Annotated in this window: 118 protein-coding genes and 1 pseudogene (2 of these 119 cut by a window edge); 54 read left to right on the top strand and 65 right to left on the bottom strand. The window is 58.9% G+C overall.

Annotation, left to right across the window (positions count from 1 at the left end; genetic code table 11):
• On the top strand, positions 1-456 hold the final stretch of the coding sequence (locus tag PPTH39_RS12040; RefSeq protein ID WP_095038757.1) for an MFS transporter. The gene continues 861 nt to the left of window position 1, outside the view; only the last 456 of its 1,317 coding nucleotides appear in the window; its start codon lies beyond the left edge, outside the window; its stop codon occupies positions 454-456.
• 108 nt (positions 457-564) lie between these two features.
• On the opposite strand, the gene purT is transcribed toward PPTH39_RS12040, so the two are convergent.
• The 5 genes from purT to PPTH39_RS12015 all read right to left on the bottom strand — a co-directional run bounded on the left by purT (position 565) and on the right by PPTH39_RS12015 (position 3,845).
• Complete coding sequence (gene purT, locus PPTH39_RS12035) at positions 565-1,746, bottom strand: formate-dependent phosphoribosylglycinamide formyltransferase (protein ID WP_095024903.1); 1,182 nt, start codon at positions 1,744-1,746, stop codon at positions 565-567.
• Positions 1,747-1,832: 86 nt separating this feature from the next.
• Positions 1,833-2,294: a VUT family protein gene (locus PPTH39_RS12030; protein ID WP_095018202.1), complete on the bottom strand. Its 462-nt coding sequence runs from the start codon at positions 2,292-2,294 to the stop codon at positions 1,833-1,835.
• Positions 2,295-2,471: 177 nt separating this feature from the next.
• Positions 2,472-2,681, bottom strand: a complete 210-nt coding sequence (locus tag PPTH39_RS12025; protein ID WP_016781908.1) for a DUF1289 domain-containing protein — start codon at positions 2,679-2,681, stop codon at positions 2,472-2,474.
• On the bottom strand, positions 2,678-3,202 hold the full coding sequence (locus tag PPTH39_RS12020; protein WP_095001245.1) for a gamma carbonic anhydrase family protein: 525 nt from the start codon (positions 3,200-3,202) through the stop codon (positions 2,678-2,680). Before PPTH39_RS12020 ends, PPTH39_RS12025 begins: the two co-directional genes overlap by 4 nt.
• Positions 3,203-3,242: 40 nt before the next feature.
• The gene (locus PPTH39_RS12015; RefSeq protein ID WP_095001244.1) at positions 3,243-3,845 is read right to left on the bottom strand and encodes a CoA pyrophosphatase; all 603 of its coding nucleotides are present in this window, start codon (positions 3,843-3,845) and stop codon (positions 3,243-3,245) included.
• Positions 3,846-3,990: 145 nt separating this feature from the next.
• On the opposite strand from PPTH39_RS12015, the gene PPTH39_RS12010 reads away from it, so the two are divergent.
• Both PPTH39_RS12010 and PPTH39_RS12005 read left to right on the top strand, forming a co-directional pair.
• On the top strand, positions 3,991-4,548 hold the full coding sequence (locus PPTH39_RS12010; protein ID WP_095001243.1) for an NUDIX hydrolase: 558 nt from the start codon (positions 3,991-3,993) through the stop codon (positions 4,546-4,548).
• A 35-nt stretch (positions 4,549-4,583) separates the two neighbouring features.
• Positions 4,584-5,150, top strand: coding sequence for a L,D-transpeptidase family protein (locus PPTH39_RS12005; RefSeq protein ID WP_095001242.1), 567 nt, complete (start codon positions 4,584-4,586; stop codon positions 5,148-5,150).
• Positions 5,151-5,222: 72 nt separating this feature from the next.
• On the opposite strand, the gene PPTH39_RS12000 is transcribed toward PPTH39_RS12005, so the two are convergent.
• Together PPTH39_RS12000 and purL are read right to left on the bottom strand one after the other, a co-directional pair.
• Entirely contained in the window at positions 5,223-5,534 is a 312-nt protein-coding gene (locus PPTH39_RS12000) for a YqfO family protein (protein ID WP_130872004.1), read from the bottom strand.
• A 4-nt stretch (positions 5,535-5,538) separates the two neighbouring features.
• The gene (gene purL / locus PPTH39_RS11995; protein ID WP_095023045.1) at positions 5,539-9,435 is read right to left on the bottom strand and encodes a phosphoribosylformylglycinamidine synthase; all 3,897 of its coding nucleotides are present in this window, start codon (positions 9,433-9,435) and stop codon (positions 5,539-5,541) included.
• Between the two features lie 285 nt (positions 9,436-9,720).
• On the opposite strand from purL, the gene mltF reads away from it, so the two are divergent.
• The gene (mltF, locus tag PPTH39_RS11990; protein ID WP_095001239.1) at positions 9,721-11,178 is read left to right on the top strand and encodes a membrane-bound lytic murein transglycosylase MltF; all 1,458 of its coding nucleotides are present in this window, start codon (positions 9,721-9,723) and stop codon (positions 11,176-11,178) included.
• An 87-nt stretch (positions 11,179-11,265) separates the two neighbouring features.
• Here the strand turns inward: mltF and pdxJ are convergent, their stop codons facing one another.
• The 8 genes from pdxJ to lptF all read right to left on the bottom strand — a co-directional run bounded on the left by pdxJ (position 11,266) and on the right by lptF (position 19,709).
• Positions 11,266-12,009: a pyridoxine 5'-phosphate synthase gene (gene pdxJ / locus PPTH39_RS11985; RefSeq protein WP_095001238.1), complete on the bottom strand. Its 744-nt coding sequence runs from the start codon at positions 12,007-12,009 to the stop codon at positions 11,266-11,268.
• Positions 12,010-12,060: 51 nt separating this feature from the next.
• Complete coding sequence (gene recO / locus PPTH39_RS11980; RefSeq protein WP_095001237.1) at positions 12,061-12,750, bottom strand: DNA repair protein RecO; 690 nt, start codon at positions 12,748-12,750, stop codon at positions 12,061-12,063.
• 162 nt (positions 12,751-12,912) lie between these two features.
• Positions 12,913-13,815: a GTPase Era gene (era, locus tag PPTH39_RS11975; RefSeq protein WP_095001236.1), complete on the bottom strand. Its 903-nt coding sequence runs from the start codon at positions 13,813-13,815 to the stop codon at positions 12,913-12,915.
• A complete protein-coding gene (rnc, locus tag PPTH39_RS11970; protein ID WP_095001235.1) occupies positions 13,808-14,497 on the bottom strand; it encodes a ribonuclease III in 690 nt (229 codons plus the stop codon). The genes era and rnc overlap by 8 nt, the downstream gene beginning before the upstream one ends.
• 218 nt (positions 14,498-14,715) lie before the next feature.
• Entirely contained in the window at positions 14,716-15,570 is an 855-nt protein-coding gene (gene lepB / locus PPTH39_RS11965) for a signal peptidase I (protein WP_095001234.1), read from the bottom strand.
• A 5-nt stretch (positions 15,571-15,575) separates the two neighbouring features.
• Positions 15,576-17,375 (bottom strand): translation elongation factor 4, encoded by a 1,800-nt coding sequence (gene lepA / locus PPTH39_RS11960; protein WP_095001233.1) that lies wholly within the window; start codon positions 17,373-17,375, stop codon positions 15,576-15,578.
• A 161-nt stretch (positions 17,376-17,536) separates the two neighbouring features.
• Positions 17,537-18,598, bottom strand: a complete 1,062-nt coding sequence (gene lptG, locus PPTH39_RS11955; protein WP_095001232.1) for an LPS export ABC transporter permease LptG — start codon at positions 18,596-18,598, stop codon at positions 17,537-17,539.
• A complete protein-coding gene (gene lptF, locus PPTH39_RS11950) occupies positions 18,591-19,709 on the bottom strand; it encodes an LPS export ABC transporter permease LptF (protein WP_095001231.1) in 1,119 nt (372 codons plus the stop codon). The genes lptG and lptF overlap by 8 nt, the downstream gene beginning before the upstream one ends.
• A 310-nt stretch (positions 19,710-20,019) precedes the next feature.
• Here lptF and PPTH39_RS11945 point away from each other — a divergent pair, with 310 nt between their 5' ends.
• The 5 genes from PPTH39_RS11945 to rlmF all read left to right on the top strand — a co-directional run bounded on the left by PPTH39_RS11945 (position 20,020) and on the right by rlmF (position 26,550).
• A complete protein-coding gene (locus PPTH39_RS11945) occupies positions 20,020-21,510 on the top strand; it encodes a leucyl aminopeptidase (RefSeq protein WP_130872003.1) in 1,491 nt (496 codons plus the stop codon).
• 59 nt (positions 21,511-21,569) lie between these two features.
• Entirely contained in the window at positions 21,570-22,022 is a 453-nt protein-coding gene (locus PPTH39_RS11940) for a DNA polymerase III subunit chi (protein WP_095001229.1), read from the top strand.
• 7 nt (positions 22,023-22,029) lie between these two features.
• Positions 22,030-22,425 (top strand): DNA polymerase III subunit chi, encoded by a 396-nt coding sequence (locus tag PPTH39_RS11935; protein ID WP_095001228.1) that lies wholly within the window; start codon positions 22,030-22,032, stop codon positions 22,423-22,425.
• A 172-nt stretch (positions 22,426-22,597) separates the two neighbouring features.
• On the top strand, positions 22,598-25,444 hold the full coding sequence (locus PPTH39_RS11930) for a valine--tRNA ligase (protein WP_095001227.1): 2,847 nt from the start codon (positions 22,598-22,600) through the stop codon (positions 25,442-25,444).
• 89 nt (positions 25,445-25,533) lie between these two features.
• Positions 25,534-26,550 carry a 23S rRNA (adenine(1618)-N(6))-methyltransferase RlmF gene (rlmF, locus tag PPTH39_RS11925; protein ID WP_095001226.1) on the top strand — a complete coding sequence of 339 codons (1,017 nt, stop codon included), beginning with the start codon at positions 25,534-25,536 and terminating at the stop codon, positions 26,548-26,550.
• 133 nt (positions 26,551-26,683) lie between these two features.
• On the opposite strand, the gene PPTH39_RS11920 is transcribed toward rlmF, so the two are convergent.
• On the bottom strand, positions 26,684-26,965 hold the full coding sequence (locus tag PPTH39_RS11920) for an HU family DNA-binding protein (RefSeq protein WP_003440137.1): 282 nt from the start codon (positions 26,963-26,965) through the stop codon (positions 26,684-26,686).
• Positions 26,966-27,351: 386 nt separating this feature from the next.
• Here PPTH39_RS11920 and yejK point away from each other — a divergent pair, with 386 nt between their 5' ends.
• Both yejK and PPTH39_RS11910 read left to right on the top strand, forming a co-directional pair.
• Positions 27,352-28,356 carry a nucleoid-associated protein YejK gene (gene yejK / locus PPTH39_RS11915; RefSeq protein ID WP_095001225.1) on the top strand — a complete coding sequence of 335 codons (1,005 nt, stop codon included), beginning with the start codon at positions 27,352-27,354 and terminating at the stop codon, positions 28,354-28,356.
• Positions 28,356-28,706 (top strand): glutaredoxin family protein, encoded by a 351-nt coding sequence (locus PPTH39_RS11910; protein ID WP_016781886.1) that lies wholly within the window; start codon positions 28,356-28,358, stop codon positions 28,704-28,706. The genes yejK and PPTH39_RS11910 overlap by 1 nt, the downstream gene beginning before the upstream one ends.
• Before the next feature lie 116 nt (positions 28,707-28,822).
• Here PPTH39_RS11910 and PPTH39_RS11905 read toward each other — a convergent pair whose 3' ends face one another.
• From PPTH39_RS11905 to PPTH39_RS11890, 4 genes are all read right to left on the bottom strand, one after another.
• Positions 28,823-29,092, bottom strand: a complete 270-nt coding sequence (locus tag PPTH39_RS11905) for a GIY-YIG nuclease family protein (protein ID WP_095001393.1) — start codon at positions 29,090-29,092, stop codon at positions 28,823-28,825.
• Positions 29,089-29,559, bottom strand: a complete 471-nt coding sequence (locus PPTH39_RS11900) for a nuclear transport factor 2 family protein (RefSeq protein WP_095031480.1) — start codon at positions 29,557-29,559, stop codon at positions 29,089-29,091. The genes PPTH39_RS11905 and PPTH39_RS11900 overlap by 4 nt, the downstream gene beginning before the upstream one ends.
• Before the next feature lie 66 nt (positions 29,560-29,625).
• Positions 29,626-30,945, bottom strand: coding sequence for an MFS transporter (locus PPTH39_RS11895; RefSeq protein ID WP_095018209.1), 1,320 nt, complete (start codon positions 30,943-30,945; stop codon positions 29,626-29,628).
• On the bottom strand, positions 30,935-31,594 hold the full coding sequence (locus PPTH39_RS11890) for a FadR/GntR family transcriptional regulator (protein WP_095001222.1): 660 nt from the start codon (positions 31,592-31,594) through the stop codon (positions 30,935-30,937). The genes PPTH39_RS11895 and PPTH39_RS11890 overlap by 11 nt, the downstream gene beginning before the upstream one ends.
• 165 nt (positions 31,595-31,759) lie before the next feature.
• On the opposite strand from PPTH39_RS11890, the gene PPTH39_RS11885 reads away from it, so the two are divergent.
• Both PPTH39_RS11885 and PPTH39_RS11880 read left to right on the top strand, forming a co-directional pair.
• On the top strand, positions 31,760-32,071 hold the full coding sequence (locus tag PPTH39_RS11885; protein WP_095001221.1) for a type II toxin-antitoxin system MqsR family toxin: 312 nt from the start codon (positions 31,760-31,762) through the stop codon (positions 32,069-32,071).
• Positions 32,068-32,538 carry a type II toxin-antitoxin system MqsA family antitoxin gene (locus PPTH39_RS11880; RefSeq protein WP_130872002.1) on the top strand — a complete coding sequence of 157 codons (471 nt, stop codon included), beginning with the start codon at positions 32,068-32,070 and terminating at the stop codon, positions 32,536-32,538. The genes PPTH39_RS11885 and PPTH39_RS11880 overlap by 4 nt, the downstream gene beginning before the upstream one ends.
• Positions 32,539-32,605: 67 nt before the next feature.
• On the opposite strand, the gene PPTH39_RS11875 is transcribed toward PPTH39_RS11880, so the two are convergent.
• From PPTH39_RS11875 to PPTH39_RS11860, 4 genes are all read right to left on the bottom strand, one after another.
• Entirely contained in the window at positions 32,606-33,370 is a 765-nt protein-coding gene (locus PPTH39_RS11875; protein WP_095001219.1) for an amino acid ABC transporter ATP-binding protein, read from the bottom strand.
• A gap of 12 nt (positions 33,371-33,382) precedes the next feature.
• Positions 33,383-34,480: an amino acid ABC transporter permease gene (locus tag PPTH39_RS11870; protein WP_095001218.1), complete on the bottom strand. Its 1,098-nt coding sequence runs from the start codon at positions 34,478-34,480 to the stop codon at positions 33,383-33,385.
• A 10-nt stretch (positions 34,481-34,490) separates the two neighbouring features.
• Positions 34,491-35,672, bottom strand: a complete 1,182-nt coding sequence (locus PPTH39_RS11865; RefSeq protein ID WP_130872001.1) for an amino acid ABC transporter permease — start codon at positions 35,670-35,672, stop codon at positions 34,491-34,493.
• A gap of 65 nt (positions 35,673-35,737) precedes the next feature.
• On the bottom strand, positions 35,738-36,769 hold the full coding sequence (locus PPTH39_RS11860; protein ID WP_095001216.1) for an amino acid ABC transporter substrate-binding protein: 1,032 nt from the start codon (positions 36,767-36,769) through the stop codon (positions 35,738-35,740).
• A 406-nt stretch (positions 36,770-37,175) separates the two neighbouring features.
• Here PPTH39_RS11860 and PPTH39_RS11850 point away from each other — a divergent pair, with 406 nt between their 5' ends.
• Entirely contained in the window at positions 37,176-37,832 is a 657-nt protein-coding gene (locus PPTH39_RS11850) for an alpha/beta hydrolase (RefSeq protein WP_095001215.1), read from the top strand.
• Positions 37,833-37,918: 86 nt separating this feature from the next.
• Complete coding sequence (gene rhlB, locus PPTH39_RS11845) at positions 37,919-39,415, top strand: ATP-dependent RNA helicase RhlB (protein WP_095001214.1); 1,497 nt, start codon at positions 37,919-37,921, stop codon at positions 39,413-39,415.
• A gap of 117 nt (positions 39,416-39,532) precedes the next feature.
• Here rhlB and moaE read toward each other — a convergent pair whose 3' ends face one another.
• The 3 genes from moaE to moaC are packed head-to-tail and all read right to left on the bottom strand — an operon-like array spanning position 39,533 to position 40,700.
• Positions 39,533-39,982, bottom strand: coding sequence for a molybdopterin synthase catalytic subunit MoaE (moaE, locus tag PPTH39_RS11840; RefSeq protein WP_095038762.1), 450 nt, complete (start codon positions 39,980-39,982; stop codon positions 39,533-39,535).
• A 2-nt stretch (positions 39,983-39,984) separates the two neighbouring features.
• The gene (locus PPTH39_RS11835) at positions 39,985-40,230 is read right to left on the bottom strand and encodes a MoaD/ThiS family protein (protein WP_095001212.1); all 246 of its coding nucleotides are present in this window, start codon (positions 40,228-40,230) and stop codon (positions 39,985-39,987) included.
• On the bottom strand, positions 40,227-40,700 hold the full coding sequence (moaC, locus tag PPTH39_RS11830; protein WP_095001211.1) for a cyclic pyranopterin monophosphate synthase MoaC: 474 nt from the start codon (positions 40,698-40,700) through the stop codon (positions 40,227-40,229). Before moaC ends, PPTH39_RS11835 begins: the two co-directional genes overlap by 4 nt.
• A gap of 145 nt (positions 40,701-40,845) precedes the next feature.
• On the opposite strand from moaC, the gene PPTH39_RS11825 reads away from it, so the two are divergent.
• Complete coding sequence (locus tag PPTH39_RS11825) at positions 40,846-41,292, top strand: DMT family transporter (protein ID WP_095001210.1); 447 nt, start codon at positions 40,846-40,848, stop codon at positions 41,290-41,292.
• Here PPTH39_RS11825 and PPTH39_RS11820 read toward each other — a convergent pair.
• Together PPTH39_RS11820 and PPTH39_RS11815 are read right to left on the bottom strand one after the other, a co-directional pair.
• Positions 41,281-42,192 (bottom strand): LysR substrate-binding domain-containing protein, encoded by a 912-nt coding sequence (locus PPTH39_RS11820; protein ID WP_095024908.1) that lies wholly within the window; start codon positions 42,190-42,192, stop codon positions 41,281-41,283. The genes PPTH39_RS11825 and PPTH39_RS11820 overlap by 12 nt on opposite strands.
• A gap of 184 nt (positions 42,193-42,376) precedes the next feature.
• Entirely contained in the window at positions 42,377-43,771 is a 1,395-nt protein-coding gene (locus PPTH39_RS11815; protein ID WP_095001208.1) for a PhoH family protein, read from the bottom strand.
• A 565-nt stretch (positions 43,772-44,336) separates the two neighbouring features.
• Here PPTH39_RS11815 and PPTH39_RS11810 point away from each other — a divergent pair.
• Positions 44,337-44,657: a hypothetical protein gene (locus tag PPTH39_RS11810; RefSeq protein WP_095018213.1), complete on the top strand. Its 321-nt coding sequence runs from the start codon at positions 44,337-44,339 to the stop codon at positions 44,655-44,657.
• Between the two features lie 47 nt (positions 44,658-44,704).
• On the opposite strand, the gene PPTH39_RS11805 is transcribed toward PPTH39_RS11810, so the two are convergent.
• Entirely contained in the window at positions 44,705-45,832 is a 1,128-nt protein-coding gene (locus PPTH39_RS11805; RefSeq protein WP_095024909.1) for a polysaccharide deacetylase family protein, read from the bottom strand.
• Positions 45,833-45,975: 143 nt separating this feature from the next.
• Between PPTH39_RS11805 and yaaA the strand changes: the two genes are divergently transcribed.
• From yaaA to PPTH39_RS11790, 3 genes are read left to right on the top strand one after another with little or no spacing between them, the layout of a single operon-like run.
• Positions 45,976-46,755 (top strand): peroxide stress protein YaaA, encoded by a 780-nt coding sequence (gene yaaA / locus PPTH39_RS11800; RefSeq protein ID WP_130872000.1) that lies wholly within the window; start codon positions 45,976-45,978, stop codon positions 46,753-46,755.
• A 56-nt stretch (positions 46,756-46,811) separates the two neighbouring features.
• Entirely contained in the window at positions 46,812-47,276 is a 465-nt protein-coding gene (locus tag PPTH39_RS11795; RefSeq protein ID WP_095001204.1) for a multidrug transporter, read from the top strand.
• Between the two features lie 10 nt (positions 47,277-47,286).
• A complete protein-coding gene (locus tag PPTH39_RS11790) occupies positions 47,287-48,111 on the top strand; it encodes an SDR family oxidoreductase (protein ID WP_095001203.1) in 825 nt (274 codons plus the stop codon).
• A gap of 40 nt (positions 48,112-48,151) precedes the next feature.
• Here the strand turns inward: PPTH39_RS11790 and PPTH39_RS11785 are convergent, their stop codons facing one another.
• Positions 48,152-49,036, bottom strand: coding sequence for a LysR family transcriptional regulator (locus PPTH39_RS11785; protein ID WP_130871999.1), 885 nt, complete (start codon positions 49,034-49,036; stop codon positions 48,152-48,154).
• A gap of 109 nt (positions 49,037-49,145) precedes the next feature.
• Here PPTH39_RS11785 and PPTH39_RS11780 point away from each other — a divergent pair, with 109 nt between their 5' ends.
• The gene (locus PPTH39_RS11780) at positions 49,146-50,369 is read left to right on the top strand and encodes an MFS transporter (RefSeq protein ID WP_130871998.1); all 1,224 of its coding nucleotides are present in this window, start codon (positions 49,146-49,148) and stop codon (positions 50,367-50,369) included.
• A gap of 13 nt (positions 50,370-50,382) precedes the next feature.
• Positions 50,383-50,778: a DUF4440 domain-containing protein gene (locus PPTH39_RS11775; RefSeq protein WP_095018217.1), complete on the top strand. Its 396-nt coding sequence runs from the start codon at positions 50,383-50,385 to the stop codon at positions 50,776-50,778.
• Between the two features lie 109 nt (positions 50,779-50,887).
• On the opposite strand, the gene PPTH39_RS11770 is transcribed toward PPTH39_RS11775, so the two are convergent.
• From PPTH39_RS11770 to PPTH39_RS11755, 4 genes are read right to left on the bottom strand one after another with little or no spacing between them, the layout of a single operon-like run.
• The gene (locus PPTH39_RS11770; protein ID WP_016781860.1) at positions 50,888-51,751 is read right to left on the bottom strand and encodes an efflux RND transporter periplasmic adaptor subunit; all 864 of its coding nucleotides are present in this window, start codon (positions 51,749-51,751) and stop codon (positions 50,888-50,890) included.
• A gap of 10 nt (positions 51,752-51,761) precedes the next feature.
• Positions 51,762-51,962: a DUF1656 domain-containing protein gene (locus tag PPTH39_RS11765; protein ID WP_016781859.1), complete on the bottom strand. Its 201-nt coding sequence runs from the start codon at positions 51,960-51,962 to the stop codon at positions 51,762-51,764.
• Positions 51,952-54,138 carry an FUSC family protein gene (locus tag PPTH39_RS11760; RefSeq protein WP_130871997.1) on the bottom strand — a complete coding sequence of 729 codons (2,187 nt, stop codon included), beginning with the start codon at positions 54,136-54,138 and terminating at the stop codon, positions 51,952-51,954. The genes PPTH39_RS11765 and PPTH39_RS11760 overlap by 11 nt, the downstream gene beginning before the upstream one ends.
• Before the next feature lie 46 nt (positions 54,139-54,184).
• Positions 54,185-55,696 (bottom strand): efflux transporter outer membrane subunit, encoded by a 1,512-nt coding sequence (locus PPTH39_RS11755; RefSeq protein WP_095018218.1) that lies wholly within the window; start codon positions 55,694-55,696, stop codon positions 54,185-54,187.
• A 223-nt stretch (positions 55,697-55,919) separates the two neighbouring features.
• On the opposite strand from PPTH39_RS11755, the gene PPTH39_RS11750 reads away from it, so the two are divergent.
• Together PPTH39_RS11750 and PPTH39_RS11745 are read left to right on the top strand one after the other, a co-directional pair.
• Entirely contained in the window at positions 55,920-56,852 is a 933-nt protein-coding gene (locus tag PPTH39_RS11750) for a LysR family transcriptional regulator (protein ID WP_130871996.1), read from the top strand.
• Positions 56,853-57,022: 170 nt separating this feature from the next.
• Complete coding sequence (locus PPTH39_RS11745) at positions 57,023-58,012, top strand: 2-hydroxyacid dehydrogenase (RefSeq protein ID WP_095001196.1); 990 nt, start codon at positions 57,023-57,025, stop codon at positions 58,010-58,012.
• Between the two features lie 111 nt (positions 58,013-58,123).
• Here the strand turns inward: PPTH39_RS11745 and PPTH39_RS11740 are convergent, their stop codons facing one another.
• Complete coding sequence (locus tag PPTH39_RS11740) at positions 58,124-59,020, bottom strand: DMT family transporter (RefSeq protein ID WP_095018257.1); 897 nt, start codon at positions 59,018-59,020, stop codon at positions 58,124-58,126.
• 118 nt (positions 59,021-59,138) lie between these two features.
• On the opposite strand from PPTH39_RS11740, the gene PPTH39_RS11735 reads away from it, so the two are divergent.
• Complete coding sequence (locus PPTH39_RS11735; protein WP_130871995.1) at positions 59,139-60,011, top strand: helix-turn-helix domain-containing protein; 873 nt, start codon at positions 59,139-59,141, stop codon at positions 60,009-60,011.
• 11 nt (positions 60,012-60,022) lie between these two features.
• Here PPTH39_RS11735 and PPTH39_RS11730 read toward each other — a convergent pair whose 3' ends face one another.
• The 3 genes from PPTH39_RS11730 to PPTH39_RS11720 form a co-directional block, all read right to left on the bottom strand.
• Positions 60,023-62,440 (bottom strand): TonB-dependent siderophore receptor, encoded by a 2,418-nt coding sequence (locus PPTH39_RS11730; RefSeq protein ID WP_095018258.1) that lies wholly within the window; start codon positions 62,438-62,440, stop codon positions 60,023-60,025.
• 182 nt (positions 62,441-62,622) lie between these two features.
• Positions 62,623-63,609, bottom strand: a complete 987-nt coding sequence (locus PPTH39_RS11725; RefSeq protein WP_416068815.1) for a FecR family protein — start codon at positions 63,607-63,609, stop codon at positions 62,623-62,625.
• Positions 63,606-64,160 carry an RNA polymerase sigma factor gene (locus tag PPTH39_RS11720; RefSeq protein WP_095018221.1) on the bottom strand — a complete coding sequence of 185 codons (555 nt, stop codon included), beginning with the start codon at positions 64,158-64,160 and terminating at the stop codon, positions 63,606-63,608. The genes PPTH39_RS11725 and PPTH39_RS11720 overlap by 4 nt, the downstream gene beginning before the upstream one ends.
• 182 nt (positions 64,161-64,342) lie before the next feature.
• Here PPTH39_RS11720 and PPTH39_RS11715 point away from each other — a divergent pair, with 182 nt between their 5' ends.
• The 4 genes from PPTH39_RS11715 (at position 64,343) to PPTH39_RS11700 (ending at position 68,987) form a co-directional block, all read left to right on the top strand.
• Positions 64,343-64,831 (top strand): sigma-70 family RNA polymerase sigma factor, encoded by a 489-nt coding sequence (locus PPTH39_RS11715; protein WP_095001186.1) that lies wholly within the window; start codon positions 64,343-64,345, stop codon positions 64,829-64,831.
• Positions 64,828-65,793 carry a FecR domain-containing protein gene (locus tag PPTH39_RS11710; RefSeq protein ID WP_130872124.1) on the top strand — a complete coding sequence of 322 codons (966 nt, stop codon included), beginning with the start codon at positions 64,828-64,830 and terminating at the stop codon, positions 65,791-65,793. The genes PPTH39_RS11715 and PPTH39_RS11710 overlap by 4 nt, the downstream gene beginning before the upstream one ends.
• Before the next feature lie 226 nt (positions 65,794-66,019).
• Entirely contained in the window at positions 66,020-68,356 is a 2,337-nt protein-coding gene (fecA, locus tag PPTH39_RS11705) for a TonB-dependent Fe(3+) dicitrate receptor FecA (protein ID WP_130871993.1), read from the top strand.
• A 202-nt stretch (positions 68,357-68,558) separates the two neighbouring features.
• Positions 68,559-68,987: an HPF/RaiA family ribosome-associated protein gene (locus PPTH39_RS11700; protein ID WP_095001183.1), complete on the top strand. Its 429-nt coding sequence runs from the start codon at positions 68,559-68,561 to the stop codon at positions 68,985-68,987.
• A 74-nt stretch (positions 68,988-69,061) separates the two neighbouring features.
• On the opposite strand, the gene PPTH39_RS11695 is transcribed toward PPTH39_RS11700, so the two are convergent.
• Positions 69,062-69,562, bottom strand: coding sequence for a phosphate-starvation-inducible protein PsiE (locus PPTH39_RS11695; protein WP_016781843.1), 501 nt, complete (start codon positions 69,560-69,562; stop codon positions 69,062-69,064).
• Positions 69,563-69,831: 269 nt separating this feature from the next.
• On the opposite strand from PPTH39_RS11695, the gene PPTH39_RS11690 reads away from it, so the two are divergent.
• From PPTH39_RS11690 to PPTH39_RS11680, 3 genes are all read left to right on the top strand, one after another.
• A complete protein-coding gene (locus tag PPTH39_RS11690; protein WP_016781842.1) occupies positions 69,832-70,089 on the top strand; it encodes a YebG family protein in 258 nt (85 codons plus the stop codon).
• Between the two features lie 78 nt (positions 70,090-70,167).
• Positions 70,168-70,743: an NAD(P)H-dependent oxidoreductase gene (locus PPTH39_RS11685; RefSeq protein WP_095001390.1), complete on the top strand. Its 576-nt coding sequence runs from the start codon at positions 70,168-70,170 to the stop codon at positions 70,741-70,743.
• Positions 70,744-70,773: 30 nt separating this feature from the next.
• Positions 70,774-71,166, top strand: a complete 393-nt coding sequence (locus PPTH39_RS11680) for a MerR family transcriptional regulator (protein ID WP_095018224.1) — start codon at positions 70,774-70,776, stop codon at positions 71,164-71,166.
• Here the strand turns inward: PPTH39_RS11680 and PPTH39_RS11675 are convergent.
• The 4 genes from PPTH39_RS11675 to hmgA form a co-directional block, all read right to left on the bottom strand.
• A complete protein-coding gene (locus PPTH39_RS11675; protein ID WP_095018259.1) occupies positions 71,142-72,167 on the bottom strand; it encodes a Leu/Phe/Val dehydrogenase in 1,026 nt (341 codons plus the stop codon). The genes PPTH39_RS11680 and PPTH39_RS11675 overlap by 25 nt on opposite strands.
• Positions 72,168-72,392: 225 nt before the next feature.
• On the bottom strand, positions 72,393-73,031 hold the full coding sequence (gene maiA / locus PPTH39_RS11670) for a maleylacetoacetate isomerase (RefSeq protein ID WP_095001181.1): 639 nt from the start codon (positions 73,029-73,031) through the stop codon (positions 72,393-72,395).
• A gap of 12 nt (positions 73,032-73,043) precedes the next feature.
• The gene (fahA, locus tag PPTH39_RS11665; RefSeq protein WP_130871992.1) at positions 73,044-74,348 is read right to left on the bottom strand and encodes a fumarylacetoacetase; all 1,305 of its coding nucleotides are present in this window, start codon (positions 74,346-74,348) and stop codon (positions 73,044-73,046) included.
• Between the two features lie 3 nt (positions 74,349-74,351).
• Positions 74,352-75,656, bottom strand: coding sequence for a homogentisate 1,2-dioxygenase (hmgA, locus tag PPTH39_RS11660; protein WP_095018226.1), 1,305 nt, complete (start codon positions 75,654-75,656; stop codon positions 74,352-74,354).
• Between the two features lie 164 nt (positions 75,657-75,820).
• Between hmgA and PPTH39_RS11655 the strand changes: the two genes are divergently transcribed.
• On the top strand, positions 75,821-76,615 hold the full coding sequence (locus PPTH39_RS11655) for an IclR family transcriptional regulator (RefSeq protein WP_095001178.1): 795 nt from the start codon (positions 75,821-75,823) through the stop codon (positions 76,613-76,615).
• A 12-nt stretch (positions 76,616-76,627) separates the two neighbouring features.
• Here PPTH39_RS11655 and PPTH39_RS11650 read toward each other — a convergent pair whose 3' ends face one another.
• From PPTH39_RS11650 to PPTH39_RS11640, 3 genes are all read right to left on the bottom strand, one after another.
• On the bottom strand, positions 76,628-77,002 hold the full coding sequence (locus PPTH39_RS11650; protein WP_095018228.1) for a hypothetical protein: 375 nt from the start codon (positions 77,000-77,002) through the stop codon (positions 76,628-76,630).
• Positions 77,003-77,372: 370 nt separating this feature from the next.
• Entirely contained in the window at positions 77,373-78,059 is a 687-nt protein-coding gene (locus PPTH39_RS11645) for an LrgB family protein (protein WP_095023067.1), read from the bottom strand.
• The gene (locus PPTH39_RS11640; RefSeq protein WP_095001174.1) at positions 78,049-78,435 is read right to left on the bottom strand and encodes a CidA/LrgA family protein; all 387 of its coding nucleotides are present in this window, start codon (positions 78,433-78,435) and stop codon (positions 78,049-78,051) included. Before PPTH39_RS11640 ends, PPTH39_RS11645 begins: the two co-directional genes overlap by 11 nt.
• Before the next feature lie 99 nt (positions 78,436-78,534).
• Here PPTH39_RS11640 and PPTH39_RS11635 point away from each other — a divergent pair, with 99 nt between their 5' ends.
• The gene (locus tag PPTH39_RS11635; RefSeq protein ID WP_095001173.1) at positions 78,535-79,431 is read left to right on the top strand and encodes a LysR family transcriptional regulator; all 897 of its coding nucleotides are present in this window, start codon (positions 78,535-78,537) and stop codon (positions 79,429-79,431) included.
• On the opposite strand, the gene PPTH39_RS11630 is transcribed toward PPTH39_RS11635, so the two are convergent.
• On the bottom strand, positions 79,412-79,867 hold the full coding sequence (locus PPTH39_RS11630) for a flavodoxin (RefSeq protein ID WP_095001172.1): 456 nt from the start codon (positions 79,865-79,867) through the stop codon (positions 79,412-79,414). The genes PPTH39_RS11635 and PPTH39_RS11630 overlap by 20 nt on opposite strands.
• A gap of 101 nt (positions 79,868-79,968) precedes the next feature.
• Between PPTH39_RS11630 and PPTH39_RS11625 the strand changes: the two genes are divergently transcribed.
• Both PPTH39_RS11625 and PPTH39_RS11620 read left to right on the top strand, forming a co-directional pair.
• Positions 79,969-80,436, top strand: a complete 468-nt coding sequence (locus PPTH39_RS11625; protein ID WP_130871991.1) for a PAS domain-containing protein — start codon at positions 79,969-79,971, stop codon at positions 80,434-80,436.
• Positions 80,437-80,494: 58 nt separating this feature from the next.
• On the top strand, positions 80,495-81,100 hold the full coding sequence (locus PPTH39_RS11620; protein WP_095018230.1) for a hypothetical protein: 606 nt from the start codon (positions 80,495-80,497) through the stop codon (positions 81,098-81,100).
• On the opposite strand, the gene PPTH39_RS11615 is transcribed toward PPTH39_RS11620, so the two are convergent.
• A complete protein-coding gene (locus PPTH39_RS11615) occupies positions 81,101-82,033 on the bottom strand; it encodes a MerR family transcriptional regulator (RefSeq protein WP_095031463.1) in 933 nt (310 codons plus the stop codon). It lies immediately after the preceding gene.
• Positions 82,034-82,279: 246 nt separating this feature from the next.
• On the opposite strand from PPTH39_RS11615, the gene PPTH39_RS11610 reads away from it, so the two are divergent.
• The 6 genes from PPTH39_RS11610 (at position 82,280) to PPTH39_RS11585 (ending at position 85,265) form a co-directional block, all read left to right on the top strand.
• Positions 82,280-82,849: a putative antibiotic biosynthesis monooxygenase gene (locus tag PPTH39_RS11610; RefSeq protein WP_095001168.1), complete on the top strand. Its 570-nt coding sequence runs from the start codon at positions 82,280-82,282 to the stop codon at positions 82,847-82,849.
• Between the two features lie 88 nt (positions 82,850-82,937).
• Positions 82,938-83,648 carry a dihydromonapterin reductase gene (gene folM, locus PPTH39_RS11605; RefSeq protein WP_095031462.1) on the top strand — a complete coding sequence of 237 codons (711 nt, stop codon included), beginning with the start codon at positions 82,938-82,940 and terminating at the stop codon, positions 83,646-83,648.
• Between the two features lie 25 nt (positions 83,649-83,673).
• A complete protein-coding gene (gene folE / locus PPTH39_RS11600) occupies positions 83,674-84,234 on the top strand; it encodes a GTP cyclohydrolase I FolE (RefSeq protein ID WP_095001166.1) in 561 nt (186 codons plus the stop codon).
• On the top strand, positions 84,234-84,620 hold the full coding sequence (gene folX / locus PPTH39_RS11595) for a dihydroneopterin triphosphate 2'-epimerase (protein WP_095001165.1): 387 nt from the start codon (positions 84,234-84,236) through the stop codon (positions 84,618-84,620). Before folE ends, folX begins: the two co-directional genes overlap by 1 nt.
• 14 nt (positions 84,621-84,634) lie before the next feature.
• The gene (locus PPTH39_RS11590) at positions 84,635-84,931 is read left to right on the top strand and encodes a DUF1244 domain-containing protein (protein WP_095018232.1); all 297 of its coding nucleotides are present in this window, start codon (positions 84,635-84,637) and stop codon (positions 84,929-84,931) included.
• Positions 84,924-85,265 (top strand): HopJ type III effector protein, encoded by a 342-nt coding sequence (locus PPTH39_RS11585; protein ID WP_095018233.1) that lies wholly within the window; start codon positions 84,924-84,926, stop codon positions 85,263-85,265. The genes PPTH39_RS11590 and PPTH39_RS11585 overlap by 8 nt, the downstream gene beginning before the upstream one ends.
• A gap of 152 nt (positions 85,266-85,417) precedes the next feature.
• Here PPTH39_RS11585 and trxB read toward each other — a convergent pair whose 3' ends face one another.
• The gene (gene trxB / locus PPTH39_RS11575; protein WP_016781820.1) at positions 85,418-86,380 is read right to left on the bottom strand and encodes a thioredoxin-disulfide reductase; all 963 of its coding nucleotides are present in this window, start codon (positions 86,378-86,380) and stop codon (positions 85,418-85,420) included.
• A gap of 311 nt (positions 86,381-86,691) precedes the next feature.
• On the opposite strand from trxB, the gene cysZ reads away from it, so the two are divergent.
• Together cysZ and PPTH39_RS11560 are read left to right on the top strand one after the other, a co-directional pair.
• Positions 86,692-87,453, top strand: coding sequence for a sulfate transporter CysZ (gene cysZ, locus PPTH39_RS11565; protein ID WP_095001162.1), 762 nt, complete (start codon positions 86,692-86,694; stop codon positions 87,451-87,453).
• Positions 87,454-87,514: 61 nt separating this feature from the next.
• Positions 87,515-88,705: a glycosyltransferase family 4 protein gene (locus tag PPTH39_RS11560; protein ID WP_232527634.1), complete on the top strand. Its 1,191-nt coding sequence runs from the start codon at positions 87,515-87,517 to the stop codon at positions 88,703-88,705.
• On the opposite strand, the gene PPTH39_RS11555 is transcribed toward PPTH39_RS11560, so the two are convergent.
• Together PPTH39_RS11555 and PPTH39_RS11550 are read right to left on the bottom strand one after the other, a co-directional pair.
• The gene (locus tag PPTH39_RS11555; protein ID WP_095001160.1) at positions 88,702-89,184 is read right to left on the bottom strand and encodes a glutathione peroxidase; all 483 of its coding nucleotides are present in this window, start codon (positions 89,182-89,184) and stop codon (positions 88,702-88,704) included. The genes PPTH39_RS11560 and PPTH39_RS11555 overlap by 4 nt on opposite strands.
• Positions 89,185-89,319: 135 nt before the next feature.
• Positions 89,320-89,805, bottom strand: coding sequence for an FKBP-type peptidyl-prolyl cis-trans isomerase (locus tag PPTH39_RS11550; protein ID WP_095001159.1), 486 nt, complete (start codon positions 89,803-89,805; stop codon positions 89,320-89,322).
• Between PPTH39_RS11550 and PPTH39_RS11545 the strand changes: the two are divergent.
• The 3 genes and pseudogenes from PPTH39_RS11545 (at position 89,804) to PPTH39_RS11535 (ending at position 93,177) form a co-directional block, all read left to right on the top strand.
• Positions 89,804-90,111: pseudogene (locus PPTH39_RS11545) on the top strand (DUF3565 domain-containing protein). The gene PPTH39_RS11550 and the pseudogene PPTH39_RS11545 overlap by 2 nt on opposite strands.
• A 60-nt stretch (positions 90,112-90,171) precedes the next feature.
• Positions 90,172-92,271 carry a phosphate acetyltransferase gene (gene pta / locus PPTH39_RS11540; protein WP_095001158.1) on the top strand — a complete coding sequence of 700 codons (2,100 nt, stop codon included), beginning with the start codon at positions 90,172-90,174 and terminating at the stop codon, positions 92,269-92,271.
• The gene (locus PPTH39_RS11535) at positions 92,272-93,177 is read left to right on the top strand and encodes an acyltransferase (protein ID WP_095018235.1); all 906 of its coding nucleotides are present in this window, start codon (positions 92,272-92,274) and stop codon (positions 93,175-93,177) included.
• 180 nt (positions 93,178-93,357) lie between these two features.
• Here the strand turns inward: PPTH39_RS11535 and cysN are convergent, their stop codons facing one another.
• The 3 genes from cysN to PPTH39_RS11515 all read right to left on the bottom strand — a co-directional run bounded on the left by cysN (position 93,358) and on the right by PPTH39_RS11515 (position 97,189).
• Entirely contained in the window at positions 93,358-95,256 is a 1,899-nt protein-coding gene (cysN, locus tag PPTH39_RS11530) for a sulfate adenylyltransferase subunit CysN (protein WP_095024926.1), read from the bottom strand.
• A gap of 9 nt (positions 95,257-95,265) precedes the next feature.
• Positions 95,266-96,183: a sulfate adenylyltransferase subunit CysD gene (cysD, locus tag PPTH39_RS11525; RefSeq protein WP_095001155.1), complete on the bottom strand. Its 918-nt coding sequence runs from the start codon at positions 96,181-96,183 to the stop codon at positions 95,266-95,268.
• Positions 96,184-96,430: 247 nt separating this feature from the next.
• Positions 96,431-97,189: a Nif3-like dinuclear metal center hexameric protein gene (locus PPTH39_RS11515; protein WP_095001154.1), complete on the bottom strand. Its 759-nt coding sequence runs from the start codon at positions 97,187-97,189 to the stop codon at positions 96,431-96,433.
• Positions 97,190-97,289: 100 nt separating this feature from the next.
• Here PPTH39_RS11515 and algW point away from each other — a divergent pair, with 100 nt between their 5' ends.
• On the top strand, positions 97,290-98,444 hold the full coding sequence (gene algW, locus PPTH39_RS11510) for a Do family serine endopeptidase AlgW (RefSeq protein WP_095001153.1): 1,155 nt from the start codon (positions 97,290-97,292) through the stop codon (positions 98,442-98,444).
• 106 nt (positions 98,445-98,550) lie between these two features.
• Here algW and hisC read toward each other — a convergent pair whose 3' ends face one another.
• From hisC to PPTH39_RS11460, 10 genes are all read right to left on the bottom strand, one after another.
• Positions 98,551-99,603 carry a histidinol-phosphate transaminase gene (gene hisC / locus PPTH39_RS11505; RefSeq protein ID WP_130871989.1) on the bottom strand — a complete coding sequence of 351 codons (1,053 nt, stop codon included), beginning with the start codon at positions 99,601-99,603 and terminating at the stop codon, positions 98,551-98,553.
• 5 nt (positions 99,604-99,608) lie between these two features.
• Positions 99,609-100,931, bottom strand: coding sequence for a histidinol dehydrogenase (gene hisD, locus PPTH39_RS11500; protein ID WP_095001151.1), 1,323 nt, complete (start codon positions 100,929-100,931; stop codon positions 99,609-99,611).
• 148 nt (positions 100,932-101,079) lie between these two features.
• Entirely contained in the window at positions 101,080-101,715 is a 636-nt protein-coding gene (hisG, locus tag PPTH39_RS11495; protein WP_016781809.1) for an ATP phosphoribosyltransferase, read from the bottom strand.
• Between the two features lie 181 nt (positions 101,716-101,896).
• Entirely contained in the window at positions 101,897-103,162 is a 1,266-nt protein-coding gene (murA, locus tag PPTH39_RS11490) for a UDP-N-acetylglucosamine 1-carboxyvinyltransferase (protein WP_095001150.1), read from the bottom strand.
• Between the two features lie 31 nt (positions 103,163-103,193).
• On the bottom strand, positions 103,194-103,433 hold the full coding sequence (locus PPTH39_RS11485; protein ID WP_003439919.1) for a BolA family protein: 240 nt from the start codon (positions 103,431-103,433) through the stop codon (positions 103,194-103,196).
• 115 nt (positions 103,434-103,548) lie between these two features.
• Positions 103,549-103,854, bottom strand: a complete 306-nt coding sequence (locus PPTH39_RS11480; protein WP_095001149.1) for an STAS domain-containing protein — start codon at positions 103,852-103,854, stop codon at positions 103,549-103,551.
• Positions 103,851-104,510: an MlaC/ttg2D family ABC transporter substrate-binding protein gene (locus PPTH39_RS11475; RefSeq protein ID WP_095001148.1), complete on the bottom strand. Its 660-nt coding sequence runs from the start codon at positions 104,508-104,510 to the stop codon at positions 103,851-103,853. The genes PPTH39_RS11480 and PPTH39_RS11475 overlap by 4 nt, the downstream gene beginning before the upstream one ends.
• An 11-nt stretch (positions 104,511-104,521) precedes the next feature.
• Positions 104,522-104,989 carry an outer membrane lipid asymmetry maintenance protein MlaD gene (mlaD, locus tag PPTH39_RS11470; RefSeq protein ID WP_095018238.1) on the bottom strand — a complete coding sequence of 156 codons (468 nt, stop codon included), beginning with the start codon at positions 104,987-104,989 and terminating at the stop codon, positions 104,522-104,524.
• Positions 104,989-105,786, bottom strand: a complete 798-nt coding sequence (mlaE, locus tag PPTH39_RS11465) for a lipid asymmetry maintenance ABC transporter permease subunit MlaE (protein ID WP_095001146.1) — start codon at positions 105,784-105,786, stop codon at positions 104,989-104,991. The genes mlaD and mlaE overlap by 1 nt, the downstream gene beginning before the upstream one ends.
• Positions 105,786-106,595, bottom strand: a complete 810-nt coding sequence (locus tag PPTH39_RS11460) for an ATP-binding cassette domain-containing protein (protein WP_095001145.1) — start codon at positions 106,593-106,595, stop codon at positions 105,786-105,788. The genes mlaE and PPTH39_RS11460 overlap by 1 nt, the downstream gene beginning before the upstream one ends.
• 292 nt (positions 106,596-106,887) lie before the next feature.
• Here PPTH39_RS11460 and PPTH39_RS11455 point away from each other — a divergent pair, with 292 nt between their 5' ends.
• The 6 genes from PPTH39_RS11455 to PPTH39_RS11430 all read left to right on the top strand — a co-directional run.
• Positions 106,888-107,862 (top strand): KpsF/GutQ family sugar-phosphate isomerase, encoded by a 975-nt coding sequence (locus PPTH39_RS11455; protein ID WP_095001144.1) that lies wholly within the window; start codon positions 106,888-106,890, stop codon positions 107,860-107,862.
• The gene (locus PPTH39_RS11450) at positions 107,862-108,386 is read left to right on the top strand and encodes a KdsC family phosphatase (RefSeq protein ID WP_095001143.1); all 525 of its coding nucleotides are present in this window, start codon (positions 107,862-107,864) and stop codon (positions 108,384-108,386) included. Before PPTH39_RS11455 ends, PPTH39_RS11450 begins: the two co-directional genes overlap by 1 nt.
• A gap of 8 nt (positions 108,387-108,394) precedes the next feature.
• A complete protein-coding gene (lptC, locus tag PPTH39_RS11445) occupies positions 108,395-108,967 on the top strand; it encodes an LPS export ABC transporter periplasmic protein LptC (protein ID WP_095001142.1) in 573 nt (190 codons plus the stop codon).
• Complete coding sequence (lptA, locus tag PPTH39_RS11440; RefSeq protein ID WP_095001141.1) at positions 108,954-109,499, top strand: lipopolysaccharide transport periplasmic protein LptA; 546 nt, start codon at positions 108,954-108,956, stop codon at positions 109,497-109,499. Before lptC ends, lptA begins: the two co-directional genes overlap by 14 nt.
• Positions 109,499-110,224: an LPS export ABC transporter ATP-binding protein gene (gene lptB / locus PPTH39_RS11435; protein ID WP_095001140.1), complete on the top strand. Its 726-nt coding sequence runs from the start codon at positions 109,499-109,501 to the stop codon at positions 110,222-110,224. Before lptA ends, lptB begins: the two co-directional genes overlap by 1 nt.
• 235 nt (positions 110,225-110,459) lie before the next feature.
• A protein-coding gene (locus tag PPTH39_RS11430; RefSeq protein WP_095001139.1) for an RNA polymerase factor sigma-54 crosses the window boundary here: on the top strand, positions 110,460-110,911 show its 5' portion. It continues 1,042 nt past the right edge of the window; the window shows 452 of its 1,494 coding nt (coding positions 1-452); it begins with the start codon at positions 110,460-110,462; its stop codon lies beyond the right edge, outside the window.

Raw genomic sequence — 110,911 nt, 5'->3', positions numbered from 1 at the left:
CTGCTGTGTTTTGCCGTGCTGTTCATGGCGGCGGCCACACCTCTGTCGGCGTGGGCCAGTGACCGTTATGGACGCAAGCCGGTGCTGATAGTCGGTGGCGTGCTGGCGATCTTGTCAGGTTTTCTGATGGAGCCTTTGCTCACCCACGGCACCACCTGGGGTGTGGCGCTGTTCCTGTGCATCGAGCTGTTTTTGATGGGCGTGACCTTTGCCCCGATGGGTGCCCTGCTCCCTGAACTGTTCCCGACCCGCGTGCGCTATACCGGCGCGTCGGCGGCTTACAATCTGGGTGGCATTGTCGGAGCTTCCGCTGCACCTTTTTTTGCGCAAAAGCTGGTGAGCATGGGGGGGTTGAGCTGGGTAGGCGGGTACGTGTCGGGCGCAGCGATTCTCAGCCTGATTGCCGTGCTGTGCCTGAAGGAAACGAAAGAGGCTGACCTGAACAAGGTGGTTTAAAGAAACACTCAACCTGTGGGAGCGGGCTTGCTCGCGATTGCAACGCCTCGATACATCAGATGTACCGGGGCAATTGAATCGTGAGCTAGCCCGCTCCCACAATGGTTTTTACAGCTCTACAACTACTGCCTTGGCCGCGCGGGTCGCTTTGGCGCGAGCTGCTTCAATCGACTCATCGCGAGCCAGGGCCACGCCCATGCGACGCTGGCCGTTGACCTCTGGCTTGCCGAACAGGCGCAATGCGGTGTCCGGTTCGCTCAGGGCAGCTCCCAAGTTGGCGAATGCCGTCCGGGTCGACTGGCCTTCCACCAGAATCACCGCCGAAGCCGATGGCCCGAACTGACGAATCAATGGAATCGGCAGGCCGAGAATGGCGCGAGCATGCAATGCGAACTGCGACAGATCCTGAGAAATCAATGTCACCAGGCCGGTATCGTGCGGGCGCGGCGACACTTCGCTGAACCACACCTGATCGCCCTTGATAAACAACTCAACGCCAAACAGACCACGACCACCCAGCGCTTCAGTAACAGCCTTGGCGACACGCTCGGACTCGGCCAGAGCAATCGGGCTCATGGCTTGTGGCTGCCAGGATTCCTGGTAATCGCCCTTCTCCTGTCGGTGACCAACCGGTGCGCAGAACGTGGTACCGCCAATATGGCGCACGGTCAGCAAAGTAATTTCGTAATCGAAGTCGATAAAGCCTTCGATAATGACCCGACCCTTCCCTGCACGACCACCCTCTTGCGCGTAGTCCCAGGCAGCCTTTACATCATCGGCGCTGCGCAGAAGGCTCTGGCCCTTGCCTGACGAACTCATTACCGGTTTGACCACACACGGAAAGCCCAGGTCCAGCACGGCAGCGCTGTAGTCTTCGAAGGTGTCGGCAAAGTGGTACGGCGAGGTTGGCAGGTCCAGTTCTTCAGCCGCCAGACGACGAATGCCTTCGCGGTTCATGGTCAACGACGTGGCACGCGCCGTCGGAATAACGGTGAAACCTTCAGCTTCCAGCTCCACCAGGGTGGCGGTGGCGATGGCTTCGATTTCCGGAACGATAAAGTGCGGTTGTTCTGCTTCGATGACGGCACGCAGGGCGGCGCCGTCAAGCATGTTGATCACATGGCTGCGATGGGCAACCTGCATGGCAGGTGCATTGGCGTAGCGATCGACGGCGATCACTTCGACCCCCAGGCGCTGCAATTCGATGACAACTTCTTTGCCCAGCTCACCGCAGCCACACAACATGACGCGGGTCGCAGTGGGCGACAGTGGAGTTCCGATACGGGTCATTTCAGGTCCTCAAGGAAACAAAATCATCGAAGGCACTGACCAAGCCAGCGCCTGCAGGGGGATACAAAGGCCGGCATTTTACATGACTAGACCGAGGCTTTGCGCAAACGCCAGGCCATTGCCAGCCATACGCAGGTGACGCCGGCGAATTTCGAGGCCATGGCGGTAATGATCACGCCAGGGGTGAAGGCATCGATCATGCCGAAGAAGATAAAGGTGTCGATCGGGATGCTCAGCGCAGAGCTGATCCACAAGCGGTCATGCAAAGGCCGCTTGGTGATGCTGAAGACCAGCCAGTCGATGCACTCGGACACGGCGAAGGCAGTGGCGCTGGCCAGTGCAATGGAAGGATCGGAGGTGACGTACGACAACACCAGGGCCGCCAGCATGGCCAGCAGGGCACCGTGACCGAATCGGGTTTGCACCATGTCGCGCAATACAAACACCAGGCCACCCCAGGCTGACCAGATTATGTCCAGGTGCGGCGCAGTGGAAAACGCGTAGTTGATCAGCACGACGCTGGCGATATAAGCGACAAGAAACAGCATGGCAGCGGGCGACACCTCTAAATAAGGCGCACAGGGTACTTGAGTCGCAGTCGATTTTGTACCCGCGACATCCCCCTGCGGGAGCGGGCTTGCTCACGATGATATCAGCGCAGTTTGCCTGACAGGTCGCGGCGCCTGCATCGCGAGCAAGCCCGCTCACACAATAAAGAAGCGTTTTCAGCTACCGGAACCCAACATCCACACCACACCACTTGCTTTGGCCCGCTCATGGCACAGCACTAGCACCTCGCGGCGCTCCGGGTTGGTCATGCGGCTCCAGCGGGTGATTTCCGCCACGGTACGCTGGCAGCCACTGCACACATCGTCGTCGTCCAGCGCGCAGATATTCACACAGGGCGAGGCGACCGGGCGCTCTGCTTCCGTCATTGTTCTTGCACCTGAAGGTCACGGGCATATCGCTGGCCGTTCTTGACGTAGTGGGCCGCGCTGGCTTCCAGCAATTTTTTCTGCTCATCCGTCAGGTCACGTACCACCTTGCCCGGCGACCCCATGACCAGCGAGCCGTCCGGAATTTCCTTACCTTCGCCAATCAACGAATTGGCGCCAATGATGCAGTGCTTGCCGATTTTCGCGCCATTGAGGATCACCGCATTGATACCGATCAGGCTGTAATCGCCCACCGTACAACCATGCAACATGGCGTTATGGCCAATGGTCACGCCGGTGCCAAGTGTGAGCGGATAGCCCATGTCGGTATGCATCACCGCGCCATCTTGCACATTGCTGTGCTTGCCGATCAGGATCAGTTCGTTATCGCCACGCAACACGGCGTTAAACCAGACACTGGCGCCCTCTTCCAGGCGCACCTTGCCGATCAGGGTGGCATTGGGTGCGGTCCAGCTTTCGGGATGGGTTTCGACGAACGAGTCGCCCAAGCGGTATTTCATGGGATGTCCTCAAGGCAGGCGTGGCCGTCTGCTGACGGCTCTAAATTGGAATGGAACGTTCAGGCGGGGTATGCAGGTTGATATTGACGTCGTCATAGAGCAGGTTCATCAGCTCCACGATCATGATTGCCGTCAGTCCCCAGATTTTATACACGCCAAAACGGTAGCTCGGCACGTACCAGCTACGGCCCTGGTAGTCGATGCGATGAGTGTGCTCACGCGGGTCCTGGCGGAAGAACTCCAGCGGCACGCTGAATACCGCGGCGATTTCGGCGTCATTGGCCAGATACTCAACGTAATCCGGGACCAGACCGACATAAGGCGTTACGCGAATACCGTGTAACGAGATCAAGGGGCTCAGCGGCCCGATCACCTCGACCAGCCCCGGCGGCAAGCCGATTTCTTCTTCGGCCTCACGCAGGGCGGTGAACACCAGGTCGGGGTCTTCCGGATCGCGGCGACCGCCCGGAAAAGCCACTTCACCACCGTGGGTCGACAACCCGCTGGCACGCAGGGTGAGAATCAGCTCAGGCTCAGAACTGCGTGTGACCGGCAACAACACCGCAGCTTCCGGGTAATTCCGTTCTGTTTCCAGCGTCCGTGGGGTATAGCGGCTCACACGGCCAAGCAGCTCGTCCAGCATAGGTCATCTCGATCCGGCACTTATCGGGCATCATGCACCAAATCGCACCGGGCACCCAAGTCCTACAGTGTCGCAGCCCGCCAGACCACACTTGCCGCGAGCCCGCCTCAACCCCCAAGATAGGCAACGAGCCAGAGACCACAGCATGAAATTTTGTAGCCAGTGCGGCCATTCCGTCAGCCAGCATATCCCGCAAGGCGATTCGCGCCTGCGCTATGTCTGCGACCACTGCCAGACCATTCATTATCAAAACCCCAATATTGTCGCCGGTTGCGTGCCCGTGTGGGGCACACAAGTGCTGCTGTGCCGTCGCGCCATCGAACCGCGCAAAGGCTACTGGACACTGCCCGCAGGCTTTATGGAGAACGGCGAGACGGTTGAAAACGCGGCCCGACGCGAAACCCTGGAGGAAGCCTGTGCCGTGGTTGAGAACCTGGCCATCTACACCCTGATCGATGTGCCGCATATCAATCAGGTGCATATTTTCTACCGCGCCGACCTGCTGGGCCCGAACTTCGCAGCCGGTGAAGAGAGCCTGGAAGTGCGCCTGTTTGAAGAAGTCGACATCCCTTGGTCAGAGCTGGCTTTCCGCACGGTCAGCCGTACCTTAGAATGCTTTTTCGCTGACCGCCCGGGCGCTCACTACCCCGTACGCAGCGAGGCTGTAGCACCGCTGGCCAGCCTGAAGACCGCCCAAAAATAATGCTGCTTGCCTTGTAACTCAGGAATGTTCCTCTAATGCGTTGGTTGCTCGCTGCTCTATGCCTGTCATTTGCCGTTACCTGCCAGGCCTCTGTTGTCATAACCGTAAACGGCAAACCCGTTGATAAAAACCAGGTCCTGAAACCCGCCCCTTCGTCGCTTCCGGTACGTCCCGGGCAGAATATCGACAAGGTGCTGGTCATCAAGTCTGCCCGCAAGCTGGAGCTGATCAGCAACGGCAAACCGGTCAAGACCTACCGCATCTCCCTGGGCAAACAACCCAAGGGCCCAAAAGTACGCGAAGGGGACAAACGCACTCCCGAGGGCATCTACTGGGTCGACTGGCGCAAAAAAAGCGACAAGTTCAACCTGGCGATGCACATCAACTACCCCAACATCAGCGACGCTGCCACGGCCCGGCGTGAAGGCCTGAACCCGGGCTCGATGATCATGATCCACGGCACCCCGGACAGCGAAGACAACCCCGAGGAACTGTTCCATACCCTGGACTGGACCGATGGGTGTATCGCGATGAAAAACCACGAAATGCGTGAAGTCTGGAACCTCGTTCCAGACGGCACCATGGTTGAAATCCGCCCGTAGCCAGCTGTCATACGAGCAACAAAAAACCCGCTGACCGGTAACGGTTCAGCGGGTTTTTTATATGACGTGTGGCTAGAAATCAGCCAGTTGCCACACTTCGTACGCCGGGGTTTCATACGGGTGGCTGTGCTTGAGCGCAGTCACCACGGCCTGAATCAGATCATCGGCGACGACCAGCTCAACCTTCCACTCCCCCACATACTCGACCTGACCAGTTTGCCCGATGAACGGCTGGCTGCCGTCCAGCGCGCGAAACTGGCCCTGGCCCATGGTCTGCCAGGCGCAGTGGTCATAGCTGCCGATCCGTCCGCCACCGGCAGCGAATACGGCATCCTTGACCACGTCCACATGGCTCGGAGGAACGAAAAAGCTGAGCTTGTACATGCTCTTAATCTACCCACACACGAGCGTTGCGGAACATGCGCAACCACGGTGCATCTTCGTTCCACTCTTCCGGGCGCCACGAGTTCTGCACGGCGCGGAATACCCGCTCCGGGTGCGGCATCATGATGGTCACACGGCCGTCACGGCTGGTCAGGCCGGTAATCCCGCGCGGCGAGCCGTTAGGGTTGGCCGGGTAGTTTTCCGTGACCTTGCCGTGGTTGTCGACGAAGCGCAGCGCCACCGAACCGGACAGGTCCGCTTGCAGCATGGCTTCTTCGCTGGCGAACTCGGCATGACCTTCACCATGAGCAATGGCGATCGGCATGCGCGAACCGGCCATGCCCTGCAGGAAGATCGAGTTCGACTCCTGAACCTGGACCATCGCCACGCGGGCTTCGAACTGCTCGGAACGGTTGCGCACAAAGTGTGGCCACAGCTCGCTGCCAGGGATCAGTTCGCTCAGGTTGGACATCATCTGGCAACCGTTGCACACACCCAGGGAGAAGCTGTCAGTGCGCTCGAAGAAGCTCTGGAACGCATCGCGGGCACGGGCATTGAACAGCGCCGACTTGGCCCAGCCTTCACCGGCACCCAGTACGTCGCCGTAGGAGAAACCACCGCAGGCAACCAGACCTTTGAACTCGTTCAGGTCGACACGGCCGGCCAGAATATCGCTCATGTGTACGTCGATTGCATTGAAACCGGCACGGTCAAACGCCGCGGCCATTTCAACCTGACCGTTGACGCCCTGCTCACGCAGGACAGCCACTTGCGGACGAATGCCTTTCTTGATGTACGGCGCGCTGATATTGGCGTTGACGTCAAAGCTCAACTGGGCAGTCAGGCCCGGGTTGTCTTCTTCGAGCAGCACGTCGAACTCTTGCTGTGCGCAGTCCGCATTGTCACGCATACGCTGGATCTGGAAGCTGGTTTCAGCCCACTGGCGTTGCAACTCGCCACGCTGACCGACAAACACTTTTTCACCGTTGAAGGTGATGGTGACTTCGCTGTTGTTCAGCGGCTGGCCGATCACGTCGACACACTCGCCCAGGCCTGCAGCGCTGAACTGTGCAAGCACATCAGCAGTCGCGTCCTGACGCACCTGAATCACGGCGCCCAGTTCTTCGTTGAACAGGATGGCCGGGAGCTGGCTGGCGCTGTCTGCGAGGCAATCCAGGGTCAGGTTCAGACCGCAGTGGCCGGCAAAGGCCATTTCCATCACGCTGGTCAGCAAACCACCGTCGGAACGGTCATGGTAAGCCAGCAGGTGACCATCGGCATTCAGGCCCTGGATCACCGCGAAGAAAGCCTTGAGGTCTTCTGCGTCATCAACGTCAGGGGCCTGCTTGCCCAGCTTGCCGTAGGTCTGGGCCAGGATCGAGGCGCCCATGCGGTTCTGGCCACGGCCCAGGTCGATCAGGATCAGATCGGTCAGGCCTTTGTCCATGCGCAGTACCGGGGTCAGGGTCTGGCGAACGTCGAGCACCGGGGCAAAACCGGTCACAACCAGCGACAGCGGCGAGGTCACGGTTTTGTCCGTGCCCTCTTCGCTCCAGCGGGTTTGCATCGACATCGAGTCCTTGCCCACCGGAATGGTGATGCCCAGCTCAGGGCACAGCTCCATGCCGACAGCCTTGACGGTGTCGTACAAGCGGGCGTCTTCACCCGGGTGGCCTGCAGCGGACATCCAGTTGGCTGACAGCTTGATGTCGCTGATCTTGCCAATGCGCGAAGCCGCGATATTGGTCAGGGTCTCACCAATTGCCATGCGGCCCGATGCCGGAGCATCCAGCAGTGCCAGCGGCGTACGCTCGCCCATGGCCATGGCTTCACCGGTGTAGACGTCGAAGCTGGTTGCGGTGACAGCAACGTCAGCCACAGGAACCTGCCACGGCCCGACCATCTGGTCGCGGGCAACCAGACCGGTGATGGTGCGGTCGCCGATGGTGATCAGGAAGCTTTTGCTGGCAACGGCCGGGTGATGCAGAACGCGCTCGACGCACTCGCCGATGCTCAGTTGTGCCGGGTCGAAATCATCGCCCAACTCTTCTTCGCGAACAGCCGAACGGTGCATGCGCGGCGCCTTGCCCAGCAACACTTCCAGTGGCATGTCCACCGGGTTGTTGCCGAAGTGGCTGTCGGTCACGGTCAGTTGCGGCTCGGCAGTGGCTTCACCGACGACGGCAAACGGGCAACGCTCGCGTTCGCAGATCGCCTGGAAGCGCTCGAAATCTTCGACGCCCACCGCCAGAACATAACGTTCCTGGGATTCGTTGCTCCAGATTTCGTGCGGGGCCATGCCCGGCTCGTCGTTTGGAATGTTGCGCAGTTCGAAACGGCCACCACGGTCGCCGTCGTTCACCAGCTCAGGGAATGCGTTGGACAAACCGCCAGCACCCACATCGTGGATAAAGCTGATCGGGTTCTTGTCACCCAGCTGCCAGCAGCGGTCGATCACTTCCTGGCAACGACGCTCCATTTCCGGGTTTTCGCGCTGTACCGAAGCGAAGTCCAGGTCAGCCGAGCTTGCGCCGGTGGCCATAGAGGATGCTGCACCGCCACCCAGGCCGATCAGCATGGCCGGACCGCCCAGCACGATGAGCTTGGAGCCCACGGTGATTTCGGCTTTCTGCACGTGTTCGGCGCGGATGTTGCCCATGCCGCCGGCCAACATGATCGGCTTGTGGTAACCACGCACTTCTTCGCCACGGGGGGTGGTGATGGACTGCTCGAACGTACGGAAGTAACCGGTCAGGGCAGGACGACCGAATTCATTGTTGAATGCAGCACCGCCCAGCGGGCCTTCGATCATGATGTCCAGCGCGGTAACAATGCGCTCAGGCTTGCCGTACGGCACTTCCCACGGTTGTACAAAGCCCGGGATCTGCAGGTTGGACACGGTGAAACCGGTCAGGCCGGCCTTTGGCTTGGCACCACGACCGGTTGCACCTTCGTCACGGATCTCACCACCGGAGCCTGTCGCTGCACCCGGGAACGGGGCAATGGCGGTCGGGTGGTTGTGGGTTTCTACCTTCATCAGGATGTGCACTGGCTCCTGCACCGCACCGTACTGGCGGGTTTCGGGATCCGGGAAGAAACGCCCGGCAACACTGCCGACGATAACCGACGCGTTGTCTTTATAAGCAGACAGAACGCCTTCGCTGTGCATCACGTAGGTGTTCTTGATCATGCCAAACAGGCTCTTGTCCTGGCTTTGGCCGTCGATGTCCCAGCTGGCGTTGAAGATCTTGTGGCGGCAATGTTCGGAGTTGGCCTGGGCAAACATCATCAATTCGATGTCGTGCGGGTTGCGACCCAGACCGTTGAAGGCATTGACCAGATAATCGATTTCGTCTTCGGCCAGGGCAAGGCCCAGCTCGACGTTGGCTTTTTCCAGCGCGGCACGACCGCCACCCAGTACGTCAATCGCGGTCAGCGGCTTTGGCTCGGCGTGGCTGAACAAGCCTGCAGCCTGCTCCAGAGCGCCCAGCACGATTTGCGTCATGCGGTCATGCAATACAGCGCCGATCAGTTCGGCATCCGCATCGCTGAACTGGCCAGCTACATAGAATGCAATGCCGCGTTCCAGGCGCTGGATTTTAGCCAGGCCACAGTTACGGGCAATGTCGCTGGCCTTGCTCGACCAGGGAGAGATGGTGCCAAACCGCGGCAACACCAGGAACAGTCGGCCGCTCGGCTCTTGGACCGGCACGCTTGGGCCGTACTTCAGGAGACGAGCCAGTACCTGCTGTTCATCGCTGGTCAGCTCACCGGTGGTATCGGCAAAGTGGGCGAATTCAGCATACAAACCAGTGACAGACGGAACCTTGAGGCTCAGTTGTGCAAGGAGTTTGCTGTGGCGAAAGGCAGAAAGGGCAGGAGCGCCGCGCAGGATCAACATCTTCGGGACAGCCTCGGGAGGGGTATGCTTTGAGGCCGGGCATTCTAGCCTAAACCGTTCGCCACGGCACCCGAAACGGCACACCTGAAGCGCACCAGACGTCGCGAATCGACCAAAGCCTTATTCTTTATAGCTATCAGCCGCTTAACGGATGCTCGATTATGATCTTTAAACAGAGCTCTACCCCCCATTTTACAAGGGTTTGAGCGATTTTCGCGGTCAATATCAGAATGACTGGAAATTGTCGAGATATGGCACCCGTGCTGCTTTGCGTATACTGCGCGGATGTTTTCTCTAACTGATATCCGCCCGCGCTGCGCCAAATGGCTGCTCGCAACCGGACTCTTCCTGATGCTCAGTGCCTGCGTTGAAAAACCCAGCACCCTGGAGCGCGTAAAGGAGGATGGGGTACTGCGGGTGATTACCCGCAACAGCCCTGCGACCTACTTTGAGGATCGCAATGGTGAAACCGGCTTTGAATACGAGCTGGTGAAGCGTTTTGCCGACGATCTTGGGGTTGAGCTCAAAATCGAGACCGCGGACAACCTGGACGAACTGTTCAATCAACTGGGCCAGCCTGACGGCCCGGTTCTGGCTGCTGCCGGACTGGTCAGCAGCGAGAAACGCCTGCAACAAGCCAGATTTTCCCACCCGTACCTCGAAGTCACACCACAGATCATCTACCGCAACGGCCAGTCCCGCCCCACCTCTGCTGCAGATCTGGCCGGCAAGCGCATCACGGTCCTTAAAGGCAGCTCCCACGCCGAGCAACTGGCCGAACTGAAAAAACAGTATCCCGGAATCGAGTACGACGAATCCGACGCGGTCGAAGTCGTCGATTTGCTGCGCATGGTCGATGAAGGCCAGATCGACCTCACGCTGGTCGACTCCAACGAAGTGGCGATGAACCAGGTGTACTTCCCCAACGTGCGCGTCGCCTTTGACCTGGGCGATGCACGCAGCCAGCGCTGGGCAGTGGCGGCCGGTGAAGACAACAGCCTGCTCAACGAGATCAACGCCTATCTGGACAAGGTCGAAAAGAACGGCACCCTGCAACGCCTTAAAGACCGCTACTACGGGCATGTCGATGTCCTTGGCTACGTTGGCGCGTACACCTTCGCCCAGCACCTGCAACAGCGCTTGCCCAAGTACGAAAAGTTCTTCAAGGAAGCGGCCAAAAAAGAACAGATCGACTGGCGCCTGCTGGCAGCCATGGGTTATCAGGAATCTTTATGGCAACCCGCCGTCACCTCAAAAACAGGTGTGCGCGGCCTGATGATGCTGACCCAGAACACGGCTCAAGCGATGGGCGTGTCCAACCGCCTGGATGCCAAGCAAAGCATCATGGGCGGCGCCAAATACCTCGCATTGATCAAGAGCGAGCTGGACGATGATATTCAGGAACCGGATCGCACCTGGTTCGCACTGGCTGCCTACAACGTGGGTGGCGGTCATCTGGAAGACGCACGCAAGCTGGCCAAGAAAGAAGGCCTGAACCCGAACAAGTGGCTTGATGTAAAGAAAATGCTGCCTCGCCTTGCGCAGAAGCAGTGGTACAGCAAAACCCGCTATGGCTACGCCCGTGGCGGCGAGCCAGTACATTTTGTGGCCAACATCCGTCGTTACTACGACATCTTGACCTGGGCCACGCAGCCACAGCTCGAAGGTGATCAGGCGGCCGACAGCAAGCTGCATATCCCCGGCATCGACAAGACCAAGCCCAAAGAAGAGCCGCAGTTGTAGAACACAATTCTGTGGGAGCGAGCCTGCTCGCGAATGAGCTTCGCGAGCAGGCTCGCTCCCACAATTGAATGATCCCCGTAGCCGTTTTTAAACCTTGGCCGCAGCCACAATCAGCGCTTTCATTTCAGCCACTGCCGACTTGAAGCCCACGAACAATGCATGCGCCACCAGCGCATGGCCAATGTTCAATTCATTGATGCCCTTGATCGCGGCTACCGCTTCCACGTTGTGGTAATGCAGACCGTGGCCAGCATTGACGATCAGCCCTTGAGCCAGGCCAAACGCAACGCCATCGGCGACACGCTGCAACTCTTCGGCGACTTCGGTCGGGGTCTGGGCATCGGCATAGCGTCCGGTGTGCAGTTCGATTGCCGGTGCGCCTACGCGCCTGGACGCTTCGATCTGACGCTCATCGGCGTCAATAAACAGCGACACTTCACAGCCAATCTTGCTCAGCCGCTCGACAGCTGCCTTGATCCGCGCTTCCTGCCCGGCAACATCCAGACCGCCTTCGGTGGTCAGTTCCTGACGGGTTTCAGGCACCAGGCAGATATGCGCCGGGCGAATGCGCTCGGCAAACAGCATCATCTCTTCGGTAACGCCCATTTCGAAGTTCATGCGCGTTTGCAGGACATCCTTGAGCAGCAACACATCGCGTTCCTGGATATGTCGACGATCTTCGCGCAAGTGCACGGTAATGCCGTCGGCGCCCGCCTCTTCTGCATCCAGCGCTGCCTTGACCGGATCAGGGTAACGGGTGCCGCGAGCCTGACGCAGCGTGGCTACGTGGTCGATGTTCACGCCGAGAAGAATGCGATTGCTTTGGGTCACGGGGGGCTCTCCTGAAGAGTTGACGATTCGGCGCACAGCATACCGGTCTATTCAGGGCTTGCGAAACAACTCACGACTGGCCAGCGGTTTACCAGCCAAATGCACGGCCAATGCCTGACGCATCAAGCGCTTGGCGGCAGATAAGGCTCCGGGCACGGTCCAGTCAGCCTCGGCCATTGCGTGCAGTTCGGTGCCATGAAACAGACCGGGCTGCACCAGATAAATCCGTTCAAGCCCGGCATCTACCTGCAAACGGTACATGCCATCGCTGGCCACCGGTTCGCCTTGAATGTCCCGGGTCAACGAAAAGCCATAGCCCAGATCGTCCAGCAGGCGCCATTCGAACGCTCGCAGCAGAGGTTCGAGCGCGCGTCCTTGCGCAAGCGCCACCAGCGTCGCGGCATAGTGGTCGAAGACCGCCGGATGCGGGTCTTCGGCTGGCAACAGCCTGATCAGCAGCTCATTGAGATAGAGGCCGCTGAACAGCGCTTCGCCATTGAGCCAGGTGGCAATCCCGGCACTCTCCATGCGTCCGACGTTTTTCAGCTCGCCACGGCCGCGAAATTCGATTTCCAGCGGCACAAAAGGCCGGGCCAGCGTCCCCGCCTTGCCCCGCGCACTGCGCAGCACGGCCCGCAGGCGCCCTTGAGGCGTGATGAAATCCACCAGGGCACTGGTTTCACGATAGGGGCGACTGTGCAGGACGTAGGCGAGTTGGGGGGCCGGGGGTTTACTGGACATGGAAGTCAGCTATCTCAAAAGGCAAACACTGCCAGGAAGAACAGCATAAAACTAATGTGGGAGCGGGCTTGCTCGCGATAGCAGCAACTCGGCCTGTCTGAAGTTCCGAGTTGATGCTATCGCGAGCAAGCCCGCTCCCACAGGGGGGGTGTAATGCTGTGCTTACAGGTCGCCGTAGCCCAGCGAACGCAGGGCGCGCTCGTCGTCGGACCAGCCACCTTTCACTTTAACCCAAAGGTTAAGCATGATCTTGGAGTCGAACAGCAGCTCCATATCCTTGCGCGCTTCGGTACCGATACGCTTGATACGCTCGCCCTTGTCGCCAATGATGATTTTTTTCTGACCATCACGCTCAACCAGAATCAAGGCATGGATATGCAGGGTTTTGCCCTGCTGCTTGAACTCTTCGATCTCGACGGTGATCTGGTACGGCAGCTCGGCACCCATCTGGCGCATGATCTTTTCACGAACCAGTTCGGCGGCCAGGAAGCGGCTGCTGCGATCGGTGATCTGGTCTTCCGGGAAGAAGTGCTCGTTTTCCGGCAGGTGATCGGCAATCACGCGCTCAAGGGCTTCAAGGTTGTGCCCGTGCTGAGCCGAGATCGGGATGATCTGGGCGTTCGGCAGTTGCTCCTGAAGCCAGCTCAGGTGCGGCATCAGCTCGGCCTTGTCTTCGATACGGTCGGTCTTGTTCAACGCCACGATCAGCGGGCCGGTTACGTACTGCACGCGCTCCAGCACCATCTGGTCTTCGTCGGTCCACTTGGTGCGGTCAACAACGAAGATCACCACATCGACGTCTTTCAACGCAGCCGAAGCGGTTTTGTTCATATAGCGGTTCAGGGCCTTTTCGCCGCCCTTGTGCATGCCCGGGGTATCCACGTAGACCGCTTGCACGTTGCCTTCGGTCTTGATGCCCAGCATGTTGTGGCGGGTGGTCTGAGGCTTGCGCGAGGTGATCGCCAGCTTTTGACCCAGGATATGGTTCAGCAGTGTGGATTTACCCACGTTTGGACGACCAACAATGGCAACGTAGCCACAGCGAGTTGCGGTTGAATCAGTCATGACCATTCTCCACGCCAAGGGCAATCAGTGCTGCGGCGGCCGCTACCTGTTCGGCAATACGACGGCTCACGCCCTGTCCCCGGCTTTTTTCATTCAATAAGGCAATCTCGCACTCGACAAAGAAGGTGCGGCAATGCGGTTCGCCCTGGATATCCACCACTTCGTAACGTGGCAGGTCGCAGGCACGCGACTGCAAGAACTCTTGCAGGCGGGTCTTTGGATCTTTGTTGGTGTCGACCAGGGTCAGCGTCTCGAACTCGCTGGCCAGCCAGGCCAGTACGCGGTCGCGAGCGACATCCATGCCGGCGTCCAGGTAAATGGCGCCGATCAGCGCCTCAAGGGCATCGGCCAGGATCGATTCACGGCGAAATCCGCCGCTTTTCAGTTCACCGGAACCCAGGCGCAGGTACTCGCCCAGCTCAAAGCCGCGGGCCAGTACTGCCAGGGTCTCACCCTTTACCAGCCGCGCACGCAAGCGTGACAACTGGCCTTCACGCGCCAGCGGGAAACGGTCAAACAAGGCTTCGCCGGCAACAAAATTGAGAATGGCATCCCCCAGGAACTCAAGGCGCTCGTTATTGCGCCCCGCGAAACTGCGGTGTGTCAGGGCCAGAACCATCAGTTCCTGGTCTTTGAAGGTGTAGCCGAGCTGACGCTCTAAACGTTCTAAAGAAAAACTCACGATTTACCCACGCTGAGTTCGTGGCCGAATGTCACCACCGGACCGATATTAGGGATCAGTGATGCTCGTTTATCGCATAGCAAATGGACAGGGAACAGGCTGTTCGCCGCCGTCACACTTAACGCTTTGTTCAAATCCACATCCTGAATACTCAGGCGCGCGACTTGTTTCGCACACCTGAAAAGCAATCGGCGCTGTTATAAACAGCGCCGTTCTGGCTACTTGATCAGACCAACCCGCGAGAAGTTCGGCAGGTTGCTCGCCTTGGGTTCCGGCCAGCTCATCCAAACAGCGAAGGCCTTGCCGACAATATTCTTGTCGGGAACCATGCCCAGCTCGTCTTTGGGAATGTTCGGATCATCCCAGTAACGGCTGTCGTTCGAATTGTCACGGTTGTCACCCATCATGAAGTAATGCCCGGCCGGAACCGTCCACTCCTTGTCAGGCGGCGCACGATAGCGGCTCATTTCCTTGCGGATCATGTGCTCGACTTCGCCCAGCTTCTCTTTGTACAACTCGGCACTGCCCAGGGTTCCAGGCTCGGCCTTGACCAGTTGCTCGGCAACCAGTTGGTCGTTGACATAAAGATGCTTGTCGCTGGTATAGCGGATCTTGTCGCCCGGCAGGCCAACTACACGCTTGATGTAGTTGACTGTCGGATCGCTTGGGTAGCGAAACACCATCACATCGCCCCGCTTCGGATCACCCACTTCGATGATTTTCGTGTCGAGTACCGGCAAGCGGATCCCGTACGAAAACTTGTTCACCAAAATGAAATCGCCTACATCCAGGGTCGGTTTCATCGAGCCGGACGGAATCTGGAACGGCTCAACCAGAAACGAACGCAACACCAGCACGATAAACAACACGGGAAAGAACGACTTGCCGTATTCAACCAGCAGCGGCTCCTTGTTGAGCTTTTCGACTACCTGCATATCAACCGGCGTAACGCTGGCTTGATAGTTGGCAATGGCCTTGCGCCGGCGCGGAGCCAGGAAGACCAAATCGAGCAGCGCCAGCAAACCGCACACGGCAACAGCAATGACCAGCAACAGCGGGAAATTTAGTGACATAGGACCTAGCTATCCAAACGGAGCACTGCAAGGAAGGCTTCTTGTGGAATTTCCACGTTGCCCACTTGCTTCATGCGTTTTTTACCGGCCTTTTGCTTTTCCAACAGCTTGCGCTTACGGCTAACGTCACCACCGTAGCATTTGGCCAGTACGTTCTTTCTGAGTGCCTTGACGGAGGTCCGTGCAATGATCTGCCCGCCAATGGCGGCCTGGATCGCGACGTCGAACATCTGGCGCGGAATCAGTTCTTTCATCTTCTCGGTCAACTGGCGACCTTTGTAGTGCGCGTTTTCCTTGTGCACGATCAGGGCCAGCGCATCTACCTTGTCACCGTTGATCAGTACATCGAGCTTGACCAGATTAGCTGACTGGTAACGATCGAAGTGGTAATCAAGCGAAGCATAGCCGCGACTGGTGGATTTGAGACGGTCGAAGAAGTCCAGAACCACTTCGTTCATCGGCAAATCGTAGGTCACTTGTACCTGGGTACCCAGGAACAACATGTCGTGCTGCACGCCACGTTTTTCAATGCACAGGGTAATGACGTTACCCAGGTGCTCCTGAGGCACAAGAATGTTGGCACGCACGATTGGCTCGCGCATGTCTTCAATCATTGAAAGATCTGGCAGCTTGGACGGGTTATCGACGTAAATCGTTTCACCGGTCTTGAGCAGCAGTTCGAAAATTACGGTTGGCGCAGTGGTGATCAGGTCCAGGTTGTACTCGCGCTCCAGGCGCTCCTGAATGATCTCCATGTGCAGCATGCCCAGGAAGCCGCAACGGAAGCCGAAGCCCAGTGCGTCAGAGCTTTCTGGCGTGTATTGCAGCGAAGAGTCGTTCAGCGTCAGTTTTTGCAACGCATCACGGAAGTCTTCGAAGTCATCGGAGCTAACCGGGAACAGGCCCGCGTATACCTGAGGCTGAATACGCTTGAAACCGGGCAATACATCAACATCCGGAGTCGTGCTCAAGGTCAGGGTATCGCCCACTGGCGCACCGTGAATGTCCTTGATACCGGCGATGATGAAACCTACTTCACCGGCTTTCAGGTCTGCAGTGGCGGTGTGTTTCGGGTTGAATACACCAACGCTGTCCACCAGGTGGATCTTGCCGGTGGATTTGACCAGAATCTTGTCGCCCTTTTTCACGCGGCCGTGGCGCACGCGAACCAGGGACACAACGCCCAGGTAGTTGTCGAACCAGGAGTCGATGATCAACGCTTGCAGCGGATCTTCGATATTGCCGGTCGGCGCAGGAATGGTGTGTACCAGGCGCTCAAGCACCTCGTCCACGCCCAGGCCGGTCTTGGCGCTGCAGGTCACGGCATCAGTGGCGTCGATGCCAATGATTTTTTCGATTTCTTCCTTAACGCGATCAGGATCGGCCTGTGGCAGGTCGATCTTGTTCAGCACCGGCATGACTTCCAGGCCCTGTTCAATCGCGGTGTAGCAGTTGGCTACGGACTGGGCTTCTACACCCTGCCCCGCATCGACCACCAGCAACGCACCTTCACAGGCCGCCAGGGAACGGCTAACTTCGTAGGTGAAGTCAACGTGGCCCGGGGTATCAATGAAGTTCAACTGGTAGGTATTACCGTCTTTGGCCGTGTAATACAAGGTGACGCTGTGGGCCTTGATGGTGATCCCGCGCTCACGCTCGAGGTCCATGGAGTCCAGTACCTGGGCCTCCATTTCGCGGGCAGTCAGGCCACCGCACATCTGGATGAAACGATCGGCCAGCGTCGACTTGCCATGGTCAATGTGGGCGATGATGGAGAAATTGCGGATATGACTCAGATCACTCACGGGTCAACACTCAAAAAAGTCGCAGGCAGACTGCCCGCCGAAAAATAGCCGGGAATTGTACCTGAACATCGCGCCAAGCGTCACGTTCACAGGCCAATGGGCACCTACAAAAAAGCCCCTATCGCGAGATAGAGGCTCTTGATTGGCTCAATGAGCGCTACTCAACCCGCCCGACGTAACAGCCAGATACCGGCCACGGCACAAATGGAAGCCGGCAGCAGCACCGCAAACAGCGGCGAGAAGCCGAACACCAGGCTCAAAGGCCCCAGCAGGTCCTGGGCGATCTTGAAGGTAAACCCTACCAGCACCCCGGTAAAAACCCGCTGCCCCAGCGTAACAGAGCGCAACGGGCCGAAGATGAAAGATATGGCCATCAATACCAGCGCGGCAGTCACCAGCGGCTGCAACACCTTGACCCAAAAAGCCAGCCAGTAACGGCCGTTGTTCAGGCCCTGATCCTTGAGGTAGTGGATATAGTTCCACAACCCGGAAATCGACAGCGATTCGGGCGCCATGACCACGGTATTGAGCAGTTGCGGGCTCAACGACACGTCCCATTTTTCTTCAGGCGCCTTGACTACCTCAGTGCTGTCGCCATGAAAAAGAGTGGTGCTCACATCACTCAACTGCCAGTCGCCCTGGTGGTACTGGGCCTTTTTGGCAAAGCTTGCCGACTGCATCTGATGGTCTTTGTCGAAGCGATAACGGGTCACACCGTAAAGCAGGCCATCGGGCTGAACGGCGTTGATATGGATAAATTCATCACCCTGGCGGTGCCACAAGCCATGCTTGGAGCTTTGCGAGTCGCCACCGCCCTGGGCCAGCGCGCGGTTGGCCTGGGCAATGTTTTCCGTGGCAGGCACTACATATTCGCCAATCAGCACCCCTGCAACCATCAGCACCAGCATCGGCTTCATCACGGCCCAGACGATGCGCCCAAGGGACACACCTGCGGCACGCATGATGGTCAGCTCACTGTTGCTGGCCAGGCCGCCCAAACCGATCAGGCAGCCAATCAACGCTGCCATCGGCAACATTTCATACAGGCGTCGGGGCGCAGTCAGCATGACAAAACTGAACACATCCAGAACGGTGTAGGTGCTGCTGAGACTGCGCATCTCGTCGATCACGGCAAACAGCAGGGCCAGCCCGAGGATGATCCCCAACACGGCCAGAATCGCCAACAACACACTGCTACCAATGTAGCGGTCGAGCTTAACCACGGGCCATCTCCTCGGCACTACGGCGACTTGCCAGTTTCAAGCGCAGCGGCTCCCAGTACATCAACCCCAGCCCAATGATCAGGAACAGCCCATGCACCCACCACAGGCCCAGCGCCATCGGGGTCTTGCCATCCTGAAGAAGCCCCTTGCCCCAGGTCAGCATGCTCAGGTAGCTCATATAAAGAAGAATCGCCGGCAACAACTTGAGGAAGCGCCCCTGACGCGGATTGACCCGCGACAACGGCACTGCGATCAAGGTCACGATAAAGACCAGCACGGGGAAGGCAATCCGCCAATGCAGCTCGGCAACCACACGAGGATCCGTGCTGCCGAGAAGGCTAGCGGTAGGGATCGCATCGCGGTCTGTCACTTCATTGCTGACTTCCGGCTTGGGCAGCAGCACACCATAGGTGTCGTACTTGATTGCCCGATAATCGGCCTGCCCAGGATTGCCGTCATAGCGATAGCCATTGTTCAGCACCAGCCAGCGACTGCCGTCAGGACGCACTTCCTGATGACCCTTCTCGGCCAGCAGCACGGAAATACTGCGATCCTTGGCCTCTTCTCCGAGTTTCTTCTGCGAAATGAATACGCCGGACAAGAGGCTGCGGTCATTGCTCAATTCTTCGGTGTAGGTCACCCGTGTACCGTCACTCAGCGACTGGAAGCGCCCGGCCTCCAGGGTGTCGAATTCGGTCAGGGCATCCTGCTTGTTGAGCAGCAGCTGAAATTCATTGTTGCCCTGCGGGGCCAGGCTCAGACTGAGCCAGGCCACGATCAGCGCGACCAGCGCAGCCGGTGCCATGGTCATGGCCAGCAACCGCTGACGACTCATGCCGGTGGCCGACAGCACGGTCATTTCGCTCTCAAGGTACAAGCGACCATAAGAGAGAAGAATGCCCAGGAACAGCCCCAGAGGCAGGATCAGCTGCATGAAGCCCGGCAGGCGAAAGCCCATGATCAGGAACAACGAACCCGGGTCCAGGGCGCCCGAGGCGGCCTGGGCCAGATATTTGATGAAGCGACCGCTCATGATGATGACCAGCAGCACAGCACTGACAGCGCTCAATGTAAGCAGGACTTCGCGGGACAGATAACGGAAGACGATCAAACCAGACACTCCAGGGTCGTCAGGCTAAGGCGGCCAAACAAACAGCATAACGAGTCGGCACATACCTCATCATAGATGAGATGGGCCGTCTAAAAAGATGGCGCATTATCCTGTGAATGCCCTCCCCTGTCACTGCACAGTCTTGAAAGTGGCAACTTGGCCCTAAACCGGGGTTGTCAGGCTCCTCCGACGGGGTTCAAACTGCCCGCCTTGACGCCAGCCTTGATCACAGGTGAAGCGCTTCTTCTATATAAGCAAACAAACAGAACTGTTTGTGCGCATGTTGACCATTTAACTCAGGGACCCGGACATGGAACTGGTTGTAAAAAGCGTTAGCCCAGAAACGTTGAAAACGGCCACTCTGGTGGTCGCCATCGGCGAAGGCCGCAAGCTCGGCCCAACCGCCAAAGCCCTCGACGAACTCACCGGTGGCGCCATCAGCGCAGTCCTCAAGCGCGGCGACCTGGCCGGCAAAACCGGTCAAAGCCTGCTGTTGCACAGCTTGCCCAACCTCAAAGCCGAGCGCGTGCTGCTGCTGGGTACCGGCAAGGATGAAGAACTGGGCGATCGCCCGTTCCGCAAAATCATCAGCGGCGCACTGGGTGTACTCAAAGGCCTGGGCGGTAGCGATGCGGTGTTCGCACTGGACGAATTGGTGGTCAAGGGCCGCGACAGCTACAGCAAGACCCGCTTGCTGGCCGAAACCCTCGTAGACGGCGAATACACCTTCGACCGTTTCAAAAGCCAGAAGGCCGAACCCCGCGCCCTGAAAAAAATCACCCTGCTGACCATCAAGGCCGCGCAGGCTGAAGTGCAGCGCGCCGTGACCCACGCCCAGGCAATTGCCGCCGGCATGGCGTTCACCCGCGACCTGGGCAACCTGCCGCCGAACATCTGCCACCCGAGCTTCCTTGCCGAGCAGGCCAAGCACCTGGGCAAAGAGTTCAAAGGCCTGAAAGTCGAAATCCTTGACGAGAAAAAGATCAAGGATCTGGGCATGGGCGCGTTCTACGCTGTAGGCCAGGGCAGCGACCAGCCGCCTCGTCTGATCGTGATGAACTACGCCGGAGGCAAAAAATCCGAAAAACCGTACGTACTGGTAGGTAAAGGCATCACCTTCGACACCGGCGGCATCAGCCTCAAGCCGGGCGCCGGCATGGATGAAATGAAGTACGACATGGGTGGTGCTGCCAGCGTGTTCGGCACCCTGCGCGCCGTACTCGAGCTGAAACTGCCGATCAACCTGGTGTGCATTCTGGCCTGTGCTGAAAACATGCCTAGCGGCGGCGCGGCACGCCCGGGCGACATCGTGACGACCATGAGCGGCCAGACGGTCGAAATCCTCAACACCGACGCCGAAGGCCGTCTGGTGCTGTGTGACGCCCTGACCTACGCCGAGCGCTTCAAGCCACAGGCCGTGATCGACATCGCCACCCTGACCGGCGCCTGCATGGTTGCATTGGGCGCTCACACCTCGGGCCTGATGGGCAACAACGACGACCTGATCAACCAGTTGCTGGAAGCCGGCAAGCAAGCCGACGACCGTGCATGGCAACTGCCGCTGTTCGACGAGTACCAGGAACAACTGGACAGCCCGTTCGCCGACATGGCCAACATTGGCGGGCCTAAAGGCGGCGCCATCACTGCTGGCTGCTTCCTGTCGCGTTTTGCCAAGGCCTATAACTGGGCGCACCTGGACATCGCCGGCACGGCATGGGTCAGCGGCGGCAAGGACAAGGGCGCAAGTGGCCGCCCAGTGCCCCTGCTGACCCAGTACCTGCTGGATCGCGCCAACGCTTGAAGCTGACAATCGAAGACTGCGCCGCTTGAGGGCGGCGCAGTCCCGATTCAGGAATCGCAATGACCCCCGAAGCAAACCAAGAACTCACCAAGATCGACTTTTATATCCTGCCCAGCGCCGAACCCTCTGCGCGGCTGGATTTTGCCTGCAAACTCACCGAGAAGGCCTGGCGCCTGGGCCATCGCGTGTATCTGCATTGCTCTGACAGTGCCCAGCGCCAGGACCTGGATGAACGCCTGTGGCGCTTCAAGGGCGAAAGCTTCGTGCCCCACAGCAACACTGAAGACCAACCCGATGGCGTCGTGGTCATGGGCTGTACGGATGCACCCGCAAGCCACCAAGACTTACTGATCAACCTGGACCTCAAAGTCCCCGACTTTTTCAAGCGCTTCGCCCGCGTGGCCGAAGTGGTGGTCGAAGACCCCGCCGTGCGACAGGCTGCACGGGAGAGTTTCCGTTTCTACCGAGAACAGGGCTATCCTCTGCAGGACCACAAGTTACAACGACTCTGAGCACAAGATGGACACCTCCAATTCGCCGCAAAAAGCTGCACACCTGCTTGATGATCTTGAGTCCATTCGCAAGCTGCTCGGCGATGAGGGGCTGCAACCGCCGCTGCTGACAGAGATGGTAGGTCGGCCCGACGAACAGATCCCGTTGCTCGACGAAGTTATCAGCGATGAACCAGAGCCGGAGCCGGTGCCCACGCAAATACCGCTGGTCGGCATCACCCCGGCGCCCGCGACGGAGAAAGCCCCTGACGCACTGCTTGCGCACCTGGACCGAGAGCTGCGCACTGCTGCCCAGGCCATCATGCAGGACGTGATCAACGACTTCGCCCCGCACATCGAAACCGAGATCAAGCGCCGCCTTGATGCCCACATGGAGCGTCTGCTCGCCCAACATCAAAGCTGACCCTGTGGGAGCGGGCTTACTCGCGATTGCAGCACCTTAATGAAGCCGATGCACCGGGTTGCCCGTATCGCGAGCAAGCCCGCTCCCACAACAGCAATAGGTTCCCCGCGCAGTCCCACCCCGCTATACTTGCCGGCTTTCCTGAATTAATGCCAATAGGGTCCCGCCGCGCATGGATAAGACCTACCAGCCGCACGCCATTGAAACTTCCTGGTACAAAACCTGGGAAGAAGAGAATTATTTTGCCCCGCAAGGCGCGGGCGACCCGTACACCATCATGATTCCGCCGCCGAACGTCACCGGCAGCCTGCACATGGGGCACGGCTTCAACAACGCGATCATGGATGCCCTGATCCGTTTCCGTCGCATGCAGGGCCGCAACACCCTGTGGCAGCCGGGTACCGACCACGCCGGTATCGCCACCCAGATGCTGGTCGAGCGTCAGATCGAAGCACAAGGCCTGAACCGCCACGATTTGGGTCGTGAAAAATTCCTCGACAAGATCTGGGAATGGAAAGATCAGTCCGGCGGCAACATCAGCCGTCAGATCCGCCGCCTGGGTTCGTCCGTAGACTGGAGCCGCGAGCGCTTCACCATGGATGACGGCCTGTCTGAAGCCGTGAAGGAAGCCTTCGTGCGCCTCCACGAAGACGGCCTGATCTATCGTGGCAAGCGCCTGGTCAACTGGGACACCAAGCTGCACACGGCCATCTCCGACCTTGAAGTGGAAAACCACGACGAGAAAGGTTTCCTGTGGAACCTGCGCTACCCGCTGGCTGACGGCGCCAAGACCGCCGAAGGCCTGGACTACCTGGTGGTTGCTACCACCCGTCCGGAAACCATGCTGGGCGACGCAGCTGTTGCGGTAAACCCGGAAGACGAGCGCTACAAGGCCCTGATCGGCAAGTTTGTCGAGCTGCCGCTGGTTGGCCGCCGCATTCCGATCATCGCGGACGATTATTGCGATCCTGAATTCGGTACCGGTTGTGTGAAAATCACCCCGGCCCACGATTTCAACGACTACGAAGTCGGCAAGCGTCACAACCTGCCGCTGCTCAACATCTTCGATAAAAACGCCGCCGTGCTGCCTGCTGCCCAGGTGTTCAACCTCGATGGCACGCTGAACGAGTCCATCGACGGTACCCTGCCGGCCAAGTATGCAGGCCTGGACCGCTTCGAAGCGCGCAAGCAAATTGTCGCTGATTTCGACGAAGCCGGCCTGTTGGTCAGCGTCGATGATCACGCCCTGAAAGTGCCGAAAGGCGACCGTTCGGGCACCGTGATCGAACCGTGGCTGACTGACCAGTGGTACGTGTCGACCAAGCCTCTGGCAGAGCCTGCCATTGCTGCCGTGGAAGACGGGCGCATCGCGTTCGTGCCTAAACAGTACGAAAACATGTACTTCTCGTGGATGCGCGACATCCAGGACTGGTGCATCAGCCGTCAGCTGTGGTGGGGCCACCGCATTCCGGCCTGGTACGACGAGTCGGGCAAAGTCTATGTAGGCCGCGACGAGGCCGAAGTACGCGCCAAGAACAACCTGGGCCCGGACGTTGCCTTGCAACAGGACAACGACGTGCTCGACACCTGGTTCAGTTCGGGTCTGTGGACGTTCTCCACCCTCGGCTGGCCGGAAAAAACCGAAGCACTGAAAACCTTCCACTCCACTGACGTGCTGGTTACCGGTTTCGACATCATTTTCTTCTGGGTTGCCCGGATGATCATGCTCACCATGCATTTGGTGAAAAACGAAGACGGCACCCCGCAAGTTCCGTTCAAGACCGTGTATGTCCACGGCCTGGTCCGTGACGGTCAAGGCCAGAAGATGTCCAAGTCCAAGGGCAACGTCCTGGACCCGCTGGACATCATCGACGGCATCGAGCTCGAAGACCTGGTGGCCAAACGCACCACCGGCCTGATGCAGCCAAAACTGCTGAAGAAAATCGAGAAGCAGACCCGCGACGAATTCGCCGACGGCATCGCCAGCTACGGTACCGACGCCCTGCGCTTCACGTTCTGCTCGCTGGCGTCCACCGGCCGTGACATCAAGTTCGACATGGGCCGCGTCGAAGGCTATCGCAACTTCTGCAACAAGATCTGGAACGCCGCACGCTACGTGCTGGACAAGGGCGAAGACTGCGGCCAGAACGGCGAAGCCTACGAACTGTCGCTGGCTGACCGCTGGATCATCTCGCAGCTGCAGCGCACCGAAGCAGAAGTGACCCGTCACCTCGACCAGTTCCGTTTCGACCTCGCGGCGCAAGCGCTGTATGAGTTCATCTGGAACCAGTACTGCGACTGGTACCTGGAACTGTCCAAGCCTGTGCTGTGGGACGAAAACGCCCCGGTAGAACGTCAGCGCGGCACTCGCCGTACGCTGGTTCGGGTGCTGGAAGTGGCGTTGCGCCTGGCGCATCCGTTCATGCCATTCATCACCGAAGAAATCTGGCAGCGCATCGCGCCGCTGGCCGGCGCTGAAGGCAAGACCATCATGCTGCAACCGTGGCCGGTACCGAACGAAGCGCGCATCGACCAGGCCGCCGAAGACGATATCGAATGGCTCAAGGGCCTGATGCTGGGTATTCGCAACATCCGTGGCGAAATGAACATCGGCCCGGGCAAGCCTTTGCAGATCTACCTGAAAAACGTCAGCAGCGAAGATCAACGCCGTCTGGCCGAGAACGATGCCTTGCTCAAAAAGCTGGCTAAACTCGAAGCGATCACCGTGCTGCAAGAGGGCGCCGAAGCACCGCTGTCGGCTACCGCACTGGTAGGCGAGATGGAAGTGCTGGTGCCCATGGCCGGCCTGATCGACAAAGATGCAGAGTTGGCGCGTCTGGACAAGGAAATCCAGCGTCTGAACGGCGAAGTGGCCCGCGTAGGTGGAAAACTCTCTAACGCCGCGTTCGTTGACAAAGCTCCGGCCGAAGTCATCGAAAAAGAACGAACCAAGTTAGCCGAAGCCGAACAAGCCTTGAGCAAATTGGCCGAACAGCACGCGCGGATTTCCAGCCTGTAATAAAGCTGCGCACCTGATCGCGGGCAAGCCCTTAGCTCTGAAAGGAACTAAGGGCTTGCCCGCGATTGCTTTTGTGGAATGAATTGAACATGACAACCCCACGCACTTCCAAAGCCACACGCCACAAGCCCAAGGCTGTCAGCGACGCCAAGCCGGCTGAGCCACGGGTCAAGCCAAGCCTGCACCCACGTAACCGCCATCAGGGCCGCTACGACTTCCCGCAGCTGATTTCGGTCTGCCCTGAGCTGGCAGAGTTCGTGATCATCAACCCGTACGGCAAAGAAAGCATCGACTTCGCCAACCCGGATGCCGTGCGCGTATTCAACCGTGCGCTGCTCAAGGCGTTCTACGGTATCGCCCACTGGGACATTCCGGCTGACTACCTGTGCCCGCCTGTGCCCGGTCGCGCTGACTACGTGCACTTTCTGGCCGACCTGCTGGCCACCATGAACGATGGCGTCATCCCGCGTGGCCCGAGCGTGCGCGTGCTGGACATCGGTATGGGCGCAAACTGCGTTTACCCGCTGATTGGTCACAGCGAATACCGCTGGCAGTTCCTGGGCACCGAAGTTGACCCTACAGCCGTTAAAGCGGCCAAGGCGATCGTGCAGTCCAACGGCCTGAACAAAGCCATCAGCCTGCGCCTGCAACCCGATCAGAAGAAGATCTTGCTGGACGTCCTGGACAGCGCCGAGCGTTTTGACCTGAGCATGTGCAACCCGCCCTTTCATGCGTCGATCGATGAAGCAACGCGCGGCAGCGAGCGTAAATGGCGGGCACTGGGCAAGGCTGATCCCAAGCGCAAACTGCCTGTTCTGAACTTTGGCGGTCAAGCGGCCGAATTGTGGTGTGAAGGGGGCGAGCAGCGCTTTGTGACCCAGCTGATTCGCGAAAGCGTGCAAGTGGGCCGTCAGGTGCTGTGGTTCAGCGTACTGGTGTCCAAGGCGTCCAACTTGCCGGCGATCCAGACCGCACTGAAAAAAGCCGGTGTGCGTGAAAGCCAGGTGGTCGACATGTCACAGGGCAACAAGCAAAGCCGCTTTGTCGCCTGGACATTCCATGACAAAGAACAGCAACAGCTGTGGCGCGAGAAGAACTGGAAGTAATCTTGTAAATATGCAAAACCTCGTAGTAGCTGCCGAGCTGCGCGAGGCTGCGTTCGGCAGCTGCTACAAGATTTGCAGGCATAAAAAAGCCGCGCTTCGGAGTAATCCGAAGCGCGGCTTTTTTACAGCAGTCTTACTTGTTAACAGCGTCAGTCAGGCCTTTGGCCACAACGAGCTTGATAACTTTTTTGGCTGCGATTTCGATGGCTGCGCCAGTCGAAGGGTTACGGCCAGTACGGGCAGGACGCTCGGTCACTTTCAGTTTGCCAATACCTGGCAGAGTGATTTCGCCGCCATTTTCCAATTGATCAGCAACGATCTGGGCCAGTTGGTCCAGAGCGTTACGCGCGGTAGTTTTCGGCGCGTCGATAGCTTCAGCGATATCAGCGATCAGTTGGTCTTTAGTAATAGCCATTGAGATGTTCCTTCCCTATCAAATTCATTTGGTTTGCAGAGTGCAATGTCAGCCATCGAGCCAGATCTCAAGGGTCTGGCACACCCGCCAGCTTTCACGACGAATCGCGGATGTAGATAGCTAAAACGGGGTTTGGTTCGACCTGACACATGCTGAATGCACGCTTTACGCCGTTTCCGAGCGCAAGACCGGGCAAAACTAGCACAGAGACAGTTAAATATCCGCCTCTACCTGGGCTTTTGGTCAGCTTTATGGCCTTAAAACGGTAAAAAAACCGTCCAGGGCGCCCTCAAGCCCCCCAAACCCCGACCCGAGGCTCAGGTGCGGTACACTTGGCGCCTTTGCGGGGTGCGCACCCTGCCCTCTCATTACACACCGAGAAGCCCATGCCGATCCGTCATTGCATCGTCCACTTGATTGACAAAAAACCCGACGGTACGCCCGCAGTTCTCCACGCCCGTGACTCTGAACTGGCCGGGTCTCAAGCCATCGAGAACATGCTCGCTGACCTCAACGAAAGCTATAACGCCAAGCAAGGTAAAGCCTGGGGGTTTTTCCATGCCGAGTCCGGCGCGCATCCGTTCAGCGGCTGGCTCAAGGAATACCTCGATGGCGGTAAAGACTTCACGGCGTTCAGCCGCGTCGCCGTCGAGCATCTGCAAAAACTGATGGAAGAGTCCAACCTTTCCGTTGGCGGCCACGTGCTGTTCGCCCATTACCAGCAAGGCATGACCGACTACCTGGCCATCGCCCTGCTGCACCACAGCGACGGCGTTGCCGTGACCTCGGAGCTGGACGTGACGCCTTCGCGCCATCTGGACCTTGGCCAGCTGCACCTGGCCGCACGGATCAACATTTCCGAGTGGCAGAACAACAAGCAGTCCAAGCAATACATTTCGTTTATCAAAGGTAAAAACGGCAAGAAGGTTTCGGAGTACTTCCGCGACTTTATCGGCTGCCAGGAAGGTGTCGATGGCCCGGGCGAAACCCGTACCCTGCTCAAGGCCTTCAGTGACTTCGTAGAAAGCGAAGACTTGCCGGAAGAGTCCGCCCGGGAAAAAACCAAGACCCTGGTCGATTACGCCAGCAGTCAGGCAAAAATCGGCGAACCAATGGGCCTGGAAGAGTTGTCCGAGTTGATCGACGAAGAACGCCCCAAGGCTTTCTACGATCATATCCGTAACAAGGATTACGGCCTGTCCCCCGAAATTCCTGCTGACAAGCGCACCCTGAACCAGTTCCGTCGCTTCACCGGGCGCGCTGAGGGGCTCTCTATCAGCTTTGAGGCACACCTGTTGGGTTCCAAGGTCGAGTTCGACGAAGAAGCCGGTACGCTGGTGATCAAGGGCTTGCCGACCCAACTGCTCGATCAGCTCAAGCGCAGCAAGTAATGCTCAACGGTATCTTGAAGAAAGTCCTGTTTGTTCTGGTGGTAGTGGTCATCTTTCAGAACTGGGGCAAGATCGAGCGCGTGCTCAACCCTTCGGGTGTCGTCAGTGAGCAAACCCGGGCCAGCGCCCGGGTGGTGTTGTACTCCACCGAGTGGTGCGGCTACTGCAAGGCCACTCGGCGGTTCCTGGATGAGAAAGGCATACCGTTCAAGGAATTCGATATCGACAAGGATGCCAGTGCCCGCCAGGCTTACGAGGCGCTGGGCGGGCGCGGCATTCCGATACTGGATGTAAACGGCACGCTGATTCGCGACTTCAAGCCCGATGCGATATTGGCGGCACTGAAATAAGCCGGGAACAACTGTTCAATTTCTGTGGGAGCGGGCTTGCTCGCGATGCAGGCGCTGCGCTCAGCCAGACAAACTGCAGAGATACCATCGCGGGCAAGCCCGCTCCCACAGGAAAATCACTCCAGCTTCTGACTTTGCACCAGACACTCCTTGGCACTCTTCCTGAGTTTCTTGATCAATCGCTCCTGGCGCAACGCTTCACCCTTGTCCGGCCAGGATTCGACATACACCAGCGCCACTGCCGGGCTTGAAGCAAAAAAACGCGCGCCCTTGCCCGTTTGATGCTTGGCAAAACGGCGCACCGGGTCATCGCTGATACCGCAATACAAAGAGCCATTAGCGGCCCGCACAAGGTACACAAACCAGGGTTTCTCGACCACTTTCAGCGGCTGCCCTGAAAGGCCTTGAGCCCTTTTTGCGCCTGCGCCCGAATGGCGTTTTGTACCAGCGGTGTCCACCCCAGCAACAGGCCCTTGGTGCCCAGTGCCTGACGCGACCAGCGCCACAGATCGAAATGGTCGTGATGCTCGCAAATCTTGCCATCACGAAACACAAACCGTGCCTGGATATCATTGACCACCGTGGCGCCGGTCTGGCCAAACACATAGGTCGCCACCCAGTGCGCGCTGCCATGCTGGCCGTCAGCCTGAACCTGATCGAAGGTGAGGCTGAAATCCTTGGCCCGCGAGGTCAGCATGCGCCACATGTCAGCGGCATTGTGGCCACGCAGCTCGCCAAACACAGGGTCGCTGAACACCACGTCAGTGGTGTAACAGTCAGCCATTGCCTCGGCATCAAGCCGCTGGAAGGCCTGGTAGAAACGAGTGATCAATGCTTGGTGGTCTTGGCTCATGGCAGGGTCCGTACAGGTCTGGAATCAGAGCACGATAATCTGCAATGAACAGAAACACTATGGGCCTCAGACTTTCTCGCTTTGTACATTCACATACAGTGAACGGCCGGCGCCAAGCCCGGCGACGATGGCCCCCAGACCGATGACTGCAAATATCCAGCCCACGGCACTCCAGCCACCCGTCACTTCATGCACCACGCCCACCGCCAGCGGCCCCATCGATGCCACGGTGTAACCAATGCCCTGGGCCATGCCCGACAGATTGGCGGCGACATGGGCATCGCGCGAGCGCAGCACGATCATGGTCAAGGCCAGGCTGAATGTGCCGCCCTGCCCCAGGCCCAGCACAATCGCCCAGCCCCACAAGCCCTCGATAGGCGCATAAAGGCAACCAAACAGCCCGGCCAGGGTCATGCCCATAACCAGCACGATTGCCAGCCGCTGGTCTTTACCCCGCGTGGCCAGCCACGGTGCCGTCAGCGCCGTGATCAATTGCACGATAACCGAGCCGGACATCACCAGCCCCGCCTGGGTAGGCGTCAGGCCGCGACCAATCAGGATTGACGGCAACCAGCCAAAAACAATGTAGGACAACGAGGATTGCAGCCCCATATAGAGCGTCACTTGCCAGGCCAACGGGTCACGCAACAAGCCACGCACGCGGTAAGCAACGTTGTGCGTGCCCTGACGCTTGCCCACCTGTGGCAGCCAGAAAACAACCGCAAGCAATGCGGGCAAGGCCCAGAAGCCAAGCCCCATTGCCCAGCTCTGCCCCAGTGACTCGCTAAGGGGCACCGTGGCCCCTGCCGCCAGTGCCGCACCCAGGCACAGGGCCATGGTGTAAACACCGGTCATGGTTCCGGCATGCCCGGCGAAATCACGCTTGATGATGCCCGGCAACAACACACCGATGACGCCGATACTGGCCCCCGCCAGAATGCTCCCGGCAAACAGCCCCACTTCGCCCAGGCAACTGCGCAGAACGATCCCGCCGCCCAGCGTCAGCAAAATCCCCAGCACTACCCGCTCGGTACCAAAACGCCGCGCCAGGATTGGCGCCAGGGGCGCGAACAGCCCCAGGCACAACACGGGCAACGTGGTCAACAGGCCAGCCTGCGCCGCAGACAAGCCCAGTCTGTCAGACACCTCACCCAGTAACGGCGCCATGCTCGACAGCGCGGGGCGCAGGTTCAAGGCCACCAGCACCAGCCCCAGAAGCAATAACCACGGACGCAAGACAACAGGCGCAGTGTGCTGAACCTGCTCGTCGTCAATTTCAGCGTCGATCAGCAATTCTTCCAGTTCATCGAGATGACGAACGGGCTCGACGCTGGCATTGGAAATTGACGAAGGGTGGCTCATGGCGTGCTCCGGCTCAAGGTTCATTGATCAACGTCCGGCACAGCGCCATGGCCCGTTGCGGGTTTTGTTGTTCTACGGCTTCCAGTAAATCAACGTGCAGGTCGAACACCACTTGACGACGCGGATGGACGTCCATGGTCTTGCGCAAATGATTGGTCAAGACGCTTGAGGTAAAGCGGTAGAGCTCGCTCAGGGCCGGGTTGTGGGCGGCATCAATCAGTCGTTGGTGAAACACCAGGTCACAGCAAATATAGGTATCGAGTTCACCGTGATAGTGCTGGCCACTGGCGTCCAGCGCCTGATGCAGCAGGCGCAAGTCCTCGTCCGTGCGGCGCAGGGCGGCCAGGCCAGCGGCTTCAACCTCAATGATGTGACGCATCTCCCGGCCCTGCTCCAGAGAGCAGGATGACAGCGCGCGCAGCGTGTCCATCGGGTCGACACGGCTGCGCAAGTAGCTGCCATCGCCCTGGCGAATCTCTATCAGCCCGGCAAATGCCAGCACGCGCATGGCTTCACGCACAGTGTTACGACTGATGTTCAATTGCGTAGCCAGCTCGGGCTCGGTTGGCAAACGCTGACCCACCTCCCAGGTACCGTTGTTTATTCGCGCACGCAGTTGCTCCAGAGCCTGGTCGACCAGCGAGCGTTTGATGATGGGAGAAGCGTCTGTCATTTAATTCGCCTTTTCATCCAATCATAGGATGAATTTTCCGACATGTTACTCAGACACCTCCATACGAGCAATCAACTACAGATTAAAAGCCCCCTAAAAAACCTTGTTCACCCTTGAACAAAAAACCCTTTAAGGGTAATTTTGATTGCATCGAGGCTGCCTCTTATGGAAAAGAAAACACCTCACTACAACCTCCAGTGCATTCAAGCCGATGTACAACGGCTTGGCGCTGTCGCCTTTACCAAAAGCGCATTGGATGGTGGACGAAGCATGGGCCTGGTCCTCGCACAAATGCAGAGGGTCATTACCTCGTTGGAGCGCAGTGCGCTGTACAAATCGATGTCGACCCACGCCGACCACAAGGTCTGGCAGGACGTATATCACGCACAGGCCTACGGTTTGGCCATCTCTATCAAGGTGACGTATCGCCCCTGCGGAGGGCCGCCGGTCATCGCTTTCAAGGAGAAAACATCATGAGCAAAAATGACTGCTGCACCTGCGGCGCCGCCAATGCCATGCAAGCGTTCAAGGGCCGCAGCTTCAATGTGAACTTCAAGCAATTGAACCGGGTGGTGCACGGCCTGGACGGGCACGAATGCACCGAGTGCGCCGAGGTCGAATTTGATGCACCCAGCGCAGAGCTATATGCCCAGGCTGGCGACGAACTGGTAGAAGATGCCAAACGGGTTATGGCGGAAGAAATGAAGCGTATCCGCCGCAAGCTTCACTTCACCCAAAAAAATGCCGTGCAGTTGCTGTCGGGGGGCGGCCACAATGCGTTCAGTCGTTATGAACGGGCCGAGGTGGAGCCACCAAAACCCTTGTTTGTGTTGATGCGACTGCTCGATCGCCACCCCGAACTGGTCCGCGAATTACAAGCCATCAACGAGTGTGCAGACATCAATGCGCTGCTGGTGCAAAAACAGCAGCAGCGCGAAAACTGACACCTTTGGTTTTGTAGCCGCTGACGAGCGCAGCGAGGCTGCGATCATCAGCGGCTACAAGTCCCGATCAATGCAAAATCTGATTCAGGAACAGTTTGGTCCGGTCATTTTGCGGGTTGTCGAAGAAGTCATTCGGGGCGGCCTCCTCCACGATTTCGCCCTTATCCATAAAGATCACCCGGTTGGCCACGGTGCGCGCAAAGCCCATTTCATGGGTTACGCAGAGCATCGTCATGCCGTCTTCCGCCAGGCCGATCATGGTGTCCAGCACCTCTTTAACCATCTCCGGGTCAAGTGCTGAAGTCGGTTCGTCAAACAGCATGATCTTGGGCTTCATGCACAGCGCCCGGGCAATTGCCACACGTTGCTGCTGACCACCCGACAACTGCCCCGGGAACTTGTGCGCCTGCTCCGGAATACGCACCCTTTCCAGATAATGCATGGCAATTTCTTCGGCCTGACGCCGGGGCATCTTGCGCACCCACATCGGCGCCAGCGTGCAGTTCTGCAGAATGGTCAGGTGCGGGAACAGGTTGAAGTGCTGGAACACCATGCCCACTTCACGCCGCACCGTCTCGATTTGCTTGATGTCGTTGGTCAGCTCTACACCGTCGACCACGATGCGTCCCTGCTGGTGCTCTTCGAGGCGATTGAGGCAACGGATGGTGGTTGACTTGCCGGAGCCCGAAGGCCCGCACAAGACGATACGCTCGCCCGGCTGGACGTTCAGGTTGATGTCCTTTAGCACATGGAACTGGCCGTACCACTTGTTGACGCCCAGCATCTGAATAATGCCTTCAGAGCTTGCTGGCTTTTTGATTGTTTCACTCATCTTGCAATACTCCTAACGCTTGTGGCCAGTGTCCAGCTTGTGCTCCAGATGCATGGAGTAGCGGGACATACCAAAACAGAAAATCCAGAACACCAAGGCGGCAAACACATAGCCTTCAGTGGCCATACCCAGCCATTTCGGGTCGGCGGCGGCTTGTTTGACGCTATTGAGCAGGTCGAACAGACCGATGATGATCACCAGGCTGGTGTCCTTGAACAGGGCAATAAAGGTGTTGACGATGCCGGGGATCACCAGCTTCAAGGCTTGCGGCAAAATCACCAGGCCCATGCTGCGCCAGTAGCCCAGGCCCATGGCCGCAGCCGCCTCGTACTGACCCTTGGGGATGGCTTGCAGACCGCCACGCACCACTTCCGCCACATAAGCCGACTGAAACAGGATTACGCCGATCAAGGCCCGCAGTAATTTGTCGAAGTTCATGCCCTCGGGCAGAAACAGCGGCAGCATCACCGAAGACATAAACAGCACGGTAATCAGCGGAACGCCGCGCCAGAACTCGATAAAAGTCACGCACACCACGCGAATGGCCGGCATGTCCGAGCGGCGGCCCAGGGCCAGCAAAATCCCCAGTGGCAAAGCGCCAGCAATACCTACCGTGGCAATCACCAGCGTGAGCATCAGGCCGCCCCACTGGCTGGTAGCCACGTTAGTCAGGCCCAGATAGCCGCCGTGGAGCAAGGTAAACGCCAGGATGGGGTACACCACCAAAAAGCCCAGCCCGTAGATAGCCTTGTGCTTGAAGCGCGAGATAAACAACGGCGCCGCACCCACCACGGCCAGCCATACCGTCAGGTCAACCCGCCAGCGCAGCCCGGTCGGGTAATAGCCATACATAAACTGGCCAAAACGCTGCTGGATAAACACCCAGCAAGCGCCCTCTTTGGTGCAATCAGCTTGCGTGCTGCCGACCCAATTGGCATCGAAAACCGTCCAGCTCAGCAGCGGCGGCACGATCAGCCAGACCAGATAAAAGGCAAACAGGGTCAGCAAGGTGTTGAGCCAGCTGGAAAACAGATTTGCCCGCGCCCAGGCGACAATACCGATGCGGTTGCCAGGCGGCGGCATGTCGGGTTTGAAAACATGAGTCGTCATAGTCCAGTCCTCATCGCTCGATCAGCGCAATGCGCGTGTTGTACCAATTCATCAGCAGCGAAATGCTGATGCTGATGGCCAGGTACACGCTCATGGTGATGGCAATGACTTCAATCGCTTGCCCGGTCTGGTTGAGGACCGTGCCGGCAAACAGTGAAACCATTTCCGGATAACCGATGCCCGCCGCCAGCGACGAGTTTTTCACCAGGTTCAGATATTGGCTGGTCAAAGGCGGGATGATCACCCGCAGCGCTTGCGGGATGATTACCTTGCGCAGCGTCGGCCCCGGGCGCAGCCCCAGCGAGCGGGCGGCTTCGGCCTGACCGTGGCTGACGGACTTGATCCCCGACCGTACGATTTCGGCAATAAAGGCCGCGGTGTACACCGTCAACGCAATGGTCAGCGCCAACAGTTCCGGGATCAGCACCCAGCCACCGACAAAGTTGAAGCCCTTGAGCTGTGGCATCTCCCAGTGCACCGGGGTACCGAACAGCAACACGCACAGGCCAGGAATCGCCAGCAGCAAGAACAGCCCGACCCAGAACTTGTGAAATGGCTCGCCGGTGTCTTCAAAGCGCTTGTTGGCCCGACGGACCATCAGCACCACGGCCACGATAGCCAGCACCACACTGGCCACAAACGGCCAGAAGGCATCCGTACCCACTGCGGCCGGCATGTTCAGGCCACGGCTGCTCATATAGAAGGTGTTGGCAAAGTTATGGCTGTTGCGTGGCCCTGGCATGGTCAGGAAGACCGCGAAGTACCAGAACAGGATTTGCAGCAATGGCGGGATATTGCGAAAGATCTCCACATACACCGTTGCCAGCTTGCTGATCATCCAGTTCGACGACAGGCGTGCCACGCCGATGATAAACCCCAGGATCGTCGCCAGGACGATACCGATCACGGACACCAGCAAGGTGTTGAGCAACCCGATCAGAAAGACCCGCGCATAACTGTCGGACTCGGTGTAATCAATCAAATGCTGCGCAATGCCAAACCCGGCACTGCGCTCCAGAAAGTCAAAACCCGAAGTAATGCCGCGATGTTGCAGGTTGGTCTGGGTATTGTTGAACAGATACCAGCCCATAAAGACCACCAGCGCGACGGTGACGATCTGAAATAACCACGCACGCACACGTGGATCGCCGAGGCTGAGCCTGGGCTTGGGTGCGCCGACTTTAATTTGCATGAAGTGCCCCTAACAATGGATCAGACAACATCACCCGGCAGTTGGCCTGCCGGATGAAAGGGCTATCAGCGCACAGGGGGTGCGTATTGAATGCCGCCGTTATTCCACAGAGCGTTCAGCCCGCGGTCGATGGCCAGAGGCGTGTTTTTACCGAGGTTTTTCTCGAAGACTTCACCGTAGTTACCCACCTGGCTGACAATCTGCACCACCCAGTCTTTTGGCAGTTTCAGGTCTTTGCCGTATTCGCCGTCAGCACCCAGCAAGCGGGCGACATCCGGGTTTTTGGTGGATTTGGCTTCAGCCACAACGTTTTTCGAGGTGATGCCGGCTTCTTCAGCATTGAGCATGGCGAACAGGGTCCACTTCACAATGCTGAACCAGTCTTCGTCGCCCTTGCGCACGACAGGCCCCAGAGGCTCCTTGGAGATGGTTTCAGGCAATACGACATAGTCGCTCGGGTTGGCCAGCTTGCTACGCTGTGCGTACAACTGGGACTTGTCGGAGGTCAACACGTCGCAACGGCCGCTTTCCAGAGACTTGGCGCTTTCATCAGAGGTGTCGAAGGTGATCGGGGTGTACTTGAGGTTATTGGCGCGGAAGTAATCCGACACATTCAGCTCGGTAGTCGTGCCGGCCTGGATACAGATGGTTGCACCGTCCAGTTCCTTGGCACTTTTTACCCCCAGCTTGTTGTTGACCAAAAAGCCGACGCCGTCGTAATAGGTCACGCCCGCGAACACCATGCCCATGCCCGCATCACGGGAACTGGTCCAGGTGGTATTGCGCGACAACACATCGACTTCGCCCGATTGCAGCGCGGTGAAACGCTCCTTGGCGTTCAACTGGCTGAACTTGACCTTGGTAGCATCGCCAAACACTGCGGCGGCCACTGCACGACAGACATCCGCATCGATCCCCATGATCTTGCCGTCTTTATCCGGTACCGAAAAGCCCGGTAAACCGTCACTCACGCCACATTGCACAAAACCTTTCTTCTTGACACTGTCCAGGGTCGCGCCTGCGTGGGCAAAACCGCTGGCACTGAGTAACACGATGGCTGCTGTGGCCAAAGCCAGGGTGGATTTCAATTGCTTCATTCAAACCTCCAGTGCTGCTTTTTTGTGTTTGAACAAGGCCCGCCGCCCCCTTGTGAGGCACTGTTGACCCATGTTGGCTTTTTATTGGGTCAAGCGGCATAAGCCTTGAGCGATGGGTGCATCGCACGAACCGTCAAACTGAAGCGCTCACTTGAGCTGTTGAATTCCTTGTCTAACTCCAACCTCGGGATTTTTGCAGCCCCCCCTGTTAGTGTTACCGTCCAAAGGGGGCGCATTCACGCCACTGTCCACATAGCAAGGCGCGTACCACTCTTGGCCCCTAAGTAAGTTCAGTAGGTAATGCAGGAAAAAACGTTCAAGCACGCGACATATTCTGTAATCCTTAGTCGATCAAGCACACTTGTAGCGCACCCGATTTGCGCACATGCACAACGATGGAGCAGCCATGACCCAACCCCTGATCATCCAGCCTCAAAAAACCGCAGACGCCTGTGTTATCTGGCTCCACGGTCTGGGTGCCGACCGTTATGACTTCATGCCGGTGGCTGAGATCCTGCAACAGTCGTTGCTGACCACGCGCTTTGTATTGCCGCAGGCTCCAACCCGCGCCGTGACCATCAATGGCGGCTATGCCATGCCTAGCTGGTACGACATCAAGGCCATGAGTCCTGCCCGCTCGATCAGTGAAGAAGAGCTCGAAGAGTCGGCCGACATGGTCATTGCCTTGATCGAAGCCCAGCGCCAGAGCGGTATCGACGCCAGCCGGATTTTTCTGGCCGGGTTTTCACAAGGTGGCGCCGTGGTTTTCCATACCGCTTATTTGAAATGGCAGGGCCCACTGGGTGGCGTTATTGCCCTTTCAACCTATGCGCCAACCTTCAACGAAGGACTGCCATTGTCGGCCAGCCAGCAGCGAATCCCGGCTTTGTGCCTGCACGGGCAGTACGATGATGTAGTCCAAAACGCTATGGGTCGTACGGCTTATGAGCATTTGAAAGCCGCAGGTGTGTCCGTTACATGGCAGGAGTACCCAATGGGCCATGAAGTGTTACCAGAGGAAATAAGCGATATCGGTACCTGGCTGACGAAACATCTGAGCTAAAACCGAAACATCCCGTCGTTCACTACACGCCGAGCGCCCGACTTGCATTACACTGCCCGGCGTATACTCCTTAACCAACTGATGAGATGACCGTGCTCAAAGCACTTAAAAAAATATTCGGTAAAAGCGAGGCTGAGCCGCTCGCGCCAGCTTCCGTTACACCTCCAGGCAACGCCAGAGCGCGAACCGACGCGCAACAACCTGGCCGTTCTGCTCCTGTTCCAGCCCCTGAGCCGGTGAACACTCCCGACGCACAATCCGCTGCTGAACAACCGCGTATCGAAAAACCCAAAATTGCCAAGCCACGGCGTGAGGCGGCCCCCAAGCCACCGGTCATTCCCTGGAAACTCGAAGACTTCGCCGTCGAGCCACAAGAAGGCAAAGTCCGCTTTCACGATTTCAAGCTCGCCCCCGAGCTGATGCACGCCATCCAGGATCTTGGTTTCCCGTACTGCACGCCGATCCAGGCAGGCGTACTGGGCTATACCCTGAGCGGGCGTGACGCCATTGGCCGTGCCCAGACCGGTACGGGCAAGACGGCTGCGTTCCTGATCTCGATCATTAGCCAGTTGACCCAGACGCCGCCGCCAAAAGAGCGTTACATGGGCGAACCACGCGCTCTGATCATCGCGCCGACCCGTGAGCTGGTGGTGCAGATCGCCAAGGACGCGGCCGACCTGACCAAGTACACCGACCTCAATGTCATGACATTCGTGGGCGGCATGGACTTCGACAAGCAACTCAAGCAGCTTGAAGCCCGCCATTGCGACATTCTGGTGGCCACACCGGGCCGTCTGCTGGACTTCAACCAGCGCGGCGAAGTGCATCTGGACATGGTCGAAGTGATGGTGCTCGACGAAGCCGACCGCATGCTGGACATGGGCTTCATCCCGCAAGTACGCCAGATCATTCGTCAAACGCCACCAAAAGCCGAACGTCAGACGCTGCTGTTCTCCGCGACCTTTACCGAGGACGTGATGAACCTGGCCAAGCAATGGACCACAGACCCTGCCATCGTCGAGATCGAAGCGGTCAACGTCGCCAGTGACATGGTTGAGCAGCACGTCTATGCCGTCGCCGGTGCCGACAAGTACAAGCTGTTGTTCAACCTGGTCAACGACAATGGCTGGGAACGGGTGATCGTATTTGCCAACCGCAAGGACGAAGTGCGCCGCATCGAAGAGCGCCTGGTACGTGACGGTATCAACGCGGCGCAACTGTCGGGGGATGTACCGCAGCACAAACGTATCAAGACCCTGGAAGGCTTCCGCGAAGGCAAGATCCGCGTGCTGGTAGCTACCGACGTTGCAGGTCGTGGCATCCACATTGATGGCATCAGCCACGTGATCAACTTCACCCTGCCTGAAGTGCCGGACGACTATGTACACCGTATTGGCCGTACCGGCCGTGCTGGCGCCAGCGGTGTATCGATCAGTTTTGCCGGTGAAGACGACTCGTACCAGTTGCCGTCGATCGAAGCCCTGCTAGGTCGTAAAATCAGCTGCGAAACGCCGCCAGCCGAGCTGCTGCGCCCTGTCGTACGCGCTGTGCGCAAGCCGCAGGACCCGACTGCAACGGCCTGATACGCAAGTCTTTAGCCGCTGCCGAGGCACCAGGCTGCGATGGGCTGCGAAGCGGCCCCGCTTTTTGAAGGGCCTGCGGCCCTTATCGCAGCCTGCTTCAGCGGCTACAGGGCTTGATTACTTCCAGCGCTGCGCCGCCACTTCATCGCTCACCCGCCCCTCCACCCATCGCGGGCCTGAGGGGGTCTGTTCTTTTTTCCAGAACGGGGCGCGGGTTTTCAGATAATCCATCACAAAACTGCAGGCATCGAAAGCGGCCTGACGGTGAGCACTGGCTACGCCAACAAACACAATCGGCTCTCCCGGCTCCAGCAGGCCAATACGGTGCAGCACTTCAAGCTTGAGCAGCGGCCAGCGCTGCGCAGCTTCATCAATAATTTTGCCCAGGGCTTTCTCGGTCATGCCCGGATAATGCTCCAGGAACATCCCCGCCACGTCACGGCCGTCATTGAAGTCGCGCACATAACCGACAAAACTCACCACTGCGCCCACGCCCAGATTCGCGGCATGCAGTACATTGACTTCAGCGCCAGGATCAAAGGCCGCCGCTTGCACCCGAATCGCCATGTTCAGCCTCCGGTCACGGGCGGAAAAAATGCCACTTCGTCGCCGTCCGCCAGGGGTTCGGCGAGCTTGCACAGCTCTTCATTGCGCGCACACATCAGGTTGGGCTCGGCCAGCACCTGCCAGGCACCACCGCGTTGCGTCAGGTGCGCGCGCAACTGCTCAATGGAGACGAACCCGCCCTCCACTGCCTCACTATCCAGCCCCAGAACCTCGCGATAGCGGGCAAAGAAAACCACTTTGAGCTTCATGACGCATCCGCCTGAAAGTGCCCGCTCTTGCCGCCGAGCTTTTCCAGTACGCGCACACCTTCGATGGTCATGCCGCGATCGACCGCCTTGCACATGTCGTAAATAGTCAGGGCTGCAACGCTGGCGGCGGTCAGGGCTTCCATTTCGACGCCGGTCTGCCCGGACAGCTTGCAGCGCGCCACGATCAATACCGCGTCGCTGCCTTGGGCACTGAGCTCAACCTTGACGCTGGTGAGCATCAACGGATGGCACAAAGGGATCAGGTCCGAGGTTTTCTTCGCTGCCTGGATCCCGGCAATCCGCGCCACGGCAAACACATCACCCTTGGGGTGACCGCCACTGATGATCATGTCCAGGGTTTCAGGGCGCATGCGCACCACCGCTTGTGCCACAGCCTCACGGGAGGTCACCGCTTTGTCGGTGACATCGACCATGTTGGCGCGGCCTTGGGAATCTAAGTGAGTCAGCACAGGGGGTACTCCAGAGAGGAGTATCGATTGTAAACCCGAGGGTCAGCTTAAGGCCATCGACCCCGCGAATACCGCGCATCAGAACATGGAATTGGCCGCCCGCAGGCAATCGCCGTACAAAGGTCAAAACTTTGGAGTCATACCTATGCCACTTTTTATTGCCATTGCCCTGAGCCTGCTGGCGGGTGCTGCGGTGCCCCTGCAAGCGGGCAGTAACGCTCGATTGGGCGTGGTGCTGGGCCATCCCTTTTGGGCCACCGTGATCTCATTACTGATCAGCGGCCTGGCGATTGCGCTGGTAATGCTGATTGTCAAAGTGCCCCGCCCCAATCTCGCGGCCCTGCTCACCGGCCCCTGGTGGATCTGGCTCGGCGGGCTGGCCGGGGTGTTTTACATCACCGTGGCGCTGATCAGCGTGCCGCGCCTGGGGGCGCTGAACTTCATCATGGCGGTGGTGGTGGGCCAGTTGATCAGTTCACTGCTGATCGATTACTTCGGCTTGCTGGGTTTGCCAAGAAACACCCCCAGCCTGCAAAAACTGCTCGGGGTCAGCGTGGTGCTGGCAGGTTTTGTCATCGCTTCACGCGGCTGAAGGCGCACTCACTTGCCTGACCAGATCCCGCAGCCAGCGATGAGCCGGGTCTTCGTTGAAACGCTGATGCCAGACCTGCACATAGTTGAACGGCGCTATCGTCATGGGAGGCGGCAGTGCCACCAGGCTGTCGCCAAATGACAGGTTGTCCAGGGTACGGGTGGCCACAGTAAGAATCAGGTCGGTGTCGGTAATCATCCCCGGTGCCGTGCCCCAGTGCGGCACATTGACCGCAACCCGGCGCTGCAACCCCCGGGCGTGCAACACGTTATCGACCTCGCCCTGGGTATTGCCATCCGTCGACACCAGCAGGTGCGGGCGCGCCAGATAGCTGTCCAGATCGAGCACGCCATTGTCCGGGAGCGAACGACGATTGAGCAGGCAGGTAAAGGTTTCTTCAAACAATACATCGCTGCAGATATCTGCTGGCATCGTGGGGAAAACCCCAACGGCCAGATCGATCTTGCCCTGCTCGATCTGCTCCAGCATGCCCAGGCGGCTGTCCTGGATGACCACCAGCGAAGTGTCCGGTGCTTGCTCGCGCAGCAGCACCAGCAGTTTTGGCAACACGATGGTCGCGCCGTAATCGGACATGGCCAGGCGAAAGGTGCGCTGTGATTCTGCCGGCACAAAATCGATGGACTGGCCGAGCAGCGTTTCGATCTGTCCCAGGATGGCCTTGAGCGGCGCCTGGAGATTTTGCGCCATCACGCTCAGCACCACTTCGTTGCCCTGGCGAATCAGCAACGGGTCATCAAGCAGCACCCTGAGTTTGTTCAGTGAGTGGCTGATGGCGGGCTGGCTCAAATGCAAACGAACACCGGTGCGGGTTACGTGTTTTTCCGTGAGCAGCGCATCGAGCACCACCAGCAGATTCAAATCGATATTACGCAGTAACACCTGACGCTCCTGTCTTGGCCAACTCCAGGGCAACGCTGCATGATCCATGCGCGCAACCGCCGTCAGCTTACATGAAGCCAAAACGCCAGTGGGAGCGGGCTTGCTCGCGATGAAAGTGGCGCGGTGTATCTGGGATACCGCGTCATCTTCATCGCGAGCAAGCCCGCTCCCACCTTCAGGCAAGTTACAAATGTGACTCGGCGTATTCCGCCAGAATCGAGCGAGGCACCCCTTGCAGGGCTATATGCACACCGTTGGGGAAGTCTTTGAAACGCTCCGTCAGGTAGGTCAGCCCCGAACTGGTGGCCGACAGGTAGGGGGTATCGATCTGTGCCAGGTTACCCAGGCATACCACTTTGGAACCGGCACCGGCACGGGTAATGATGGTTTTCATCTGGTGCGGTGTCAGGTTCTGGCACTCATCGATCAGGATCAGGCTCTGCTGGAAACTGCGACCGCGGATGTAGTTCAGGGATTTGAACTGCAACGGCACCTTGCTCAGAATGTAGTCGACGCTGCCGTGGGTATTTTCATCATCCATGTGCAGAGCTTCGAGGTTGTCAGTAATGGCACCCAGCCAAGGCTCCATTTTTTCGGCTTCGGTGCCCGGCAAGAAGCCGATTTCCTGGTCCAGGCCCTGCACGCTGCGGGTACAGATAATCCGCCGGTAGCGTTTGCTGACCATGGTTTGTTCAATCGCTGCCGCCAGCGCAAGGATGGTCTTGCCCGATCCCGCCGCACCCGACAGGTTGACCAGGTGAATGTCCGGGTCGAGCAAAGCAAACAGCGCCAGCCCCTGGTAAATATCCCGCGGTTTGAGGCCCCAGGCTTCCTGGTGCAGCAGCGGTTCCTGATGCATGTCGAGGATCAGCAACTGATCCTTGCGCACCTCCTTGATCCAGCCGACAAAGCCCTGCTCATCAATGATGAATTCATTGATATGCACCGCCGGCAGGTTTTCGTTCATTTGCACCTGATGCCAGGTACGGCCATGCCCCTGGCGGGTTTCGACCTTGTTGACGCGGTCCCAGAACGAACCGGTCATGGTGTGATAGCCGCGCGAGAGCATCGACACGTCGTCAACCAGCTGGTCGGTACTGTAATCCTCGGACTCGATCCCGCAAGCCCGGGCCTTCAGGCGCATGTTGATGTCTTTGGTGACCAGCACCACGCGCAATTGCGGCTCACGGGCGTGCAAGTCGATCAACTGGTTGATGATGATGTTGTCGTTGAGGTTTTCGGGCAGCAACGCGTTGGGCTCGCGGCGCTTGCTCATCATGATCGACAGGAAGCCCTTAGGTGCGCCTTTGCCGCGCTGGATCGGCACACCTTTTTCGACGTCATCGGGGGTGGCAACCCCCAGCAACTGGTCAATGAGGCGAATGGCCTGACGGCACTCGGCTGCCACCAGTAATTTGCCGGTTTTGAGCTTGTCGAGCTCTTCGAGCACCGTCATCGGGATCGCGACGTGGTGTTCCTCGAAGTTAAGCATTGCGTTTGGATCGTGAATCAGAACATTGGTATCGAGTACATAAAGGATTGGCTGGTTGGAAGAAGGAGTGCGTCCGTGATCATCCATACTCGGTCACCTTTGTGGGAGCCATTCGACGCAATACCGCAACAGTGCTGCGCCTCGAAGTGACTGCCGTATACCCTGCCCGATGGCGTCCTGGAAGACGCCACCTGTTTCGCAGGTTTCGGCCGTCTGTCTTCGTAATACTCCTAAATGTGTGACAAAAAAAATGTTTTTTCACATTCCAGCACTTTATTTTTTGAATGACGAACAACCCTTGGCGCATTCCGGGACCGCAACTAAGCTAATAGATCTACCGATATTAAAAAACGCTGCAATCAACCTGTTCGTCCTCTGTCGCGGCAGTGAGCAGCGCTCAAACCTGAATTCGACACCCCTTCATTAAAGCCAGTTAATTCCTACATAGATCCAGGACAAACCCTGCGCCAGCATCTTTTCGCCCGCATTAAGCTGCAGCTGGTACTGAGTCCGCTAACCGTCACTTCCGTGGTGATTTTCTGATTCAACTCCGCGCAACACCTTCATTAATGCACGAGGTCACGGTACTGACGCACCCCTCTTCAGGTGACGAATAAATACCGCGACCGCGTTACTGCGAAAGGATGACTGTATGACTCCCATCTCCAAAACACTGGAACAATTGCTGCTCGATATTTACAAGGACGGCAGCGTTTCGTTTACCGAGTACGAACAGCTGCGCGACAATGCTGATGAAAGAATGGAAAGGATCATTGAGCACTTTGGCCATCACAACAATACGACCGCTTTTCAAAAGGCCATGGATGTCGCCATGCAATTGCTGCAACTGGCAGTAATCGATGCCAAGAACGCCAAGCTGACCGATACCGGTGAAGCCATCGTCAAGGATGCAATCACCGCCCAGGTTGAATACCTGCGCGCAGGCAGCCATCTGGCACTGCGCCTGCTGTAACGCCGTGTTTCCTGGCCCATCGAAGCCGGCGGGCCAGGAGGAATGGTCTAGCGCTCACCGAGCGCTTCACAACTGTCCCAGCCCAATCCACTTTGTGAGGTAGCGTTCATCAGCCAGGGTAATGCCGTACGCACCTTGTCCTGGGTGTCATGAAACGCAATCACCCCATGCCGCCAAAGCAGCATCAGGGTCAATACTCGATGGGCTGACTGCTCGCCGTTCAAGCTCGTCGCCAAGTCCTGGGCATCGATGCCCCACAAGGCCACCCGCATGCCCTGAGCCTCAAAAAAACCGCCGCTGTCGGCCCGGCGCTGCCCGTAGGGCGGGCGAAACAGAGGCACGTAGCGCTGCGGCACAACCTGATTGACCAGGGCGGCGCTACGCGCAATAGAGTCCTGCCAGTCTTTCCAGTGACTGTGGGAACGGTACTCCCAGCCCTGCACGCCCACACACTGTCCCTTGTAGAGCGCCTGCAAGGCCAGCGCGCCTTCCTTGTCGAGACGCACCTGCAAGCTGTTACCCAGCACGAAAAAAATCCCGCTGATGGATTGCTTGCGCAGGTACCCGGTCAGCCAGTCAGTAGTGCCCGGCAATTGCGTGGGGCCGCTGTCGAAGGTCAACAAAAACAGCCGGTCGTGCATCGTCTCGCCGTTGACTTCCTGGTCGCCCAACAGAGCGATTTCACTGCTGATTTGCGGGAGCAGCGCCGCCATGCGTAATTGCTCATCCAGGTAGCGCTGGTGAAACTCACGGCCGGGCTCGGCCCAGGCCACATAAAACGAGTCATCGGCGATTGCGAACTTGCCCGCCTGCTCACGCAGACTGTCCATGTCATCGACGTAATAGCAGAACGAAGCATCCTGATCGCAACTTTGCTGCGCCAGGTTGTAGTTGGTCAGTAACCGCTGCCACATCCGCTGGCGCAGAGCATCTATTGCCTCAACATTGATTATTTTCAGACCCAACCGCTGTTTCAGGGCGCTTTCATCCAGCGCTTCGCTGACCATCAAGGCATGGGCAAAAGCGAGTATTTCGGCACGCGAGGCAACATCGAACAAGGCCGGGCTGGTCAATTGTTCGGGCCATGTGCTGCGATCCAGCGTCGCGGGCTCGACAGGTGCCGCCACCGCCCCGGCACACACCAGCCAGACCCACAAGAAAAGAGCAATGCGCACTGATCAACCCCCTGTAAAAACTGACTGCACTATAACCCGACCAGTGCCCGACCCCGCAGGCGTTGGGGGATCTATCGCGTTCATAGGTGGAGTCAAACTGCGCCAACGCCTAGAATCCCCCGACGCTAAAAGGAGACAACCCCATGCTGATGGTGATTTCACCCGCTAAAACCCTCGATTATGAAACGCCGCCCGCCACAGCACGTTTCACCCAGCCCCAGTACCTGGACCATTCCCAGGAATTGATCGAACAATTGCGCGAACTGAGCCCGCAACAGATTGGCGAGCTGATGCATTTATCCGACAAGCTGTCGGGCCTCAACGCGGCGCGCTTTGGCAGCTGGACGCCCGCCTTTGCCCCCGCCAATGCCAAGCAGGCACTGCTGGCATTCAAGGGCGATGTCTACACCGGCCTCAATGCCGTGGACTTCAGCGAGGCCGACTTCGACTATGCGCAAAGCCACCTGCGCATGCTCTCGGGGCTCTACGGCCTGCTGCGTCCGCTGGACCTGATGATGCCGTATCGCCTGGAAATGGGCACCAAACTGGCCAACGCACGGGGCAAGGACCTGTACGCGTTCTGGGGCACGCACATCAGCGAATGGCTCAACCAGGCCCTGGCCGAACAAGGCGATGACGTACTGCTCAATCTGGCATCCAACGAATACTTCTCGGCGGTAAAAAAGTCGGCATTGAACGCCCGCATCATCAATACCGAGTTCAAGGACCTGAAAAACGGCCAGCATAAAATCATCAGTTTCTATGCGAAAAAAGCCCGAGGCATGATGAGCCGGTTTGTGATCAAGGAGCGCATCGACAACCCTGAGCACCTCAAGCAGTTTGATGAGCAGGGTTATCGCTTCAGCGCCGAGCAGTCCAAGCCGGATTTGCTGGTGTTTTTGCGCGACCACGCCCCGCAGTGACCCGCTGCATGCCTCATGCTGGTAAGTTATAGGTATTCCCTGCAAGAGGCCCAGCCATGTTTATCGGCGTTTTATTGATCATCACCTGGCTTGTCCTGTTGTTGCGCTACCCGGCCAAGGCCTTGCCGGTCTCACTGGCTGCCGTACTGGGGCTGGCGATAGTTGCAGCCTCGGTGGCGTGGCTGGACAGCCGTGAGGCGGCACAACTGGCACGTCTGGAACTGCGCATCGTCTATGACCCTGCCCAATGCCCGGCAGACCGACCGCTGCAACTGACCCTGAAAAACAGCAATGACGTACCACTGGTCGAACTTGGCTGGCGCATTGCCGCCTATGCACCGGGCGACACCGTCAATCTTGCCGACAACCTTTACACCGCCCCGCGCTACCGCGGCCCCGGCGAATTGCAAGCAGGGGCAAGCTGGCAGGACTGCTTGCCGATGCCGCCGCTGCGCACGGGTTATCGCCCGCAAACCCTCGAGTTTCGGGCAGAACGCCTGCAAGGCAGTTTTTCCAATTAAGGATGTTCCCATGCTGCGTGTTTTGATCACCGGTTGTTCCAGCGGTATTGGCCGCGCCCTGGCCGATGCTTTCAAGGTGGCGGGGCATGATGTCTGGGCCTGCGCCCGCAAGCCTGGGGATGTAGCACTATTGGCTGCGGCGGGGTTTGCCGCTGTGCAACTGGACGTCAATGATCCGCAGGGGTTGGAGCAATTGGCCGAGCGCCTGGAGCAGGCAGGCGGCGGGCTGGACGTGCTGATAAACAATGCAGGTTTCGGCGCTATGGGCCCCCTGCTCGATGGCGGCGTCGAGGGCTTGCAGCAGCAATTTGAAACCAATGTATTTTCCATTGTGGGCGTTACCCGCGCGCTGTTCCCGGCGCTGCGCCGCAACAAGGGCTTGGTGGTCAATATCGGCAGTGTTTCCGGGGTACTGGTCACCCCGTTTGCCGGCGCCTACTGTGCCTCTAAAGCTGCAGTACATGCCTTGAGTGATGCCCTGCGCATGGAGCTGGCGCCTTTTGCCATTGGCGTGCTGGAAGTGCAGCCCGGGGCCATTGATACCAGCTTCGCGAAAAATGCCAGCGCCCAGGCCGAGCAGTTGATTGCCGAGAGCTCCGCCTGGTGGCCCATGCGCGACGGTATTCGCGCCAGGGCCAGGGCCTCACAAGACAATCCCACCCCGGCCACAGCCTTTGCCGACGCAGTATTCAAGGCCGTCATGAAACCCAAGCCACCGATGTTGCTGCGTTACGGTAATGGCAGCCGCGCCTTGCCGCTGCTGGCTGCGCTGGTGCCCGCTGCCCTACTGGAAAAAATCCTGATGAAGCGGTTCGGCCTCAATACCCGTGCCTGACACTCATTATGTAGCAGCTGCTACGGGTGATAGCACTGGCCTATGCATACGCCTTCATAAAATCGATAAACACCCGCACCGTCAGCGGCAAATGCCGTGTATCGGGGTAGAGCGCGTACACCCCCTGGCGGCTCAGTTGCCATTCGGGCAGCAGATGTACCAGCCGCCCCGTGCGCAAATCCTCCTCGATCAGCCAGTCGGGCAGGATCGCCACGCCTTGCCCGGTCAGGGCAAACGCCTGCAACACCGATGAATTGTCCGCCCTGATGCGCGCCTTGCAGGGGTTGGGCTGGTAAGGACGGACCACACCGCTGCTCACCTCGGTAATAGTCAACTCCCCAACCCGGCCATGCTCCAGCCACGGCGTTTGCTCAAGCGCGTGCACGCTGTCTATCGGCACCACGCTGGCAACGAACGCCGGCGAGGCCACCGGCAGAATGCCGAAAGTGCTCAACTGCACAGCACGATGGCTGGAGTCGAGCACGCGACCCAGTCGCAAGGCCACGTCAAAACGCTCGGAGATCAGATCCGCGTGGGTCGATGAGGTCGACAGCTGGACGTTGAGGTCAGGGTGCAAGGCACGGAAGAGCTCCAGCGCCGGCACCACCTTGGCCAGGGCATATTCAACGGTGGTGGTGATGCGCAGCGTGCCCTTGAGTTCGGTGTGTTCGCTGCGCGCTTCGTCAATCGCCAGCCGGGCCTCTTCCAGCATGCTCAGGCAGCGCTGGTAAAAGCGCTCACCCGCCTCAGTCAGGGCCAACCGTCGGGTGTTGCGCGTTAGCAGGGTCACGCCCAGCTCAGCCTCTAGACGCTTGATATTGAAGCTGACCACCGCACGGGTTTGCCCCAGTAAATCAGCCGCGGCGGTAAGGGAGCCTGCTTCGACCACGGCCTTGAAGGTGTCGAACCGGTCGAGGCTGACCATAGAGAAACCTGCCAATTGTCAAAATAATTTTGACAATCTAGCAGCAGACGGACGGTTCCTCCATAAGCCAAATCTGCTTACTGTGCACTCTACTGAAAAGGAGCCACCCATGGCTTACCGCAATAAAGTCGCGCTGGTGTATCTGCTGGGATTTGCCCTGGATCTGGTGAATATGTTCGCAGCCTCGATCGCCTACCCGGATATCAGCCAGCAGCTGCATGCCTCGGTCACACAACTGGCGTGGATTGGCAATGCCTACATGCTTGGCCTGATCCTGGTCATTGTGCCCAGCGTATGGCTAACCCAACTGTTTGGTGAGAAACGCCTGATCGTGCTTTCACTGACATTATTCAGCGTGGCGTCGTTGTGTGTGGCCCAAGCGACCTCAATTGAAGCTCTGATCGGCTACCGTCTGCTGCAGGGGCTGGGGGGCGGGCTGTTGATTCCGGTCGGTCAGGCTATGGCCTATCGGCACTTCCCGATCCGCGACCGGGCCCGACTGACCTCAGTGATTTTGCTGGTGGCGCTGCTAGTGCCCGCACTGTCGCCAGCACTGGGCGGCTGGATGATCGAAGCGCTCACTTGGCGCTGGGTGTTTTATGCCAATCTGCCACTGACCTTGCTTACCCTGCTGCTGGCAGTCTGCTGGCTGCAACCCGACCCGCCTGCGCAGCCCGTATTGCCCATGACTTACAGGCGCATTCGAGCTGGCGCAGCCAATATGGGCCGCCTGCTCAAAAGCCCGTTGCTGCAAGTGGCAATGCTGACCTACCTGTTTATCCCCGGCATTTTCATCGGCACGCAACTGGTGAGTATCTTGTACCTGCACCAGCTGGGTTTTAGCGCCACGCAAACCGGCATGCTGATGCTGCCCTGGGCTCTGGCTTCAGCACTGGGCATCACCCTGAGCCGCTACCAGTTCAACCGCCTTGGCCCCAAACCCTTGCTACTGCTGGGCATGAGCGTACAAGCCGCGGGTATTGCGTTACTGCCCCAAATCGATAGCTCCAGCATCGGCTTGCCCATGGCGCTGTACGCCGTGATGGGCTTTGGTGGCAGCCTGTGCAGCAGCAGCGCACAAAACACAGCCTTTATCGATATCGCACCCGAACACATGGGCCACGCCAGTGCACTGTGGAACCTCAACCGCCAATTGAGCTTCCTGCTTGGCCCGGCCTTGATGATGGCCCTGTTCGGTACATTGACCGCAATCACCTCGACGTCCCACGCCTTTGCCCTATGCTTTGCCATCGGGGGTGCATTGACGCTGGTGCCGCTGGTTCCCGTTCTACGCCTTGATACATCCCGCGTGCTGGCCTTGCTCGCACCCTGACCTGGAGATTTTGATGAGTGACTATAAGCGCTACTTCGACCTGGTAAGCGAAACCCACGTCGAAATTGAAGGCTGGTTTTCCGGTCTGGAACCCGGCGTGCTGCCGGTATTGCTGGCGCGGTTTTCGCCGCAGTTTTCGATGATTGCCCCCAGCGGCAACGTGCTGGACGCCAACGGCGTAGAAACACTGTTTGAACAACTGCGCGGTGCGCGCCCGGGCCTGAACATCACCCTCAGCGAGTTCAAGGGCATTGCCCTGCATCCAGGTGGTGCAGTAGTCAGCTACCGCGAGCTGCAGGAGGAACACAACGGCAACCGCACCGACCGCCGCGCCACCGTGGTATTCGAGAAAGACGCCGACGGCAAGATACTGTGGCGGCATTTGCACGAGACGTTTTGCGCGGCTTGAACCCCGGCCTCGCGCTTGTGGGAGCGGGCTTGCTCGCGATGCCGTCACTGCGGTGTTTCAGTCAAACCGCGTCGAGGCCATCGCGAGCAAGCCCGCTCCCACATTAACTTTACTCGGCCTTGCCCTGATCCACGATCACCGTACAGGTCGTACCCGCGGCCAGCAGGAAGCCATCGGGGATCTCGTCAATATGGATCCGCACCGGTACCCGCTGGGCCAGACGCACCCAGTTGAACGTCGGGTTAACGTCAGCCACCAGCTCACGGCTTTCGGGGTTATCGCGGTCGTAGATACCGCGCGAGATGCTTTCAACGTGGCCCTTCAACACTTCACCGCTCATCATTTGCAGATCGGCTTTGTCGCCCACGCGGATATGCGGCAGTTTGGTTTCCTCAAAGAAGCCATAGACCCAGAACGAATCCTGGTCGATCACGGCCATTTTCGGATCACCCACCCGCGCATAGTCGCCGCGATGCACATTGAGGTTGGTCACGTAACCATCGACCGTGGCCAGGACCTTGGTGCGCTTGAGGTTGAGCTGCGCCGCGTCCAGTTGCGCCAGGGCGTGCTGATAGTCGGCCAGGGCCGAGTCGGCGATGTTGCTGGCGTCGTCACGGTTCTCGCGGGAAATCACCAGGCTGTCCATGTCAGCCCGACGATGGGCGTTGACCTTGCGCATTTCCCAGGTTGCCTTGCGGGAGGCCACCAGCGACTGGGCTTGCTTGACCATGATTTCGTAGTGCTCAGGGTCGATTTCCAGCAGCACGTCGCCCTTTTTCACCAACTGGTTGTCCTTGACCGGCACGCCGACCACATAGCCGTTGACGTCGGCCGCGACGTTGATGATATCGGCCCGCACCCGTCCATCACGGGTCCACGGGGTGTTCATGTAATGTTCCCACAGGGTTCGGCCGATCCATATCGCAAGGGCCAAAACCAGCAAGGTGGCAAGCAGGCTGAAGAACTTTTTCATCGGATCGGTCTCAACGGTAAACAGTGAGCGCCATGGCGCCAAAAAGACAAGCAAACAGGCTCAGGCGCAGCAGCGCCGGGTGCCAGAAGAAGCGGTACAGGTCGTAGCCGGAAAACAGTCGGTCAAAGCCCCATGCCAACCCCGCCGCGATAAAAAACATCAGGGTCATGGTGGGCATGTAGACGCCGTGGAAGGCGATTTCACGAGGCATGTTCAAGTCCTTGCGGCTGGGCATAAGCGGCCAGCGGCGATTGCGGGTCAAGCAGTGATGTACGAATAAAATGCAGGTAGCTTTGCACCCGCACCAACGCCGAGGTATCGAAGTTGCGGGCAAAGGGTTCGTCGGTAGACTGCACGCGGCTGATGGCGTGATCGACGGCAATCAGCGCGCGCTCCAGGTTGCTTTCGCTGGGGGCGATAAACAGCCGCACCAGCGCCCGGCCCATGACCCGGATGGCCTGGCGCCACGGCTGGGCCTCGGCATACGCCGGGTGAACCGGCAAAATGGCCTGTTCCTTGCGCAGCTCGATAATTGCGTGGCCGACTTCCAGCACCACAAACATCCAGCGCAGCAATTGGCGTTGCACCTGCGGCTTGCCGGCGGCCAGGCCGTAAGCCTGATGCATCAGGTCACGGGTACGGCTTTCCAGGCTGGAGCTCAGACCACGTAACTTGCCACTGATGGCATACACCACCTGTTCACGCAGATCCTGCTCCAGACGGCTCCACAACCAGCGGCTGTTGGGCGGCAGGATAATCGCACCGGCAGCCGCACAGACCAGCATGCCCATGACCATCGCGATGTAGTCGTTAATGAACTGATACGGGTTATAGATCGTCAGGTTGTCGGGGACCGAGCCGGTGCTGAAAAAGATCAGCAAGCCCAGGCCGACACCCGCGTAATTGGCCCGCGACGTGAGGAACGAACCGAGCACGATCACCGGCGTCAGCACCAGACACAACAGCGGGAAACCGTCGATATGAGGCAGCACGAAAAACATTTCGACAAAGCCGATCAACGCCCCCAGGAAGGTCCCGCAGGCCATCTGAAAAGCCATGCGTTTGGGGTTGGGCGTGGCTGCCGACAAGCCCACCGTGGCGGCGGCGATCAGGGTCATCATGGCGCCGCTGGGCCAGGCGGTCATCACCCAGTAGGTGCCGAGCACGGCCAGGATAAACGCTGCCCGAATCCCGGAAGCGGCCGCCGACCACCAGTTGGTCTGCGAAATAAACGGTTGGTCCCAACGCTCCCGTTCGTGGGTGTGATCGGCCAGCGAGGCGTGGGTCAGCGCGTAGTTGTGCAGGTCGTCGACAAAGCGGAACAGCAGCTCGTAGGCGGTGTTGAAGTCGAGGAAGTCAGACGGGCTGGGTTCGCTTTGCAGAAACCTGACCCGTAACGCACGCACATGCCCTGGCAGGCTCGCCTTGAAGGCATCCAGTTGCTCGGCGAGCAAGGCCGCGTCTTTATCCGTCAACGAGCGACCGGCATAGGTGTCGAGCAACTTCGCCAGGATCTCCAGCTCCGGCTCGATGGCCGACACTACGTCCACCACACCACGGCTGCGCAAACGTGCAAGCAACTGGTGCAAGGCATTGAAGCGCGTAGTAATGGCCATGAACTCGCTGTTCAAACGACTCAGGCGGCCACTGCGACGACGCATATGCGGGTCTTCAAATACGGTCACGCTGCGCATGCCTTCCAGGCCCACGCTTTCACCGATAAAACGCACGTTGCTGGCCTCGTAGGCCTCCTGGGAGGACTGGCCACGCAGGCCTTCGGCAACAAAACCGGCAAATACGCCAAAGCGTTTGTACAGCGCGTCATGCATTGCTGCGCCAGCCGTTTTGGGCAGGATCGCAGCGCTGACCACGGTGGAGCAGAGAATGCCCAGCGAGATCTCCAGCACCCGCCACACCGCGGCCATAAAGGCGCCATCGGGGTGGGCCAGGGCAGGCAGGCCGACCATTGCAGCGGTGTAACCGGCCAGCACAAAACCATAAGCACGGAAGTTGCGGCAGCGAGCAGCACCGGCGGAGCAGATGCCCACCCAGATCGCCATCGCACCGAGAAACAGCACGGTGTTCTGCGCGAACAGGGCGATCAGCGCCACCATTACCGCCGAGCCGGTCAGGGTGCCCAAAAACCGGTAAAAGCTTTTGGCGAACACCTGGCCGCTTTGCGGCTGCATCACGATAAAGACAGTGATCATGGCGGTGCGCGGTTGCGGCAGCTCAAGGCGCATGGCCAGCCACAGGGTCAGAAAGGCGGCGACCAGCACTTTGAAAATATGCACCCAGGTCACGCCATCGCTGCGTGCCCAGTCAAAAAAGCCACGGCGCCATTCCAGGGAATACAGCCAGCGTACCGGGGCGGGCAAGTGGTTCATCTACAGGCTCTCAAAATTAGCCATCGAGGGGGATTGGTGGTCAGGTTCAGTGGTTGAACAGCGCCATGACGGCCGGCGGTTTGTCGGGCACATAGCGATCGTCCCTGGGCACATCGTTGCCAGCACCAAGGCCGCCACCCAGCGCCGTCACCAGCTCGGCGTGGGCGCTCAGGCGGGCGGCCTGGACCTGCTGCTGGATCTGCTGCTGCTTGAACAGCAGGGTTTGTGCATTGAGCACGTTGAGGTAGTCGGTCAGACCACGCTGGAACGCGACCACGGCGATGTCGTAGGTTTTTTGCGCGGCCTGCACCGACTCGGCGGCAAAGACCTGCTGTTTTTCCATCGACTCGCGCTTGATCAACTGATCGGAAATGCCCTTGAGCGCAGTCACCAGGGTCTGGTTGTACTTGGCCACGGCCATGTCATAGCCACCAGAGGCCACGCCCAGTTCCGAGCGCAAGCGACCGCCATCGAAGATCGGCAGGGAAATGGCCGGCCCAACGTTGTAGTTGAGCTTCTTGCCGGTCAGAAAACCCAGCGCGCTACCACCGGTGGCCATAAAGCCGATGCTGCCCACCAGGTCTACGTTGGGGTAGAAACCGGCGTGCGCCACATCGATGCCGCGGGCCTGGGCTGCCACTTCCCAGCGGCTGGCAACCACATCAGGACGCTGTCCCAGCAGTTCAGCAGGAAGGCTCGACGGCAGTTTCAGTGCAGTGGCCAGGGCGAGGGTTGGTCGCTTGAGGCGTGCACCCTCCCCTGGGCCCTTACCGGCCAGCGCCGACAACTGGTTGCGGGTCAAGGCGATTTCTTCTTCCTGGGCGTCAATCTGGCGATGAATCTCGGGCAGCGGCGCCTGCGCCTGGCTGACTTCAAAATGGGTGCCGATACCGCCGTCCAGACGCTTTTGCGCCAGATCGAGAATCTGTTCTTGCTGGTGCAGAGTCGATTCGACGATATCGAGCTGGGCGTAGTGCAGCGACAGTTGGATATAGGCACGAATCACGTTGTTCTGCAGTTCGAGCTGGGCCTGACGACCTTCGGCCACACTCATGTGCGCCATGTCCACGGCCTGCTCTGTGGCATTGCTTTCGCGGCCCCACAAGTCCAGGGCAAAGCTGAAGCCCAGCGCGGCGTTGTTGTCCCAGGTTGTGGAGTTGTCCAATGCACCCGGGCCATAGAATTGGTCCGAGGGCCAGTTGTGCCGTTTGAGCGTCGAATCTGCGTTGATTTGCAGCGACTCGGCCGACTCGGCAACCCCGGCCATGGCTCTGGCCTGACGCACACGGGCTGCAGCCATTGCCATCGTTGGGCTACCCTGTACGGCAAGGCTGATCCACTCATCCAGTTGCGGGTCGCCATAAGCGTGCCACCATTGGGCTTTGGGCCAGTTCGCGTCTTTCGCGGCGCTTTGAATCGCCTCGTCGGTGGCCAGCGTATTGGCGGGAAGCATGCTGCCCTTGGGCGCGATGCCACCAAAACCAATGCAGCCGTTTAATGCTAACGATAAAGCCAGAACACTGAGGGCTTTAAGCTCTCTGCTGATGCGACGCTGCACTGCTGCAAATTCCTGAAAAGGAGGGAGGATGAGGCTTGAGATAGAGAAGTCTATGACTTGGCAGGCACAACGATAAGCGGGCATAAATGTGAATCTTTATTACCGTTCTTGGGATAATCCGTTGGTCGAATGAAAAGCGGCCTGTAAAGCCTGAAACTTCATGTCACAATTTGTTGCTGTGTAATTGGTTGCTGTCCCCTATATCGCCCCTTGAGAGCACTTCATGGACACTTTGCAAAACATGCGCGCCTTCAGTTGTGTGGCCGAAGCCGGAAGTTTCACGGCCGCTGCCGCCATGCTGGACACCACCACTGCCAACGTCTCGCGCGCGGTCTCCAACCTTGAGGCCCACCTGCAAACACGCCTGCTTAACCGCACCACCCGCCGCATCGCCCTGACCGAAGCCGGCAAACGCTATTTACTGCGCTGCGAGCAAATCCTGGCCTACGTTGAGGAAGCCGAAGCCGAGGCCAGCGACGCCCACTCGCGCCCTGCCGGGCAATTGAAAGTGCACACCATGACCGGCATCGGCCAGCACTTCGTGATCGACGCCATTGCCCGCTACCGCAAGACCCACCCCGACGTGACCTTCGACCTGACCCTGGCCAACCGCGTGCCGGACCTGCTCAACGAGGGCTACGACGTGTCCATCGTGCTGGCCAGCGAGCTGCCGGACTCGGGTTTTGTGTCCCAGCGCCTGGGCATCACCTACAGCATCGTCTGTGCCTCGCCCGGCTATGTGAAAGCCAATGGCACGGCAACCAAGCCCAGCGACCTGCTCAACCATTCCTGCCTGCGCCTGGTCAGCCCGGTGATTGCATTGGACAAATGGGTGTTTGAAGGCCCGGAAGGCCAGGAAATGGTGCTGATCAACTCTTCGCCGTTTCTGGTCAACTCGGCCGACGCGATGAAAACCGCGATCACCAGCGGCATGGGTGTCGGCGTGCTGCCGGTGTACGCCGCCATCGAAGGCCTGCGCAACGGCACGCTGGTGCGCATGCTGCCCAAGTACCGCTCCCAGGAACTGAACCTGTACGCCATCTACCCGTCACGCCAGTACCTGGATGCCAAGATCAAGACCTGGGTCGAATACTTGAAAAGCTCGCTGCCGGAAATTCTGGCGGCGCATCAGACTGAACTGGCCAACTATAGCTGATTGCGATTTTGTGGGAGCGGGCTTGCTCGCGATTGCTACAACGCGGTGTATCTGCCACACCCCGACGATCCAATCGCGAGCAAGCCCGCTCCCACAGGTCAAGGATTGGCAGCGGGCGGGCGAGAATGTTAGCGTGCTTACATTCCCGACAGCCGATGAGTCTTGTTCAGATGAGCCTTTCCAGCACCAAGAAAACCGTACTTGCCTTCAGCCGCGTCACCCCCGCGATGATCGAGCGCCTGCAACAGGATTTCAACGTCATCGCGCCCAACCCCAAGCTGGGCGATATCAACGCCCAATTCGAAGAGGCACTGCCCCACGCCCACGGTCTGATCGGCGTCGGCCGCAAACTGGGGCGCAAGCAGCTGGAACATGCCCGGCAGCTTGAGGTCGTCTCCAGTGTCTCGGTGGGTTACGACAACTACGATGTCGACTACTTCAACGAACGCGGCATCATGCTCACCAATACCCCGGACGTGCTGACCGAAAGCACCGCCGACCTGGGTTTTACCCTGATCATGAGCAGCGCCCGTCGGGTCGCCGAGCTGGACGCCTGGACCAAGGCCGGCCAATGGCAAGCCAGCGTGCCACCCGCCCTGTTCGGCAGCGATGTCTACGGCAAGACCCTGGGTATCGTCGGCATGGGTAATATCGGCGCAGCCGTTGCCCGTCGTGGCCGGCTGGGTTTCAACATGCCAATCCTGTACAGCGGCAACAGCCGCAAGACCGCGCTTGAGCAAGAGCTGGGCGCGCAATTTCGCAGCCTCGACCAGTTGCTGGCCGAAGCGGACTTCGTCTGCCTAGTGGTGCCATTGAGCGAGAAAACCCGACATCTGATCAGCCAGCGCGAACTCAAGCTGATGAAGCCGAGCGCTATTCTGGTGAATATCTCCCGTGGCCCGGTGGTCGACGAACCGGCACTGATCGAAGCCCTGCAAAACGGCACCATTCGCGGCGCTGGCCTGGATGTTTACGAGAAAGAACCGCTGAGCGAATCACCTTTGTTCGCGTTGAAAAACGCCGTGACCCTGCCCCATATCGGCTCGGCCACCCACGAAACCCGTGAGGCGATGGCCAACCGCGCCCTGGCCAACCTGCGCAGCGCCCTGCTGGGCGAACGCCCGCAAGACCTGGTCAACCCGCAGGTGTTCAAGGGCTGAGGCAAGGTCTGTTGTGGGAGCGGGCTTGCTCGCGATTGGATCGCCGAGGTGTGACTGATACACCGCGTCGCTGCCATCGCGAGCAGGCCGCTCCCACAGGGGGTTACAGACTCACGCCAGCTTGGCGTTCAATGCCACCGGCTTGGGTTTGCGAAACACCAGCACGTTACCCAGCATCACCAGCACCAACCCGGCCAACGCCGGGGGGGTCCACTGGTAGCCTTCGGCAAAGGCCGACACATTCAGCGCCACCAGCGGGAACAACACCGTGCAATAGGCCGCGCGCTCCGGCCCCATGCGCCCGACCAGGGTCAGGTACGCGGTAAAGCCGATCACCGAGCCCGGTATCACCAGGTACAACAGCGAACCGATATAGCGCGTGTTCCATTCCATTTCGAACGGGATACCCCTTAGCGCGCAGTACACCGCCAGCATGCTGGCACCATACAGCATGCCCCAGGCATTGGTGGTCAGCGGCTTGAGCCCGGCTTTCTGTTGCAGGCTGGACAGCATGTTGCCCGCCGAAAAACACAGGGTTCCGATCAACGCCAGCCCCAGTCCGAGGGCAATATGCGGTGTGGCGGCATGCCCGCTCAATTCCGGCCAGAACAACAGGCCCAGCCCGAGCATGCCCAGGGCACCGCCGGCGATCACGTTGCGGGCGATTTTCTGCTTGAAGAAAATCCGCGCATTCAGCGCATTCCACAATGTGGCGGTAGAAAACACCACCGCGATCAGGCCTGTGGTCACCCACTGGCTGGCGGTCAAGAAACACATGAAGTTGACACAGAACAGGCACAACCCCTGGGCCAGGCAAATCAGATGCCCGCGCCTGTTCATCACCTGCAACTTGCGGCTGAGCAACAGCACGGCAAACAGCACCAACGCCGCCAGACCAAAGCGGTAAACGATGGACACCGGTATCGCCACCACCCCCAATTGCAATTTCAGGGCGATCCAGGTGGTGCCCCAGATCAAGACAGTCATTACATATAAAAACAGGTTCATGGCGCACTCCAGACAATGGCCTTCAGTCTGGGCCCGCTGCCTGGGCCGCACTTGCAGATTCTTGCGCTTTTGTGGGGTCGGGGCTGGCAGCCGCAGTGCGACGGAGTAGGATGCGAGCATGCCCGCATTCGATACCCTGCAAGTCTTCCAGTCCATGAACAGCTCGCCCAATGCCCGTCTGGTGCACAGTGCCGAGCTGGGTGAAGGCTTGGCCGCTGCTGTGTGGACCAACCACCACGATGCCCGTGAGTATGAAGCACCGACGCACCACACCTTGTCGTGCTATATCTCCGGCGGCACCGGTACTTTCAGACGCGAACAACCCGGCGCCAAGGGCTCACCGGGCAAGCTCTGCGTGCTGCCCGCCGATCATCAATCGGCGTGGGTGATCAATGGCGAAATACGCCTGGCCCATGTGTATGTCAGCCAGGAGCAATTAGCCCTGGGCTGCATCGCCCTGCTCGACCGCGAACCCCGGGAGATGCAATTGCGGGAACTGACCTTTCAGGATGACGAACAGCAAACCCGCCGCTTTCATCAACTGATCCAGACCAACTGGGACGAGCCCGCCGAACGCCTGCTCACCAGCAGCCTGGCCAGCGCCCTGCTCGACCATGCCGTACTGACCCAGGTGGGGCTGCGTGACGGGCTGCAACTCAAGGGCGGGCTGGCGGCCTATCAGCGCCGCCAACTGGTGGAATACATCGAGCACCGGCTGGCCGAACCGCTGAACATCGGCCAGTTGGCAGCGCAGTGCGCGCTATCGCCTTACCACTTTGCCCGCATGTTCCGCGAAAGCTTTGGCGTACCGCCCCATCAATACCTGCTGGCCCGCCGCCTGGCCCGCGCCCGCGACCTGCTGCGCAACAGCACACTGGCGTTGGGCCATGTTGCACTGGCCTGTGGCTTCGCCAGCGCCAGCCACTTCGCCAACCGCTTCAAGCAAAGCCTGGGCGGCACGCCGGGGGAGTTTCGGGCGGTGTTCAGGTAACCCTGGCGGCCTTAGAACTCCAGAGTGCTGGAAAATGTGAGTTGCCGGGCATCGCCAATCGAGACGAAGGTGCGGCTGGCCGCCGAGGTGTAGTAAGTGCGGTCGAAAAGGTTTTTGACGTTGACCTGGAATTTGACCTTTTGCCCCTCAACCTTGGTGTCGTAGGTGGCAAAGGCATCGGCCACGGTGTAACCCGGCAGATCGAAGTCGTTCAGGGCATCCCCCGCCCGTTCGCCCACATAGCGCGCGCCTGCGCCAACGCGTAGCTTGTCACCGCCCACGATGCTGCCAAAGTCATAGACCGCCGACAGCGAACCGCTGTTCTTGGCCACGTTCTGCAGACGCATGCCCTGGTAGGTGGTGTCTTTGGTCACCTCGGCATCGGTATAGGCATAGCTGCCGATCAGGCTCCACTGGTCCGTCAACTGGCCGCTGACGTCCAGTTCCAGGCCCCGGGAACGAACTTCACCCGCGGCCGAATATGCGGTGACATCGTCCACCGTGGAGGACACCAGCACATTGCGCTTTTTGATGTCGTACAAGGCCAGGGTGCCAGTGATACGGCCCGGGATATCCAGCTTGGCCCCCAGTTCCCAGGATTTTGACTGCTCCGGTGCGATGGAGGAGTCCAGTACCACGCCGCCCGTCAGCGGAGCGATCGAGGAGTTGGGCTTGAACGATTCGGTGTAGCTGCCATAGAACGACAGTTCATCGGTGTAGCGGTATACCAGCCCGGCCCGCGGGATCCATTTCACCCCGTTGGTATCGGTACTGGCCTTGAACGGAATGCTTTTGCCCGCCAGTTGGTCGTACTTCTGAAAGCGTGCGCCCGCCACCAGAATCCATTGGTCGGTGAGGTGGATCGAGTCCTGGGCAAACAACGAGTCGCTGCGCAGCAGGTCGGTCTGGTTGCTGTCACTGGCGCTCACAGTGGTACCGGCGACTTCATTGCCGTACACCGGATTTTCGTAATTGAACGTGGACTGGCTGTCCTGGCGGATCAGCTCGGCGCGATAGATTTTGCGGTATTCGTCGTCCACGCCAAACACCAGGTCATGCTGCATGCCAGCGGCCTGAACCTTGCCCTGCAAGCTGAAGGTGCTGAAACGGTCGGTGGTGATGGCGCCTTTGGTGCCGTCCATTTTTCGCGTCAGGGTGCCGTCGGAGTTGACCTTGGTAACCCGAACCTGGCTGGCGTCGTAGGTTTCGCGGTTCCAGCTGTAGCCGAAATGGGCTTTCCAGTCGTCGTTGAGGTCGTGATCGACTTCAAGGCGGTACAGGTCCGAGCGCCCTTCCATATTGTTGAACGGCTCGTCCAGGCGGCGCGTGGCCGGAATGTCCAGCGGATGGTTGGTCGCCGGATTGATGGCCGTGCCACGGTCGAACGGGGTCAGGAACTCGCGGTGTTCGTACGCCAGCAGTACTTGGGTGTTGTCGCCGTACCAGGCCAGCGACGGCGCGATCAGGGTTTCGCGATGCACCCCAAAATTGCGCCAGTAATCTTCATCTTCATGATCGATGATCATCCGGTAGGCCAGCCCCGAGTCACCCAGCGGGCCGGTGCTGTCGAGGCTGCCACCGCCGCCGTTTTTACCCGAACCGTAGGTTGACCCACGCACCGTCACCGCGTTGTACTGCTCCAGCTGCGGCTTTTTGCTGACCACGTTGACGACACCACCCGGATCTTGAATCCCGTAGAGCAACGAGGCCGGCCCCTTGAGCACTTCGACCCGTTCGGTGGCAGCGTTCATCGCCCGGCCCTGCACCAGCGGCATACCGTCGCGCATGATCGAACCGTCACGGTTGTCACCAAAGCCGCGCTTCATCACCGAGTCCTGGGTACTGCCCAGCGTGTTGCCCTGGGTGATGCCGCTGACATTGTTCAGGGCATCATCCAGATTGCGCGGCGCCTGATCGCGAATCACCTGAGCGGCAACCACATTGATGGTTTGCGGCACTTCCATGGATGAGCCCGTGCCGCGCATCACCGAAGTGGTGGCTGGCGGCTGGTAGCTGGTGTCGGTTGTGGCCAGCGAGGTAATGCTGGTGGCCCCCAGGTTCAGGGCGCCTGCGGTGGGCTGGGGTTCGAGGGCAAAGGTGTTGGCGTCGGTACGCCGCCCATTGAAGCCAGACTGCGCGAGCAACTGCTGCAAAGCCTGCCCGGCGCTCATGCGCCCCTTGATCGCCGGAGCCTGAAGGCCAAAGGGGGCTTCATCGGTGTAGACCACGCTCAGGCCGGTCAGCCGGGAAAAGTCGTTGAGCGCCTGGGGCAGTGGTTTGGCCGGCTGGTTGAAATCAAACAATGCACCCGCCTGCTGTTGCGGCGCCTCGGCAGCCATGGCCGCATAAAGCGGGTTTAGCGCCAACCCGGCCATCACGAATGCAGAAGCTCCCAACCACTGTTTCACCGAACTTGCCCTGGACTTCATGCTCATGACCTGTGTGTTGACCTGATACGGAATACGAATTTTTCGCATTTTCAAGCACTACACGGATGGGGCCGGGGTTTACCTCACCACGCAATGAAAAAAAATCCGCGATGGCGCCACAGACCGCCTGTGGGAAAACGGTGGGAGCAAACCCGCTCCCACAGGGATATGTGGAGGGCGCGTCAACGCAACACAATCAGCCCTAACACGCTGTGCTGCTCAAATCCGAGCACGCCCTGCAACGAATTGAGCACGGCTTGCGGGTCCTGGCTGGGGAAACTGCCGCTGATTTTCCTGGCACCCAACTGGCTGTTGAGCAACACAATCTGCCCCGGGTAATAACGCCTGAGATCGGCCACGACATCAGCCAGCGGGGTTTTGTAATAGCTCAACCAGCCCGAGCGCCAGCCCAGACGGCTCTGGCTGTCAACGTGATGCACTGCATCGGTAACCCCAGCGTCGTAGGTGATTTGCTGATCGGCAGTAAGAATCTGCTGAGCCGAATCCTTGCCAGCCTTGACCCCTACCCGCCCGGACAACACCGTGACTTGCGCCCCGCCCGGTTGCAGGCGCACCTCAAATTCGGTGCCCAGGACCCGCGCTTCACCGCCGTCGGCATCTACCACAAAGGGCGCGCCGGTATGGGTGACGTGAAAGAAGGCCACGCCACGGCGCAATTGCACATGGCGTTCACCACCACTGAAGTTCACCGCAATGGCGCTGTCGGCATCCAGCGTGACCTGCGTTTGATCGGCCAGCACCACAGTGCGCACTTGCCCAGGCGCGCTCACATAGTCCGCGCCCAGATCGTCCACCCAGCGCGCCGGTTGCCAACCGGCAAATACACCGACCATCAGCAGCAGGCATGCAGCAATGGCCAACCCACCGGCCCAATGCCGCAGGCGACCGCGCCGGGATGTATCCATAGCCGACAGGTATCGCTGAAGGGCCAGCGACTCTTCGTTAGCCAGGGTACTGGCCGCCACTTCACTCAGCTCCCACACCACCTGCGCCTGGGCATAGGCCTCGGCATGGGCAGGGTCAGCCTGCAGCCAGCGACTGAAGGTGGCCTGATCGCCACTGTCGGGCCGGTCGTGCAGCACACTGAGCCAGTCCAACGCGGCACGCTCTTGCTCGGCTGTCACGGCAACTCTCGAATGGCGGTTCACAATGCTGTCCCTGATGGCGGCTCACGCAGACTGGCCTTGCAGGCCTCCAGGGCACGCATCATGTGTTTTTCGACAGCACTTTGCGACACGCCCATGACCTTGGCGATCTCTGCATAGGTGCGACCGTGAATACGGTTGAGCAAAAAGATATGCCGCGTGCGCTCGGGCAGGCTGCGCAATGCCGCCTCGACCTGGCGCAAGTCATTTCCGGCTTCAAGAGCGGCCTGGGGCTCGCAGCTTCTGGCGTCCGGTTCAGGCTGCCAGTGATGGCTGACCCGCTCGCGCGTACCTTCGCTGCGCAAATGGTCGATGGCGATATTGCCCGCACAGCGCAACAGATAGGTGCTCAGCTCTTCAACCTGCACCAACGGCCGCCGCCAAAACCGCAAAAACAAATCCTGCACCAGATCCGCGGCCGTAGCCCGGCAGCCCACGCGGCGGCTCACCAGCGCTTCCATCTGCGGACGTTGGCTAAGAAACACCTGCAGGAAATGCGCTCGTCCCTGGCGCGGTTCGCTGGTAGGGCCATCCTTGAGTTCGGGTGGGGTCATGGAGATCGATGCGCAGGCAAAAGGAAAGCGATACTAATGATAAATATTCTCATATGCAAAAGCAGATGACGGGCTGCGCGACCGCCCTTGATAAGTGGTGATTGCTCAATGCATAAAGCCACCCCTACAATGCGAACAATTCTTGTTCTCTAAAGCGTTATTCAGCGCAGCCGGAGTGGTCGTTGTCGCAGTCAAACACCGTCGAGGTTCTGTATCAGGACCACCACAGCTGGCTCACGGGCTGGTTGCGGCGCAAGCTCGGCTGCCCGCAGAATGCCGCCGACCTGGCCCAGGACACTTTCATGCGGCTGCTGACCGCCCGCGAAACCCCGCCCCCTGGCGAACCCCGGGCGTTTTTGACCGTGGTCGCCAAGCGCGTGCTGTTTAATCACTATCGCCGCCAGGATCTGGAGCGCGCCTACCTGCAGGCCCTGGCTGACCTGCCCGAACAGGTTGCCCCCAGTGAAGAAGAACGCGCAATCATTCTGCAAACCCTGATGGAGCTCGATCAATTGCTCGACGGCCTGCCTTCCCCGGTCAAACGGGCCTTTTTACTGGCTCAGGTCGATGGCCTGGGCTACGCCGAAATCGGCGCTCAACTGGGTATCTCGATTGCCACGGTCAAACGTCATTTGAGCAAGGCAGCCCTGCGTTGCTACTTCGCCCTGTGAACGGTGCCTTCAATGCACCGCCCGACATCGGCACGGCGGTGGCCGAGCAAGCAGTCAGCTGGCTGGTCGAAATGCAGGGCGGTGCGCTCAGTCCCAGGCGCCAGCAGGCCTGGGAGCAATGGTTACACGCCCATCCTGAACACCAGCGGGCGTGGGAGCATATCCAGCGCATCAACCAGCGCTTGCGCGGTTTGTCGTCGCCACTGGCCCATGCCGCCCTGAACGCGCCCAAAAGCAGCAGCCGCCGTCAGGCATTGAAGCTGTTGCTGCTTTTAGGCGCAGGCTCGGCATTGACCTGGGGCCTGCGCGAGCAGTTGCCCGTCAACCCGCTGCTGGCAGATTTCAGCACACCGGTAGGCCAGCGGCGCAACCTGCAGTTGCATGATGGCAGCCAGCTCCAGCTCAACACCGCCAGCGCGGTGGATGTGAAATTCGATGCCCAGCAACGAGTCATCCGCCTGCTCGAAGGCGAAATGCTGCTCACCGCCGCCCGGGATTCGCGGCCCTTGCAGGTGCTCACCGCCCACGGCAGCTTGCAGCCCCAGGGCGCCCGCCTGAATGTGCGCCAATTTGGCGAGCATACTGAAATCGCCGTATTCGATGGCCGGGTAGCGCTTATGCCAACAGCGCATACGGGTAGTGCATTGTGGGTTGAGCCGCACCAGCAACTGAGCTTCACCCGCCTGGCCTGGAACACCCCGCGCCCTCTGGATGCGGGGAGCGGTGCGTGGACCGACGGCATGCTGGTTGCTGCGCATATGCGCCTGGCGGATTTTCTCGTCGAACTGGGCCGCTATCGCCGGGGCCAGCTCAACTGCGACCCAAAAGTCGCCGACCTGCTGATCTCCGGCACCTACCCGGTGGACGACAGCGAACGCGTGCTGGACCTGCTTGCCGTCAGCTTGCCAGTGCGAATCAAGCGCTTTACCCGCTATTGGGTAACGGTTGAAGCGCGGGTGTAACGGCTCTGTGCAAACGGACGTGTTGTAGCAGCGAGCTTGTTGTGGGAGCGGGCTTGCTCGCGATGGCAACAACGCGGTCTGCCAGTCACACCACGGCGATCCAATCGCGAGCAAGCCCGCTCCCACAAAGGGTGTGCATTTTATTTTCAAAAAATGTGAGCTGATTTCGGATCTGGCGTGACAGAGAAGGTAAGCCACTTAGATTCTCATCCCCACAGGATCCCTCATGCCCGCTCAGCCCTTCCGCCTCACGTCCCTGGCCCGTTTGCTATTAGGTGCCAGTTTGAGTTTCAGCGTCCTGCCGATGGCATTTGCCGACGCCAAGGCTTACCACATCGCACCGTCATCGCTGGAAAACGCTCTCAACCAATTCGGACGCGAAGCCGGGGTGCTGATTTCGTTCAGCTCCGCCGCCGCCAGCGGTATTCAGAGCAAGGGCCTGGAAGGCACCTACGATCCAGAACAAGGCTTGCAGGCCCTGCTTGAAGGCACTGGCCTGCAAGCCCGCGCTGAAGGCCTGGGGGCATTCAGCCTGCAACCTGCAACCACCTCGACAGCTCCGGCAAGCATTGAGCTGGGCGCTTCCAGCGTGGTCGGTGACTGGCTCGGCGACGCGGCGCAAACCGATGTGTTCGAACACCCCGGCGCCCGTGACGTGATCCGCCGCGAAGAGTTCGAACGCCAGGGCGCCACCAGTGCCCGCGAAGTGCTCAACCGCATCCCTGGCGTCAACGCTCCGGAAAACAACGGCACCGGCAGCCATGACATGGCCCTGAACTTCGGTATCCGCGGGCTCAACCCGCGCCTGGCGACCCGTTCCACCGTGTTGATGGACGGCATTCCCGTGCCCTTCGCCCCCTACGGTCAGCCGCAGCTGTCGTTTGCCCCCATCAGCATGGGCAATATGGATGCGGTAGACGTAGTGCGTGGCGGCGGTGCCGTGCGGTATGGCCCGCAGAACGTCGGCGGTATCGTCAACTTCGTGACCCGCGCCATTCCTGACGAACCGACTGTAAAAGTTGGCCTGCAAACCGAAACCAGCCCATCGTCCACCCAGGATGGCTTCAAGAAAACCGCCAACCTGCTGGCCGGCGGCACCGCCGACAACGGCCTCGGCGGCGCCCTGCTGTATTCCGGCGTACGCGGCGGCGACTGGCGCCAGCATAGCGACACACGCATCGACGACCTGATCCTCAAGGGCAACTATCAGATCGACGAAGCCAACAGCCTGCACGCCATGGCCCAATACTACGATGGCGAGGCCGATATGCCCGGCGGCCTGAGCACCGCGGCCTACAAGGCTGACCCGTATCAGTCGACCCGCCCCAACGACAAGTTCTGGGGCCGTCGCACCCTGGTCAACTTTGGCTATCGCTACCAGGAAGATCGCCGTGAATTCACCGTCAACAGCTTCTTCACCAAGACCCTGCGCAGCGGGTATCTGGACCAGGGCAGCTTCCTCTCGCTGTCACCGCGGGAATATTGGGTGCGCGGGATCGAAACCCGTATAGCCCAGGGCTTTGATCTGGGCAACAGCAGCCACGAAGTGGGCGCAGGTTATCGTTATATCAACGAAGCCGGCCATGAGTTGCGCTACCGCACGCCGATTGCCGCCAATGAACTGCCCACCACCAACAGCCGCAATGACCGCGACACCCGTGGTGCCACCGAAGCCCATGCATTCTTTATCGACGACAAGATCGACATCGGCAAATGGACCTTCACTCCGGGCATTCGCTACGAAATGATTGAACAACAGCAAACCAACTTGCTGACCAACGTCAAATACAAGGGCGACTACAACACTCCGCTTCCCGCCCTGAACGTGATGTACCACGTGACCGACAGCTGGAATCTGTATGCCAATACCGAAGGCTCCTTCGGCAGCGTGCAGTACAGCCAGATGCCCAATCGCGTTACCGGCGGCGAGGTAAAACCGGAAAAAGCGCGCACCTGGGAAATTGGCACTCGCTACGACAATGGCAACCTGCGCGCGGAGATCGGCGCATTTCTGATCAACTTCAACAACCAGTACGACAGCAACCAAACCACCGACACGGTGATCGCACGGGGCAAGACCCGTCATCAGGGCATCGAGGCCAGCGTCAACTACGCGCTGGATGGCCTGAGCCCGGTACTGGCGGGTTTCGACGTATACGCCACCTATGCCTATGTTGACGCGACCATCCGCGAAGATGGGCCGAACAAAGGCAATCGTGTGCCGTTCTCCTCGAAAAACAAAGGCAGCATCGGCGTCGGCTATACCGAGGGGCCGTGGAAAGCCAACCTGGACAGCACCTTCCAGAGCAACCAGTTCGCCGACAACGCCAATACCCGCGCCGAAAGCGCTGACGGCAGCACCGGTTTGATCCCAGGCTATATGGTCTTCAACAGCCGTGTGGGCTATGACTTTGGCCACCAGCTGTCCGACCTTAACGTGGCTGTGGGGGTCAAAAATATCCTCAACCACGAGTATTACACCCGCTCGTTTGACGACAACAACAAGGGCAAATACGTGGGCGAGCCACGCACGCTCTATGTACAAACCTCTGTCGCATTTTGATTTAAATTGGCTAAAGCCCGCACACGCGGGCTTTTCCTACAGGCAAAGACTGACACCGGTCACGACTTGAAAGACTTCCTGAAAATAGTGCTTGAAATATTTGCTCATCGGCCCAAACACTGTAACTGAGCGATGACGATGAACCTTTGTACACCCAAGGCCGTCAGACCTCACACGAGCACGCTTATATAAGGGAAGAACTATGCTTACTCACGTCTTTTCCGATAAACACATCGACAGTGACAAACGCACCCAGGACTGGGTCACCGCTACTGTTGAAGTCACGCTCGAACGCCATTTGGAAGATCTGACCCGGGTCGAGGTCCATCTCAGTGATGAAAATGGCGGCAAGTCCGGTCCCAAGGACAAACGCTGCAAAATGGAGGCTCGACCTAAAGGACACCAGCCAATTCTCGTATCCCACGACGCTGATTCACTGACCCAGGCTGTGGAGGGTGCTGCTCAAAAACTGGAGCACGCTCTGGAGCACCTGTTCGGCAAGCTGCGTGGCAAACGTACAGTGACCCTCGCCCCGGAAGGGTTTGAGGCAAAAGAGCCAAAGCAGACCGCTGATGACTTGCTTGAAGAAGAGTTCCTGGAGAAAGAAAAGGAACTCGACAAGATCAGCTGATTGAACGTCAGTGAGGCACAAAAAAGGGCGGGCTTACCTTGGTAAGCCCGCCCTTTTTCATATGTAAAATCGACTTACAATTCCCCCTTCTCCACTTCCGGATGCTCGCCGGAACCGGCACCGGTCTTGCGATGAGGGTTCTCGATCTTCACCGACGGGAACTGCGAAGACGCATAGCGCACCACCAGAATGGCGAAGGCCAGCAACAGGATCGCCCCGGTCAGGTACACCACTCCCATGTCTGGCGGGTTGTGATGGGACACATTGGAAATCAGCAAGCGGGTCAGCGCCGTGATCGCCACATAAATCAGGAAGCGCACGGGCATGTGGTTGGTCTTGAAATAAATCCCGACCATTGCCCCCAGCTCGAGGTAGATAAACAGCAGCAGGATGTCATCAATCGTGATGTTGCCCTTCTCCACCATTCCCAGGAATTCCATCACCGCCGCCCAGGCAGTGACCGCGCCAATGGCAAACAATGCCAGGTAATGGAAGGTTTCGACGAACAGGTTGCCCATCGACTCGGCCAGTTCATGAACCTGGCGACGTAGCTTCTCAGCTTTGTTAACTCTCACGATGCAGCTCCTTGAATCGACTCGAACGGATCATCCGCGATGCGCATGACGCTTTTAACATGCAGAAAAAAGGCCATGTGGCAGCCTGATGCTGCTCACTTAAGATGATGGCGGGCGGCAATTAGACACGTCGGGCGCCCGCTGCGCCTATCAATTACAGCTAGAGTGAAAAAGCCGCTATTCAAATCCCGATGATTGGCTTATCCTTTTAGCTGTATATAAATACAGTAATCGCTAGATAATTTACGTGAAGGCATATGAGGTGGTAAATGGCCGTCGAAGTGGTATACCGCAGCAGCCGAGATCTGGAGCGTTTGTTCATGGATAAAGCCGAAGCTGACCGTCATGACAAAATGCTGGAACTGGCAGAGTTGCTGGCCGAAGTGTTGCAAAAAGCTGTGCCGTCCCTGAACGAGCAGCAAGTCGAAGAAGCCGGTATCTACATGGCGAAAAATCGCGATGTGTTTGCCAAGGCATTCAAGAGCCAGCCGGACGCCCTGTCCGAGTTGCTGGTCGACAGCGAGTAATCGCCCCCGGTTCTCGCTTGACTCTCCCCTACGGGGCAGCCTCTACCCTCAAAGGCCCCCTTTGAGGTTGGCGTCATGATGAGCAAGCGAGTACTGGTGATTCTCGGTCACCCCGGCACGAACAGTTTCTGTAGCGCACTGGCAGACAGCTACATAGCTGCCGCCAAGGATGCCAGCCATGAAGTACGCATCATGCGCCTGGGCGCCCTGCGCTTCGACCCGGTGCTGCGCGAAGGCTATCAGGAGGTCCAGGCACTGGAGCCTGACCTGCTCCACGCCCAGGCCAACATCCTCTGGGCCGAACACCTGGTGCTGGTCTACCCGATCTGGTGGGGCGGAATCCCCGCATTGCTCAAAGGCTTTTTCGATCGCATCCTGCTGCCCGGTTTTGCCTTTCAATACCGCAAGGGCAAGGCTTTCCCCGACAAGCTACTGAAAGGCCGCAGCGCGCACCTGCTGGTGACGATGGACACCCCGCCGTGGTACTACAGATGGGTGTACCGCATGCCGGGGTTGCATCAGATACGCAAAACCACACTGGCGTTCTGTGGCATAAAACCCACCGCCACCCTGACGTTTGGCCCCATCCTGAACGCCACGCCTCATCAAAGAGACGCCTGGCTTCTAGAGGCACGCAAGCTCGCCACTCGATAATTCGGCGGGCGGCGATTAAAAGGACTTTTCATGTACATCGGCAAAGCCGCCCAATTGTCGGGCACCACCGTCAAAAGCATTCGCCACTACGAAGAAATCGGCCTGTTACCTGCACCGCAACGCCGTGGCGCTTATCGCATCTACAGCGAGCAAAGCGTTGAACTGCTGACATTTATCAAATGCGCGCAACAGCTGGGCTTCAAGCTCAAGGAAATGCAGGCCATCCTTGATCAACACCGCGGCCAGACGCTGCCATGGGAGGTCGTGAGCAACGCCATCGCCCGCAAAAAACACGCCGTAATGAATCAGATCGAAGCGTTGCAACAGGTGCATGCGGGGTTGGAAGAGTTTGAAACACGCTTTGCCATGGAAGGCCCGGAACTGGACCTGGCCTGTGTTCAGTCCTTGGGGTACAACAATTGATGAGCCAGCTCGTCCGAAACCCGTGCCGGTGAACGCTTTTCGGCCTGGGCGTGAGCATAGATGCCGGTCAGGCGCTGACTGATCTGCAGCAACTGCTGGTTGATGGCCTCGGGGGCGGCACCTTCATGGGTCAGGGCCATATAGATCAGCCCGCCGGAATTGATGACGTAATCCGGGGCATACAAAATCCCCCGCCGCTCGAGCTGATCGGCCACTTGTAGATTGGTCAGCTGGTTATTGGCACACCCGGCCACAGCCGAGCAGCGCAGTTGCGCGACGCTGTGCCAGTTCAATACGCCGCCCAGACCACACGGCGCAAGGATATCGCAGGGTGTGCTGAGCAAGGCTTCGCAGGCAATCGGGTGCGCCCCCAGTTGTTCCATGGCCAGGCGCACTTTGCCGGGGTCGGTATCGCAGACCAGCAATTCGGCGCCCGCAGCATGCAGCTGTTCGGCCAGCGCGTAACCCACTTTGCCCAGGCCCTGCACCGCCACCCGCAAACCTTCGAGGTTGTCGCTACCCAATCGCGACGATGCGGTGCTGCGAATGCCGGCAAAAACCCCCATGGCCGTATGCGGCGAAGGATCCCCCGCAGCAGTGGTGCTGGTGACATGCCGGGTGTGCTGGGCAATGCAGTCCATATCGGCAGTGGAGGTGCCGCTGTCAATTGCCGTGATATAGCGCCCGTCCAGTTGGTCCACACAGCGACCAAAAGCCTCAAACAGCGCCGCGCGACTATCAACGTGGGCCGCACGCACCACCACCGCCTGCCCCCCTCCAACAGCCAGCCCTGCCAGCGCGGCTTTGTAGCTCATGTCTTGGGCCAGGCGGATGGCATCACCGACTGCACTTTCGTCATTGGGGTAAGCAAGATAACGACAGCCCCCCAGCGCTGGCCCCAGGCGAGTGTTGTGGATGGCTATCACGGCTTTAAGGCCTGTAACGGGGTCTACACTAAGGTGCAGCGACTCGAGCTGAGCGCTTTGCATAAGAGCAAACATCATCAGGCCCTCGAACGATTATGGGTAAACGCCAGTATAGGTGGCGCCAGAAAATTCGTTGAAGAGCTCAGGAATAAGCCTGCGCGGTTTTCAGGGTTTCGGACATATCCCGGCGGGATAGGGTTCTGTGGGAGCGGGCTTGCTCGCGATGCAGGCAATGCGGTTATTACGCAAGACCGCGTTGATTCGATCGCGAGCAAGCCCGCTCCCACACACAGAGTGAAGTCAGGCAGGCGTGTCAGGCTGATTGGCCGGATGCGCCAGGATAAAGGCCGGGTGTTGCTCAGCCAGCGCTGCCACTCGGGCAATGCGCGGGTACGCCGCCATTGGCACGCCAAAACGCTGCGCCGCGTACAGCTGAGGGATCAAATACACATCCGCCAACCCGGGCTGCGCGCCAAAGCAGTAACCTTCGTCACCGATCAACTGCTCGATGGCTGCCAGCCCTTGGCCGATCCAGTGACCGATCCACTCCACCACCTGCTCCTCATCCTGCCCCAACTGGCGCAGGCGATTGAGCACGCTGACGTTGTGCAACGGGTGGATATCACAAGCAACCAGAGCCGCTACCCCCCGTTCATGAGCGCGGGTGGCGAGGTCAGCGGACAGCAGCGCCACCTGGGGATAGCGCTCTTCAAGGTACTCGATGATTGCTGGCGACTGGGTCAAGACGCAGCCTTCATCGGTACGCAAGGCCGGCACGCGGCCCTGCGGGTTGATGGCCAGATACGCCGGCTGACGGTGTTCACCGCCAGCCGGTACGAGCAGATTGACCGGCACCGCCTGATAATCCAGCCCTTTCAGGGCCAGCGCGATACGCACCCGGTAAGACGAGGTTGAGCGGTAATAGGTGAAGAGTTCCATGACCCGCTCCTTTTAGCGCGCGGCAACAACCTTGCCCCGGCACTCGCCAAAACCGATGGAAGCATGGCCTTCACGGGCGCAGCGGGCACGCAGGATGATTTCGTCACCATCCTCCAGAAATTTACGCACTTCGCCTGAAGCCAGTTCTATCGGGTGTTTACCGCCCTCGGTGATTTCCAGCAGGCTGCCCAGTTGCGAACGGGCCGGGCCCGACAAGGTGCCCGAACCGAACAGGTCACCGGACTGCAACTGGCAGCCGTTGACGCTGTGGTGAGCCACCAGTTGGGCCGCGGTCCAGTACATGTTCAGGCTGTTGCTCAAGCCCAGACGATGGGCTGGCAGGTTCTGCTCACGCATCGCCTCGGTCAGCAGCAGCACTTCAAGTTCGATATCCAGCGCGCCATTGGCCTGATCCCTGGTATCGAGCAGGTAAGCCAGTGGCTGTGGATCACCCTCAGGACGGGCCGGTTGCGCGCGACGGAATGGTTCCAGCGCCTCGGCACTCACCACCCACGGCGAGATACTGGTTATAAAGCTTTTGGACAGAAACGGGCCCAGCGGCTGGTATTCCCAGGCCTGGATGTCCCGTGCCGACCAGTCATTGAGCAGGCAGAAGCCGGCAATGTGCTCTGCAGCTTCGCTGACCGGGATGGCATCGCCCATGTCATTGCCTTTGCCAACCCAGATGCCCAGTTCCAGTTCGTAGTCCAGGCGGGCGCACGGGCCAAAGGTTGGCTCGGTCTGCCCGGCAGGCAAGGTCTGGCCTTTAGGGCGCCGAACTTCGGCACCGGACGGGCGAATGGTCGAGGCGCGCCCGTGATAGCCAATCGGCACATACTTGTAGTTGGGCAGCAGCGGGTTGTCCGGGCGGAACAGCTTGCCGACGTTTTTGGCGTGCTCAATGCCCACATAAAAGTCGGTGTAGTCGCCGATTTTGGCCGGCAGGTGCATCTGGCAATCAGCTGCCAGTGGCAGCAGGCGGGAACCCTGGGCTTCGATTTTGCCGCGCAGGGAACTGCCCTCCCCCAGCAGTTCCTGCAAACGCTCGCGCAGGGCAACCCGGGCGCCCCGATCCAGGGCAAAGTAGCTATTCAACGCCCCGCCCAACGAAGCCTCTACGGCTATCTTGGCCTGACCTTCAAACAGCCCCGCTGCCAGCCCGGCTTCCAGGTCGAAAATGGCATCGCCAATAGCCACCCCGCTACGTGGCGCCGAGCCATCAATGCTGAAAATGCCCATGGGCAGGTTTTGCAGGGGGAAGTCGCTGTGGCCGTTGGCGGAGGCGATCCAGCTGCGGGTCAAAGTGGACTGGGTCATGGGTTATCTCCGGTTCGGGGTGAAGGTCACGGGCAGCGTGGCCCAGCAAGCGTCGTAGTTCGATTGCAGCTGCGGGCACTCCAGGGCGAACCGGCTGGGGCGCAACACCTGGCTGGTTTCGAACATAAAGGCCATGGTGTTTTCGATCTTGCTGGGTTGCAGCTCGGCCGCAATGGCTTTGGTACAGGTTTCGCCGTCCGGCCCGTGGGCGCTCATGCAGCTGTGCAGCGATGCACCGCCGGGCAGGAAGCCTTCGGCCTTGGCATCGTAACTGCCCTGGATCAGGCCCATGAATTCGTTCATCAGGTTGCGGTGGAACCAGGGTGGCCGGAAAGTGTTTTCAGCCACCATCCAGCGCGGCGGGAAAATCACGAAATCGAGGTTGGCCAGTCCCGGTACGCTGGTAGGCGAAGTCAAAACAGTAAAAATCGATGGATCGGGATGATCGAAGCTGACAGTGCCGATGGTGTTGAAGCGGCGCAGATCGTATTTGTACGGCACGTTGTTGCCATGCCAGGCCACTACGTTGAGCGGCGAATGATCCAGCTCGCAGCCCCACAACTCACCAAGAAATTTTTGCACCAGTTGCGTAGGGAGCGCACCGTCTTCGTAGTGGGCGAGCGGAGTCAGAAAGTCGCGAGGGTTGGCCAGGCCATTACTGCCAATCGGCCCCAGATCAGGCAGGCGCAGCGGTGCACCATGGTTCTCGGCAACATAGCCGCGGGCCTGCGGGTCAAGCAACTCGACACGAAACTTGAGACCGCGAGGAATGACCGCGATCTCCAGAGGCTGCAGATCCAGACGCCCCAGTTCGGTACAAATGCGCAAACGCCCCGACTCGGGAACCAGCAACATTTCGCCGTCGGCATTGAAAAACACCCGCTGCATCGAAGTATTGGCGCAGTAATGGTAAATGCTGATGCCCGAGGGTTTATCCGACCCGCCATTGGCCACCATGCCCACCAGGCCGTCGATAAAGTCCGTAGCCTCGGCAGGAATCGGCAGCGGGTTCCAGCGCAAGCGATTCGGCGTCACCGGGCCCAACGGGCCACCAGCCAGTTGCCGCTCCAGTTTGACGAACGCCGGATGGTTGGCTGACGGCTGGATGCGGTACATCCACGTACGCCGCGCCTCGCTGCGCACCATGGTGAACGCAGTTCCGGAAAACAATTCGGCGTACAGACCGTAGGGGGCTTTTTGCGGGGAGTTCTGACCCACCGGCAGGGCGCCGGGCAATGCTTCGCTGCTGAATTCGTTGCCAAACCCGGACAGATAGCCAAGACCTGACAAAGGCGAATCGACGTTCATGGAGCCTCCAGCATGGAGAAGGCAGATGACTGCGCCCTGCGCTGAAGGCATTTGCGCGTCGCTGCGTTATTTTTATCGTAATTCAATTACGCATAACGTAATTTGATTGGTAACAAGCGTCAAGCTATAAAGACGCCCATTCGTCCCGAGATATAAACACTTCCATGGAAAAGCCCCGCAGCAGCAACGACAGCACCGGCAAGCAAAAAGTGCGTTCGGCCGAGGTCGGCACTGACATCCTCAAGGCGCTGGCCGAGCTCTCACCCTCCACGTCGCTGTCGCGCCTGGCCGAACACGTGCAAATGCCCGCGAGCAAGGTGCATCGCTATTTACAGGCACTGATTGCCAGCGGGTTTGCCGAGCAAAATGTCGCCACTAATCATTACGGTTTGGGGCGCGAGGCGTTGCGTGTGGGACTGGCTGCGCTCAACAGCATGGATGTGCTCAAGGTCGCCAGCCTGCCCCTGGCCGAACTGCGCGACGACTTGAACGAAACCTGCTTTTTGGCGGTGTGGGGTAACCAGGGCGCGACCGTGGTGCATATCGAGCCGGCGGTGCGGGCGGTCACGGTGGTGACCCAGCTGGGCTCGGTATTGCCATTGCTGAGCTCATCCACGGGGCTGGTGTTCAACGCTTTTTTACCGGATCGCGAAACCGCCGACTTGCGCGAACTGGAGTTCAAGACTGATCAGGTGCATCCGCTGCAAACACCTGCAGCCTACGTCGCACTTTGCAGTCAAATCCGCCAGCGCGGCCTGCACTTCGTCCATGGCTTGCTGATGCCTGGCGTCGATGCCTTGTCGGCCCCGGTGTTCAATGCGACCGGTCAGGTGGCGGCCGTACTGACAGTGGTTGGTCCCACCTCCCTGTTCCACGCCGATGAAAACGGGCCCGCAGCCAAACGCTTGTTGGCCGCGAGCCAGGCCATCAGTTGGCGGATGGGTTATCAGCCAGCCTGACAGCTCATTGTTTTAGACCATCCACTCGTATTTGGCCTCATCGAGCAGGTCTTTCATCATCTGCTCGATGTCGGCCATGGACGGTTGATCCACTCGCAGGCTGTCATCGAATGTCCAGGACCGGGAAAACACCCCCGACTCCCAGTCATCATGGGCCTGCACAGCGCCCCACTCCAGCGTATCCACACCCAGGCCGAGCAGGCTCTGACTGTACGTCAGGGTCTGGTCAACGATGTTATTCACCGTATTGAGATAGATGCTTCTGCAATCCAGGCCCTGGGGCTGGAGTCGCTCGTCAAGAAACGAGCGCACACGCTCGATCACTTCTGCGCTGGGTTTGAGGCTGAAGTTGTTGATCGGCGATGCGGGTTTTTCATTACGGGTCATGGTGAACCTCCTGTCAGTGCTCCAGGCCCATCCGGCGTCGTGCACGGTTCAAGTCGACCTGGAGAGTCCGTGTGAAGGCTCATTCAACACCGGGACGACAGCAGGTGTGCGGCACATAGTTACCGCACAAGGACTGTTGCCGTAGCTGTAATACAGATTGTCCCAAACCGGGCTTACTCCGCTGCGGGCCAGCCCTTAAGCTTGCCGGACTTCGCAACACGGACACGCATCGAGTCGCATCGACTCTGCTCTCCCCGATTTACCCTGACGTTGATTTGTAGCTCCTTGATGAACGTCTTCCTTGGCCGCTGTTTTACAGCGGCCTTTTTTATGGTGCCCGCTCCCACGGGGTATGTGGCGGGTTTAAGAACTAGAACACCATCGCCAGCAACGGCGCGGCAAACAGGTTAAGGATGCCGGTCAGCACCATCACCAGCCCTGCTACCGAGCCTTCCTCACTGCCCACTTCGCGGGCACGGCTGACCCCTGCGCCATGAGCGCCGATACCAAACAGGGCGCCCCGGGCCAGACTGCTGCGCAGCGGCAACCACTTGAGCAAAATACCGCCCAGCAACGCGCCAAACACACCGGTGAACATTACAAACACCGCCGTGAGCTCAGGTACGCCACCCAGATCCTGTGCCAGCGGCATGGCAAACGGTGTGGTGATGGAGCGCGGCACCAGCGACATGGTCAATGAGGTGTCCAGCGCCAGCGCCCGGGCCAGCCAGAACGAACTGCCAATGGACGCCGCGCTGCCCGCCAGCATCCCCAGCAGCAACGCCACCCAGTGACGGGCCAGTAAATTGCGTTGCTGCCAGATCGGTACGGCAAAGGCCACCGTTACCGGCCCCAGAACCAGCATCAGCCAGTGGGTATTGCTTGAGTATTCAGCATAGGCAGTGTGCAACGGCACGGCCACGGCTAGCAGCAAGGCCGGTACCAGGATCAGCGGAGACAACAGGTATCGCCCGGTACGCCGGTACAGCCAGCGGCTGAAGGCGTAGGTCAACAGCGTGAACAGCAGCCAGAACATGGGCATCAGTTCAAACTTCATGACGCATCCTCCAGCGGCACACCGCTTCCACCGTAAACGCCGTCACCACCATCACCAGCAAGGTACTCACGCCAATGACCAACAGGATGCGCCAACCTTCATCACGCACGATTACACCGTAATCAAGCAGGCTCATGAGTGCAGGGATGAAAAACAACAGCATTTCGGCCATCAACACACCGGCCCCCAATTGCAGGGTCGCCGGTCTGACCCAGCCCAGGGCAAACGCCAGCAACAGCAGCGCCATGCCCACCACCCCGCCCGGGATCGGCAAGTGCCCCCAGGTTGCCAGCTGGCAGCCCAGAAAATACAGCGCCAACAAAACGGCCAGTTCACTGACCAACCGACCCAGGCGTTTTACATCGAAGCGTTTCATGTTGTTTCCATTTCAGACAGGTTTCCAGTTTAAAGAGCCTGCTAACATCCCGGAAACGAATTGTCAGACTTGTAGCCATTCCAAAATGGAATCACGCCAATGGAATTCAAACACCTGCGCACCTTTGTCGAAGTCGCCCGCCAGGGCGGTTTTACCCCCGCCTCCCACAGCTTGCATATCAGCCAGTCAGCGGTGAGCAAACAAGTGGCGCAGCTCGAGCACAGCCTCGGTACACCGCTGTTCGACCGCCTGGGTTCTCAGGTGCGGCTGACGGCAGCGGGCAATGTGGTGTTGCAGCGGGCCGAAGGCATGCTGCGCTTGCATCGGGAGTTGTTGAGCGAGCTGGACGACTTGAGCCAGATGACCCGGGGGGAACTGCGGGTGGGCCTGCCGCTGCTGGGCAGCAACACCCTGTTTGCCGGGCTGTTTGCCGAATACCGTCGACGCTACCCGAATATCCGGGTGCAGTTGCTCGAAGAAGGCAGCTTGAATATCGAACAGGCCGTTTTGAGCGGCGAACTGGAGCTGGGCGGCAGCCTGACCCCGAATAATCCCGCGTTTGCTTATCAGCCGTTTTGTGACGAGCCGCTGGATGTTCTGCTCCCGGCCGATCATCCACTGGCCGAGGGGCCCGGCGTAAGACTTGAGCAATTGGCTGATACGCCCTTTTTGCTCTACCAGCGCAGCTTTGTGCTCAACGATCGGGTGCTCAAAGCCTGCCAGCAGTCAGGCTTTACCCCCAACGAAGGCGGGCGCAGTGGCCAGGCGGATTTTCTGGTGGCATTGGTGGCTGCAGGCCAGGGCGTAGTGTTGCTGCCCAGTGTGGTCGCCCGCGGGCTGGTGCGCCCCGGGGTGGTGCGGCTCAAACTGCTCGCACCGGATGACTTGCGCTGGGATATCGCGTTTATCTGGCGTGATGGCGCGTATCTGTCACGGGCAGCCCAGGCCTGGCTTGAGCTGCTGCGTGAACGCCCGGTTACGGCTTCAGTGTTTTGATCAGTTCTGCAATCCACGGCTCGGAGTCTTCCTCCGGAGTCACCGTGACGCTGGAGTCCAAACGCAGCATCGGCAGCACTTCACGCACGCCAAGCTCGGCAAACAGTTCGCGCATTTGCTCACCACCGCCACAAAACGTGTCACCGTAACTTTCATCACCCAGGGCAATCACTGCCCCAGGCAGCCCGCGCCAGGCGCCTGGCAACTGGTCACGGATGGCGCTGTACAGTGGCACGAGATTGTCCGGCAGCTCGCCCATGCCCGTGGTCGAGGTCACCGCCAGCAGCGCTTCGGGAGCAAACGCCTGGAGATCGGCCAAAGTGGCGCGGGTATTGAGCAAAACCTCAAAACCGGCATCGGTCAGCAGTTGTTTCGCATTGCGGGCGACTTCTTCAGCGGTGCCGTACACCGAGCCGGAAAGGATGGCGACTTTCATCAATCTGATCCTGTAGCTGACTAAAAGCCTGGGATATTAACAGGTCTGGCAGCGATGCCTTACCATGCGCCCATCTGTATGCCTCTCTGGAGAACCACTCAATGATCAACGCCCGTTTATTACAACGCATGGTGGACGCGTCCCAGGACGGCATTGTCGTTGCCGAACAAGAAGGTGAAGACAACATCCTGATTTATGCAAACAACGCCTTTGAAACCCTCACCGGCTACAGCCGCGACGACATCCTCTATCAGGACTGCCGCTTCTTGCAGGCCGGCGACCGTGACCAGCAGGGCCTGCAATTGATCCGCGAGGCGATTGCCAGCGGTCAGCCCACCCGCCAGATCCTGCGCAACTACCGCAAGGACGGCACGCACTTCTGGAATGAACTGTCGATCACGCCGGTGTTTAACGAAAACGACAAGCTGACATACTTTATTGGCGTGCAAAAAGACGTCACCTTGCAGGTAAAGGCCCAGCAGCGGGTCGCCCAGCTCGAAGCCCGACTGGCCTCGGTTCGGGCTGAACTGCAGGCGCTCAAGGCGACGAGCGGATTAAACAAAACGTAGAAATTACGGTCTGATAGTCGCTGTGACGATTTTTCAGACACCTTTTCGAGCTTTATCCATGTCGCACGATGCCCTTTTGACTCAGGACGAACTGGATTTCATCCAAACGATGCACCAAAACCCGCTGTTGAATAAACGGGATGCTTCGTCGAGCCTGATGGTCAACGGGATGTCGCAAATCCGCGATTTGCTGACACGCCTTGCCGCCCATGAACAGGTCACCATCCAGGCACAAATTGCCAATCAGCAAATGAGTTTTCCGCTGCGCCTGGTTGAAGACGAATTCCATGCCCAGCATCTGCAACTCGGCGCCCCGAGCATCTTCGAAGACGGGCCAAAGGCGCGCCCCTGGCGCCTGTCACTGGCCGAGCCGGTGCCGCTGGAAAATATCCGCGGCAAGGCAGGTCATCTGTGGGTAACCGAACTGTCATTCAAAGGCGTGCTGATTGAAATGCGTCACGACAGCCAGCCGCCACGCCAGTTTGCACAGTGGTTCAGCCCCGATGGATATGAGCGGATCAACCTGCGCGGCACCCTGGAGCGCAAAACGGAAACGGGCCTTTATGCCTACCGCCTAAGCCAGAGCGACAAGGGCGAAACCGAGCATCTGCGCCAGTACATCCTGCAACAACACCGCCTGGCGCACCCGGGCCTGCACGTCTGATCAACCGCCCGGCGTTGCCTTGAGTTCAGCATCCAGACGTTGATTGATCAGGCGTGACACACTCCCCAGGCAAGCGATGGATGAGTTCGCCAAGGCCTCCTGAACCACATCCGAGGCCTCACCTGCCAACGACACCGAGCAATTCAGGGTCTGTGCCAGGCGTGTCAGCCTGCGCTGGTGGGCCGTGTTCAATGCATGGTTGGCAAACAGCACAACGGCCCGGGGCTCCAGCTTCTGGCAAACCAGTGACAACTCTTCCAATGGCTGACCTATGGCCACAACCCTGACCACGCGGTCATTACGGGTCAGCAGCAAGCCCGCCACCAGCAACTCCAGCTCGCGGCACAACTCAGGCATCGCCACCACCAGCACGCACGGGCGGGCAACAGCGGCCTGCAATTGAAGGCGATGCTGTACCCGACCGCGCAAGAAGCCGTCCAGCAGCAGCCATTCACTGGTACGGCCAAAAGTATCCCGGGTCCCAAGCAGTTGCTGCCACAGCGGCAGGAAAATCCCCTGAAACACAACGTCAATCGGGTAGCTGGAGAAAATCTGCCCGTAAAGACGCTCCAATTCGGGTTCGTTAAAGTCCGTGAGGGCGCTGCCAATACGGGTTTGCCAGTAGCGGTACTCACTGCTGGCGGGTGCCGGGACATCGACGGAACTGTTGCTTGCTAGCAATTGCGCGACTTTGCTGACAGAAACCCCACGCTCAAGCCAGCCCATGACCTGACGAATCGTTCCAATATCGCTCACGGAATACAGACGATGCCCACTTTCGGTGCGTTTTGGTTCGATCAACCCATAGCGGCGCTCCCAGGCACGCAGGGTTACCGGGTTGATTCCCGTCAGCCTGGCCACTTCCCGGATCGGATACAGACCCTGGCAATCATCAGCCTGGGCAATGGGCTCGAGTTCAGTAATCACAGGCATCGGCAGGGCAACAATCAGAAAGGGTGACTGGATTCTACCCGTCAATCCAGACCCTGTGGGAGCGGGCTTGCTCGCGGTGCAGGCCACGCGGTCTGTCAGGTGAGCGCGGTGATGCCCGCTCCCACAAACGGCGCTGTGTGTATTCAGGAACAATCCTTGCTTGTTTTTACGGACATGGCCCACCACCCCGGCGCCGTGTTTTGTGATTGCCCTACCCGGGCAGCATCAGCCTCATGGAGATACACAATGTCTACCTCCCCTGTCACATTGATGGTTGCGCGCCGTGTCGCCAAAGGCCGCTACCAGGAACTGATCGCCTGGCTGCACGAAGGCGAACAGCTGGCCACGGACTTTGCCGGCTACCTGGGCTCGGGCGTTCTGGCGCCGCCACCGGGCGACGACGAATTTCAAATCATCTTCCGCTTTGCCGACGAATCCACCTTGCATGCCTGGGAGCACTCCGTCTCGCGCAAGGCCTGGTTGCTGCGTGGCAGCGACCTGTTCGCCAACCCTTCCGAGCACCGGGTCAGCGGCATCGACGGCTGGTTCGGCAATACCGGGCAAAGACCGCCCCGCTGGAAGCAGGCAGTCGCCATCTGGCTGGCGTTCTTCCCGGTCTCACTCCTGTTCAACTTTGTATGCGCCCCCTTGCTCGGCGAGTTAGCCCTGTTGCCACGGGTACTGGTCAGTACCCTGGCCCTGACGCCGCTGATGGTTTACCTGTTTATTCCACTCTCTACCCACTTGCTGGCAGGTTGGCTGCACAGCACCCCAGGCAAACCCCTGCGCAGCGCTATCGCGACACCGCGCCACTAATCTCGGGCTTGGCCGTCAGGTCGCGGACACTGGTATAGTTTTGCCAATGCGCCGCGACTGTTTCCGGCTTTTGTGCACCGAGTACGTCATGCCCACTTCTACCGCACCGATTCTGATCACTGGCGCAGGCCAGCGCGTTGGCCTGCATTGTGCGCAGCAGCTGCTGGCCGACGGCTATCCGGTGATGTTCACCTATCGCAGTGAAAAACCCGGCGTGCAAATTCTCCGCGAACTGGGTGCCATTGCGCTGTTTGCCGACTTTTCGACCGAAGCCGGCATTCTCGATTTTATCGAACGGCTGAAAATACACACCGACAGCTTGCGGGCGATTGTCCACAACGCCTCGGCCTGGCTGGAAGAAACCCCACAGACAGAAACCAGCGCCTTTTTGCACATGTTCAGCGTGCATATGCTCGCGCCATATCTGATCAACCTGCATTGCAGCGAGCTGCTCAAACGCTCGAACCCTGCAGATATTGTGCATATCAGCGATGATGTAACACGCAAGGGCAGCAGCAAGCATATGGCCTATTGCGCAACCAAAGCCGGGCTCGACAGCCTGACCCTGTCATTCGCGGCTAAACTGGCGCCACAGATCAAAGTCAACGGTATCGCCCCGGCCTTGCTGATGTTCAACCCCGACGACGATGCGGAGTACCGCACCCAAGCGCTGGCCAAATCCGTGCTGGGCATCGAGCCCGGCGCCGAGGTGATTTACCGCAGCCTGCGCTATCTGCTGGACAACCCGTATGTGACCGGCACCACCCTGACCGTCAACGGCGGCCGGCATTTAAAATAATGCCGCCCCGCGAGGAAGTACTTAGATGAGCGCATCACTGCCTGAGCATTACCGCGAGATTCTTATTGGTTTAGGCGAAGACCCTGAGCGCGAAGGCCTGCTCGACACCCCCAAACGCGCCGCCAAAGCCATGCAATACCTGTGTCATGGCTACGAGCAGAGCGTGGAGAAAATCGTCAACGGCGCCCTCTTCGCCTCTGACAGTGACGAAATGGTGATCGTGGCCAATATCGAGCTGTACTCATTGTGCGAGCATCACCTGCTGCCCTTTATCGGCAAGGCCCATGTGGCCTATATACCGACGGGCAAGGTACTGGGGCTGTCGAAAATCGCCCGCATTGTCGACATGTTTGCCCGGCGCCTGCAGATCCAGGAAAACCTCACCCGGGAAATCGCGGACGCCATCGAAAGCGTCACCCAGGCTGCCGGTGTGGCCGTGGTGATCGAAGCCCAGCATATGTGCATGATGATGCGCGGCGTAGAAAAACAGAATTCGACCATGAACACCTCGGTCATGCTCGGCGCCTTCCGCGAACCGAGCACCCGCATGGAGTTCTTGCAACTGATTGGACGGAGCAAGTCGTAATGCCACAACTTCAGCCAGGAATGGCCCGTATTCGCGTCAAGGACTTGTGCCTGCGTACCTATATCGGCATCAATGAGGAAGAAATCCTCAACAAGCAGGATGTGTTGATCAACCTCACCATCCTCTACGCGGCGCAGGAGGCGGTGCGCGATAACGATATCGACCACGCGCTCAATTACCGCACCATCACCAAGGCCGTGATCCAGCACGTCGAAGAGAACCGCTTCGCCCTGCTTGAGCGCCTGACCCAGGAGTTGCTGGATCTGGTGATGGCCAACGACGCGGTACTGTATGCCGAAGTCGAAGTCGACAAACCGCACGCGCTGCGCTTTGCCGAATCGGTGTCGATTACACTGGCGGCGAGCCGTCAGACTGCAACCTCATAACCCCGGTGAACCCCATGACACCTCAAGAACAGCTTGAACTGGAGGCAGCCGCCTTTCGCCGCCTTGTCGCGCACCTGGACAGCCGCAAGGACGTGCAAAACATAGACCTGATGAACCTCTCGGGTTTTTGCCGCAATTGCCTGTCCAAGTGGTACAAGGCCGCAGCAGACGAGCGCCAGATCGCCATCAGCCTCGATGATGCACGCGAAGTGGTCTACGGCATGCCGTATGCCGAGTGGAAAGCCCAGTACCAGAAAGAAGCCAGCGCCGAACAGACGGCGGCGTTCACCCAAGGAAAAAAGCATGACTGATTTGAACACCCTGCGCGCCAGCCTCAACAGCGGCGAGCACGTTTTTGCCGATACCCTGGCGTTTATTGGCGCGCACTACGATTACCAGCCTCAGAGCTTCATCAACGGCGGTGTGGAAAACGCTGCAGGGCAAAATGAAGGTTCGTGCAAGACCCTGGGCCTGGCCCTGCTGGAAGGTTTGAGCGACCAGGAAACCCTGCTGGCTTTCGGCGAACACTACCGCTCGGTACTGGCTACGCCTGAAGGCACAGACCACAGCAACATTCGCGCACTGATTGCCCACGGCCTGGCCGGGGTCAAGTTCGAAGCCCAGCCGCTTACGCGCAAAGCTTAATACTGCAACTCATCGTGGGAGCGGGCTTGCTCGCGATGCAGGCGCCGATTTTTTTCAGTTACACCGCTGCGATCCCATCGCGAGCAAGCCCGCTCCCACAGGGCAGACACAAAAAAACCGGCCAAGGCCGGTTTTTTTGTTGAGGCAGGCTATCAGAACTGGGCGTTCTGCAGGCCGTCCAGGTAGCGCTCGGTGTCCAGCGCTGCCATGCAACCGGCGCCAGCCGAGGTGATGGCCTGACGATAAACGTGGTCCGCCACGTCGCCCGCAGCAAACACGCCTTCAACGCTGGTCGCAGTAGCGTTGCCTTCACGGCCGCCCTGCACAACCATGTAGCCGTCTTTAAGCTCAAGCTGGCCTTCGAACAACGAAGTGTTCGGTGTGTGGCCGATGGCGATAAATACGCCATCGACTTTCAGCTCGTCAAAGCTGCCGTCGTTGTTCTTCAGGCGCGCACCGGTCACACCCATGTTGTCGCCCAGCACTTCGTCCAGGGTCGCGTTCAGCTTGAGTTCGATCTTGCCTTCAGCAACACGGGCGTGCAGCTTGTCGATCAGGATCTTCTCGGCGCGGAAGGTTTCACGACGGTGAACCAGGGTTACTTTACTGGCGATATTGGCCAGGTACAGGGCCTCTTCAACCGCGGTGTTACCACCACCCACTACGGCAACAGGCTTGTTGCGGTAGAAGAAACCGTCACAGGTCGCACAGGCAGAAACGCCTTTGCCCATGAATGCTTCTTCCGACGGCAAGCCCAGATAACGGGCGCTGGCGCCGGTAGCGATGATCAGTGCGTCGCAGGTGAACGTACCGCTGTCACCCTTGAGGGTGAACGGACGATTTTTCAGGTCCACTTCATTGATGTGGTCGAAAATGATTTCCGTCTCGAAACGCTCGGCATGCTCACGCATGCGTTCCATCAAGGCCGGGCCGGTCAGGCCGTGAACATCACCGGGCCAGTTGTCGACTTCGGTGGTGGTGGTCAGTTGACCGCCAGCCTGCATGCCCGTGATCAGCAGTGGTTTGAGGTTGGCGCGGGCCGCATAGACAGCGGCGCTGTAACCGGCAGGGCCGGAACCCAGAATAATCACACGCGAATGACGTACTTCAGACATGACTCACTCCTATGACCGCCCGCATTGAAACCGGGTCGGAACGCCGCTTTACCGGCTGGAATAAAAAGAAACCTTAAACCTGCCCAGGCTATGCCTGCAACGCGCAGATCCTGAAAAATATGGGTGAAGCATATAGAGGCCGCAGAGAGTAAGGAAATACGCATTAACAATCCAGCTCATAGCAGGTCTCTATGTAGTCGAAGTCGATTTTAGACGGCTTTGTTACAGTTATTGTCGATACTGCGACAAGGCTTTCGTCCTGCGGACAAAGCCGCTAAGGTCGCCCGGTTTTCCACTGTTCGGAGCACGCTATGCCCGCCCCTGTTCTCTCTGGCCCGCAGTACCTGCGTGAAGGCCTTAAGTTGATCCTCAGCCCTGGCTTGCGCCTGTTCGTGCTGCTGCCGTTACTGATCAATCTGGTGCTGTTCGTCGGATTGATTTATTTCGCCGGGCATCAGTTCAGCCTCTGGGTCGATACCTTGATGCCGACCCTGCCCAACTGGCTCGGTTTCCTCAACTACGTGTTGTGGCCACTGTTCGTGGTGCTGGTGGCGTTGATGGTGTTTTTCACCTTCACCATGCTGGCCAACATCATCGCCGCGCCATTTAACGGTTTTCTCTCGGAGAAGGTCGAAGCCGTGGTGCGCGGGGTCGATAATTCGCCACCTTTCAGCTGGGGCGAACTGGCCGCCATGGTGCCGCGCACCCTGGCCCGTGAAATGCGCAAGCTGGGCTACTTTCTGCCGCGGGCCATTGCCCTGCTGATCCTCTCGTTTATTCCGGTGCTCAACCTGATCGCGGCACCGCTGTGGCTGCTGTTCGGGATCTGGATGATGGCCATCCAGTACATCGACTACCCGGCCGACAACCACAAGCTGGGCTGGAACGAGATGCTCGCCTGGCTGCGCGAAAAACGCTGGCAGAGCATGAGTTTTGGCGGCATCGTCTATCTGGTGCTGCTGATCCCGGTGGTCAATATCCTGATGATGCCCGCAGCCGTTGCCGGTGCAACCCTGTTCTGGGTGCGCGAGCGTGGCGATGAAGCGCTGGCAGCCGCCAACCGCAGCCGCTGACTTCATCATTCCATCATCACCGTGACACATTGACGTCATGACCCCAACGCACACTGGGGTCATGACCACAGCCCTTCATATCGCACTTGTTACCGAAACCTTCGCCCCTGAAATCAATGGCGTGGCCAATACCCTTGGCCACCTGTGCGATGGCTTGCGCGCCCGCAACCACCGCGTGCAACTGATACGCCCACGCCAGAGCGCCGATGGCAATCAGCGCAGCAGCGACGACCTGATGCTCTGCCGCGGTTGGCCGCTGCCCGGTTATCCCGGCCTGCAATGGGGCCTGACCTCCACCCATCGCCTGACCAGGCGCTGGTGCCAGCACCCCCCTGACGTGGTTTATATCGCCACAGAGGGGCCCCTTGGGCTGTGCGCACTCAGGGTTGCCCGACGCCTCGGCATTACCGCGGTCACCGGCTTTCATACCAATTTTCAGCAGTACTTGCGCCAGCATGGCCTGACCCTGTTTACCCGGGCGCTGACTCACTACCTGCGCGGGTTTCACAACCGCTCGGCAATGACCCTGGTGCCCAGTGCCAGCCAACGCGTAGAACTTGAGCGCAGGCATTTTGAACGCCTGGAGCTGCTGCCCCGTGGCGTCGATAGCCAGCTGTTCAGCCCGGCAAAACGTCAGAATGCCTTGCGCCAGAGTTGGGGGCTCAGAGAAAACGATATTGCCCTGTTGTATGTAGGACGCTTGGCACCGGAAAAAAATCTGGACGCACTCAAGCGCTGTTTCGATGAACTACAAGCCCGTTATCCCGCACGCCGCTTCAAATTGATCGTGGTGGGCAACGGCTCAAAACGTGCCTCACTGGAAGCCTCGTTGCCTGAGGCCATTTTTTGCGGGCAGCAGTCTGGCGAAGCGCTAGCGTGCCATTACGCATCCGGTGACGTGTTTTTGTTTCCCAGCCTGAGCGAAACCTTCGGCAACGTGGTGCTCGAAGCCCAGGCTTCAGGCCTGGGAGTGGTGGCCTATGACGAGGCTGCTGCCGGCTTGCATATTCGTCATGGCTACAACGGCGTACTGGCCATGCCGGGGGATGAATACGCCTGGATCGAAGCCGCCTGCTGGCTGCTTGATGACCCGGAAACCTTGCGCACCCTGCGCCTCAATGCCCGCTGCCATGCCAGTCGGCAAAGCTGGACGGGGATTGTCGAGCAGTTCGAAAACCAGTTGCAGCAGGCTCGCCAGGGCCGCGAATACGCAGCCCCGGTGCCGGTTCCGATGACCGTAAAAAAGCCTTAGGCCAGGGACTTCTCAATGGCCTGAATGACCGTGGCATCGTCTGGGGCGGTACGCGGTGAGAAACGCGCCAATACCCGGCCATCCTTGCCAACCAGAAACTTCTCGAAGTTCCAGGTAATTTCCCCTTCAAATTCGGCGCCCTCGCCTGCCAGCAACCGATAAAGCTGATGGCGGTCAGGCCCGTTGACCTCAAGCTTGCTGCTCAGAGGGAAAGTGACGCCGTAGTTGAGGCTGCAAAACGCCTGGATATCCTGCTCGCTCCCCGGTTCCTGCCCGGCGAACTGATTGCATGGCACGCCTAGAACGCTGAAGCCCTTGCCCTTGAATTGCTGGTAGAGGTTTTCCAGGGCTGCGTACTGAGGGGTCAAACCGCACTTGGAGGCGACATTCACTACCAGCACCACTTTGCCTTTAAAAGTCTCCAGCGGCAGCGGCTTGCCATCCAGCGCGTCCAGGGTAAGTTCGTGAAATGCACTCATGACGGACTCCAAAAATTCCCGTATCCACATTCAAACAATCGTTCAGCCTGCCGATTGCCCTCATAATCCAGGATGCAAAAAGGCGCCCGTAGGCGCCTTTCCTGGCTAGCTCTCATGTGAGCGTAGCAGCACTTGTCAGTGCTGATGACCGCCTTCACCGTGTACGTGGCCGTGAGCGATTTCTTCTTCGCTCGCGTCACGGATGGCCACAACCTTGACCTTGAAGTTCAGACGCTGACCAGCCAGTGGGTGGTTACCGTCTACAGTCACGTCGTCGCCGTCCAGGTCACGGATGGTCACGATCTGCATTTGGCCGTCCGGCGCCGAAGCGTGGAACTGCATGCCAACTTCCAGTTGGTCAACGCCTTCGAACATGCTGCTGCTCAAGGTGCTGACCAGTTCGGCGGAGTACTCGCCGTACGCGTCTTCCGGCTCAACGGTAACGTCCAGCTCGTCACCGACGGCCTTGCCAACCAGAGCCTTTTCCAGACCCGGGATGATGTTGCCAGCGCCTTGCAGGTAAACCAGCGGCGCGCCGCCGGCGGAGCTGTCGATGACCTCACCAGCGTCGTTGGTCAGGGTATAGTCGATGGAGACAGCCTTGTTAGCGGCGATCGTCATGGGGCGAGACCTTTTGCAAAAAATAATGAGTTCGCAAGTTTAACCAAGCAATCGCCCGAAAGCGAACACAACCAAGACCAACGGATAATTTTGAAAACTTCAACGATCATTGGCTGGCGTCAGGATGAGGAGCAGCACTGGGTTGCCGTGCTCTCCTGTGGCCACACACAGCACCAGCGCCATCAACCGCCCTGGCAATCCCGGCCGTGGGTGCTTGATCCCGGGCAACGCCAGGCCAAAATAGGCCAGCCCTTTGCCTGTGGCTGGTGTGCTCAAGAGGCGGATAGCGCTAATCTTGGCAATTGATTCAGGCACAAGCCCCGTTTAAAGGGTGTTGCCCTTGCACTGCCACGTCAGGAAGCTCGCATGCAAACTTTCTTTATCGCGCCCACCGATTTTGGTGTGGGTCTGACATCCATTAGCCTGGGCCTGGTTCGCACTCTTGAGCGCGCCGGGCTTAAAGTCGGGTTTTTCAAGCCCATTGCCCAGCCGCACCCGGGGGATTTGGGGCCGGAGCGCTCCACTGAACTGGTGGCCCGCACCCACGGCCTCAAGCCGCCTACCCCGCTGGGCCTGGCCCATGTCGAGCGCATGCTGGGTGACGGCCAGTTGGATGAGTTGCTCGAAGAAATCATCAACCTCTATCAACAAGCGGCCATCGGCAAGGACGTGCTGATTGTCGAAGGCATGGTGCCCACCCGCACGGCCAGCTACGCGGCACGGGTCAACCTGCACCTGGCCAAGAGCCTGGATGCTGAAGTGATCCTGGTCTCGGCCCCGGAAAACGAAGTGCTGACCGAGCTGTCGGGTCGGGTGGAGTTGCAGGCCCAGCTGTTTGGCGGGCCAAAAGACCCGAAAGTGCTGGGCGTGATCCTCAACAAGGTGCGCACCGACGAAAGCATGGACGCTTTTGCGGCACGCCTCAAAGAGCATTCGCCGCTGCTGCGCAGTGGTGATTTCAAGTTGCTGGGCTGCATTCCCTTTCAGCCCGAGCTGAATGCTCCACGCACCCGCGATGTGGCCGAATTGCTGGGAGCCCAGGTGCTCAATGCCGGGGACTATGAAACCCGTCGCATGTCGAAAATCATCCTCTGCGCACGCACGGTGCTCAACACCCTGCAACTGCTCAAACCGGGCGTGCTGGTGGTCACCCCGGGAGATCGCGACGACATTATCCTGGCCGTGAGCCTCGCCGCCATGAACGGCGTCCCGCTGGCCGGCCTGCTGCTGACCAGTGACACCCAGCCCGATCCACGCCTGATGGAACTCTGCCGTGGCGCCCTGCAGGCCGGGCTGCCGGTGCTGTCGGTGAGTACCGGCTCGTACGACACCGCCAACCGTCTCAACGGCCTGAACAAGGAAATTCCCATCGATGACCGCGAGCGCGCGGAAATCATCACTGATTTCGTCGCCAGCCACCTCGATGCCCACTGGCTGCACCAGCGCTGCGGTACACCCCGCGAAATGCGCCTCACCCCTGCAGTTTTTCGCTATCAGTTGATCCAGCGCGCCCAGCAGGCCAACAAACGCATTGTCCTGCCCGAAGGCAGCGAACCCCTGACCGTACAGGCTGCGGCCATTTGCCAGGCACGCGGTATCGCCCGTTGTGTGTTGCTGGCCAAGCCCGAAGAAGTCCAGGCAGTGGCCAAGGCCCACGGTTTTGAACTGCCCGAGGGACTGGAGATTCTTGACCCGGACCTGATCCGCGGCCGGTACGTCGAACCGATGGTGGCCCTGCGCAAAACCAAAAGCATCAACGCGCCGATGGCCGAGCAGCAACTGGAAGACCCGGTAGTGATTGGCACCATGATGCTGGCTCTGGATGAGGTCGACGGTCTGGTTTCAGGGGTGATCCACTCCACCGCCAACACCATCCGCCCTGCCCTGCAACTGATCAAAACCGCGCCGGGCTGTACGCTGGTGTCATCGGTGTTCTTTATGTTGTTCCCCGAGCAGGTGCTGGTGTATGGCGACTGCGTCATGAACCCGCACCCGAGCGCCACTGAACTGGCTGAGATCGCCCTGCAAAGTGCCGACTCTGCCGCTGCCTTCGGCATCACGCCACGGGTGGCCATGATCAGCTACTCCAGCGGCGAATCGGCCAGCGGTGAAGAAGTCGAAAAAGTCCGCGAAGCCACCCTTCTGGCGCACGAAGCGCAACATGCGCTGCTGATCGACGGCCCGTTGCAATACGACGCAGCAGCCAACGAAGTGGTGGCCAGGCAACTGGCGCCCAACAGCCAGGTGGCGGGCCGGGCTACGGTATTTGTGTTCCCCGACCTCAATACCGGCAACACCACGCACAAAGCCGTACAGCGCAGCGCCGACTGCGTCAGCCTGGGGCCGATGCTGCAGGGCCTGCGCAAACCGGTAAACGATCTGCCTCGCGGCGCACAAGTGGACGATATCGTCTACACCATCGCCCTTACGGCGATTCAAGCCGCCAACCGACCTATGGATGTGTAAATGCTGGACTTTCTGCCTGCGCCGATACGCGGCGTCATCGCTTCACTGCTGCTGGCGATCAACACCATCCTGTGTTGCACGCCGTTGTTTATCGTCGCGATTTTCAAGCTGTGCCTGCCGTTCCCGGCGGCGCAACGGCTGACCGACGAATTGATGCGCCGGATCCACGAAGCCTGGGTCGGCAACAACAACCGCTGGATGGACCTGATACGCAAGACCCGCTGGCATATCAAAGGCCTTGAAGGGCTGGACTATGAGCACTCGTATCTGGTGACCAGCAACCACCAGAGCTGGGTTGACATCATGGTGCTTCAATATGTGCTTAACAAACGCATCCGTCCGCTGAAGTTCTTCCTTAAACAGGAACTGATCTGGGTTCCGGTGATTGGCCTGGCGTGGTGGGCACTGGGCTTTCCGTTTATGAAACGCTATTCGAAGGCGTACCTGGCCAGGCACCCGGAAAAGAAAGGCGCTGACCTGGCAACTACGCGCAAGACCTGCGCCAAATTCAAGAACCAGTCGGTGGGCATCTTCAACTTCGTCGAAGGCACGCGCTTCACCGAAGCCAAGCATGCGCAACAGAACTCGCCGTTTCGCTACCTGCTCAAGCCCAAGGCCGGCGGTATCGCCTTCGTCCTGGACGCGATGGGCGAACAGCTGAAATCAATCGTCAACGTGACCATCCACTACCCGGGCGGGCGTCCGGGGTACTGGGACTTGTTGTGCGGCAATGTGAAGGACGTAGTCGTGGTGTTTGAAGAGCTGCAAATACCCGATGAATTCCTGGGCAAGAACTACGACCAGGACCCGGAGTACCGCCTGGCGTTCCAGGGCTGGATCAACCAGCTCTGGGAAGAGAAGGACCGCTTGCTGGAGCAGTTGCATCGGGACTATCCGGCACAGTGAAGAAGATCAAAAGCCCCTCACCCTAACCCTCTCCCAAAGGGAGAGGGGACTAAAGGCAAAAGCAGACCTGTACAACACCACAAATCAGCTCCCTCTCCCTCGGGAGAGGGCTGGGGGAAAATACAGCGCCCAACAAAAAGCCCGCCACCGATCACTCGGTGGCGGGCTTTTTAGTGCGGCTTAAATTGCGCCGCGTTGACGCAACAGGTCCAGCACCTGCTTGACGCTTTCTTCCAGTGACAGCGTTTGCGTGTCGACCACCAGGTCGGCATTCAACGGCACGTCATACGGGAAGGACTCACCCGGAATATTGTCGCCACCCGCCGCATACAAACCTTGCGGGTCTCGCTCGGCGCATACGGCCGGGGATGCCTGCACATATACGGTAAGCAGACGGTCGCTGCCGATCAGCGCCTTCGCCTGTTCACGGCCTTCGGCATCCGGTGCCACGAACGCGGCCAATGTCAGCAAGCCCGCTTCGTTAAACTGACGCGCCACGTGAGCGGCACGACGCCAGTTTTCCGTACGACCGGCACGATCCTGTGGCAGCCCCTTGTTCAGGTCATGGCGCAGGTTCTGACCATCGAGTACAAACACCGCACGGCCCATGTCGAACAGCTTGCGCTCAACAGCATAGGCCAGAGTGCTCTTGCCGGCGCCGGACAGGCCGCTGAACAGCACTGTGGCGGGTTGCTGGCCAAAGCGCTGGGCACGCTCTTCAACCGCCACATGCGCCAATTTACCATGATGGGTCGCGCTGCCATGACTCAACGGCTGTGCAACGATCATCCCGGCACCGACAGTGCCATTGGTCAAACGGTCGATGATGATAAACGAACCGGTGGTGCGGTTGCTGGCGTAGCCGTCCAGGGCGATCGGTGCATCGAGGCTGATCTTGACCTTGCCGATCTCGTTCAGTTGCAAGGCGCTGGCCGGGCCCTCTTCCAGGGTGTTCACATCGACCTTGTTGATGATGCTGGCAATCGAACCCGGTACATAGCTGGTGGCGCGCTTGATGTCGTACTTCTTGCCCGGCAGCATCGGCTCTTCAGCCATCCACACCAGCATGGCTTCGAAGTTGTCAGTCACCAGCGGCACATTGTCGGCATGCACCAACAGGTCCCCACGGGAGATGTCGATCTCGTCTTCCATGGTCAGCGTAACTGCCTGGCCCGGGCCTGCGTGTTCCAGCTCACCTTCAAAGGTAACGATGGATTTGACCCGGCTGCTCTTGCCCGAGGGCAATACGACGATTTCATCGCCCTTGTGCACGATGCCGCTGGCCAGGGTACCGGCAAAACCACGGAAGTTCAGGTTCGGACGGTTCACGTACTGCACCGGGAAGCGCAGGTCGGTGAGGTTGCGGTCGGCCGCCACTTCCACGGTTTCGAGGATTTCCATCAGCGACTGGCCGGTGTACCACGGCGAGCGCTCGGACTTGTTCACCACGTTGTCGCCTTTAAGGGCGGACATCGGCACAAAGTGCAGGCTGGTAGGCTTCATCTTCAAGCCTTCGGCGAACTTCAGGTAGTCGGCCTTGATCGACTCGAACACACCCTCGTCGAAACCCTTGAGGTCCATCTTGTTGATGGCCACAACGATATGCTTGATGCCCAGCAACGAAGCAATAAAGCTGTGGCGACGGGTCTGGGTCTGCACGCCGTAACGGGCATCCACCAGAATGATCGCCAGGTCACAGGTCGATGCACCGGTGGCCATGTTGCGGGTGTACTGCTCATGGCCAGGGGTGTCGGCAATGATGAATTTGCGCTTGGCGGTGGAGAAATAACGATAAGCCACGTCGATGGTAATACCCTGCTCGCGCTCAGCTTGCAGGCCGTCTACCAGCAGCGCCAGGTCGATATCGTCGCCTGTGGTACCGCTTTTTTTCGAGTCGCGGGTAATGGCTTCCAGATGGTCTTCGTAGATCATCTTGGAGTCGTGCAGCAAGCGCCCGATCAGGGTGCTCTTGCCGTCGTCGACGTTGCCACAGGTCAGGAAACGCAGCATTTCTTTGCGTTCGTGCTGGCCCAGGTAGGCGAGGATGTCCTCGCTGATCAAATCAGATACGTGCGACATGACAACCCCTTAGAAATAACCTTGACGTTTTTTATCTTCCATCGAGCCTGCGCCATCGTGATCGATGACTCGGCCCTGGCGCTCGGAAGTTCGCGTCAGGAGCATTTCCTGGATGATGTCGGTCAGGGTTTCAGCCTCGGACTCCACCGCGCCGGTCAGCGGGTAGCAGCCAAGCGTCCGGAAACGGACCTTTTTCTTGACGATACGCGCCTTGTCTTCATCAGACAGGTGCTCAAGGATGCGCTCGTCGTCGATCATGATCAGCGTGCCGTTCTTCTCGATCACTTCGCGTTCTGCGGCGAAGTACAGCGGCACAATCGGGATGCCTTCGAGGTAGATGTACTGCCAGATATCCAGCTCGGTCCAGTTCGACAACGGGAACACGCGAATCGATTCGCCTTTGTTGACGTTGCCGTTGTAGACGTTCCACAACTCGGGCCGCTGATTTTTCGGGTCCCAGCGGTGCTTGCTGTCACGGAAGGAATACACGCGCTCTTTGGCACGGGATTTTTCTTCATCGCGACGCGCACCACCAAAGGCGGCATCAAAACCGTATTTGTCCAGAGCCTGCTTCAGGCCCTCGGTCTTCATGATATCGGTATGCTTGGCGCTGCCGTGGGTGAAAGGGTTAATCCCTTGTGCCACGCCGTCCGGGTTGACGTGAGTGATCAGGTCCAGGCCCAGCTCGGCGACCATCTTGTCGCGAAAGCTGTACATCTCCTGGAATTTCCACTGGGTGTCGACATGCATCACCGGAAACGGCAGCTTGCCAGGGAAAAACGCCTTGCGAGCAAGGTGCAGCATCACGGCGGAATCTTTACCGATCGAGTACAGCATCACCGGGTTATCGAACTCGGCGGCCACCTCGCGGATGATGTGGATGCTTTCCGCCTCCAGCTGTTTCAGGTGCGTCAGTTTGTCGACCATGGCTACTCACGAAAGCTATCTTATGAACGGCCTGCGGGCCGTGTTCGAGGGGCGAATGCTAGCACAGCACCCTCTTCTATAGATGGCGCCAACTAGATCGAAACGGTCTAAGAATAGACCTCGGAGTTTGGGCGATTACTCCATGTGGGAGCGGGCTTGCTCGCGATGCAGGCAATGCGGTTATACAGCAAGAACGCGTTGATTCGATCGCGAGCAAGCCCGCTCCCACAGGGTTCAACTCCAATGCTCAGATCGGATTCGGGCAATCGATAAACAGGTGTTCCAGGGCGAAGCGCCGCGCCAGGTAATCCCCCAGGGCTTGCACGCCATAACGTTCGGTGGCGTGATGGCCTGCGGCAATAAAGCTGATGTCGTTTTCCCTGGCACTATGGAAAGTCTGCTCTGACGCTTCGCCACTCAGGTACAGATCAACCCCCGCCTGTACCGCCTGATCGATAAAGCCCTGCCCGCCACCGGTACACCAGCCCACGCGACGGATCATTTCGCTGCCTTCAATCAGCAACGGCTCACGGCCCAGCGCTTCTTGCACACGGCGGGCAAAATCGCGGGCCGTTACAGGCTCGGCCAAGGAACCCACCAGCCCCACCACTTTCGAATTGCCCGGTTCCAGCGGACCTTCGACGGTGATATCCAGCTGCCGGGCCAATTGCACGTTGTTGCCCACTTCTGGATGCAGATCCAGCGGCAAGTGGTAGGCCAGCAGGCTGATATCGTGCTTGAGCAGGGTTTTCAGGCGGCGCTGCTTCATACCGGTAACGCACGGGTCTTCGCCTTTCCAGAAGTAGCCGTGATGCACCAGCACCAGATCAGCCTGGGCCTCGACTGCGGCATCCAGCAATGCCTGGCTGGCGGTCACGCCACTGACTATACGCATCACCTGCGGGCGGCCTTCGACTTGCAAGCCATTGGGGCAGTAATCGCCGATGGCGGCACAGTTGAGGTAACGATTTGCCTCTTCTACCAGCGTGCTCAGGGAGACAGCCATAAAAGACTCCTAAATATAGCGTTCAGAGCCGGGCGGCCCTCGTATAATGGCGTCATTATGGGCCGTCAGAATGGCTCTGCAACCTTCAGGACTGAGTTCAATGTTTAAGGCTTTGCGTTTCTTTGGCTGGCCGTTGCTGGCTGGCGTGCTTATCGCTTTGCTGATTATTCAGCGTTACCCGCAATGGGTTGGGCTGCCGAGCCTGGACGTTAATCTGCAACAAGCCCCGCAAACCAGTTACATGCAGCAGGGTCCCGTGACCTACGCCGATGCAGTGGTGCGCGCCGCGCCTGCCGTGGCCAACTTGTACACCACCAAGGTGGTGAACAAAAACGCCCGCCCATTGTTTGAAGACCCGCAGTTCCGTCACTTTTTCGGCAACAACGAGCCTAAACAGCGTCGTATGGAGTCCAGCCTGGGTTCGGCAGTGCTGATGAGCCCCGAGGGCTATTTACTGACCAATAACCATGTAGTCGCAGGTGCCGACCAGATTGTGGTGGCACTCAAGGACGGCCGCGAAACACATGCACGGGTTATTGGTAGCGACCCGGAAACGGACCTGGCAGTACTGAAGATCGACCTGAAAAACCTGCCTGCAATTACCATCGGCCGCTCGGACACCCTGCGCATCGGTGATATCGCCCTGGCGATCGGCAACCCGTTTGGCGTTGGCCAGACCACCACCATGGGCATTATCAGTGCCACCGGGCGCAACCAGTTGGGCCTGAACAACTACGAAGACTTTATCCAGACGGATGCCGCGATCAACCCGGGTAACTCGGGCGGCGCGCTGGTGGATGCCAACGGTAACCTGACCGGCATCAACACCGCGATTTTCTCCAAGTCCGGCGGCTCACAGGGCATCGGTTTTGCGATCCCGATCAATCTGGCCATGGAAGTCATGAAGTCGATCATCGAGCACGGCCAGGTGATTCGCGGCTGGCTGGGCATTGAAGTGCAGCCGTTGACCCAGGAGCTGGCCGAGTCGTTTGGCCTCAGTGGTCGTCCGGGAATTGTCGTGGCGGGGATTTTCCGTGATGGCCCGGCGCAAAAAGCCGGTTTGCAACTGGGAGACGTGATTCTGAGCATTGATGGCGAACCCGCCAGCGATGGCCGTCGTTCGATGAATCAGGTGGCGCGGATCAAACCTTCGGACAAAATCACCATACAGGTCATGCGCAACGGCAAAGAGCTCAAGCTCACCGCCGCAGTGGGCCTGCGACCGCCGCAAGAGCAGCCGCCGCAGAACGACTGAAAACCCTCACCCCAGCCCTCTCCCAAAGGGAGAGGGGGCCGATTTGTGTTGCTGCGCGAATACTGCTCTTGCTTTAGTCCCCTCTCCCTCCGGGAGAGGGCAGCGGTTACAAGTCTGACAACCCTTCAATCAACGCCGCATTCTGCTCCGGCGTGCCGATGCTGATGCGCAGGAACTGGGCAATGCGCAGTTGCTTGAAGTGACGCACGATCACCCCCTGATCACGCAACTTGGCCGCCAACGCCGCCGCATCGTGTTCCGGGTGACGGGCGAAGATAAAGTTCGCGGCCGATGGCAGCACTTCAAAGCCCAGCGCCTGCAACTGCGCGACCACTTGCTCGCGACTGTCGATCACCCACTGGCAGGTCTGTTGGAAATATTCGCGGTCGGCAAACGCTGCCGCTGCGCCAACAATGGCGATACGATCAAGCGGATAGGAGTTGAAGCTGTTCTTGATTCGCTCCAGCGCTTCGATCAGATCCGGATGGCCCACCGCCAGGCCGACACGCAAACCGGCCAGGGAGCGCGACTTGGACAGGGTCTGGGTGACCAGCAGGTTCGGATAACGGTCCACCAGGCTGATGGCCGTTTCGCCGCCAAAGTCGATATACGCTTCATCCACCACGACCACCGAATCAGGGTTGGCCTTGAGGATCTGTTCGATGGCCTCCAGCGCCAGCAGGCAACCGGTCGGTGCATTGGGGTTGGGGAAGATGATCCCGCCATTGGCCCGGGTGTAGTCCGCAGGCTGGATCTGGAACTGCTCATCCAGTGCTATGGCGTCAAACTCGATGCCATACAACCCGCAGTAAACCGGATAAAAACTGTAACTTATATCCGGAAACAGCAGCGGTTTGTCGTGCTGGAACAGGCCATTGAAAACATGGGCCAGCACTTCGTCCGAGCCGTTGCCAAAAAACACCTGATTGGTCTGCACACCGTAATACTCGGCCACCGCCTGCTTAAGCAGGTCGCTGTTCGGGTCGGGGTATAAACGCAGGTTGTCATTGATTTCGGCCTGCATCGCTGCCAGCGCTTTAGGCGAAGGCCCATAGGGGTTTTCGTTAGTGTTGAGCTTGACCAGTTTGGTCAGCTTCGGTTGCTCACCCGGCACATAAGGCACCAGGGCTTTAACGAATGGGCTCCAGAACTTGCTCATACTTGTTACCCCTGTTTGTCGGCGAGGATGCGGTATTCAGCACTGCGGGCGTGACCGGTCAGCGATTCGCCGCGAGCGAGAATCGAAGCGGTTTTGCCCAGGTCGGAAGCACCCTGCTCGGAGCAGAAGATAATCGAGGAGCGCTTCTGGAAATCATAAACGCCAAGCGGTGACGAAAAACGCGCCGTACCGGAAGTCGGCAGTACGTGATTAGGCCCTGCGCAGTAGTCGCCCAGCGCCTCTGAGGTGTGACGCCCCATAAAGATTGCACCGGCGTGGCGGATCTGCGGCAACCAGGCTTGCGGGTCTGCCACCGATAGCTCCAGGTGTTCCGGAGCAATGCGGTTGGCCACGTCGATAGCCTGCTGCATGTCGTTCACCAGAATCAGCGCACCACGACCATTGATCGAGGTTTCGATGATTTCGGCCCGCTCCATGGTCGGCAGCAGTTTGGCGATGCTGGCCGCCACCTTGTCGAGGAACTCGGCATCAGGGCTAACCAGAATCGCTTGCGCGTCTTCATCGTGCTCGGCCTGGGAGAACAAATCCATGGCAATCCAGTCCGGGTCGGTCTGGCCGTCGCACACGACGAGGATCTCCGAAGGGCCGGCAATCATGTCGATGCCTACCTGGCCAAATACATGACGCTTGGCGGTCGCGACGTAGATATTGCCCGGGCCTACCACCTTGTCGACTTTGGGTACGCTTTCGGTGCCATAAGCCAATGCCGCAACCGCTTGTGCGCCACCAATGGTGAACACCCGGTCAACGCCCGCAATGCAGGCGGCAGCCAGCACCAGCTCATTGATTTCGCCACGCGGGGTCGGCACGACCATCACCACTTCGGTCACGCCGGCAACCTTGGCCGGAATCGCGTTCATCAGCACCGACGAAGGGTACGACGCCTTGCCACCCGGTACGTACAGACCGGCGCGATCCAGCGGCGTGACTTTCTGGCCCAGCACCGTACCATCGGCTTCGGTGTAGCTCCAGGAGTCCTGTTTCTGTTTCTCGTGGTAGCTGCGCACGCGCTGTGCGGCCGTTTCCAGTGCTTCACGTTGTGGCGCAGTGATGCGGGTCAGGGCCAGTTCCAGGCGCTCGCGCGGCAGGATCAGGTCAGCCATCGAGGCCACTTCAAGCCCGTCAAAGCGCTGGGTGAACTCAACCAGGGCAGCGTCGCCCCGCTCACGCACAGCCTTGATGATGTCGAGCACACGCTGGTTGACCGAGTCGTCAGACACACTTTCCCAGCTCAGCAGATGATCCAGATGCTGCGCGAAGTCCGGGTCAGCAGCGTTGAGTCGGCGAATTGCAGTGGGAGCGGTCATAGCGAGGGCCTCGGTAATGGGCGAATGCTTGGAATAAGGGTTTTGCGCAGCTCAGGCACCACAAGACTACCAAGCCATCCGCGTGGGTACCTGAGATTTCTGGCTATTACGCGGATAGATGGGCGCGACCTGAAGCCGCGCAGGTGAGTCAGCCGCGGTGTCGAGATTCCACTGCTTTGCGCAGGGTATCGATCAGGGCTTGAATACGGGCGTGCTGCATTTTCATCGAAGCCTTGTTAACCACCAGGCGGGAGCTGATGGCGGCAATGAATTCCTGGGGTTCCAGGCCATTGGCACGCAAGGTGTTGCCGGTATCGACCACGTCAATGATCTTGTCGGCCAGACCAATCAGGGGGGCCAGCTCCATCGAGCCATACAGCTTGATGATGTCGACCTGACGGCCCTGTTCGGCGTAGTAACGCTTGGCGACATTGACGAACTTGGTCGCAACGCGCAGGCGGCCCTTGGGTTCAGCGACACCAATGGCACCGGCGGTCATCAGCTTGCACTGGGCAATCTGCAGGTCCAGCGGCTCGTACAGGCCCTGGCCACCATACTCCATCAGCACGTCTTTACCGGCCACACCGAGGTCGGCGGCACCATGCTCAACGTAAGTCGGCACGTCGGTGGCACGGACGATCAGCAGGCGGACGTCAGGCTGTGAGGTCGGGATGATCAGCTTGCGGCTTTTGTCCGGATTCTCGGTCGGCACAATGCCTGCTTCGGCCAGAAGCGGCAGGGTGTCGTCAAGGATACGGCCCTTGGACAGTGCAATGGTCAACATGGGAAACGTAAGTCCTTATCAGGGTACTTTTGCCCGTGCGCAATCGGCGCCGGACAAGCATCGAGCCTGATATCAGGCTCGACTTGAACGATTCGAGGCCAGGTAAGGTAACGCTTGCAGGCCGTTACGTCACCTGGCAGCTGGACACTATCCCTGTGCCCATGATGCCAAACAGCAAAAACTAGCCCGGAACGCGGCGGATTTTAGCGCCCAGCATTTGCAGTTTTTCTTCGATGCACTCGTAACCACGGTCTATGTGGTAGATGCGATCGATCAGGGTATCGCCTTCCGCCACCAGCGCCGAAATCACCAGGCTGGCAGAAGCACGCAGGTCGGTGGCCATTACTGGCGCGCCCTTGAGGGTTTCAGTGCCGGTCACGATGGCAGTGTTGCCTTCAACCTGGATCTTGGCGCCCATGCGGTGCAGTTCATACACGTGCATGAAGCGGTTTTCGAAGATCGTCTCGATCACTGCACCCGTGCCTTCGGCAATGGCGTTGAGCGAGATGAACTGCGCCTGCATGTCGGTCGGAAACGCCGGGTACGGAGCAGTACGCACGTTCACCGCTTTAGGGCGTTTGCCGTGCATGTTCAGCTCGATCCAGTCTTCACCGGTGGTGACCTCGGCGCCTGCTTCCTTGAGCTTCTCAAGGACGGCTTCAAGGATGGTCGGATCAGTGTCCTTGACCTTCACGCGGCCACCGGTGACGGCAGCGGCTACCAGGTAAGTACCGGTTTCAATACGGTCCGGCATGACGCGGTAAGTCGCCGAATGCAGCTCTTTGACGCCATCAATGGTGATGGTGTCAGTACCAGCACCGCTTACCTTGGCGCCCATGGCGTTCAGGAAGTTGGCCAGGTCGACGACTTCAGGCTCGCGTGCAGAGTTCTGCAATACGCTGCGGCCGTTGGCCAGTGCTGCGGCCATCATGATGTTCTCGGTACCGGTCACGCTGACGGTATCAAAGAAGAAGCTGGCACCGCGCAAGCCGCCTTCAGGCGCCTTGGCCTTGATGTAGCCACCTTCAACGTCGATCACTGCGCCCATGGCTTCAAGGCCGCGGATGTGCAGGTCAACCGGACGCGAGCCAATGGCGCAGCCGCCCGGCAAGGCAACTTCAGCGTAACCGAAACGTGCAACCATCGGCCCCAGTACCAGGATCGATGCGCGCATGGTTTTCACCAGCTCATACGGCGCGACCAGGGTTTTGATGGTGTTCGGGTTGATTTCGACACTGAGCTTTTCATCGATCACCGGCTCAATGCCCATGCGACCGAACAGCTCGATCATGGTGGTGATGTCATGCAAATGCGGCAGGTTGGCTACAGTGACCGGGCCATTGCACAGCAGGGTCGCTGCCAGGATCGGCAGGGCAGAGTTCTTCGCCCCGGAAATGCGGATCTCGCCATCAAGGCGGGCACCGCCGGTAATAATCAATTTATCCATAACAATCTCGACGCCAATGGGCTCAGGGGGCTCAGGTGCGCTCGGCCCAGGCCGCGCTGCTGAAGAATTTCATAGTGACCGCATGGATGCTGCCATCAGCGATCCACGGGTTCAAATGGGCATAGATGCTTTGTTGACGTTTGACCGGGCTCAGGGCCACCAGTTCGTCACTGATCACGTTCAACTGAAAGTTGCAGCCTTCGCCCTCAACTTCTACCTGGGTTCCTGGCAGCTTTCCTTCAAGAAAGCTCTTCACTTCTACGGCCTGCATGCTCAACCTCAATCGGCGCCTAACGCGCACGGGTCGGCCATCATACAAAAAAGCCCCGCGCCTGCGAACCCCGCATAACAGGACTCTGACAGGGGGGCTTATTTATATGTGGCGATTAATGATGTGCCAGCAGCTCGGTCACACCCGAAACCTGGGCGATTTCGCGCATGTCTTCGGGCATGGCACGAATGCTCAATGGCTTGTTCAGGGCCTGGGCATCACGGATATAACACAGCAGCAGCGACAAACCGACGCTGCTCGATTTGGTAACGCCCGAGCAGTCAACCACCAGCTCTTTGGCCAGGGCTTTTTTGATCAGGGCCTGACCTTCTGTGCGCAAACGGGGGCCAGTCTGATAATCGAGCACGCCACTAAGGCGAAGCTCGCTCTCGCCGGCCAGGGTTATGGCCGCTTCACTCATTGCCCGGCTGCCTTGGGCGATGCCGCATCAGTGGTCTGCTTGGCCTTGGCCACTTCACCCGCCCAGTTGTCGATGGTTTTATCCAGGTTGTTGCCGTTGCGCTGCATGGCATCGGCGAACTGATCGCGGAACAGCTTGCCGATATTGATGCCATTGATGATCACGTTACGCACTTTCCACTCGCCGTTGACCTTGTTAAGGGTATAGGACAATGGATAAATGGCGCCGTTGTCACCCTTGACGGTCATGTCGACACTGGTGCGATCGCCGCTTTCGTCCTTGGCCGGGCCAACGGTGATGCCCTGATTCTTGAACTCAAGCAAGGCATTGCCGTAGAACTGCATCAGGCTGCGCTTGAAGTTCTCTTGAAAGCGCTGCATCTGGGCAGGCGTTGCATTGCGCGAGTACTTGACCGTCATGATGCTTTTGGAGATGCCATCAACATCTACTGCAGGGCCGACGATTTCGTTCAGGGCATCATAGAACTTGCTTGGGCTTTGTTTGTATTGCTCCTTGTTGGCAGCCAGGTCGGCCAGCAACCTTGTCGTGGTATCTGAAACGATGTCATGGGCCGACTGCCCCGGCGCGGCGTTCGCCACCAGAGGAAGGGCTGCGGCCAGTATTACCAGCAGGCCACGGCGCAAGAGAGAAATCATCTGGAAGCTCCTTATTTGGCGTCTTTGCTAACGGTATTGAGCAGGAATTTACCGATCAGGTCTTCAAGAACCAGCGACGACTGCGTGTCGTGAATGGTGCCGCCGTCCTTGAGTGTCGCGTCTTCGCCACCCACGCTGATGCCGATGTATTTCTCGCCCAGCAGGCCTGCTGTGAGGATAGACGCTGTCGAATCCACAGGCAGGTTATCCACCGCTTTTTCGAGCTGCAATGTGACGCGGGCCATGTAGTTGTCACGGTCCAGGTCGATTGCTGTCACCTTGCCGATGGTCACGCCAGCCATGGTGACTTTGGCGCGCACGGTCAGCCCGGCAATATTGTCGAAATTGGCATAGAGCTTGTAGGTGTCAGTGCTCGCCGTCGGGGACAGCCCGCTGACCCGCAAGGCAAGCAACAGCAAAGCCAGGATGCCAGCCAGCAGGAACAGGCCGACACCGATTTCCATGGTGCGGTTTTGCATCAGAAATCTCCAAACATCAAGGCGGTCAATATAAAGTCCAGCCCGAGGACTGCCAGTGAGGCATACACCACGGTCTTGGTAGTGGCACGGCTGATCCCCTCTGAGGTGGGCTCACAGTCATAACCTTGAAACACGGCAATCCAGGTCACCACAAAGGCAAACACGATGCTTTTGATGATCCCGTTAATTACGTCACCACTGAAGGTTACGCTGTTTTGCATGTTGGCCCAGTAGGAGCCGTCGTAGACACCGAGCCAGTCCACGGCAACCCACGAACCACCCCAGATCCCGACCACGCTGAAAATCATCGCCAGCACAGGCAGGGAAATAAACCCGGCCCACAACCGCGGCGCAATGATGTACTTGAGCGGATCAACACCGATCATTTCCAGGCTGGACAGCTGCTCGGTCGATTTCATGTTGCCGATTTCAGCCGTCAGCGCCGACCCTGCGCGCCCGGCGAACAGCAAGGCGGTAACCACGGGACCCAGTTCGCGCAACAGGGTCAGGGCCACCATCTGCCCCACTGCCTGCTCCGAACCATAGCTGGACAGGATACTGAAGCCTTGCAGTGCCAGTACCATGCCGATAAATATGCCGGACACCACGATAATGACCAGCGACATGACGCCAACCGAATGCAGCTGCCTGACCAGCAAACCAAACCCGCCCCCGATACCGCCACGCCCCAGCAGTGCATGAAACAGGAACACTGCCGAACGCCCCAGTACCGCAACGGTGTCGATCCCGGCCCGGCCGAACAGACCGATACGGCTCATTAATGACATCTTGCGCATCAGCGCTTCCCCAGTAGATCGGTTCGGTAGTCCGACGCCGGAAAGTGGAACGGAACCGGGCCATCCGGGTCGCCGGTCATGAACTGGCGAATGCGCGGGTTATCGGCGTTCATCAATTCTTCGGGCGTGCCCTGCCCCAGCACCTGGCCATCGCCGACTACATATAGATAGTCGGCAATGCTCGCAGTTTCAGCCAGATCGTGAGAAACCACGATACTGGTAATGCCCAGCGCATCATTGAGCAAACGAATCAGGCGTACCAGCACGCCCATTGCAATGGGATCCTGCCCCACGAAGGGTTCGTCATACATCAGGATCTGCGGATCCAGGGCAATCGCCCGCGCCAGCGCCACCCGGCGTTTCATGCCGCCGGACAACTCGTCGGGCATCAGGTCGATAGCTCCGCGCAAGCCCACCGCCTGCAATTTAAGCAGCACGATGTCACGGATCATTTCTTCCGGCAGCTCGGTATGCACCCGCAACGGGAAAGCAACGTTCTCGAACACGTCCAGATCGGTAAACAGCGCACCGCTCTGAAACAACACGCCCATATGCTTGCGGGCATCAAACAAATCACTGCGCGACAGGGCCGGCAGGTTTTGATTGTTGACCCACACTTCGCCGCTGTTGGGACGCAGTTGCATGCCCATCAGGCGCAACAGTGTGGTCTTGCCGCAGCCAGACGGCCCCATGATCCCCGTGACCTTGCCACGCGGGATGCGAATATCGACATTATTGAAGATGCTGCGCGTACCGCGCTTGAAGGACACTCCCTTCAGCTCGACCGCGTAGGCGTTATCGGCGCTCATCTAAACTCCTTGCGATGCAGCCTCTGCCTCTCACCCGGACACCAAACTTCTTGTGAAGAAGCACGCGTTCCCTGGCGGGCCGAACTGGCGGCGAACTATACCACTGCTCATAGTGACCGCCCAAGACCGAAGGAGTGCCGGTTAAGTCTCAGTACAGTGAAATAAAGATGTTTTTTCTGCAAACACACGCGCACTTTGTAAGCACATGCAATAAAGCACAGCGATCAAGCGTGAGGGAACGCCACATAACCGCTATAATCGTTGCCTTTTCTCAGGCTACCCGACTTCAACCATGAGCCAATCCAGCGACCTGATCCAATCCGCCCAACGCACCATCCGCCTCGAACTGGAAGCCGTAGAGGGCTTGCTGACACATATCGACGCAGATTTCGTACGCGCTTGCGAGATGATTTTGGCCAGTAAAGGCCGGGTGGTCGTGGTCGGCATGGGCAAGTCAGGACACATCGGCAATAAAATTGCCGCAACCCTGGCCAGCACCGGCACCACGGCTTTTTTTGTCCACCCGGCAGAAGCCAGCCACGGCGACATGGGCATGATTACCCGCGATGACATTATCCTCGCACTGTCCAACTCCGGCTCGACCGCCGAAATCGTCACCCTGCTGCCACTGATCAAGCGCCTGGGCATCAAGCTGATCAGCATGACCGGCAACCCCGAATCGCCGCTGGCCAAGGCCGCCGATGTCAGCCTGGATGCCCGCGTGGCCCAGGAAGCCTGCCCGTTGAATCTGGCACCGACCTCGTCCACCACGGCAACCTTGGTGCTGGGCGATGCACTGGCTATTGCCCTGCTTGAAGCTCGCGGTTTTACTGCAGAAGATTTCGCCTTTTCCCACCCCGGCGGAGCACTGGGCCGACGCCTATTGCTGAAAGTGGAAAACGTCATGCACTCTGGTGATGAACTGCCGCAAGTCGTGCGCGGTACATTGCTCAAGGAAGCGTTGATGGAAATGACCCACAAGGGCCTGGGCATGACCGTCGTCATAGAAGAGGACGGTCGACTGGCCGGAATCTTTACTGACGGCGACTTGCGCCGCACCCTGGACCGCGAAATCGACATCCGCAACGCCACCATCGACGCGGTCATGACCCCGCACGGCAAAACCGCCCGCGCCGACATGCTGGCAGCCGAAGCCCTTAAAATCATGGAAGACCACAAAATCAGCGCGCTGGTGGTGGTCGACAAGCAAGATCGTCCGGTTGGCGCCTTGAACATGCACGATCTGCTACGCGCAGGAGTAATGTAATGACCCAGGAACTTCTCAAGCGCGGCAAGGGCATCAAGCTGGCCATTTTTGACGTTGACGGCGTATTGACCGACGGCCGCCTGTATTTCCTCGAAGATGGCAGCGAATTCAAGACCTTCAATACCCTCGACGGCCAGGGCATCAAGATGCTTATGGCCGCCGGTGTGCAAACGGCAATTATCAGCGGCCGCAAAACCCCGGTGGTCGAGCGTCGCGCACAAAACCTGGGCATCCCGTATCTGTACCAGGGCCGCGAAGACAAATTGGTCGTACTGGACGAGCTTCTTGGCCAACTCAACCTAAGCTATGAACAGGTTGCCTACCTGGGAGATGACTTGCCCGACCTGCCGGTTATCCGCCGGGTAGGTCTGGGCATGGCCGTGGCCAACGCTGCGGACTTTGTCCGCGAGCACGCCCACGGGGTAACCCGGGCGCGGGGTGGCGAAGGTGCCGCCCGTGAATTCTGCGAGCTGATTCTGCGTGCCCAGGGCAGCCTGGACGCAGCCCACGCCGCCTACCTATAGAGCTTTCTATGCTGAGCAAAAAGATTCGCCAAATAGTGCTGTTTACAGTGATTGCCTCGCTGTTTGCAGCTGCTGGCTACTGGAATATCAGGCCGGAACGTTTTCTCAATGCCCCTACCCTGGCGGTGGATGAAAACGCTATCGACTACTACGCCACCAATGCACACAGCCGTCAGTTTTTACCTGACGGCAAGCTGCAGTACGACATGACGTCCGAGAAGCTTGAACATTTGAAGGCTTCCGAGGTCACTCAGATGACCCAACCGAAAATGCAGCTCTACCGCGGCACGGCCTACCCGTGGAACGTGCAGAGCGAGCGCGGTGAAGTCAACCCGGATGGCACCGAGGTCGAGCTTATCGATTCGGTGCGCATCGCGCGCACTGACGAAAAAAACCGCACCACCATTATTACCAGTACCCGTATGACTGTATTCCCCCAGAAGGAATATGCGCAGACCGAGCGAGACGTTAGAATCGACGGCGCTGGCGGCGTAACCACTGGCAAGGGCATGAAAGCATATTTGAAAGACGGCAGGATGGACCTGCTGTCCAACGTAAGAGGACAGTATGAGTCTCGTTAAAACCCTCCCTTTATTGCTCAGCCTGAGCGCAGCACTGGGAAGCGTGAGCGCCTGGGCTCTGCCGAACGACACCGAACAACCTATTCGCATCCAGGCCAACGAGGCACAACTGGATGACAAGCAAGGTATTGCCACCTACAAGGGCGATGTCATCATCACCCAGGGCTCGATGAAAATCACCGGCAACACCGTCACCATCACCCGTAATGCTGCGGGCGAAATCGACGTGGTGACATCCGTCGGCAACCTGGCCTACTTCGAGCAACTGCAAAAAGCCACTGACCCCAAACCGGTACAGGCTTATGCCGTCACCATTCAATACCATGCACCACAAAACCGCATCGTACTGATTGACAAGGCCAAAGTGATTAACGACGGCAATACCACCGAGGGCGAGAAAATCGTCTACGACACGGTAAAACAAATTGCCAGTGCCGGTCGCGCCAATGGCGCCAATGTCACCGCACCTCGCCCGCGCATCGACATGGTGATCCAGCCCAAGAAGAAAACCGACCAGCAGAAGGCCCAGTAATGGCAACTCTGAAAGCCCAGCATCTGGCCAAAAGCTACAAGAGCCGTCAGGTAGTACGTGATGTCAGCCTGTCGATCGACAGCGGGCAAATCGTGGGCCTGCTCGGCCCCAACGGCGCGGGCAAAACCACCTGTTTCTACATGATTGTCGGCCTGGTGCACGCCGATCAGGGTCGCGTACTGATCGATGACCTGGACGTCAGCCACGAGCCCATGCATGGTCGCGCACGCGCCGGTATCGGTTACTTGCCACAGGAAGCCTCGATCTTTCGCAAGCTGTCGGTGGCCGACAACATCATGGCAATCCTCGAAACCCGCAAGGAGCTCGACAAGACCGGTCGTCGCAAGGAGCTGGAAAGCCTGCTGCAGGAATTCCATATCAACCATATTCGCGACAACCTGGGCATGAGCCTGTCGGGCGGTGAGCGCCGTCGGGTAGAAATTGCCCGCGCACTGGCCACGGCACCCAAGTTCATCCTGCTCGACGAACCCTTTGCCGGTGTCGATCCGATCTCGGTGGGCGACATCAAACAAATCATCTACCACCTCAAAGCCAAGGGCATTGGCGTGCTGATCACCGACCACAATGTCCGTGAAACCCTCGATATCTGCGAAACGGCCTATATCGTCAATGACGGGCAATTGATCGCTGAAGGCGATGCTGAAACGATTCTGGCCAACAAGTTGGTGCGGGAAGTTTACCTGGGTCACGAGTTCCGCCTCTAAGCCCGGACACATCATGGGCAGCCAGGGCATCCGGGCAGTAAAAATGCGCCAGCATTTTATTGCCCGAATATTCAACGGGGTGCTCTCGATCAGTTCACCACCCGCAAACTAATTTAGACCGCCCCCTAGGCAAACGCACCGGTTTCAGGCATATAATTTGCTTATGTTTGGCGCTCACGCGCCCTGTAGTGGATGGCGCCATGTGCGCCGGCGAATAAGGTGTTAAGCCCCTGCCATGAAACCATCGCTAGTCCTGAGAATGGGCCAGCAGCTGACAATGACACCTCAGCTGCAACAGGCCATCCGCCTGCTCCAATTGTCGACCCTCGATCTGCAACAGGAAATCCAGGAAGCCCTGGAGTCCAACCCCATGCTCGAGCGCCAGGAAGAAGGCGACGACTTCGACAATGCAGACCCCCTTGCCGATAACATTGAGCAAAAGCCCAATCCCGACGTTCAAGAGCCCACCTACCAGGAAACTGCCCAGACCGTAGACAATCTGGAAGACGGTGACTGGGGTGAGCGCATTCCCAACGAACTGCCCGTGGACACTGCCTGGGAAGACATCTACCAGACCAGCGCCAGCAGCCTGCCAAGCAACGACGATGACGAGTGGGACTTCACCACCCGCACCTCGACCGGTGAAAGCCTGCAAAGCCACCTGCTGTGGCAATTGAACCTGGCTCC

The sequence above is a fragment of the Pseudomonas bubulae genome, assembly GCF_900618535.1.
Classification (GTDB): domain Bacteria; phylum Pseudomonadota; class Gammaproteobacteria; order Pseudomonadales; family Pseudomonadaceae; genus Aquipseudomonas; species Aquipseudomonas bubulae.
Note: the sequence above shows the minus strand (reverse complement) of the source record. Positions and strands in the feature narration are given on the sequence as shown.

Bases quoted from the DNA above. Each gene is read 5' to 3' on its own strand.
- purT (WP_095024903.1), bottom strand. From the start codon at position 1,746: ATGACCCGTATCGGAACTCCACTGTCGCCCACTGCGACCCGCGTCATG.
- PPTH39_RS12030 (WP_095018202.1), bottom strand. From the start codon at position 2,294: ATGCTGTTTCTTGTCGCTTATATCGCCAGCGTCGTGCTGATCAACTAC.
- PPTH39_RS12025 (WP_016781908.1), bottom strand. From the start codon at position 2,681: ATGACGGAAGCAGAGCGCCCGGTCGCCTCGCCCTGTGTGAATATCTGC.
- PPTH39_RS12020 (WP_095001245.1), bottom strand. From the start codon at position 3,202: ATGAAATACCGCTTGGGCGACTCGTTCGTCGAAACCCATCCCGAAAGC.
- PPTH39_RS12015 (WP_095001244.1), bottom strand. From the start codon at position 3,845: ATGCTGGACGAGCTGCTTGGCCGTGTGAGCCGCTATACCCCACGGACG.
- PPTH39_RS12010 (WP_095001243.1), top strand. From the start codon at position 3,991: ATGAAATTTTGTAGCCAGTGCGGCCATTCCGTCAGCCAGCATATCCCG.
- PPTH39_RS12005 (WP_095001242.1), top strand. From the start codon at position 4,584: ATGCGTTGGTTGCTCGCTGCTCTATGCCTGTCATTTGCCGTTACCTGC.
- PPTH39_RS12000 (WP_130872004.1), bottom strand. From the start codon at position 5,534: ATGTACAAGCTCAGCTTTTTCGTTCCTCCGAGCCATGTGGACGTGGTC.
- purL (WP_095023045.1), bottom strand. From the start codon at position 9,435: ATGTTGATCCTGCGCGGCGCTCCTGCCCTTTCTGCCTTTCGCCACAGC.
- mltF (WP_095001239.1), top strand. From the start codon at position 9,721: ATGTTTTCTCTAACTGATATCCGCCCGCGCTGCGCCAAATGGCTGCTC.
- recO (WP_095001237.1), bottom strand. From the start codon at position 12,750: ATGTCCAGTAAACCCCCGGCCCCCCAACTCGCCTACGTCCTGCACAGT.
- era (WP_095001236.1), bottom strand. From the start codon at position 13,815: ATGACTGATTCAACCGCAACTCGCTGTGGCTACGTTGCCATTGTTGGT.
- lepB (WP_095001234.1), bottom strand. From the start codon at position 15,570: ATGTCACTAAATTTCCCGCTGTTGCTGGTCATTGCTGTTGCCGTGTGC.
- PPTH39_RS11945 (WP_130872003.1), top strand. From the start codon at position 20,020: ATGGAACTGGTTGTAAAAAGCGTTAGCCCAGAAACGTTGAAAACGGCC.
- PPTH39_RS11940 (WP_095001229.1), top strand. From the start codon at position 21,570: ATGACCCCCGAAGCAAACCAAGAACTCACCAAGATCGACTTTTATATC.
- PPTH39_RS11935 (WP_095001228.1), top strand. From the start codon at position 22,030: ATGGACACCTCCAATTCGCCGCAAAAAGCTGCACACCTGCTTGATGAT.
- PPTH39_RS11930 (WP_095001227.1), top strand. From the start codon at position 22,598: ATGGATAAGACCTACCAGCCGCACGCCATTGAAACTTCCTGGTACAAA.
- rlmF (WP_095001226.1), top strand. From the start codon at position 25,534: ATGACAACCCCACGCACTTCCAAAGCCACACGCCACAAGCCCAAGGCT.
- PPTH39_RS11920 (WP_003440137.1), bottom strand. From the start codon at position 26,965: ATGGCTATTACTAAAGACCAACTGATCGCTGATATCGCTGAAGCTATC.
- yejK (WP_095001225.1), top strand. From the start codon at position 27,352: ATGCCGATCCGTCATTGCATCGTCCACTTGATTGACAAAAAACCCGAC.
- PPTH39_RS11910 (WP_016781886.1), top strand. From the start codon at position 28,356: ATGCTCAACGGTATCTTGAAGAAAGTCCTGTTTGTTCTGGTGGTAGTG.
- PPTH39_RS11900 (WP_095031480.1), bottom strand. From the start codon at position 29,559: ATGAGCCAAGACCACCAAGCATTGATCACTCGTTTCTACCAGGCCTTC.
- PPTH39_RS11895 (WP_095018209.1), bottom strand. From the start codon at position 30,945: ATGAACCTTGAGCCGGAGCACGCCATGAGCCACCCTTCGTCAATTTCC.
- PPTH39_RS11890 (WP_095001222.1), bottom strand. From the start codon at position 31,594: ATGACAGACGCTTCTCCCATCATCAAACGCTCGCTGGTCGACCAGGCT.
- PPTH39_RS11885 (WP_095001221.1), top strand. From the start codon at position 31,760: ATGGAAAAGAAAACACCTCACTACAACCTCCAGTGCATTCAAGCCGAT.
- PPTH39_RS11880 (WP_130872002.1), top strand. From the start codon at position 32,068: ATGAGCAAAAATGACTGCTGCACCTGCGGCGCCGCCAATGCCATGCAA.
- PPTH39_RS11875 (WP_095001219.1), bottom strand. From the start codon at position 33,370: ATGAGTGAAACAATCAAAAAGCCAGCAAGCTCTGAAGGCATTATTCAG.
- PPTH39_RS11870 (WP_095001218.1), bottom strand. From the start codon at position 34,480: ATGACGACTCATGTTTTCAAACCCGACATGCCGCCGCCTGGCAACCGC.
- PPTH39_RS11865 (WP_130872001.1), bottom strand. From the start codon at position 35,672: ATGCAAATTAAAGTCGGCGCACCCAAGCCCAGGCTCAGCCTCGGCGAT.
- PPTH39_RS11860 (WP_095001216.1), bottom strand. From the start codon at position 36,769: ATGAAGCAATTGAAATCCACCCTGGCTTTGGCCACAGCAGCCATCGTG.
- PPTH39_RS11850 (WP_095001215.1), top strand. From the start codon at position 37,176: ATGACCCAACCCCTGATCATCCAGCCTCAAAAAACCGCAGACGCCTGT.
- rhlB (WP_095001214.1), top strand. From the start codon at position 37,919: ATGACCGTGCTCAAAGCACTTAAAAAAATATTCGGTAAAAGCGAGGCT.
- moaE (WP_095038762.1), bottom strand. From the start codon at position 39,982: ATGGCGATTCGGGTGCAAGCGGCGGCCTTTGATCCTGGCGCTGAAGTC.
- PPTH39_RS11835 (WP_095001212.1), bottom strand. From the start codon at position 40,230: ATGAAGCTCAAAGTGGTTTTCTTTGCCCGCTATCGCGAGGTTCTGGGG.
- PPTH39_RS11825 (WP_095001210.1), top strand. From the start codon at position 40,846: ATGCCACTTTTTATTGCCATTGCCCTGAGCCTGCTGGCGGGTGCTGCG.
- PPTH39_RS11815 (WP_095001208.1), bottom strand. From the start codon at position 43,771: ATGGATGATCACGGACGCACTCCTTCTTCCAACCAGCCAATCCTTTAT.
- PPTH39_RS11810 (WP_095018213.1), top strand. From the start codon at position 44,337: ATGACTCCCATCTCCAAAACACTGGAACAATTGCTGCTCGATATTTAC.
- yaaA (WP_130872000.1), top strand. From the start codon at position 45,976: ATGCTGATGGTGATTTCACCCGCTAAAACCCTCGATTATGAAACGCCG.
- PPTH39_RS11795 (WP_095001204.1), top strand. From the start codon at position 46,812: ATGTTTATCGGCGTTTTATTGATCATCACCTGGCTTGTCCTGTTGTTG.
- PPTH39_RS11790 (WP_095001203.1), top strand. From the start codon at position 47,287: ATGCTGCGTGTTTTGATCACCGGTTGTTCCAGCGGTATTGGCCGCGCC.
- PPTH39_RS11785 (WP_130871999.1), bottom strand. From the start codon at position 49,036: ATGGTCAGCCTCGACCGGTTCGACACCTTCAAGGCCGTGGTCGAAGCA.
- PPTH39_RS11780 (WP_130871998.1), top strand. From the start codon at position 49,146: ATGGCTTACCGCAATAAAGTCGCGCTGGTGTATCTGCTGGGATTTGCC.
- PPTH39_RS11775 (WP_095018217.1), top strand. From the start codon at position 50,383: ATGAGTGACTATAAGCGCTACTTCGACCTGGTAAGCGAAACCCACGTC.
- PPTH39_RS11770 (WP_016781860.1), bottom strand. From the start codon at position 51,751: ATGAAAAAGTTCTTCAGCCTGCTTGCCACCTTGCTGGTTTTGGCCCTT.
- PPTH39_RS11765 (WP_016781859.1), bottom strand. From the start codon at position 51,962: ATGCCTCGTGAAATCGCCTTCCACGGCGTCTACATGCCCACCATGACC.
- PPTH39_RS11760 (WP_130871997.1), bottom strand. From the start codon at position 54,138: ATGAACCACTTGCCCGCCCCGGTACGCTGGCTGTATTCCCTGGAATGG.
- PPTH39_RS11750 (WP_130871996.1), top strand. From the start codon at position 55,920: ATGGACACTTTGCAAAACATGCGCGCCTTCAGTTGTGTGGCCGAAGCC.
- PPTH39_RS11745 (WP_095001196.1), top strand. From the start codon at position 57,023: ATGAGCCTTTCCAGCACCAAGAAAACCGTACTTGCCTTCAGCCGCGTC.
- PPTH39_RS11740 (WP_095018257.1), bottom strand. From the start codon at position 59,020: ATGAACCTGTTTTTATATGTAATGACTGTCTTGATCTGGGGCACCACC.
- PPTH39_RS11735 (WP_130871995.1), top strand. From the start codon at position 59,139: ATGCCCGCATTCGATACCCTGCAAGTCTTCCAGTCCATGAACAGCTCG.
- PPTH39_RS11730 (WP_095018258.1), bottom strand. From the start codon at position 62,440: ATGAAGTCCAGGGCAAGTTCGGTGAAACAGTGGTTGGGAGCTTCTGCA.
- PPTH39_RS11720 (WP_095018221.1), bottom strand. From the start codon at position 64,160: ATGACCCCACCCGAACTCAAGGATGGCCCTACCAGCGAACCGCGCCAG.
- fecA (WP_130871993.1), top strand. From the start codon at position 66,020: ATGCCCGCTCAGCCCTTCCGCCTCACGTCCCTGGCCCGTTTGCTATTA.
- PPTH39_RS11700 (WP_095001183.1), top strand. From the start codon at position 68,559: ATGCTTACTCACGTCTTTTCCGATAAACACATCGACAGTGACAAACGC.
- PPTH39_RS11690 (WP_016781842.1), top strand. From the start codon at position 69,832: ATGGCCGTCGAAGTGGTATACCGCAGCAGCCGAGATCTGGAGCGTTTG.
- PPTH39_RS11685 (WP_095001390.1), top strand. From the start codon at position 70,168: ATGAGCAAGCGAGTACTGGTGATTCTCGGTCACCCCGGCACGAACAGT.
- PPTH39_RS11680 (WP_095018224.1), top strand. From the start codon at position 70,774: ATGTACATCGGCAAAGCCGCCCAATTGTCGGGCACCACCGTCAAAAGC.
- PPTH39_RS11675 (WP_095018259.1), bottom strand. From the start codon at position 72,167: ATGTTTGCTCTTATGCAAAGCGCTCAGCTCGAGTCGCTGCACCTTAGT.
- maiA (WP_095001181.1), bottom strand. From the start codon at position 73,031: ATGGAACTCTTCACCTATTACCGCTCAACCTCGTCTTACCGGGTGCGT.
- fahA (WP_130871992.1), bottom strand. From the start codon at position 74,348: ATGACCCAGTCCACTTTGACCCGCAGCTGGATCGCCTCCGCCAACGGC.
- hmgA (WP_095018226.1), bottom strand. From the start codon at position 75,656: ATGAACGTCGATTCGCCTTTGTCAGGTCTTGGCTATCTGTCCGGGTTT.
- PPTH39_RS11655 (WP_095001178.1), top strand. From the start codon at position 75,821: ATGGAAAAGCCCCGCAGCAGCAACGACAGCACCGGCAAGCAAAAAGTG.
- PPTH39_RS11650 (WP_095018228.1), bottom strand. From the start codon at position 77,002: ATGACCCGTAATGAAAAACCCGCATCGCCGATCAACAACTTCAGCCTC.
- PPTH39_RS11645 (WP_095023067.1), bottom strand. From the start codon at position 78,059: ATGAAGTTTGAACTGATGCCCATGTTCTGGCTGCTGTTCACGCTGTTG.
- PPTH39_RS11640 (WP_095001174.1), bottom strand. From the start codon at position 78,435: ATGAAACGCTTCGATGTAAAACGCCTGGGTCGGTTGGTCAGTGAACTG.
- PPTH39_RS11635 (WP_095001173.1), top strand. From the start codon at position 78,535: ATGGAATTCAAACACCTGCGCACCTTTGTCGAAGTCGCCCGCCAGGGC.
- PPTH39_RS11630 (WP_095001172.1), bottom strand. From the start codon at position 79,867: ATGAAAGTCGCCATCCTTTCCGGCTCGGTGTACGGCACCGCTGAAGAA.
- PPTH39_RS11625 (WP_130871991.1), top strand. From the start codon at position 79,969: ATGATCAACGCCCGTTTATTACAACGCATGGTGGACGCGTCCCAGGAC.
- PPTH39_RS11620 (WP_095018230.1), top strand. From the start codon at position 80,495: ATGTCGCACGATGCCCTTTTGACTCAGGACGAACTGGATTTCATCCAA.
- PPTH39_RS11615 (WP_095031463.1), bottom strand. From the start codon at position 82,033: ATGCCTGTGATTACTGAACTCGAGCCCATTGCCCAGGCTGATGATTGC.
- PPTH39_RS11610 (WP_095001168.1), top strand. From the start codon at position 82,280: ATGTCTACCTCCCCTGTCACATTGATGGTTGCGCGCCGTGTCGCCAAA.
- folM (WP_095031462.1), top strand. From the start codon at position 82,938: ATGCCCACTTCTACCGCACCGATTCTGATCACTGGCGCAGGCCAGCGC.
- folE (WP_095001166.1), top strand. From the start codon at position 83,674: ATGAGCGCATCACTGCCTGAGCATTACCGCGAGATTCTTATTGGTTTA.
- folX (WP_095001165.1), top strand. From the start codon at position 84,234: ATGCCACAACTTCAGCCAGGAATGGCCCGTATTCGCGTCAAGGACTTG.
- PPTH39_RS11590 (WP_095018232.1), top strand. From the start codon at position 84,635: ATGACACCTCAAGAACAGCTTGAACTGGAGGCAGCCGCCTTTCGCCGC.
- PPTH39_RS11585 (WP_095018233.1), top strand. From the start codon at position 84,924: ATGACTGATTTGAACACCCTGCGCGCCAGCCTCAACAGCGGCGAGCAC.
- trxB (WP_016781820.1), bottom strand. From the start codon at position 86,380: ATGTCTGAAGTACGTCATTCGCGTGTGATTATTCTGGGTTCCGGCCCT.
- cysZ (WP_095001162.1), top strand. From the start codon at position 86,692: ATGCCCGCCCCTGTTCTCTCTGGCCCGCAGTACCTGCGTGAAGGCCTT.
- PPTH39_RS11560 (WP_232527634.1), top strand. From the start codon at position 87,515: ATGACCACAGCCCTTCATATCGCACTTGTTACCGAAACCTTCGCCCCT.
- PPTH39_RS11555 (WP_095001160.1), bottom strand. From the start codon at position 89,184: ATGAGTGCATTTCACGAACTTACCCTGGACGCGCTGGATGGCAAGCCG.
- PPTH39_RS11550 (WP_095001159.1), bottom strand. From the start codon at position 89,805: ATGACGATCGCCGCTAACAAGGCTGTCTCCATCGACTATACCCTGACC.
- pta (WP_095001158.1), top strand. From the start codon at position 90,172: ATGCAAACTTTCTTTATCGCGCCCACCGATTTTGGTGTGGGTCTGACA.
- PPTH39_RS11535 (WP_095018235.1), top strand. From the start codon at position 92,272: ATGCTGGACTTTCTGCCTGCGCCGATACGCGGCGTCATCGCTTCACTG.
- cysN (WP_095024926.1), bottom strand. From the start codon at position 95,256: ATGTCGCACGTATCTGATTTGATCAGCGAGGACATCCTCGCCTACCTG.
- cysD (WP_095001155.1), bottom strand. From the start codon at position 96,183: ATGGTCGACAAACTGACGCACCTGAAACAGCTGGAGGCGGAAAGCATC.
- PPTH39_RS11515 (WP_095001154.1), bottom strand. From the start codon at position 97,189: ATGGCTGTCTCCCTGAGCACGCTGGTAGAAGAGGCAAATCGTTACCTC.
- algW (WP_095001153.1), top strand. From the start codon at position 97,290: ATGTTTAAGGCTTTGCGTTTCTTTGGCTGGCCGTTGCTGGCTGGCGTG.
- hisC (WP_130871989.1), bottom strand. From the start codon at position 99,603: ATGAGCAAGTTCTGGAGCCCATTCGTTAAAGCCCTGGTGCCTTATGTG.
- hisD (WP_095001151.1), bottom strand. From the start codon at position 100,931: ATGACCGCTCCCACTGCAATTCGCCGACTCAACGCTGCTGACCCGGAC.
- hisG (WP_016781809.1), bottom strand. From the start codon at position 101,715: ATGTTGACCATTGCACTGTCCAAGGGCCGTATCCTTGACGACACCCTG.
- murA (WP_095001150.1), bottom strand. From the start codon at position 103,162: ATGGATAAATTGATTATTACCGGCGGTGCCCGCCTTGATGGCGAGATC.
- PPTH39_RS11485 (WP_003439919.1), bottom strand. From the start codon at position 103,433: ATGCAGGCCGTAGAAGTGAAGAGCTTTCTTGAAGGAAAGCTGCCAGGA.
- PPTH39_RS11480 (WP_095001149.1), bottom strand. From the start codon at position 103,854: ATGAGTGAAGCGGCCATAACCCTGGCCGGCGAGAGCGAGCTTCGCCTT.
- PPTH39_RS11475 (WP_095001148.1), bottom strand. From the start codon at position 104,510: ATGATTTCTCTCTTGCGCCGTGGCCTGCTGGTAATACTGGCCGCAGCC.
- mlaD (WP_095018238.1), bottom strand. From the start codon at position 104,989: ATGCAAAACCGCACCATGGAAATCGGTGTCGGCCTGTTCCTGCTGGCT.
- mlaE (WP_095001146.1), bottom strand. From the start codon at position 105,786: ATGCGCAAGATGTCATTAATGAGCCGTATCGGTCTGTTCGGCCGGGCC.
- PPTH39_RS11460 (WP_095001145.1), bottom strand. From the start codon at position 106,595: ATGAGCGCCGATAACGCCTACGCGGTCGAGCTGAAGGGAGTGTCCTTC.
- PPTH39_RS11455 (WP_095001144.1), top strand. From the start codon at position 106,888: ATGAGCCAATCCAGCGACCTGATCCAATCCGCCCAACGCACCATCCGC.
- PPTH39_RS11450 (WP_095001143.1), top strand. From the start codon at position 107,862: ATGACCCAGGAACTTCTCAAGCGCGGCAAGGGCATCAAGCTGGCCATT.
- lptC (WP_095001142.1), top strand. From the start codon at position 108,395: ATGCTGAGCAAAAAGATTCGCCAAATAGTGCTGTTTACAGTGATTGCC.
- lptA (WP_095001141.1), top strand. From the start codon at position 108,954: ATGAGTCTCGTTAAAACCCTCCCTTTATTGCTCAGCCTGAGCGCAGCA.
- lptB (WP_095001140.1), top strand. From the start codon at position 109,499: ATGGCAACTCTGAAAGCCCAGCATCTGGCCAAAAGCTACAAGAGCCGT.